The organism is Nocardia sp. NBC_00403 (assembly GCF_036046055.1).
Taxonomy (GTDB): Bacteria; Actinomycetota; Actinomycetes; order Mycobacteriales; family Mycobacteriaceae; genus Nocardia.
Genome location: NZ_CP107939.1, coordinates 3444799 through 3560141 on the forward strand (window position 1 = coordinate 3444799; position 115343 = coordinate 3560141).

A 115343-nucleotide genomic window follows, 5' to 3' on the forward strand; every position below is an offset into this window, starting at 1 on the left:
AAAATGTTCAAGCCCTTGGCCGGCGACTGGGATCGCCTCATGTATCTGCACGACGCATATGACACGCTGGGAGACGCGTGCTACACCGTCGCGGCGACATTGCGCAAGGGATCCTGGAAGCTAGGTGGTGAATGGCAAGGCGAGACAGGCAAGGCATTCGACTCGTACATGTTCCGCTGGACTAGTGGCATCGGTGGCATAGGGGATGGAGCAAAGGTGGTTGCAAATGCTTATAAAGCAGGTTATGAGGCAATTGTAAATCTGGTGAGGGTCGTCGTATCCGCGATCGATCGCGCCATCAGTACTGCCATCAAGGCGCTGGCTGAAGAAGCTCTGAAAATGATTGCCGGCGACGCGGCAATCATCGCCGTCGGCGGAGGCCCTGAAGACCCGCTCGCCGATATTGTGGCCGCAGCATGGACTGCCTGGCGAATGGTCAAGATATACGAGAAAGTCAAGTTGGTGGTCGGTATCGTGGCGACGATATACCAGACTTATCAATTGATCGAGGCGGAAGCCGCAAAGATTTGGGATGAAGCGAAGCATTCCATCGAGGGCTTAACCACTAGCGTAAGTATCGGCAGCGTGGTCCAGGATGTCGAACAGCGCGGGTTTGCGTTCGAAAAGAACGATGCGTGGACGCCGCTGCTTGGCGTCGGCCGGATGACGATGCTGCCTTCGGCGACGGGGTAGAAGGTGCTGGAAAATATTTCCGAGTTCAAAGTGGTCGCCAGACTTGGAGTCCGCGACACCACTTTTGACGTCTTGGTGCCCGGATCTGGTAGGCCCGTGGCTCGAATTCACCGACGCGACAAGTTGTCATCATTGGTCTGGGGTGATGATCTGGATTGCGACCTGGGTGTGTACACCGGGCCGAATCTCGATTATCGGGCCGGTTCAATCAACTCTCGCTCCGCATACGACGCGGACGGTAGAAGTGTCGGATATGTCGATTCCCGGAAGACCCGTTTGGGTAGCCTAGGTCGTATCCGAGAATTGCGCCAGGATGGGTTGGGTACACTTGTCGGGAAAGAAGTCGGCGCCAGCGCGAAGTTTATGAGTCGGCGCGGATTGGATTTTCTCCCACTTGCTGGTCTCGCAACCATGATCGCCAAGGTGGATGTTCATTTTCGCAGCGATTCAAGCCCTGGCTTCGATATGGTCAAGCCCTTCGGCCGGGCGGGGACCAACTACTTTTCTGTGCACGATGCCCGTATCAATCGGCTCCTGATGCTCTGCTGTATTTTCGAGGAATAGGCGAGCGTCAGCGGGGTCGGGTTGATCCAGCGGGCGATGCTGAAGTCGGTGATCGCGGTGAGCGGTGAGGTTCATCGACACCGTGATACCCCTTGTTGGCCAACACAATCCACCCACCCGCGACTACCCTGCTGTTCTCGTCGAGACGTCGGTGATCTTGGATTGCTGATACCGTGACGCGGCATTCGATCAGCCGAAGGAGATTCGTTCCGTGAATCGTCGGGTGGCGCTGGTCGGTGCGCTGTTGATCGCCACGGCAGCGTGCCAGAGCCAACCGTCGTCGCAGGAAGCGGCGCCACCGAAAACCGTCAGCGTGCCGCAGTCGCGTCAGGAAGTAATCGCCTGGAGCCGGACCATCGATCCCTGTGCGTTGATCGACCGGCAGTCGCTGCAGTCGCTAGGACGCGATCTCCTGGTCGGAGTCTGGGCGATCCCTTCGGTCTGTGAGGCAGTCATCGACGGTGGACCTGAGCGGGGTGGTGTCGACGTGATGTGGAACATCGGTCCCGCATGGCTCGATCCCGAGTCCTTCACCTCTGGGAACTTCGTGGAGATCGACGGTAGGCGCATATACCGTACCGACCGGTATAACGGCCTGTCACCGAAAGAACGCGCCGAACTGGGGGAAAGCGGCTGCGACTTTTTCATCTCCTACGAGAAGTCTGTTCTGGCAACCTTGTCCGTCTCGACACCGCTCAGCGCGCAAACTTGTTCTCCGCCGGAGGCGTTGGTGCGCAGCATGATGGCCAACGTTGCGCGGCAACCGAAACAGGGCACCTCACCTGACACCGTGGTCACCGCCCTCACCCGTATGGGCTCGCCCTGCGTGGCGGTTCCCGACCTCCAGAGCAACCATCGCGTCGAATTCGTGTGGGAGCGCCAGACGGGCGGCGACAAGTGCATCCTGGCGATGGACGGTGCCCGCGTCACGATCGACCTCCAATACCGTGAGCGTGCAACGATTCCCGCAGAGGCACGGCAAAAGAGCTTCGACCGGTACACCGGTTTCGAGTACGAGCGTGGCGACGGCACGTTCATCGAAGGTGGCCTTCCAGCTGGAGGAATCCGGGGGCCTGGTGAAACTCACCGTCGTCCACGACGGCTTCATGCCGGGCAGCAAGGTACTGGAGAGCATCAGCTGCGGCTGGCCGCGCGTGCTCGCCGACCTCAAGACCCTGCTGGAAACCGGCGAGCTAGCTGTACTGACCTGAGAGGTTAGTAACGCGGCTAGCGGGCGGGTGGCCTGCGAGTGCGGTGTGGCCGCGGTGGTGATTGTAGGTGTGGAGCCAGGTGGTGAAGGCTGCGCATCGTTCAACATCGCTGCGGTAGAGCCGCGCATAGGCCCACTCGTCGGCCAGGGTGCGGTGGAAGCGTTCGACCTTGCCGTTGGTTTGGGGCCGGTAGGGACGGGTGCGTTTGTGGACCACCGGCCCTAGGGCCTCGGCGAAGGTGCGGGATCGGTAGCAGGACCCGTTGTCGGTCAACACCTTTCGGGTGATGATGCCGTTGGCGGTGAACCAGGCGTTGGCGCGTGCCCAGAACGCGGCGGCGGTTTCCTTGCGCTCGTCACCGAGGAGTTCGGTATAGGCCAGCCGGGAATGATCATCGAGGGCAGTGTGCAGGTAGTGGTAGCCGTGCATCGGGTTGCCGTGAACATTGTTGACCCTGGTTAGCTTGTGCGCCTGGGAATTTCGGTTGCCAGCGGAACGGCCGAGCTTGCGCCAGCCACCGCCGTCGGGGATCTTGCCGAGTTTCTTGACGTCGATGTGGATCAGATCGCCCGGGGCATCGTGTTCATAGCGGCGTACCGGTTGGCTGGTGGCGCGGTCGAGCCAGCGCAGCCGTGCCAGCCGGTAGCGGGTCAGGACCCGGTGCACCGTCGAGGGATGCAAGCCCAGTAGGTAGGCGATGCGGGCCGGTCCCCATCGGCGCAGCACACGAACTTTGATGATGCGGCGTTCGGTGCGAGTCGGTGTCCGGCGCGGGCTGTGATGTGGTCGCGAGGACCGATCGACCATGCCCGCCGGGCCCTGCAGGCGATAGCGACCCGCCCACCTCGACGCGGTGGTGGCCGAGACCTGGAACCGTTCGGCCGCCCGGCGGAGCGGCCAACCTTCATCGACGACACAACGAGCAAGACGCAACCGGCCCAACTCCGTGAGCGGGGCATTACGGTGAGACACGAAGACCTCCGACAGGTGAATGCGTTCCTAGACAGCTCGCACTTCACTCGGAGGTCTTCGCCATGTCAGCTCGCCACGCCGTCACCAACGTCCATGGTCAGTACAGCTAGCCGACCCAGTGCGGTGACGCGCGTACGCGCGAGCGGACAGAAATAGTGATCGCGGAGGCTACCTGGCCAAACAGAGCTTCATGCACTGGGTGACACGATCGTTAACGGTACGTCCGCCGTGGGTTCGGCCGGACTGCAGGAATTTCACGGGTAGCCCACGTGGGTTCGCGCCGTCGGGCCCCGGATTGGCGGTGAGTTCTTCAGGGATCCACGGGCTTTCGCTGTTCGAGTTCATCGCTGAGGAGGTGCTCGGCGGCGGCGGCCGCGTAGCGGGTTGCGGCATTGTGGGAGATGCCGAAGACCAGCGACAGGTGCAGCGGGTCCGGGCGGGCGGTGAGTGCTTCATACAGGATGCGGTCTTGCCGGATCCGCTCGATTGGATTCACCGCTGCTGTCGAATTGGTCCAACAGGGCAATACGGATTTGTTTGACGAGAGATTCGGCGAATACTTCGTTCGCGGCGTCAGGACGGGTGGTCGTTTCTTCGGACGAGGGACGGCCACCGTGCAGGGAGCTCCGCAGGCATATGCGGCGACGCTTGCGCCGAAGTCGAAGCCGGCGCGGGGCGCGTCGACAGTTGAAGCGCATGGCTCGGTAATGCATGACGTCAAAGTGGTAGACGGATCTGCTCGGGATCCTTGTCGGTTCGGAGGCCGCGCCAGCTGGGGTGGTGTAGCCCGTCACCGGTGAACTCTCGGTATTCGACATCACCGACCAGTCGGGGCCGGACCCAGTGTGCAGCACCAATGCTGGCCGGGGGTGGCTGGATGTCGAACGGGCTGTTCGGTTGTGTCAACGAGTCGAGCTCAGTGCGCAGTTGGCGGCGGGTGGCCATGGTGAATCCCGTCCCGACGTTGCCGATGTAGACGAGCCGGCCGGCGTTGTCGTAGGCGCCGAGGACAAGTGATCCGAATGTTGCCGCGGTCATCCTGGTGCCTGGCATCCATCCGGCGATGACGGCTTCGGTGGTCTTCCAGAATGGGGATTTGATCCAGGCCGGTGATCGGCGCCCAGACTGGTAGATGGAGGTGGTCTGCTTGGACATGATGCCTTCGCGGTGATGCTCACGAGCCATCGCCATCACCCGGTCGGCCTCCAGGTCCACCCAGAACGGTGGCACCATGACCAGAGGTCCGGAGAGCTCGAGGTCGTCCAGTCGGCGGCGGCGCGCGAGGTACGGCATCGCCATTGTCGACTCGCCGTTGGCAGACAATAGGTCGAAGAGATAAAGCTGGACTGGCACCGTGCGAATCAGTTCGTTGGTGGGACGAGTGACGTGCATACGCGCTTGTAGCAAACCGGATGACGGTGTGCCGGAGGCGGTTTGCGCGACGATCTCGCCGTCTACGACAAGCTGCCGACTGCCGGACAGAGTGGCGAGCGCATAGGCTAGCTCTGGGTAGGAGTCGGTGACGTCATGACGATTCCTGTTGTACAAGCGGCACTGGCCGCTCTCACAGAGCGCGATTGCGCGGGCGCCGTCCCATTTCATCTCGATGGCCCAGCCAGCCGTGTCCGGTGGTTGCCCTTCGACGGCCAGCATCGGCGCTGGCACTGACACCATGCAATCAGCGTATCTCCAGCAATCTGCCTTTCGGGCCGGCGTTCGAGAAATGCACCCATGTCACTCGGTGGTCGGTGACCTTCTTCGGCGTATATGCCGCTGACCGGACGCTTGGGCCTTCGCTCGACGTACTTCAGGTCGACGAGACCGTTGCCCGGTGTGGTCGACACGCAGCCGACTTGTCCCGATGGTGCGGGCTTTCGGGCGCTGGGGTGGGTAGAGCCGCAGCGTGCCGGATCTGCAAAGCAATACATGCCCGAATCCGGTGCTCAGGGACTTATTCTGCCCATGTGACAGGGGAACCGGCGGTCTCGGCGCGACCATTCCGGCGGCGGATGCCGCTGCTGGCTGTCGGTGCTGTGCTGGCGGCGGGTGGGGCCGCCACCCGACCGTTCAGTTGGTCGGCAACCGTGCTGGTGGTGGTGCCGGTGGTCGTGGTTTCGGTGCTGGCCTTCCGCGTGCGGCCCGTGCAGATTCCACGCACCACCCGGCTGCGGCGCGGAGTGACCGTGTGGTCGACGCTGCTGGTCACGGCGTCGGTGTGGGAGGTGTATGCCTTTGCGCGGCAATCGGATTGGACGCGGCCGAGCGACGTGCACCCGACATTGTCGACGCTGCTGGATCCGGCACTCGAGCAGTGGCCTCTGCGGTTCGCCGGATGGCTGGTGTGGCTGGGTGCAGGCTGGTGGCTGGTGTCGAGATGAGCGATCGGGTGATCATCATCGTCGGGTTCGTGCTGGTGCTGGTGGTCACGCTCGGCGTGGTCGTGGTCACGCATGTGCGCCGGGATCTGGTCGCGCCCGTGGGTGAAACGATCGCGTACCTCACGCGCACTCGGGTGGTGAGAATTGCCGCTGTGCTCGTGTGGGCATGGGCCGGCTGGCATTTTCTTGCGCGGTAGGGGCAACCGTGACGATGCTGAAAGGTCACGATCGACGGCTACCTCCTGCGGATCGAGTATCTGATCGCGGTCAGCGGACAGGTCCGACTGCCACATCAGGTGAACGCGCGGTCTGTGCATTGCGCCCTGCCGTTGACACCGGGGTGGTGGGGCAAGGCAGGCTCTAGGAAGGGCATGGATGCGCAGTGCGGCGTATGTCGATGTGGCGGGCGATGGCGGTGGTTGTTGCGGGGTCGGTGGCGTGCGCAGCTGTGGGTGTCGGATCGGCGGGGGCGGTGCCGGAGGATTTCTACACCTCGCCTTTGCGGTCGCTGCGGGGAGGTGCTGCGCGCGGAGCCGATGGCGGTGCCCTTGCCTGCACATGCGACTCGAATCATGCACCGCAGCACAGACACTCACGGCTCGCCGAACGCAGTGACCGGGGTGTATTTGGATCCGTTGCTGCCATGGCAGGGTACCGGGCCTGGCCCGCTGGTAGTGATCGCGCCCGGCACTCAGGGGCAAGGTGATCAGTGCGCGCCGTCGAAGCTGTTCACCTCGGTTGTGCACTACACCCCGCCGTTGGATGTGATGGCGAGCTACGAGTCGGCCAATGCAGGGCTGCTGCTGTCCAAGGGGATTGCGGTGGCGGTCACCGACTATGCGAGTCTGGGGACCGGGGCTGTGCACGACTATATGAACCGGCTGGCGCAGGGCCATGCGGTCCTCGACGCACTGAGAGCCGCGACCCGACTGCCCGGGACCGCCGTGCCCGAAATCCTACCCGGATCGACAAGCAGCCACGTTGTCAGCGGATTGGTCGGCGGCTCCGAACAGCTTGATTGGCTGGTCGGTCGCTTCAATCTCCTGGCAGCTCCCACCCACTGTCCATGACGAGGCCCACGATCAGCCGAGGGTTCAGTCGAATGACACAGGTGCTGGTGCGGCATCCGGATCTATTGAGAATCTTTTCGGGTCCACGGGTTCGACCGGTGCTTGTCGGTTTCCGTTGAAGGCGTTGCGGGCCCAGCTTCTGCTGGTGTGCCGAGCGGGTGTTCGATGAACTGCGGAAGCGGCTTTCCTACGGCCGAATCGGCAGCGAATGGTGGGGTCGAACCGGAGATGCTCAAGCTGCCGTCGACACTTTGCCGGACGGAAAGCCCGAAGCGATCAGAAGTACGCGTGTAAGCCGCTCGTGGCCGGGAACTACGATCCGTTCTGGTCGGCCATCCGAATTCGTTCCAGGACCGCACGATCAGATCGAAGTACTCGTCGACGGTGTCGGGCGTGGTTCCGGTAACCCAATATGCGATATCGAAGAACTCCGAATCAAATTCTTGGTCGGTGTCCTCGCAGGGCAGTGCAACACCGTTATGGAGCTGCGCCTGCGGGATTTCGGGATGAAAGAGTGAGAGTGCCAGCTCCGCCGGGAGTGCGCGTAGCGTTCGCACGAAATACCGATACAACTGTTTTCGCGCTGTCGACTGGGTTATTTCCGATCGCATAGAACCGTCCTCGTCTTCTTCGTTCACACGATCAACCTCGACCCGGGCTGGGTGTTCATGTCACCATGTCCCCGTGTCCAGTTATGATCAGCCCGATATTCCTCGCAGCTGGGTTGCTGGAGTCGAGGTAGTTGGTCGCAAAATGGTCCATCGGATTCCATCGGTATTCACCGGGGGCGGAACCGGAACTGAAAACGGAGGCGCCGAAGCCGGGGTCGGTGGGGGGTGGGCCGTGTGTTTTCGGCATCAACTGAACAGAATCGCGTGGAGCCATGGTAGCGAACACATGGTCGCCGGTGTTCTCGGGCGTGACGCTGGTGAGACTCAGCTCGCCAGCGTTGTGCACTCCCGTCCCCCAACTACCGATGAAGACCAGTTCGTCGGTGTTCAGGGCGCCCCCGTGACCGGCGGCGTGACCAGCGAGAACGCTCCCATATGAATGGCCGATGGTGGTGTTGTGCGACGGCGGCCCCACATGCGTGAACCGCAGCCCCTCATGGTAGCGCCGCGCCATGGCGGCACCGTCTTCGGCGAACTGGGGAAATACCGACTGCACCATCGAACGGGGATTGTCATACCCGCCCCATAGCGTTACCGAAGTCTTCGCCCTTGGGTCGACCAACAGTGCCGCTTGCCGTATCTGTCGCATGGTCTCATCGGCGTAACCGACAGGATATTTGATCCCGGCAGGATTTAGTAAGATCACGGCGTTGTCGGCGAAATCCGGGTTATCGAGCGTGAACGCGAAACGCCAGTCGTCGTCGATGTACGACAGGTAGAACGGCGGTTGCCCTCTCTCTGAAGTGTATAGCATCTTCATTATTTCATCGTAGTTTCCCGCGCGTTGGTAGTCGCCCGCCTCCTGAGCGCGCTCCCATAGCGTCTGCAGGGCGCTGCGATTATATTTGTCACGCTTCTCTTGTGGAATGCCATCCCGATTCCCGATGAACGGATCGGCGTGATACAGGTCAGCTTTCTCCGATTGGGACAGACCGGACCATAATTCGTGGAGTGCTTTCGGGTCCTCTGGTACGCCGATATCTGGAAGCCGCGCCGGCAAACTTTCGGCAGATCGCCCAGTATGCCACGATTCACCGATCATGCGCGCAATGTCATCGTCGGCGGTGAGAAAATTATAGTCGCCGCGCAGCACCGCATCGCGGGTGTTGCGGTAGAGTTTGTTGGAGATACCTTCTCCGGCCTCACGGATGATCGATTCCAGCCTGCGCGCAATCACATTTGCTCGGAGAATACCCGGATGCAAGTCAAGTGAAAGAAAATTGAGCACATTTTCTTCCGGATCAGAATTGCTCATGTGTTTTCCTCGATAATCGAGAATTGATCTTCGTCGGCCAACGAGCTAGACCGGACCATTGATCGACCTTGCTGCAGCAGATTGGTTCCACGCCGTACCGAACGAAATGATCCAACCGATGGTGGCCGGCGCGACTGTGATGCCGCCGAGTATCGCTCCGGTGGCGAGTCCGATTCAGATGCAGCCGACCGCGCGCCATCAAATCCCCAGTGGCCGCGTCACGGCAAATGGGCGGAGCGGTCACGGGTCAAGTCTGCCAGATCGGGTCGGGTGCAGGCGGCGAGCGACGCGTGCCTCGCGCAGAACCTCCCGCCTGTGAACGCCCGCTTCGCCGATAATGGGTTGCGGGGATGGCTTTGTGAGCGTTCATGTACGTCAGCGAAGGGCTGCAATCACCCGGGCTGGGGCTGGGGCGGGGGCACGTGTTAGCCAACGGGCACCTCAGCGTCGTCACCTACCCACGAGGTCCATGTGAGGCGTGGTCTAAATCGGCCTGATTGCGGCGCAGATCCGGGCGATGAGGTCGTTCAGCCGTTGCTGATGCGAACCCTCCCAGTAGATCCGGCCGCAATCCGGGCAGCGCCGGAAGGTGTCGTAGTAGCGGCGGGTGAGTGGTTCGAGCCGATCGATGATGTCCTGCTTGGCCACCGCGGTGACAATTCCGCCACAACGCAGGCAGCGGCTGAACGGTGCCAGCCGATCGGCCAGGTCGAGCCGACGGATCACCTCGACGATCTGCTCGAACGGCCGGTCCGAACGCACGAACACACCGTGGGTCACGTTGCGTCGCTCGAGAAGTCCGCGGTCACGGGTGAGCAAGACCCGATGCTCGGTGGCGGCTGTCTCGGCCAGCGCAGCGTCGTCGGCGGTCCACTCGTAGCGGGTGTCGAGTCCCATCAATCGCATGAGCCGCGCGAGCCCGCCGAGGTTGACGTCGACGACGAAACGTGGATCGCGGAGCGGGCGGGGACGAACTCGCGTCAGCGGTCCGATGTCCAGGGTCTCGAACATCGGGTAGGCGGCGAGCCGATCGCCCGGCTGCGGGTGGTGGCCGAAGTCGACGGATTCACCGTTCACCAGCAGCAGGTCGACCTCGGGGTGTGGGATACCGGCTGCCTCGACGATGTCTTTCACGGTCTGGTGCGGACGGATCGGTCGCAGCTGCGTCGCATACCGCGCCTGCGGGTGCAGGAAGTCGTTCAGTTCGGCGTATACGCGCAGTTCGACACCGGCGGTCATACGACCATTGTCGTCCTGGGTTCGCAGTCCGGATCAGACCGGCGCGCAATCCCAGTTCGAATGGATAGCGGAGTCGACTGCCCCCGCATCGTGGTCGCCAGCAATGGGAGTAGTTCGTACCTTTGGTCGGATCTGCTCCTGGGTCACGCACCGATAGCCGCTCGACCTCGGCTGTTACCGTCAGTAACGTGTATCACAGCCCCTAATTTGCTGCAACGGTGCTGTGTATCGGATTCTGGCTCGCTATGTTCGATTTGCTGGTGTATCGGCGCATTTCGATGGGAATCGACGGAGGCGTCCGTAGCGGTCGATGCAGCAGTTATGAGCTGCCCTTCAGCTCGTACCGTCTCTGCGATCACCGAGAGGCGGATCTCGGATAGTCGGCGCCGGCGGGTAGCGGTTCAGCCGTGGTCCCGGCGGCGCCGACCCCAGAAGGGGCAATGGCATCGGATTCGGCCGGCGAGCGTTTCGTCGGCCGATGTGGCACTCGGGTGAGTACTGTTCGAGCAATGGCGATTATCGCGAACATCCTGGTCGGCTTGGTGGCCGTGTTGCACGCGTACATCCTGGTGCTGGAGATGTTTTTGTGGGAGAGGAAGCCTGGGCGGGAGTTGTCCGGGTTCGATGCCGAGATGGCGAAGGCGACTGCGCCTTTGGCTGCTAATCAGGGGCTTTACAACGGGTTTCTGGCGGCGGGGTTGGTGTGGGGGTTGATCGCGGCGGACCCGACGGGTTTCCGGGTGCAGGTGTTCTTCCTGGCGTGCGTGGTGATCGCCGGGGTGTACGGCGCGGTGACGGCGAATCCTCGGATCTTGTTCGCGCAGGCGGTGCCTGGGGCTGCTGCGCTGACCGCGGTGCTCATCGCGGGCTGACCGGGCCGGGCATGTGATGCCCGATTCGATCCGATGGTCGTCGAAACATGTTGTGCTGGTTCGGATGGTCACTCAGGACCGGAAAGGATCGGGATGATCACCTCACGGGTCATGGCCGCGGTTGCGGCATTGTCCGTCGCGTCAGGCCTGATCGGGGGAGCAGAGGCCGCGCAGGCGACGCCGACCGCCTGTGCGGCGGGAAATCCCCTGCGGCCCACCGCGGAATTATTCGCGACCGACAACACCGCAACCATCACCGATCCCGATGATCACCGGCTGCGCACGCGGCTGGATGGGTTCGAACTCGCGGTCGACGGGATCGCGGTGCAGAACATCGGCCTTCCCGTGGGTTCCACACTGGTCAGCGGCGTCTTCTGGTCCGAAGAGCGACAGCAGGCGACCTACGAGCGCTCGTGCGAGTTCCACCTGGCCTGTGTCGACGCCACCGATCTGCATCGCATCGCCGATCAGGTGCGCACCCGCTTCCATCAGGAATCGGTGCTGACCTTCCAGCACTCGGCGCCGAGCGCACCGGAAATCGACGCGTTCACCATCGAGGTTGCCGGTGTCGATGTACACCGATTCCGCGACGCCTTGGTCGCCGACCCGACCGCAAGGGACCACCTCGTCGGCGGCTCCATCACCGACCGAGGCACCCTCATCCTGGTAGCCGACCTCACCGACCTGACCCTCACTCAGCAATTCGTCACCGGCATCGGCGGCACCTGGACCTCCGACTCCCTCCGCTACGGCGACCGCGAATTCGTCGCCTGACATCCTTTCCGGCGAACGGGCGCTGGCCGAGGCGAACGGGCGAGTGTCCGCGCAGCCAGGTCCTGTTCCTACAGCGGGGGTTGCGGGAGTGGTGTTGACATCTGGGGTGGGAGCTGTTGGCATGTGGGCGAAGGGACTTGGTCGGGACTCGGAGTTCGGTTGGTTCGCGCCTGTTGTCGGGGCCGGTTCGGTTGGCGCCGGCGTTGGCGTCCGACATGTCGAAAGGCTTTGCAGGACATGATTTTCAGGCGTCAGAAGTGGATTGCTCCGGCGCGGGCGGGGATGGTGGGGGTCCTGCTCGCCGGGGCGCTCACGATGGCAGCGGCACCGGCGGTGGCCGCCCCCGGCAGCGGCTCGGCCGCGCCGGCCGTGTCCGCGGGGACGGTGATCGAACCGGCGATCGACTGCCTGCCCAGCAGTGCCCGGCCGAATCCGGTAATAGTGCTGCCAGGTGCGGACGGTGGCACGGCGGACACCGCGGCGCAATGGGGGCCGATGGTTTCGGCGCTGCGCCACGAAGGGGCCTGCGCGCTGGTTTTCCAGGGCGGAATCGTCGACGGAAAGCGATGGGCGGGCGATATGCCCAGCGCGGCTCGGCAGCTCGCGCAGTTCGTCGCGAAAGTCAAGGCGACCACGGGGGCGGCCAAGGTCGATATCGTCGCGCACTCGGCGGGCACCTTCGTCGCGAACTACTTCGTCAAGGTGCTCGGGGGCGCTGCGGAGGTGCCGAATATGGTGCTGCTGACTCCGGAAGCTCGTGGTTGCGACGGCGTCGGTTTCCTTGCGCAGTACGGGTTGAAGGACTTGCCGATTACGCCGGTGCAACTCGTGACGGCGCTGCCGTTCCTGGTGCCGGTGCTGTCGACGTTGATGCCGAGCATGGCCAATGCGCTGCAGCTGACTCCGGCCTCCGAGGTCTACAAGGCCGTCATGGACGGACCGCTGGTGCAGCCGGGCGTTCGGTACTCGGTGCTGGCGACGAAGAACGACGGGGTCGCGACACCGCCTGGAGTGTGCTCGTTCATCACCGAACCGGGTGTCACCAACGTCTTCTACGAAGACCTGTTCCCCGGTAGCCCCGCCGTCGACCACTCGACCGTTCGGTCGAGCCCGGACACCGCGAAATGGGTTGTCGAGCAGCTCTACTCGTAATCGCACGACACGGGCGGGTCGGTCACTACTGGTAGGAGAATCGGTGGGCACGGCGCTCGTCAAGGGGCAGAACGGGTCGCTCGCAGTGGCGACGGCCGTGGTGTCGGTTCGGCTCGCCGCGGCGGCCGACGTTTCGGGGCTGCTGGTGACCGAGTCCGGCCGGGTGCGCTCCGACGCCGACTTCGTGTTCTTCAATCAGCCGAGCGCGCCCGGTGTCGAGTTACGGCCGGGATTGCCTGCGGTGCTGGCGGTTTCCTTCACCGATGTGCCTGCGGACATCGCGCAGATCCGGGCGGTGATCACCCTGGATGATCCGACCGCTACTTTCGGGCAGGGTGCGCCGCCGGTTGCTGTCGTCGGTGACGACAGCGGAAACATGTTGTACGAGTACGTGATCGATGGTCTCAGCACCGAGTCGGTGGTCATTGCACTCGAGTTGTACCGACGCAATGCCGAATGGAAGGTTCGGGCCGTCGGGCAGGGCTATGCAGGCGGATTTGCGGCTTTGGTCGTCGACCACGGCGTTAGCGTGGACGACGAACCGCCCCCGGCGGCGATGGGACTGCCGGCGCTCGAGGTGCAGTCCGCGCCTGACGCGACACATGTGCCTGCGGTCTCCAGCAGAGCGGGCGATGGCGCCGCAGCGATCGTGTCCGCACCCCCGACGCAGCCAGGGACTGCGGCGCCCAACGCCCTCGATGTGCGCACCGTGCCCGGTGAGGAGAAGCTGTCGTTCGAGAAGCGCGGCCGGCTGGATATGCGCAAACGAGAAGTGGCGAAGGTGTTGATCACCAAGAACGCCTTCGGGGTTCGCGCGCGCGTGGTGCTGGTCATCGACAAGACCGGCAGCATGATTCGGCAGTATCGGCAACAAGTGGTGCACCGGGTGGTGCAGCGGATGATTCCGGTGGCCACACAGCTCGATCACGACGGGACGCTGGAGGCGTATCTCTATGCGTTGTCGTTCGCGAAGCTGCCCGACATCACGGTCGAGCACAGCGAGCAGTGGGCGCAGACGTTCCTGCATCTGTCCGGCACGCACGCCGGAATCAGCTATGACGCGATGGGCGGCCGCAACGACGAGTTGCCGATCATGCGCGACATCATCGCGTCGCTGCGACCCGGAGATCCACCGACGCTGGTGCTGTTCTTCACCGACGGCGGCTTCGCAAAGAAACGCGAGATCGCCGCACTCATGCGGGAAGCCTCACGCCTGCCTGCCTTTTGGCAGTTCGTCGGTCTCGGCAAGGCCAACTACGGTCTGCTGCGCTCGCTCGACGAGATGGCCGACCGGCTTGTCGACAATGCAGGCTTTTTCGCCCTCGACGACATCGACCAAGTCGACGACGCCCAGTTGTACGGGCGGCTGCTCGGCGAATTCCCGGACTGGATCCGCGCGGCGAAAACCGCAGGAATCCTGCATTGATTCGCCTGCGCAGCCACTACTCGATGGCGGCGCGGCCGTGCGTCAGCCGATGACCGCGTTCATGATGGTGCCCGCGCTGGTGGCGACAACACCGCCGATCATGGCTCCGGCCACCATCTTCGGTGATTCCAGGCCGCCGCCGGACCACTTCTCCCAGGCGAAACGACCGCCCGCGTAGATGATGGCGCAGACACCGGCCAAGAGTACGAACCAGGTCAGGTAGCGGACCAGTTGGAGGAACTTGTCCGAGATGGGCGGGGCTTCTGGGGTCGGATTGCCGATCTGTGCCCAGGTGTCGTAAACGGCGGCCAGGATCATCGTGGTGCTGCTCATTCTGGATGTGGGACAGGATGGATTTCGCTCACAGGGATGGTATCGGTTAATCCGAAGTGGCGCAGGCACGTCGAGGCAACAGTGCATCGCGCGACACCTTGCGGTAGTCGATGCCGATGATGGGGAGCGCGTGTGGTCGAACGGTGGCCGCCGCGAGCCGGTGATCTCGCCGATGGGGGTGCTGCTGCCACTGTGGGGGCTGGTCCTGGAGCGAGACGAATTCGCCGGTGTCCGAACCACTGTCGACCGGAAGAGCAGACCGTGAGCACTATCCTGATGTCGGTTGCAGACGCTTTCACCACACTGGCGCAGGTCGGTAACCCGACCCCCGAAGCGCCGCCCCTCTCGGACAAGATCATGCAGCTGGTGCGGTACATCACCTGGTTCGCCACCCTGTCCGGGGTCCTCAGCATCATTTACGCCGGTGGCCACTTCGCCTGGGAGAAATGGTCCGGCGGCGGCCTGGAATCACCGAAGATGGTGGCCGGAGCCATGATCGGCGGTGTTGTCGCCACCAGCGCGGGCACCATCATGAACGCCGTCATCGGCGCCTGAGCCAGGCATCCGGTCAGCAACTGCAGGCGGCTCGGGGGTGGCATGCTCCGGTCAGGCGGCTTCCTCGCCTTCGCGCAGCCCGGCGCGGTTGTCGGCGGACGGCGTCCGACAGCGCCATTACGGTTGTTGGTGATGAGCGTGGTGGAGTCGAATCGCAGCTACGGCGGCCTGCCGGTGGCGCAGCGTCGAGCGCAGCGCCGCGCGCGGTTCGCGGAGGCGGCGTTGTCGGTCTTCGCCGAAAGGACCTACGCGAAGAGCTCTGTCACCGATATCTGTGCTGTTGCGGGACTGTCGCGCAGGCAGTTCTACGAGGAGTATGCGAGCCGCGAGGAACTGCTGGTCGCCGTGTACGACGACATCCAGCAGGACGCGCGCGCGGCGGTGCGCACCGCGGTCGCATCGGTGGGATCGGCGGATCTGTCCGCGATCATCGTCGCGGCGGTGACCGCGTATGTGTCCGCCATGGCGACCGATACTCGGCGGGCGAAGCTGGCTTTCGTGGAGATCGTGGGGGTCGGCGCCGAGGTCGAAGCGCATCGGCTGCTGGTGCGCCGGGAATGGGGCCAGGTGCTGGCCGAGCTGGCGGGTGCCGCCATGGTGGCGGAGCTGCCCGCCGGCTACCTGCGGATGGCGACCACCGCCTTCATCGGCGCGGTCAATGCCACCGTGCATCAATGGAGCCTGGACGATCCACGTCCGCCGATTGCCGATCTGGTCGACGTTCTGACGACCATGCTGCTCGCGCTGATGGCCCGTATCGCGGACGTCGCGCGCTAAAACCGCAGGTCTGGCAAATATGGGGCTATACTTCCGCCTGGATCTCTCGAAAGTGTCCGGCTCGATCGGGGAGTAGGGAGAAAGACCATGGGCGACGAGCGTTCACTCGCGCAGCTCTCGCGCCGGACCATGTTCGGCGTGGCCGCTGCGACCATGGCGAGTGCCACCCTCGCGGCCTGCAGTACGTCGGAGAAGAGCTCCTCGACCAGCGTGACTCTGATGCCGGAAGAGCCGAAGACGATCGCCACGGACGCCTATATCTTCGGCTACCCCCTGGTGCTGATGGACGTGACCAGGGTCGCGGCCGAAAAGATCACCCCGGTGAACACCTTCCAGCACGCCGCCGGGCTGCCGACGTCCGAGCAGCACGATGTTGTTCGATCGAATCTGGACACGCTGTACTCCGCCGCATGGCTCGATGTATCCACCGAGCCCATGGTGCTGCAGGTGCCTGCTGTCGAGCTCGGCCGATTCTGGCTGATGCAGCTGATGGATGCCTGGACCAATACCGTGCACAACCCGAGTAGCGTTCGACCGCAGGTGAAGCCGGATGCGCCCGCGCCGCCCTACACCTATGCCATTACTGGACCGCAGTGGGCGGGGAGCCTGCCCGAGGGTGTGACGCAGTTGTCCGTGCCGACACCGACGGTGTGGTTGGTCAGCCGGATTCAGGTCAACGGCAGCGACGACATCCCCGCCGTGCAGGCTATTCAGCAGCAACTGAAACTCGTTCGGCTCGCCGACTGGATCGAGGGCAAAGCCGCGCCCCCGTCTGCCACGATGCCGACGCGGGAATCCGCGAATCCACCGAAACAGGTTGTCGAGATGGACGCGAGCACTTTCTTCAAACGGTTGTGCGCGGTGATGGCGGTGAATCCGCCGCGGTCCGAAGATCAGCTCGCGATGAACCGCTTCGCGGCCATCGGGATCCGGCCGGGCGGCAGCGTCACCGGTATTTCCGCCGAGGATCTGACCGCCGCCGCGGAGCGAGCGAAGCAAGTGATCCCCGCAAGCGCCGACCCGAGCGCGGTGAACCAGAACGGGTGGGTATTCGACCGCGATATCGGCACTTATGGCACCGACTACATGTTGCGCGCCAACGTCGCATGGCACGGCTTGGGCGCCAACCTGCCCGAGGACGCGATCTATCCGACCATCTTCGGCAGCGCCGACCTCAACGGCGTGCCCGCGAACTTCCGGCTGCATTTCCCGTCGGGCCAGCTGCCGCCGGTCGGGGCGTTCTGGTCGCTGACCGCCTATGGTGCGGACGGCTTCCTGGTACCCAACCCGGCGAATATCTACGCGATCGGCCACCAGGTGCCAGTTGCCTACAATGCCGACGGCTCAGTGGATCTCGCGATCCAGCACAGCGACCCCGGCGCTCGGATGCCCACCGGGAATTGGCTGCCGATACCGGAGGCGGGCCAGTTCTCGCTGACGATGCGTCTGTACGTGCCGAAACCTATTGCGCTCGATGGACAGTGGAAGCCGCCCGTGCTCAACGTGGCGCCGTAGGAGCGGCGATGGGCTGCCGGGCTGTAGTCCTCTCGGTCCTCACAACGGGGGCGCTTCTTGCGCTCGCGGCACCCGGCGCTGCCGCCGATTTCCCCGATGCGCCGTCGCGCACCCCCGCCGGCGATGCGTCCGGCGCTGCCGCGAGTTCGACCGTGGCCGACTGGGTCGATGTCGCGGCCGCGGTGCTCGGCCGCGCGCTGGACACTACCGACCCCGGTGCGGTTCCCTCGCGCACCGCGATTTCATTCCGGTCGATTATTCCCGGTATCGAGTGGGGCACGGCCAACGAGCACGAGATCCGCACCGGGTTGTCGATGGTCAAGCTCTACATCGTCGACTACGCGCTGCGACACGGTGACGGCTCGCCGTCGGATCGGACGCTCGCCGAGCGCATGATCCGTGATTCGGACGACGGCGCGGCCGAGCTGCTGGCAGCCAAGTATCCGCAGGCGATCGACGCCGTCGCCGCGGAATACCGGCTCGCCGCGACCAAGGCGGGCGCCAATTGGGGCATGTCGTACACCAGCACTGCGGACGTGGCCACCTTCCTGCACATCAAGCAACGCACCGATCCCGAGTCGCCGATCTTCGGCTGGATGGCGGCGGCCGACTCCACAGCCTCCGACGGCACCGCCCAGGATTGGGGCACCGGCAGGTTGCCCGGTGTCATCGGAACCAAGTGGGGCTGGTCTGATTCCGGGCCGCAGGAGGTGGCCTCGGCCTCGTTCGGGCAGGGTTTCGCCGTGGCCGCCCACACCCACGGCACCCCGGACGAACAGACCGCCGATGTCACCGGTGCGCTGGCACAGATGATGATCGATCTGATAGCCCGGCGGATCCCGCGGGGCTGACGGTTCAGTCGTCACCCTCCCAGGTCCATCGGGGCACCGCCCGGATCGGGTGCAGTTGCTCGTCGGTCTCGGCGTGTGAGTTCTGTTGTGCCACTTGCACACCGAACTCGGCGTGCGAGCGCACGGCGGCCCGGAAGGCCTCGTTGTCGAGCAGGCCTGCCTCCTCGAACGCCTCGATATACAGTTCGGCGAACCGCTGGCGCTGCTCGTCGGTGATGGCCAGGCCGCGGTGCACGGCGATGATGTAGTCGAATCCCAGTTGCTCGGTGAAACGGGCTGGGCCACCGAAGGATTCGGCGGTGAACCAGCTGAGGTGGTCGACATGGCCGGGGAGCCGTTCGGTGAACTGGGTTTTCAACACCGGATCGGCGAGAACTTTCTCGTAGAACGCCTCTTCGACGCGGTGCAGTGCCTCGTCGCCGCCGGCGTGCTCGTACAGGCTGGTCATGGTGAGAGCCTCCGAAAGGAGCATCGAGCGAATCTGTCACCCCCATTACAGCCTTGGTCGCGGTCACCCGTGCACTGTTTCGCGGGAACTGTCAGGGCTTCCTGAGCGCACTCAAAGAAAAGTAAACAGGTTTTAGTAAACGCTGTTCACAAGAGGGTGTGCTGTGGTTCTATCTCCTATGGAACGTGTTCCACACAACGTTGTGAGGTCTGCAGCCCAGACCGGTAGGAGATAGCCGTGACCACGCCCTCGATTCCCGCAGGATTCGACTTCACCGACCCCGACCTGCTCGCCAACCGTCTGCCCATCCAGGAATTCGCCGAGCTGCGCCGCACCGCCCCGGTGTGGTGGTGCGCCCAGTCCGACCGGGCCAGCGGCTTCGACGACGGCGGCTATTGGGTGGTGTCCAAGCTCGACCACATCAAGGAGATCTCGAAGAATCCGGAGGTGTTCTCCTCACATGAGAACACGGCGATCATCCGGTTCAACGAGGAAACCACGCGCGAGCAGATCGACATGCTCGGCAACATGCTGATGCTGAACCTCGATCCGCCGCAGCACACCAAGATCCGCCGCATCATCTCCAAAGGCTTCACCCCGCGCGCGGTCGAGAGCCTGCGCGCCGCACTCACCGAGCGGGCGGCCAAGATCGTGCACGACGCCAAGAAGTCGGGCCGCGGTGACTTCGTCGAGCAGATTGCGTGCGAGCTGCCGCTACAGGCCATCGCCGAGCTCATCGGCGTCCCGCAAGACGACCGCAAGAAGCTCTTCGACTGGACCAACCAGATGATCTCCTACGACGATCCGGAGTTCGACGGCAACCATCACACCGCCACCGCCGAAGTGATGGGCTACGCCTGGAACATGGCCGAAGAGCGGCGTAAGTGCCCGGCCGACGACATTGTCACCCAGCTGATCAGTGCCGATATCAACGGCGAGAACCTGGGCTCCGACGAGTTCGCGTTCTTCGTCATCCTGCTTTCGGTGGCGGGGAACGAGACCACCCGCAACTCGATCACCCACGGCATGAAGGCATTCGTCGACAATCCGGACCAGTGGGAGCTCTACAAGCAGCAGCGGCCGCGGACCGCGCCCGACGAGATCGTGCGCTGGGCCACCCCCGTGACCGCGTTCCAACGTACCGCGACGCAGGACACCGAGATCGGCGGCCAGGAGATCAAGAAGGGCCAGCGGGTCGGATTGTTCTACGGCTCGGCCAATTTCGACGAGGAGGGTTTCGCGGACCCGTTCACCTTCGACGTGCTGCGCAACCCGAACCCGCACGTCGGCTTCGGCGGCACCGGCACCCACTACTGCGTCGGTGCGAATCTGGCCCGGTTGGAGATCGACCTGATGTTCAACGCCATCGCCGACGTCATGCCGAACCTGCGCCAGGTGTCCGACCCGGTGCGGCTGCGTTCGGGCTGGCTCAACGGCATCAAGCGCTGGGAAGTCGAATACGCTTGAATCTCAGTATGAGTAAACCGCGTGGCCGCGCGCCGGTGGTCTCCGACGGAGACATCCGGCGGGTGGCCCGTGCGCTGCTGGTCGAGCAGGGGCCGGAGGCGGTCACGTTGCGGGCCATCGCACGAGAACTCGGGATCACCGCCCCTGCGCTGTACCGCTACTACCGGTCGCTCGACGATCTGCTGGAGAGCCTGCGCCTGGAGTTCTGCGCGGATCTCGCGGCCGAGCTGTCGGCCGAGATCGACACCCTGCCCGATGACGGCGCGGTGCAGTTCTTCGCCATCTGCAAGGGTTTCCGGCGCTGGGCGCTTGCGCACACCAGGGAGTTCACCCTGGTGTTCGCCTCGCCCGGCGCGGGCCGCTCGGGCGTGATGCGGCGCTTCGACGAACCGTTCGGCCGTATATTTCTGGCCGCCGCGGGCCGCCTGCTCGCGACCTACGACGTCGTGACGCCGCCGACCGATGTGATTCCCGCGGACCTGCGCGAGGATCTCCTCGGGTTTCAGACCGAGCTGCTCGCCGCGATGTCGGAAGCAGGCCAGAAGTTCCCTGCCGAAAAGCTGGACCTCGGGGTGACCTATCTGATGATTCAGATCTGGGCCCGCCTCTACGGCCACGTCACCCTCGAAGTCTTCGGCAATTACCCGATCCCGCTGTCCAACCCCGAGATCCTGTTCGACACGATGCTGGCGGAACTGGGGCGGACCGCCGGATTGATCGCCGACTAGGCAATCGCCGGACGGTTTCGGTCCAGTGTGTGTCTGCGGCGGTCAGATGCGGGCGCCCTTGGTGCGATTGCAGGCGCGGCACAGGATTTGGAGGTTCGACGCGCTCGTCGCGCCGCCGCGGCTGAGCGGGATGATGTGGTCGAACTCGAGGTAGTGGCCGTCGCCGCATTCCACGCATTTGCCGCCGTCACGTTGCCACACTTCGGCTTTGACCTCCTGCGGAATGCTGCGGGTGTCACGTTGGCCCGGGGTCAGGATCAGTCTTTTGGCCACCCGCAGCGCGCCTTCCAAAGCCGCGGCGACATAGTCGGGGTCGGCGACTTCGAAGGTCGCGCCGCCGCGTGCCGAGGTGGCGGCGAGCACAACCGTGTTCTGTTCCCGGCGCACGGAGACGACTCGCGCCCACGGCAGTTCGATGCCGGTGTCGGCCCCGACGAAGCGGAGCTTCTTATTGCTGCCGATCAGTCGGCCGTCGGTGAGTTTCGGGCCACGTGCCAACTGCCGGACATGGACCGCGGGCAGATCGAGGTGCACTTTCTCCTCCGGATCGAGGTGCAGTCCCGGAGTTCGGATCATCGGCAGATCGCCCGCCCGCAGCCGAGACAGCGTGCGGCCGCGATGCATTCGCCTGTGCAGGTCTTCGATCAGTGGCCCGCTCAGCGCCAGCTCCGCGATGGCATGCTCGAACGCCTCGAACTCGGCGAGCTCCACCTCGCCGTCGGTGAAGGCAAAGGTGACCAGCCGCTCCACGTAGCTGAGTGCGGCATCGCGCAGGGCCTCGCGACCCGCGCTCTCGTCGATGCGCTGATATCGCAGCGACGCCCACAATGCGGCCCAGTCGTCGCCACGTGGCCCCGACGTCGTGAGCACCCGCCAGGCCTGGGTGTGCCAGTGGGTGAGGAATTCCTCGATCTCGACCGCACAGACCTGGCACGGCGCGAGACCGCCGAATAGCTTGCGGCGCAGCGGATTGGCGCACCGAGCGCAGTCGCGCGGACCCAGTTGCCGGCGGGGGTAGGTGGCCCCGGTCCATTCGTTCCCGTCCCACCAGCGCATCCGGGCGGAGTCTTCCGGGTCCGAATGCCAGTCGGCACGTTGTGGATTCGGGGGCGGCGGTGGCGCTTGTTCGACCGATCCGTGGTGGCGCTCGAGGTCGACCGGCCGGGATGGCGCCGCTGCTCGACTTCCGTCCGACGGGTCGCTCGACCGGTCGGTGCTTGTGGGTAGTCCGGTGTCATCGAACGAGTCGGCGCGCGCGGGCATCCGGGCACCCTGCGCGTGTTCGATGGATCGGGACTCACGCTCCGCCGCGCGAGCCCGGTCGAGCGGGGCCACCGATCGGGGACCGGTTGCCGCCGACCGGTTCCCGCCGGCGGCGCCCACCAGTCGGGGTGTCGTCGGAGGGTGTGTCCTGCCGAACGGGTTCGCGGACCGGGCGGCTTGCGGGCGTGCCGGGGTCCGCTCGGCCGCATCGTCGACGCTGACACCGAATTCGGTGACGAGCCCCGCCAACCCACTCGCCCACCCCTGTCCGATGGCGCGGAACCGCCACTGACCATCCCTGCGGTAGAACTCACCGAACATCATTGCGGCCACCGAGTCGGTGTCGGTGACCTCGAACTGCGTCACCGGGCCGTCGGCGGCGTGGACGGTGAGCGTCAAACCGATGATGTCGCCGAAGGTGCCTTCGTCGACCGAGCCCGCGATGACGATTCGCTGCACGTCGGATTCGGTGCGCGGCAGCGAGACGCTCAGCCGGGCCGTGCCCGGCGCGGGTTCCTGGTCGAGTGTCACCGCCTGCGAGACATGCCGTGGCGCGTTGAAGAACACGAGATCGCGATCGGTCCGTACCGAGCCCGAGTCGCTCAGCAACAGCGCATGCGCATCGACGACATGGTCCGACCGCCATGAAATAACCACGGCAAGAAGGGATGTCGGTACCGGTGCGTTGGCGCCTTTGCTGAGTTCCATCGTGCTGGAACTATGCCACGCGGGTCCGACACGCCGAATTCCGCGAGGTCGATGCTCGGCGGTGCGAGGCGTGGCGGAGTGGGCGAAAGCAGGTCGGGCATGCGCCGTCCGATCCACATGGATTCATTCGGTGGAGCGCGGGCAGTACCCGAGCACGCCGCGACGGCCTTGTCCGGTACCGGTCACAGACTGACCGGTACGGCTTCCGGTCGATCGGCTGTCCGGTACGGCACAGTGGTGTCATGAGCACCCCCAAAGGGCGAGGCCGTAGAACGACGCCTCCGAAAGCGTCGGGTCCGCGTGTGCCGAGTGCGGGCGACATCCTGGCTGCCGCTCAGTCCGCGGCGGCGGCGGCCCAGTCGGCGGCAGGCGCGGCGCTGGACGCGGCTCAGCTGACGGCAGGGCAGGCATTCGACGCCGCAGTGCGGCTGCCACCGGCGTCGGCACAGTTGGCGGCTCAATTGCCCGACCTGATCGAGAATCTCTCGACCGCGGTCGACCGCCTCAACTCCACCATCGACCGTCTGGACCGCACCCTGGCACTCGCGGATCCGGCATTCGCGGCCTACGACCGACTGCTGCCGAGGCTCGAGGCGATGATCGGGCTCGGCGAAGACCTCTTCACCGCCCTGTCCCGGTTACCGGGCGTCTCGATCCTCGGCCGATTCGCCGGACGGGTTGCGGAGCCGCCGGTCGAGCCCGAACCACCACGGTCGCGCGGCCGAAAGAAGTAACCCGGCCGGGCCGTTCGAGTGATCCCGTGGCCGGCCGGTGGGTGAGGAGTTGGGTCGTGAACATGCGTCAACTGTCGACGTTCACGCCCGCAGCAGTTGCCTGCAACCGGTGCGGAACCCGAAAAGCGGCCGCTATGACATCGGGTGCGGATTCGAAGCCGATGCTGCCTATCGCGCGGCCCGGTAGGTGGCGGCCGCCTTCAGGAGCGTTTCGTGGTACTCGTCCCCGGGGTCGGAGTCGAGGACGATGGCGCCGCCCGCGCCGATGCGCCACAGACCGTTGTGGCGGACGGCGGTGCGAATGACGATATTGAGGTCGGCGGTGCCTGCCAGACCGAGGAAGCCGATGGTGCCCGAGTAGACGCCGCGCGCTTCGGTTTCCAGTTCGTCGATGATTTCCATGGTGCGCTTCTTGGGAGCGCCGGTCATCGAGCCGCCGGGGAAACACGCGCGCAAGCTGTCGACGGCATCGATGTTCGGGCGCAGCGTGCCGCGGACGGTCGAGACCAGTTGGTGCATGGTCGAATACGTCTCGGTGGCCATCAGCTTCGGGACGTGCACGCTGCCGATCTGGCACACCCGTCCGAGGTCGTTGCGCAGCAGGTCGACGATCATCAGGTTCTCGGCGCGGGTCTTCGGGCTGTCGGCCAGCTCGCGGCGTAGCCGCTCGTCCTCGGCGGGAGTGCTGCCCCGGGGCGCGGTGCCTTTGATCGGCTTGCTCTCCACGGTGCGTGCCCGATCGACCTTGAGGAAGCGTTCCGGTGAGGAGCATGCGATTTCGAGGTCGTCGAAGCGCAGGTATGCGGCATAGGGCGCGGGATTGCAGCGGCGCAGGCGGCGGTAGAAGTCGAGGCCGTCGGATTCGGCGGCGGCGAAGGTCGCGTTGTCGGTGAGGCAGATTTCGTAGGACTCGCCTGCGTGCAATCGGTCCTGGCAGACGGCGATGTCCGCCAGGTAGCGATCGCGGCCCCTGGTGAACAGCGGCGCCACGGCGGTGGTGTCGGAGAACACCTCGAGCATCGGTGGATTTGCCCATGTGGGAAGGGATTCCAGGATCTCACGAGTATCACGCAGCCAGTCCGCGCTCGCGCGCAGCGCCTCCGGCCCGGGATCGGTGAGCGCGAGCAAATGGGTGCGCCCACCCACATGGTCGACGACGACGATCCGATCGGCGAAGATCCACTGCGCGTCCGGCGTCGGCGCACGGTGTGCCGCCTCGGCTCCGCATTCGGCCTTCACTTCGTAACCGAGGTAACCGACATAGCCGCCTGCGAAATCGAAAGGCAGATCGGGCAGTTCGACAAATCTCCGGCGGGTCTCGGCGGCGAGATAATCGAGGATCGTGCCGGGGGCGCGGTATCGGCCTCCATCGGAGGACTCGACGGTGACCGCGCCCTCTCCGACCCGATAGCGAACTACCTCGGCGAGCGGGCCGCCCGCATCGCCGAGGAAGGAGAACCGGTCCAGGCCGGGTTCGACGTGCTCGCTGTCGAGCCAGAATGCGGTCGGCGAGTCGGCATACAGCCGAAGGAAAGCGGCCTCGGAATCGATGGCTCGTTCGATGACGCTGTGTTCGATCTGCCGGGGAGGTACGGGTTCGCCGTAGCCGAGCCGGGTTCCTCGCTCGATCGCGGGCGTGAACCGCTCGGCTGCTCGGACGAATCCCATTGCGCCGGAGGCGTGTTGCTCGCGCACCCTGGTGATGGATCCGGACTGTCCGATGGTCGAGGGCCGCCCGGTCCCCGATCTGCCTGCCACGAACCGATGCACATGCGGTGCCACCGGCTGGGCCGTGGTGAGTTCGGCGAAGTTGCGCAGTAGCGCCGCACCGTGCTCGCTGGCTATCGATTCGGGATGGAACTGCACGCCCCATTGCGGTCTACTGCGGTGACGGACGCCCATGATCACCCCGTCGGCGGCGACCGCCGTGATTTCCAGGCTGTCGGGAAGCGGACGTTGGGCGCACAGCGAGTGGTAGCGCACGGCGGTGAAGCCGAGGGGGAGTCCGGCGAACAGATCGCTGCCGTCGTGTTCGATGTGGTCGAGATAGCCGTGCCGGGCCACGGGTGCGCCCGCGACCACACCGCCGGCCGCGACCACGATCCCTTGGTGCCCGAGGCACACCCCGAGCAAGGGCAGCTCCGTCTCGCGGATCACTGCTGCCGAGATACCGACATCGCGGGCGACGTCGGGTCGGCCGGGGCCTGGGGAGATGACAATGTTGTCGAAACGGGCGAGATCCAGCCGTGTGAGATCGTCGACCTCGTCGTTGCGCACCACCGTCGGTTCTACGCCGTTCACTTCGCTGATCAGCTGATACAGGTTATAGGTGAACGAGTCGTAATTGTCGATCAACAACGTGTGCATGGTGTCTGGAACCCTACGCGCAGCCGGGATCGGCGAACTGTTGTCAACTGCCTTCAGTTGGAGCGAACCGATGAGGCACAATGTCGGACATGTCTGTTGCGCAGCCGGTCGACGTCGATCGTGACGTTGTCGACTTCACCGTGGTCGGGAAGTGGATGGATGAGCAGGGTCTTCCTGGTGGTGAGTTCGAGGGGGTGACTCCCCTCGGCGGCGGGACGCAGAACATCATGCTGCGCTTCGCCAGGGGTGGCCGGGACTACGTATTGCGCCGCGGCCCCAAGCATCTGCGTGCCAAGAGCAATGAGGTGATCCGGCGCGAGGCGAGGCTGCTGGGGGCGCTCGACGGCGCCGATGTGCGCGCGCCGCGAGTGATCGCCGCCTGCCCCGACGAAACGGTCCTCGGCGCGGTCTTCTATCTGATGGAGCCGATCACCGGATTCAACCCGCAGAACGAGCTGCCCGAGTTGCACGCGGGAGATCCGGAGATTCGGCGGCAGATGGGTCTGTCGGCGGTCGAAGCCATCGCGCGGCTCGGGGCGCTCGACTATCAGGCGCTCGGACTCGCCGACTACGGCAAACCCGACGGCTTCCTGGAACGGCAGGTGCCGCGCTGGCTCGGTGAACTCGAGTCCTATTCGTCCAACGAGGGTTACCCCGGACCGGAGATCCCGGGTGTGCGGCAGGTCGGCGAGTGGCTCGATCGCAATCGGCCCGAGCAGTGGACTCCCGGCATCCTGCACGGCGACTGCCACCTGGCGAACATGATGTTCTCCTTCGACGGCCCCGAGGTGGCGGCGATGGTGGACTGGGAGATGTCCACCATCGGCGATCCGCTGCTGGACCTCGGCTGGCAGATCGCGACCCGTCCGGTGCCGGGCACCGCGGGTGCGGCGCTCGTCGGCAAGCTCGGCGCGGTCGGCGGGCTGCCGACCCCGGAGGAGATGATCGCGCACTACGGCAAGTTCTCCGACCGCGATCTCAGCGTGGTTCCGTGGTACACGGTGCTGGCCTGTTTCAAGCTCGGCATCGTGCTGGAAGGCACCCATGCCCGCGCTTTCGCGGGCAAGGCGCCCAAGCAGGTCGGCGACTTCCTACACGCCATCACCCTCGAGCTCTTCGGGCGTGCGCACGGCTTGATGGAGTAGTCCGGCGGAGCCGAATGGCGGCTGTCGGTGTATCCGGGGCTGCCATTCGCTCGGAGGATCTCCGGGTCGTTGGTTGTCGGAATCTCGCGGGCATGTGGCTGTATTTGTGTGGCTGATGATATTCAGCCGGCAATAGGGTGGGCCGCATGCCAATCGTGCCTGACGTGAAGAACTGGACCTGGGTCCTCGGGCGGTCCTGTCCGGAATGTGGATTCGACGCGGCCGCGACGCCGTACGAGGCGGTCCCCGGGCTGGCGCGGGAGTATGCCTGTCGGTTGACGGCGAGGTTGGCGCTGCCGGACGCGGTCACCCGCCCGGACGGGGGAACGTGGTCGGCGCTGGAGTACGCCGCCCATGTGCGCGACGTGTGCCGAATCTTCGCTTATCGGACCGCAGTCGCGGCCCGTGTCGATGCGGTCGACCCTGGGGTGCCCGCCTTCGATGCGCAGGGGCTCGATGCCGCGGAGACTGCCGACGGGGTGCCGGTGTTCTCGAACTGGGACCAGGACGAAACGGCGATCGCCGACCGGTATGGCGAGCAGGACCCGGCCATCGTGGCCGCCGAGCTGGCGGAAGCCGCCGACAGGGTGGCGCGCGCGCTCGAATCGGTGCCTGCCTCCGACCGCGGATTCCAGGTGCGGCGCAGCGATGGCTCGACCTTCACCGTGGAGACTCTCGCGGGCTATTTCTTGCATGACGTGATTCACCATGTTCACGACGTGCGCGGCTGAAATCGGGCAGGATCTGAAGCGAGCAGGTCTGGGGGCAGCGGGAATTGGAACCGGTTCGGGAGTTCGGCTGACCCGTACCGACGAATTTTCGACCCGGTACTAGAACGCGTTCCAGTTTTCTCGTAGTGTGGGTGCAGTCACATAGAAGCCCGTGCATGCGAGAGGTCTACACGAATGAAGACGAAAGGCGCGATCCTGTGGGGGATCGACCAGCCGTGGTCGGTGGAGGAGATCGAGGTCGGTGACCCGGTCGCCGGCGAGGTCCAGATCCGGATGGAAACCGCCGGAATGTGCCACTCGGACCACCACATCGTGACCGGTGCGACCCCGATGCCCGCCTACCCCGTGATGGGCGGCCACGAAGGCGCGGGCGTGATCACCAAGCTCGGGCCCAACTGTCCCGCCGACCTGCAGGTCGGCGACCACGTGATCCTGTCGTTCATCCCGGCCTGTGGCCGCTGTCCGGCGTGCGTGAGCGGCAATATGGCGCTGTGCGACCTGGGCGCCGGGCTGCTGATGGGTCAGGCGATCAGCGACGGCACCTATCGAATCCAGGCGCGCGGTGAGAATGTCATCCCGATGTGCCTGCTCGGCACCTTCGCGCCGTACATGACGGTGCACCACACCTCGGTGGTGAAGATCGACCCGACGATCCCGTTCGAGGTCGCCTGCCTCGTCGGCTGTGGCGTGCCGACCGGCTTCGGGTCCTCCACCCATGTCGCCGAGGTCAAGCCGGGCGAGACCGTGGTGATCGCCGGCATCGGCGGTGTCGGCATGAGCGCCCTGCAGGGCGCGGTGCTCTCCGGCGCCTCCAAAGTCGTTGCGATCGACCCGAACCCGTGGAAGCGCGAGCAGGCGCAGAAGTTCGGCGCCACGCACACCTACGAGAGCATGGCCGCCGCGATCATGCCGCTGATCGAGGCCACCGAGGGCCGGATGGCGCAGAAGGTCATCCTCACCATGGGGGAAATGCACGGCGACTACGTCGAAGAGGGCCTGATCCTGACGGCCAAGGCCGGCACTCTGGTGATCACCTCGATGGGCCGGATGGACGCCGGCGATGTCAAGATGAACACCTTCCTGCTGTCCATGCTGCAGAAGACGGTGAAGGGCTGCATCTTCGGTGGCGGCAACGCCCGCCAGGACGCACCGCACCTGCTGTCGCTGTACAAGGCGGGCCAACTCAACCTGGACGACATGGTGACCCGCAGCTACTCCCTGGAGGAGATCAACCAGGGCTACCAGGACATGCTGGACGGCAAGAACATTCGCGGAATCATCAAGTACACCGAGGCCGACTGGTAACAGTCGCGGCGGTCACCGCTCGGCAAGCATGGTGGCGATTCGTGCGACGAGGTCGTACGGAATCGGCTTGCCGAGCGGGAATTTCACCGTACCCTTGCCGGCCCGGTACGGCTCGACCTCGCGTTCGAACGCGGCATCGCCATCCGGGATCGGGTACAGGCTGACGTGCTGTTTCCAGCCCGCGAAATGAACGACGTTGTGACCGTTCAGCTCGAAGGTCGGGATGTCGTAGGCGATCGCCTCGGTCGCGTCCGGTAGCACGCCGGCGATGGTGCGCCGGATTTCCTCGAGGACCGTTGCCACATCCGCTGGGAACGAGGCGATGTAGGCGTCGATATTCGCTGGTTTCGTTGCCACGAGCTCCTCGATTCGGTGCACGGTTGGCGATGGATTGATCCGGCGAGCTGATCGAGCGGGACCAGTCTATCGATGCTGCACGCCCAATACGCCCGGTGCAGCCGACACCGCAACGTGCCACCGATTGCGATGAATGAAGTCGGCGGTGCGACGATTGCGCGCGGTGCGTCCCGCGGCTGCGAGGTGGTCAGGGATAACAGCGCAGCAGCGCCGCGCGCAGATTGCGGCTGCGGACATCGTCGAGTACCGCGAGACCGAGGCGGTTCATCGAGTAGCCGAAGCCGAGACTGGTTGCCGGATCAGCGAATCCGAACGAGCCGCCGAGGCCCGTTGTGCCGTAGGCCCGCTTGTCGGAGCCGAAGCTGAACGAGCCGCGCGACTTACGGAAACCGAGGTGGTAGCGACTCTTGGTGTGCAGCACCAGATCCTCGGCGGGCACATCATCGGCCGTGTCCGCGGCGGCGAGGCGGTCGAGCACGTCGTTGTCGATCGGCAGTGCTCCGGTGCGGCCCGCGGCAGCGCCGTACGCCATGGCCAGTGACCTGGCGTTACCGACACCGTTGGAGCCGGGCATCTCGACCTCGAGGAACTCGCGCCGAGCCGCCCTTGCCGGCGCGCCCACCCGCGGATTGTTCAGCGCCGCATAGGAAAACCCGCGCTTGGCGAATAATTCGGCGCCGATCCGCATGGGGATGTCGCGCTCGTAGCGCAGGATGTCCCTGCCCTCGGTGGCGGCGAGGGTCGCGATGCGATCCATGCTCTGTTCGGCGGGCAGGCCGATGAAGAAGTCGAGTCCGAGCGGTTTTGCGATCTCCTCGGCGAAGAACCGACCCAGCGAGCGACGTGCGGGATCAACGCGGCGCACCAGTTCGCCTTGATAGAGGCCGAGGGTGATGGCGTGATAGCCGTGCCGGGTGCCGGGACGCCATGCAGGTTTCTGCGCGGCGAGGATGGTGGCCAGCCCATCGAGGTCGGCGAGCTGGGGGAGGCGGACCACGGTGTCCAAACCGGACAGGCCCGCCTGATGGTCGATCAGTTGCCGGACGGTGACAGCGTCCTTGCCGTTGACGGCGAACTCCGGCCAGTACGTCGCGACCCGCTCCTCGTAGTCGAGCAGGCCGCGCGACACCAACGCGGCGATCACGAATCCGGCCATGCCCTTCGTCGAGGAGAACACCGGGACGATAGTGTCCCGCTCCCACGGCAGCCTCCGGCGCCGGTCGCGATGGCCCGCCCACAGATCGACGACCGGGCGATCACCCGCGTAGACGGCGACCGCGGCGCCGATTTCGCCGTGCTGGGAGAAGTTGCGGCGAAAGGCGTCGGCGACGGGTCCGAAACCGGACTCCACCTCGCCGTGGATAGTGGGCTGTGCGCTCATGGTTCGTAGATGGTACCGGCGGTACCGGAGTCTGTGGGTGTCGGTCGACACGGACCCGGTCGAGTATCCGGAGACGTCGCGGAATCGGTGGAAGTGTCCGCTTACCCCAGCCTGTCGGGTGTCTCGTACGCTCGCCTGGTGCGTTCACTCGAGCAGATCAGGGACTGGCCGGTTCGGCATGCGGGGGCAGGCGTCGTCACCAGCGTGGGCGCGACGACCGCGGGCGACGTCGAGCGAGTATTTCCGCTCGCATCGGTGACCAAACCGTTGGTCGCCTATGCGGTGCTCGTCGCGGTGGAGGAAGGCGCGCTCGAGCTCGACCAGCCCGCGGGCCCACCGGGATCGACGGTGCGACATCTGCTGGCGCACACCTCCGGTTTCGCCTTCGATACAACCGATGTGCTGGCCGCGCCGGGGACTAGGCGGATCTACTCGAGTGTCGGCTTCGAGGTGCTTGCCGCGTTCGTCGCCGAGCAGACCGGGATCGGGTTCCCCGAATATCTGCACGACGCGGTCTTCGAACCGCTCGGCATGACCGCCTCGGTGCTGACCGGCCCCGCCGGACACGCGGGCCGCTCCACTGTCGCCGACCTGACGCGCTTCGCCGCGGAGTTGCTGAATCCGCAGTTGATCTCCGCGCAGACCCACGCCGAAGCGACGTCGGTCCAATTTCCGGGACTCAACGGTGTGCTGCCCGGTTACGGCTCGCAGCGGCCGAACGACTGGGGGCTCGGTTTCGAGATCCGTGACGGCAAATCGCCGCATTGGACCGGTGGCGGTAATTCGCCTGGTACCTATGGCCATTTCGGGCAGTCCGGCACATTTCTGTGGGTCGATCCGAAAATAGGGGTGGCGAGTATCGCGTTGACCGACGAGAATTTCGGCGACTGGGCGCGGGAGGTTTGGCCGGTCTTCTCCGATGCGGTGATCGCGGAGTCGACGTTTGCGCGAAATGAGGCACCTGAGTAACGCCACGGAACATGGTTCCGAAGTAACACGTGTAACTCCGGGCACTCCAGTACACTCAGGCAACGCCGGATTCGACGGGTCGTTGGGGAAGACGTCCCTCGTCGAAGCTGGAGGTGTTAGTGGTGCGCGCATCGAGTCAGTTCGCGGACGCGACGGCGGGTGTGGTCTACATCCACTCGTCGCCTGCCGCGCTGTGCCCACACATCGAGTGGGCACTCACCTCGGCCCTGGCCGCTCCCGCGAAACTGCGCTGGACCGCGCAGCCCGCCGACGGCCAATTGCGCGCAACCAGTGACTGGGTCGGGCCGGTAGGCACCGCGGCCCGGATAGCCCAATCCTTGCGGTCCTGGCCGGTGCTGCGCTTCGAGGTCACCGAAGACCCCAGCGACGGCGTCGACGGCGAGCGCTACAGCTTCGTGCCCAACCTCGGCCTCTGGCACGGTTCCACGAGCGCCAACGGCGATGTCACCCTCGGTGAGATGCGCCTGCGCGCCCTCCTGCAAGCCTCCCGCGAACTCGGCAAGTACGCAGGCTACGACCTCGCCGCCGAAATCGACCGAGCCCTGGGCACCGCATGGGATGAGGACCTGGAGATTTACCGTTATGGCATCGAATCCGGCGCCGAAGTCACCTGGCTCCGCCGGGACGTGGGGTAGATCGGGTTTTCTCTGTAGGTGTTTGCGAAGACAACTGATCTTCTGGTGGGGTTTTCCAACCGTCGCTCAGGTTTCGGATGCCGGCAGGTTCTCCGGGAAGACGGTGACGTGGCGGATGGTTCCGGAGAGGCCGGGGAGTTCGCGGGGCGCGGTCCAGGTGCGGAAACCATCGTGGCTGTCGCTGTAGAAGTATTTGTCTTCGGTGTAGGCGTCGAAATAGATACGCCAGCCGCCGGTGGGCAGCTGGATGAGCGACTGGCCTTCGCGTGGGGTGCCCCAGCCTGCCCAATTGCCCGTCGCGACAAAGACATACGGGCCGGCCGCATTAAGGGCGACGGCGAGCTCGATGTACTTGGTGGTCTCGTTCTTGGTGAACGCGAAGTACTTGCCGCCGTGTGCGACCACGGTGGTGTCGATGTAGCCGATCGCGGCGGTATCGAACGGGTTGGGTGGTGCCAGCCCTGCCATCGGTGTCAGCACACTCCACGACCGCATCGACACATCGGTGGCCGTCATCAGGTACGGCGTGAAACGGCGCCCGTTGGTCAGCGACACGATGATGCTGATGCGGCCGTCGACATCGACGAACCACTCGGGTGCCCAGCATGCCTCCACACCGAGCATCGGGACCGTGAAGTCGAAGAGGTGTGTCCAGGTGACTCGATCGCTGCTCCGCGCGAATCCGATTTTCTGACCGTCCCCGGACGCGGTGTAGGCGAGATAGTAGTCGCCGTCGACATTCCGGAAGATGCTCGGGTCACGCATTACTCCGTTCGGCGGCCGATAGGCCGAGCCGCGCAGCAATTGGAATGCGGTCGCATCGGTGGATTCGTAGACATACAAATCGGTTTCGCTGCTGTTGGTGAATGCGGACATCGTGTACCGCACCGAAGTCGCGCCTCCCGCGGCGCGTCCCACCGACAGCGCAGCCAACGGCAGAACGGCCGCCAGCGCCAGCACCGACCTCCGACAGACCCTTCCCGACGTCATCGTCCGAATTATTCAGGCCGGGTCGTCCTGGACCCGCAGACACGCCGCCTGCGATATTCCTGTCCCAGATGGCTATTCCGCCACCGGTATTCATCGCAGGGTGAGCGGGGTCTCGGATTCGATGCGGGTCAGCTTCTCCGGGTTGCGTACGTAGTAGAGGCCGGTGATGCGGGCGTCCTCGACGCGGATCGCCATGATGCCGTCGAGCTCGCCGTCCAGGTGTATGAGCAGTGCTGGGTTGCCGTTGACAACGGTGGGGTCGATGGCGAGCGTGGCTCCGAACTTGCCGGTGCCGCTGATGATGTAGCGTGCCACCTTCTCGGCGCCGATGACCGGCCGCAGCGCAGCTCGCTTGATGCCGCCGCCGTCGCTCATCAGGACGACCTCGGGGGCTAGCACGTCGAGGAGGCTTTGTGGGTTCCCGGTTTCGAGCGCGCGCTGGAACGACTCCAGCGCCGCCCGGGTCTGGCTCGGGGAGACCACGGAGCGCGGGCGGCGGGCATCGACGTGCTGGCGGGCGCGGTGCGCGATCTGGCGGACGGCCGCGGGGGTTTTGTCTACGGCGGCCGCGATCTCGTCGTAGCCGATGTCGAAGACCTTGCGCAGTACGAAGACGGCGCGCTCGGTCGGCGACAGTGTTTCGAGGACGAGCATCAACGCCATCGACATGCTCTCGGCGAGCTCGACGTCCTCGGCCACGTCCGGTGTGGTGAGCATCGGTTCGGGTAGCCAGGGGCCGACGTAGGTCTCCTTGCGGCGGTTCATGGTGCGCAGCCGGTTCAGCGACTGCCGTGTGGTGATCCGGACCAAGTAGGCGCGCTGGTCGCTCACCGTCGCCATGTCGACCTTCACCCAGCGCAGCCAGGTTTCCTGCAGGACGTCTTCGGCGTCGGCCGCCGATCCGAGCATCTCGTAGGCGACGGTGAACAGCAGGTTGCGGTGGGCGACGAAAGCCTCGGTCGCCGGGTTGGTGGCGTGGTCGCCCATATCTCGACCTCTCTCCTTCACTGCCGACCCTGATTGCCGACAGCCCTCGAGCATGCATCCACAGCAAGGTCCTTATGTTGCTAGCCGTTCGATCCGACACACAGTGCGATCGAGGGTGGGACACCATCTGGCGCACGGCTGTGACACATCGAGCTGCCGACGGTCCGTTGCTTAGCGGACCGCCGATGAACGCATGCCTGTGGCGGCGCCCGGGATCGGGGCGTCGCCGCACGACATGCAGTCCGGATCCGTTGATAGTCAACCGGACCGACCACGAGTATGTGGCCTAGGCCGCCCGTTCAGTGGTGGCCGGTGCCGCGCCGCGTTCGGCCTGCAACAGTTCCCGGCGTTTGTCATCCTTGACCCACGTCAGCGAGCCGGGCTTGCGCGCCTCGTCCGCCAGATGTTTGACGGTGTGCTTGCACACGAACTCCTTGAGCTTCGCGCCTGGTCCGCCACCGAGGTAGAACTTGATCGCGGTGTCATCTTTGGAGGCGAACTGGAAGATGCCGGCGCGCCGACCCAGGCTGATGCACTGGCCGAAGAAACCCAGGTTGATGGGCGCCGGTTGCTCATCCGCGATCCGGCTGAGCACCGTGTCGGCGGCATGTGCGCCGATCCTCGTTGCGGCCTGGCAGCTCATCCGGAACGGCAAGTCCGACGGAGCCGCCGAATCCCCGGCCGCGACGATGCGCACATCATCCACACTGGTCAATGTCTCGTCGGTGAGCAGGCGACCCAAGGCGTCGGTGCTCAGCCCGCTGCGGCCGGCCAGGTCAGGCACGCCGAATCCAGCGGTCCAAATGGTCACGTTGCTTCGCAGTGTGTGGCCACCGCTGAGCCGCACGACATCGCGGGTCACACCGGTCACCTTCGCGTCGGGGCCTTCGAGCATCGTCACCCCGAGTTCGGCCAGCCGCTTGACAACCGAGCGTCGACCCCGCGGATGCAGGTACGGTCCGACTACGTTGCCGCAGACCAGGGTCACGGTGCGGCCCTGCTCCGCCAGCTCGGCGGCGGTCTCGATGCCGGTCGGGCCGGATCCGACAACTGTCACTACGGCCGTGGCGGGCGCGGCGTCGAGGACCGGCCGCAGCCGCTGCGCCTCCTCCAGACTGGCGATCGGGTAGGCGAACTCCGCCGCTCCGGGCACGCTGGGGTCGGCGCTGCCGCTGCCCACCGCGTAAATCAGGTAGTCGTAGTCGACCGTGCCGCCGGTTGCCAATGTCACGCTGCGCTCGGCCGCGTCGATCCGTGTCACGGTGTCGACGACCAGCCGGATGCCCTCGGCCAGGACTTCGCTGTAGTCGACGACCGCGTCGTCGGACCCGCCCACCAGTTGGTGCAGGCGGATCCGCTCGACGAAACTCGGGCGCGGGTTGATCAGGGTCACCGTCACGTCGTCGCGCTGCGTGAGGCGGTTGGCCGCCATGACGCCGGCGTATCCTCCGCCGATCACGACCACATCGATGTTCTCGGTCATGGTGTCTCCTTCGTTTCCAAGGGGTTCGGGCACAAGACACCGCGTGCTGGATCGTTGTGACAGTGCGTGAGGCAGGTCACTTCACGGGTTTGGGTTCGGCACGCCTGTCAACCGCTGCGGAACACCCTGAACGAACAGTCGTACCAGCGCTTGATCTCGGCCCTGACCATCGTCGTCGGCTGGAAGGCCCAGATCGCTTTGCGCGACGTGCGCGGCCTGGACCCGCAGGCCGAACAGGAGGCCGTCACCTGGGCCGCAAGGGTTTTGGTCGAGGCCGCGATCAAGGAAACGACGCACACACCGAGCGCGGCAGCCAAGATTGATGCACCCGTTGGATGCGCCGGAGAAGTAAGGGTGAGTACCCCGCGTGAATGTCGAACCTGAAATCCGCACGGCCGCCGGAGTTGTGCGTGGCAGGTGGGAGAACGCCGTCGCGGTCTTCCGGGGCATCCCCTACGCCCGATCACCGATCGGCTCGAGACGGTTCGCGGCGCCCGTTCCGCCACAGCGGTGGGACGGCGCCCGCGACGCGCTGAAGTTCGGTCCGTCGGTTCCCCAAGCAGGCGGCGCGATGTCGTCGGTGTCCGGCGGGACCGCTGATGGTGACTGCTTGACCCTCAACGTCTGGTCACCTGACCTCGGTGCCGCCGGGCTGCCGGTGATGGTGTGGATCCATGGGGGCAAGTACCTGGAAGGCACCTCCAGTAACCCGCATCATGACGGTGCGACTCTCGCCAAGTCCGGCGTGGTGATGGTCAGCATGAACTACCGCACCGGAGTGGAAGGCTTCGCCCACATCGCCGGGGCCCCGAACAACCGCGGCATCCTCGACCAAGCCGCCGCGTTGCGGTGGGTACAGGACAATGTCGCCGCGTTCGGCGGCGATCCGGGCAACGTCACCGTGTTCGGCCAGTCCGCCGGCGCGGGTTGCATTGCGGCGCTGCTGACTATGCCGATGGCCGCTGGGCTGTTTCGTCGTGCGATAGCCCAGAGCGTCCCAGGCACCTACTTCTCCACCCGGCTCGCCGCTGCTATCTCGGCAACGATCGCCGCCGAACTCGGTGTGCAAGCCACCGTTGGTGAGCTGGCCCGCATCTCCCCACGCGCACTGATCAACGCAACGGACGCGATCATCCAGAGGATGCCGGAACTCGTCGAATCGTGGGGCCCCATGGCGCTGACCCCCACGCCGTTCTCACCCATCGTCGACGGTGACGTCCTCCCGCACGCGCCATGGCGTGCGCTCGGCGGCGGCGCCGCGCGGGGAATCGATCTTCTCGTGGGGCACACCCGAGACGAATTCCGGCTGTTCAATACCCGGCTGGGCAGCGAGGTGACCGATGAGCAGGTGTCCGCCACACTCGTGGGTCTCGCGCCGGCCTCGAACAGCAGCGGGGGTTACCGCGCCGTCTACCCCGAGGCCACCCCCGAGCAGCTGTATGAACTCGTCAACTCCGACTGGCTGTTTCGGATGCCGAGTCTGCATCTCGCGGCCGCCCAGTACGCCGGGGGTGGGCAGGCCTGGACCTACGAACTCTGCTGGAGCTACGACCAGGAGCAGGGTGCCTCGCACAGCCTCGACTTGCTGCTCGTCCTCGGCACGCTCAGCGTTGAGGATGTGAGCAGCCATCCGTCCGCCGGCGCGAACGCCGCAGACGAGGTCATCGGCGTCGCACACCACATGCGCACCGACTGGCTGAACTTCGCGACCACCGGCAACCCCGGCTGGGCGCCCTACGATCCGGACACACGATCCACCCGTGTCTACACCGCCGAGCCGATCACCCAGCCCTACCCCGAGGAACGCTCGCGCCACATCTGGCATACACACCGGTTCGACACCCTGGACCTACTTCATACCGAGTAACAGCGACACGATGATGCCGACGCGGCCGTAGAGGTCGACGAACCACTCGGGCGTCCGACAAGCCTCGATTCCGGGCATCGGGACAGTGAAGTTGCAGAGGTGTCCAGGCTCGGCGACCTCGGCCACCAGTAATAGGACGTCATCGAGGTGGCTTGGGGTGGTCAGGTGTCCCCGTTGCCGTTGAGGTCTACCGGCGTTGGCGCAGTTGGCCTTTTGGGTGCCGGGCCGCGGCGGCGATGCAGGCGCTGGCCATTTGCGCCGATTGTGGTCCGCGGCAGTCGCTTCTGCTCGTCGTCACTGCCGCCTCGTTGAACGCTCGGATCCGGGCATTCTCCCGGGATTCGCGCCAGATGAGGCGGCCTTCCAGCGGCGGTGCGTCATCGATGGGCAGGTAGGTGATGCGCGGGTGGGCGCGGTAGCAGGAACCCTCGTCGCCCACCATGAACGCGCCCTCGCCTCCCCCGACCAGACTGATCGCCTCCTGAAAGGTGTTGGCAGTCTTGCCGTACCGGATCAATCTGCCATCGGGTGTCCGCTTCGGCACTCGATCGTCGGCCACGACCGACGGCGTCGAGTCGGGCGCTCCGATCAGCGTAATGTCGGCCAAATCGTTCAGAGACACAGAGTCGCGCGCGGCCAACGGGTGTCCGCTCGGGAGGGCAAGCAGCCGAGGCAAGCTCCGCAGTACCGGGCCGATGCCGAGGTCGGGCCCATCTACGGGATGAAACATGAGCACCATCTCGACCAGATCAGCGCGCAGGGCTGCCGAACCCTCGAAGAGGGGCAGTTCCCGGATTCGGACGTCGGTGCCTGGGTGGGTGGCGGTGAACCTGTCGGCGGCCTCCAGCACGAAGGTGCTTGCCCCCGCGCCGACAAAGCCGACCTCGAGCACGCCGGTTACACCCCGGCCCGCGGCGGTCGCGCGCTCGACTGCCAGTTGGATCAGGTCGTGGCCGGGGCGCAGGTCGTCGAGGAACTGCTTGCCGACCGGGGTCAGCGCCACGCGGCGGCTGGTGCGTTCGAACAGCGGAGCGCCGACGCGGCGCTCTATCCCCTGGATCGTCTGGCTGACCCGTCCGGTCGACACCTGTAGCCGCTGCGCGGTCTTACCGAAGTGCAGCTCGTCGGCCAGCGCCAGGAAGGCCTCGATCTCATACCGTTCCACCGCTACTCCGTCTCGCTCGTGCTGAGGCCCGCCAACTCGAGGGCCCTACTAACTACCGCCGAGACGCGGGATTTGTTCCTGATCGTCCGGGCGACCTTTGCCGAGGTCACCCGAACGAGACCGCTGAACGGATCGTTGAGTCGTTCTAAACGGTTGTTAGGCAACGGGCTGTTGTTCCTGGGACTCTCTTCCCGAATTCTTGGAGACGCAGTTTTCCAGTGAGACGAGAGATGAGAAGCGATGTCCGAGAAAACCAAAAGCGTCCTTGTGCTCGGTGACACAGGCAAGACCGGAAGCCGGGATGTGGATCGACGGCCACCGCGCGACTTCACCGACTACGCCGATACAGCGGCCGCCACCGGGATCTGGCAGGACAGCGCTCAATGACGTCGGGGCGCACCCCAACCCCGGCATCGCCAGCTCGACGATCGACATTCTGGAGCACCAAAGTTGAATCTCTCCCGCATCGCCACCACCCTTTCGCTGGTCGGCGCCGCGTTCATCATCTACGTCGGCATCAGCTATCTGGTCACGCCGGCGTCCATGGCCCCGCAATTCGGGCTCCCCGAGTGGCCACACGGTGACGCGGTCGCCTTCTTGAATATCAAGGGCATTCGCGATATCACGGAGGGACTGATCATCCTCGCCCTACTTGCCGCTCGACAGCGGTTCGCGCTGGGCCTGGCGACCCTGGTCATCGCGCTGACCCCGTTCGCCGACATGCTGACGGTGCTGCGCTACCACGGGTCGACCTCGACCGCTCTGAGCGTGCACGGCCTCACCGCGGTGCTGGTCGCGCTTACCGGTGGCCTATTGCTCCGTGAGCAGCGCGTGCTGCGGACCGGCCACGAAAAGGCAGCCGCCGCACGGCTTATCGGTGCCGGGGCCGCACAGTGAGGACGGCCCGAGCGGCCACGCTGGTCCTGGCAACGGTGTTGGCCGGTCTGACGGCAGGGCTGTTCGCCGGGTTCGCCTACTCCGTGATGCCCGGCTTGCGCCGCAGCAGCGATACCGCCTTCGTCGAGGTCATGCAGAACATCAACGTGGTCATTGTGAACCCGTTGTTCATGACCTTGTTCATGGGTGGGCTGGTTGCGGGGTTGGCCGCTGTGGTGACGAACTGGCGGTCGGATGATCCGGCGGTTCGGTACTGGGCCATCGCCGGGTTCGTCTGCTACGTGGTGATGTTCGGGATCACCAGCGGCGCCAACGTTCCGCTCAACGACAAGTTGGCTGCTGCGGGTGACCCGGCTCAGATCGCCGATCTGGCCGCGGTGCGTGCGCAGTTCGAGGGACCGTGGGTGGCCTGGAACATCGCCCGCGCGATTGTGAACGTCGGTGCGCTCGGCGGCTTCGCATTGGCACTGTTGCGTTTCCGGCGTACCGCCGACCGAGCAGCCTGAACCGAGAACCATTTGTCGAAGGAGTCACCCACATGTCACTGAACGTGCCGGAATTCGCCGAGTCCACCATCGTGCGTTCCGACGACGCCGAAGTAATCGGCCAGGCCCCCATTACCATCCGCCTGCTTGCCGACAGCAGCTCGACCGGCGGCGCACTGTCCACGCATCGGGTCACGCTGCGGGATGGTGCGAATGGTGCGGGCCCGCACCATCATTCGCGCTCGGCGGAGCTGTTCTACATGCTCGACGGCACAGCTCAGGTGCTGTCCGGCGACCAGGTGGTGACCGCCGAACGCGGCGATGTGGTCGTCGTGCCGCCCGGCCTCGCGCACGCATTCGCCGCGGCGCCGGGACACGACGCCGACATTCTCATCATCATCACCCCCGGGGTCGAACGGTTCGAGTATTTCCGGCACCTCGAGCGCATCGCCTACGGGAAGGTTCCGCCCGAAACCCTGCTGGATGTCCAAGAGATCTATGACACCTACTTCGGCAACAGCACGACCTGGAACGACGCCAGATCCTGAACGACAAAGGGCGGGCCGATCGCACGCGGGCGGCCCGCCCACCCGGAAACCCTGACTCAACGAAGGCCATCTTGAAGAAGATCTACTATGCGGCGCACACCTACATGATCATCGGTGTGATCAGCGGCTTGTTCTACCGCGAGTTCACCAAGTTGCACGATTTCACCGGCAACTCCCAACTCGGTCTGGCGCACACCCACCTGCTCGCCCTCGGGATGCTGTTCCATCTCATCGTGCTGGCATTGGAGAAAGCGTTCACCCTGAGCACCAGCAAATTGTTCGACTGGTTCTTCTGGGTCTACAACGCGGGTCTCGCACTGACCGTCGCGATAATGACCACCCACGGTATCCAAACCGTCGTCGGCGCCGAGACCAGCGCCGCGATCTCCGGCCTTGCCGGGCTCGGACACATTGTGCTCACCATCGGTCTGATTCTGTTCTTCATCAACCTCGGCAAGCAGATCCCCACCAGTACAGCGCAACCCGATCTCGCACCGCAGCAGCACAATCTGCCCGTCTGATCGACCAACCGCCGCCCTCGGCGACCCGGTATGGGGAAATGGAGAAAATGAACATGCGCGCTATCGCGCAGGACACCTTCGGTGGACCTGAGGTCTTGAAGGTCATCGAGGTGCGGCGGCCCGAGCCCGGGCCCGCCGAGGTGCTCGTTCGAGTGAGCGCGATCGGGGTCAACCCGACCGACTCGTGGCATCGAGCCAGCGGCGGACTGGCGGGCGGGCAGACACCGGTCAGGCTGGGCTGGGACGTATCCGGCGTCGTCGAAGCCGTCGGACCTGGCGTCACCATCTTCGCGCCAGGTGATGAGGTGTTCGGTCTGCCACGGCACCCACAACCGGCGGGCACCTACGCGCAGTACGTGACATCCCCCGCACGGCACCTGGTCCGCAAGCCGTCGCGAATGTCGCATACCGAGGCCGCCGCTTTGCCCCTGGCCGCGCTCACCGCGTGGCAGGCGCTGGTGGACACCGCCGACGTCCGGCCCGGCCAGCGGGTGCTGATCCACGCCGCGGCGGGCGGTGTCGGACACCTGGCCGTTCAGATCGCGAAGGCGCGTGGCGCCTACGTGATCGGCACCGCCCGCTCCGTCAAACACGACTTCGTGCGCGGACTCGGCGCCGACGAGGTCATCGACTACGTCCAGGTCGACTTCAGCACCGTCGCCCACGACATCGACGTTGTCCTCGACACGATCGGTGGCGAGTACGGTCCGCGTTCCCTGACGACCCTGTGCGCCGGCGGTCTGCTCGTCTCCCTGGCCGCGCCGTCCGAGTCCTATCTGGCCGACGAGGCGCGCCCGCTCGGCCTGCGCGCCGCATTCATGATCGTCGAAGCCGACCGGGCCGGAATGCTGGAGATCGCCGCGCTGGTCGAAACCGGCCGTCTGCGTCCACAGATCGATACGGTCTTGCCCCTCGAACTGGCCGCCGAGGCACACGAACTCAGCCACAGTGGACGCATTGCGGGAAAGATCGTCCTCACCGTCGATTGACCGCACACCAACACGAACCTCGAAACCCGACTCGCACGATACGAAGGACGCAATGCCCTACTTCCAGCCCGGCGACGTTCGCACCTGGTACGACGTTCATGGAGACGGCGAGCCGGTGCTGCTGTTGCACGGTGGTTTTGTCGACTCGCGCTCCTTCGGACCCGCGGTTGCCATGCTCACCGACCGATTGCGGGTATTCACAGCGGATCGCCGAGGGCACGGCCGGACGCCCGACCTTCCCGGCCCGATCTCCTACGACCTGATGGCGTCGGACACCATCGCGTTCCTGGATCAGGTGGTCGGTGCCTCGGCCCACCTGGTCGGCTACAGCGACGGCGCGATCGTGGCGATGCTGGTCGCGATCCGCAGACCCGACCTCGTGCGCAAACTGGTGTTGATCAGCGGCAATTTCCACTATGACGGCATGACACCCGGCTTGCTGGACGGGTTCATGACCGGTGGATTGGTGCAGCGGCTCGGACCGAGATACGGCGAGGTGTCCCCTGACGGCGAGGAGCACTTCCCGGTCGTAGTGGACAAACTGCTGCGGATGATGGCCGAGGAGCCGACCTTGACCGAGCAGCAACTGACGCACATCGCCAGCCCCACCCTGGTGATCACCGCAGACGACGACGCGGTGACACTCGAACACACCATCGCGCTCTACCGCGCGATTCCGGACTCCGAATTGGCCGTCGTGCCCCGCGCCTCGCACCTGCTTGTGGTGGAGAAACCGGCCCAGGTCTACCCGCTGATCGCCGACTTCCTGACCATCGAACCCGCGCCGACCCTGCAACCGATCCGCCGGTCCGCCGAGCCCAGTCCGGCGCGTTGACCGAAAGGAACATGCCATGGCGGCCCCGGCAATCGACCGAAAAGCGTCTCGCTGCATCACAATTCGCGCCTCGCTGACTCGACGCGAATGGATCCGCGTCGCCGCGATGGTGGCACTGATCGCGGCCTTACACGTGATCGGCTGGGGCACCTTGGTGACGTTCGTTGCCCCGCAACACTTCGATCTCGGCGACCAGACACTCGGCATCGGCATCGGTGTCGGCGTGACCGCCTACACCCTCGGTCTGCGACACGCCTTCGACGCCGACCACATCTCGGCAATCGACAATACGACCCGCAAACTGATGAACGACGGGCAGCGGCCATTGTCGGTCGGGTTGTTCTTCTCTCTCGGCCACTCCACCGTCGTGTTCGCGTTGGCGCTGCTGCTCGCTGTCGGAGTGAAGGCAATCGTCGGCCCGGTACAGGACGACTCGTCGGTGCTGCACCACTACACCGGCTTGATCGGCACCACCGTGTCGGGCACCTTCCTCTACCTCATCGCGATCATCAACCTCACGGTCCTGGTCGGGATTCTGCGGGTGTTTCGCGCGATGCGCGCAGGCGGCTATGACGAAGCGGCACTCGAAGAGCAGCTCGAAAAACGCGGATTCATGAACCGGTTCTTCGGCGGGTTGATGAAATCGATTACCAAGCCGTGGCAGATGTACCCGGTCGGAGTGCTGTTCGGCCTAGGCTTCGACACCGCCACCGAGGTCGCGCTCCTGGTCCTGGCAGGCACCAGCGCAGCCGCTGGACTGCCCTGGTATGCAATCCTGTGTCTGCCAATCCTTTTCGCCGCAGGAATGAGCCTGTTCGACACCATCGACGGCTCGTTCATGAACTTCGCTTACGGGTGGGCGTTGTCCGAACCTGTTCGCAAGGTCTACTACAACATCACCATCACCGTCCTGTCGGTGGTGGTTGCCTTGATCATCGGGACTATCGAATTGCTCGGCCTGCTCGTGGACCAACTCGGATGGATCGGCGGACTCTGGGACTGGATCGGCGGGCTGAACCTCAACAGCGTCGGGTTCGTCATCGTTGGCCTGTTCGTCCTGACCTGGGGGGTGGCGCTGCTCGTCTGGCGCTATGGCCGTATCGAAGAAAAATGGTCCGGGCACAAACAAGAGCAAGCCGACTGAGGGCGGGAGTATCAGGCGACCGGTTCGGTCGAATGTCCGACGTTACGGAGGCAGTGCGCGCCGCACGTATCGTCGACTCGATTGCTCGCGCTACGCGTAGAGACCAGCGCGTCGATACGTTGTGCCGCAGCTATCTCGAGTAGCGTCTGAATGAACGCGCACACCAGGGCCGAGTCCCCGATCGTCGGCCAGATCAGGCCGTATTCGATGGGCGGAGCGTCACGGAACGGAACGAATGTGATGCCGGGGCGAGCGTGGTACCGAAGGCCTCGCACAGCCACGGGGGAGACGCCGCGGCCCGCCGCGACGTGGGAAGGTACTTCCGTCCAGTAGGTGGCGGTCGGTCCCTGCGGGATCGGCCGGCCTGACGGGGTGTGTGTGGGGAGGTGGAAGTCCAGCCAATACGCGGGGATATCGCCGTGGATGGACACCAGCGGGGCGTCCGCGAGATCCTCCAGCGACACGGTGTCCCGACGTGCGAACGGATGCTGCGCCGGAACCATGAGCGCACGTGGTTCGGAGAAGATTACGGGGCCGACCGTGAGGTCCGGCTCGTCGATGGGGAATTCGCTGATCTGTAGGTCGAGGTCGCCCGATCGGAGCGGGCCGAGTGGATTTCCGAGCTGTATTTCGTGGACTTTGATCTCGCAGTCGGGATTGCGACGCTGGAAGGCTTCGGCGGCGAGACCGAGCAGGTCGGCTACCCATGGTGTGGAGTACCCGACGCGGAGTGTGCCCGTGATTCCACGACCGAATTCGATTGCCCGCGCGATCGCCAGTTGGACGCTCTGGTAGGCAGGGCGCAGGTCATCACGGAGTCGTCGTCCGGTAGCGGTGAGAACGACTTGGCGGCTGGTGCGGTCGAACAGTGGCACGCCGACGCGGCGCTCCAACTTCTTGATCGTCTGGCTGACCCGCCCCGTCGACAGCCCGAGCCGTTCGGAGGTCCGTCGGAAGTGCAACTCCTCGGCCAATGTCAGGAACGTTTCGATCTCGTAGCGCTCGATCGTGGGACTCCTCGAGTGCGATCGGAAACTTGGGTATCCGATCATCGCATGTCAGATGCTTATTCGATAGCCCGCTCTCGGCAATGATCCAGTTGCACGATGCCGGGTTCCCGGCGCTGAACCGGACGCCGTTGAGACGGTCGGCATTCGAGCACGGCTATCGTCGCGCTACCAGCAGCCGTCGTCTCAGGGAGACACCGCAGTAAGCGCTAGGACAACTCGACGAGGAGTGCGACGGGTCGCCGAAGGATCAGCTGTTGTGCATCGGGCTCATGGGCGGTCTTCGGCGAGGCTTGCGCCGGTGGCGAAGTGCTGGCGGTAGCGCTCGGGGGTGGTGAAGAGGCGGCGGGTGAAGACTCGGTGGAGGGTTTCACCGTGGCGGTAGCCGACCGCGCGGGCGATGGCGGTGATGGTGAGTTCGGTGGATTCCAGGAGGCGGCGGGCCGCTTCGATGCGGAGGTCTTCGACGAATGCGGCTGGAGTGCTGCCGGTTTCGGCTCGGAAGGCGCGGGCGAAATTGCGTTCGCTCATGTCGGCGCGCTCAGCCAGAGTAGCGACTGCCAGGTCGTCGTCGAGATGGTCGGGGAGCCAATGCTGGACGGCGCGGATGGCAGGGGTGCGGGCTGGCTGGGCGCGCAGTTGGGCGCTGAATTGGGCTTGGCCGCCGGAGCGGCGGGTGAAGACGACGAAGGCGCGGGCGATCTGCTGGGCCATTTCGCGGCCGTGATCGTCCTCGACGAGGGCCAGGGCGAGGTCGATGCCGGCGGCGACGCCCGCGGAGGTCCAGCGGTTGCGATCGTGGACGTAGATGCGGTCGGGCTCGACGGTGACGCGAGGGTAGGTGCGGGCCAGTCGATCGGTCGTACCCCAGTGGGTGGTGGCTCGGTAGCCGTCCAGCAGGCCCGCGGCGGCGAGCAGCAGCGAGCCGGAGCACACCGAGGTCACTCGGCGGGATTTGCGGGCCAGGGCGGGTAATTCGCGGACCACTTCCGCGGATACCGGCCCGGAGATCCAGCCGCCGACGACCATCAGGGTGTCGATCTCGTCAGGGGAGGCGGCCAGGTCATGCAGCGAGTGTTCGACCGCGATGGTCAGACCGCCGTCGGTCTTGATCGACCGGCCCTGCGGCGTGGCCGTCACGAGCCGGTACACCGTCTTCTCGGCGACCGCGTTGACGAACCCGAAAACATCCATCGGCCCGGCCAATTCGACCAGCTGCATGCCCTCGTAGGCGACGAAAACGATGGTGCGCGGTGCGGGCATGCCGTCATCATCGCAGTCGGGACAGGTGGCCGCCACGATCAGTGCGTGACCGTGGCGGCAGTCGGGCTCCCACATCGCCGCATGCAGCGGGAATATCGCCGCGCACAGTGGGGGTCGGGAGGCCCGCCCGGGCGGCCACATCAGCCGACGCGCCCGGCCCCGGCGCTCTTGCCGCGCACCGCGTGCTGATCGAGGAACGGGATGAGCACTGCGGCAACACGATCCGAGAACTGGGCGTGCGGATAGTGCCCACCGTTGTCGACCATCACGACCCGGCCCACACCGTCCGGCATAGCGGCCACGATCGCGTTCGCCTCGGCCTCGGGATCGGCGAAATCCGGGTCCGCCGAACCCATGATCACCAGCGCGGGGCAGCGGACGTCCGTCAACCGTGCGTGCGCGTCCGCGGGGGTGGTCTGTCCGGTTTTCATGAATTCCGCCCAGCGCTCGGGCTGCCGCAGGATGTTCTCGAGGTCGGCGAGGTAGCGGTCGTAGTCGGCAGGCTTGGTCGGATAGGCGATGTCCAGATATCGCCGCCACCAGGGCAGCGAATTGATCATCGAGGTGAGGGCGAGGCGGACCATGCCGCGGCGGTATCGGCGGCTGGTGAGCAGGGCTCCGGCGTGCATGCTCTGGGTGAGGGTGAAGGGGTCGATCTCGACGATCGCGGTCACCAGCTCCGGGGCCTGCGCCGCGGCGATCGTTGCCGAGCCGCCCGACAGCGAGTGCCCGACGATCACCGCCGGGCCGCCGAAGTGTCGGATGACGCCCAGCAGGTCCTGCGCTACATCGGTGCGGCTGATGGCCGCTTTTCCGGTCACCGACGGCCAGTCGAGGCTCGATTCGCCGTGCCCGCGCATGTCCACGTTGACCACCCGGTAGCCCGCGTCGGCCAGGGGGCCGACGAGGTGGCGGAAGTCGTGCCGCACGGTGCCCATGCCGTGTGACAGCACCACGAGCGGTCCGTCACCGACCACATCGCAGGCGAGCTGCCCGTGTTCGAGCGTCACATACTCGGTCATTGTCGTTTCCTTCCAGCGGAATCATCCGGTGGCCGCGAGTGCGACCTGCTGGAATTGAACGCCGTGAAATCGGCGCGACCGATACCGAAGGCTGGACGGGTCAGCCGGATGGCCGATTTCGTCAGATTCTGACCAGTGTCACCGCGGAAACGACAGTCGCTGACCGCGGTTTCGACCGGGCCTCTGTGCTTTCGTGAACTCGGTCCGCGCCGCGAGGTATTCCTCGAGACCGAGGAATACGCCGCCTTGCACGAACCCCTCGAAGCGGCCGACCGGCTGATCATCGACGTGTTGATCGGTACCGGAATGAAAATGGGCGAGGCCCAGGACTTACACAAGGAGCACATCGACCTAGAGCGGAAGACGATCTCGATCGAATGGGCATGGGACAAGGCTGCGCGCCGCGTGAAGCCTCCGAAAGACCACGAGAAGCGAGTGATTCCGATTGGTGACACGCTGACGAAGCTCCGTACCACCGTGATCAAGCGGGACGGCCTTGGCGTCGGCGAGGGGTCGGTCCGTCCGGTCCATGACGGATGATCACGCGGGTGAGCAGTCGTAAAACCCGCCCGGCCGCGAAGATTCTTTCGGGCCGTGTCGATCTGTCGCGTTCGCTGTTCGACCTTGGAGTGAGAGGGTCGGTAGGCGACCCGGAAAGGGAGGATGACAGTGAAGTACATGCTGATCTGGCGGGCCACCGATGAGGGCAATGCGGCCATGGAGGGCGTCGACTTCGAGAAGCTGCTCGAGACCGTCGGGCGGTACAACGACGAGATGATCCGGGCCGGGGTGCTGGTCGCGGCCGAAGGGCTGGTCGGGCCGGAAGAGGGCGTGGTGGTGGACTATTCGTCGGAGCCGCCGGTCGTCACGGACGGACCGTACGGGGAGACCAAGGAGCTCTTCGGCGGGTTCTACATTCTGAACGTGGCCTCCAAGGAGGAGGCCATCGAATGGGCCAGGCGGGCCCCGTCGTTCGGGCCGGGATTCAAGACCGAAATTCGCCGGGTCACCACGATCGACGAATTCCCGCAGGACAACGAATGGATTCAGAAGGAACGAGCATGGCGCGAAGCCACCGGACAGTTGTGAGTCGCTGAGCGAATGGCCGATTCCACGGGTCGTGAGGCCGTTGCCGCCGTGTGGCGGATCGAGTCCGCGCGGATTGTCGGGGCGCTCGCGCGCTACACCGGAGATTTCGCGCTGGCCGAGGACCTTGCGCAGGAGGCATTGGCCGAGGCGCTGGTGAACTGGCCACGGGATGGCGTGCCGCGTAATCGGGCCGGGTGGCTGCTCACTGTCGGGCGGCGACGGGCTATCGACGCGTTTCGCCGACGTGCCGCGCTCGATGACCGGTACTCCGCCCTCGCCCGCGATCTGGGCGAGGGCGGGGTCGCCGCCGGTGGCCCGCCCGCGGAATCCGCGCGTGCGCAGACACCGTGGGATCCCGATCAGGTCGACGATGACGTGCTCGCGCTCATCTTCATCGCGTGCCATCCCGTGCTTTCGCGCGAGGCCCGGATCGCGCTCACGCTGCGGGTGGTCGGCGGCCTGTCCAGCGACGAGATCGCCAAGGCGTTTCTGGCGCCTACGGCCACCGTGCAGGCCCGGATCACGCGGGCGAAGAAAACTCTTGCAGCGGCTCGCGTTCCGTTCGCCGTGCCGTCCGCGCAGGAGCGCAATGAACGCCTCGGGTCGGTGCTCAGCGTCATCTACGTGATCTTCACCGAAGGATCGTCCGCCACCTCGGGTGAGGATCTGATCCGATTCGATCTGGCCGGTGAGGCGCAGCGGCTGGCCCGGGTGCTGGCCCGGTTGATGCCGGCCGAACCCGAGGTGCACGGGCTGCTGGCGCTGCTCGAGCTCACCGCTGCACGCTTCCCGGCCCGCGCCGACTTCGACGGGCAGCCGATTCTGCTGGAGCACCAGAACCGCCGCCGCTGGGACCGCCCGGCGATTCGCCGTGGGCGCGCCGCCCTGGACCGGGCTACCCGGGTCGGCCGCGGCCTCGGCACTTACGGCCTGCAGGCCGCGATCGCCGAATGCCATGCCGTCGCCGCATCCGTCGACACCACCGACTGGGACCGCATCGTGCTCCTATACGAGGCCCTGGGCCGCCTTGCCCCCTCCCCGGTGGTCGACCTCAATCGCGCGGTCGCGGTGTCTATGGCACAGGGCCCCTCGGCCGCCCTCCGCATTGTCGACGAGCTCAAAACCTCCGCAGCCCTGGCGAATTCGCACCTGTTGCCGAGCGTTCGCGGCGAGCTGCTCACGCGATTGGGCCGCAGCGGCGAGGCACGTGCCGAACTCGAACTCGCCATCCGACTCTGCGGAAACGAACGGGAACGCGCCTTGCTTGCGAAAAAGCTCACGAAGTTTGTCGTATAGCTCAGAGGTACGCTGAACTTGCGACAGGTTTGCTGACGGATTTCTGGGCACGATCCGCACACTCACACCGGTGGCGGGGCAGTGTCCGGCGGCGTACCTGCCGGCACAAGCATGGCTGGGAAATTCGCGGGCCGACGATAGCGCCGACTTTCGACTGTCTGGCCTGGCCGAATCAACTAGTGTGGGGCTACCCGCTCGGGCGGGGGTTGGAATGCAAGCAAGTACACCGTTTGCCAGTCAGGTGGTCACAGGACGGCACAATGGATGACACGGCAGTGAGTGGCGGGGACGGCACTTGGGGGCCAGCGGAGGCGTTCGGACGCTATCGGCTTCTGTCGCTGCTGGGGCAGGGCGGCATGGGCCAGGTGTGGCGGGCGCAGGATTCGCTGACCAACCGGGTGGTGGCGCTCAAGGTGTTGCCCGAGCGCTTCGCCGATGACGAGCAGCTGCGCGAACGGTTCCGCCGGGAGTGCCGGGCGGTGGCGCAGTTGACCGAGCCGCATGTGATCCCCATCCACGACTTCGGCGACATCGACGGTCGGCTCTACCTGAATATGCGCTTGATCGAGGGCACCGACCTGCGCAAGGTGATCACGGAAGAAGGGGCCTTGTCGCCGCGGCGGGCAGTGGCGATCGTCGCACAGGTGGCCGGTGCGCTGCAGGCGGCCCACGACGTAGGGCTGGTCCACCGCGATGTCAAACCCACCAACATCCTGCTAGGGGCCAATGAGTTCGCCTCCCTGATCGACTTCGGGATCGCCCACGCCGCCGACGACCGTACGATGACCACGATCGGCGAGACCATCGGCACCATCGCCTACATGGCGCCGGAGGAGATCAGCTCGGAGGTCAAGGCCGATGCCCGAGTGGACGTGTACGCGTTGGCGTGCGTGCTGTATGAGTGCCTGACCGGCCGGCCGCCGTTTGCGAGCGCAATGGGGATACAGGGTGTGATGGCCCATCACCTGCACACCCCGCCGCCGCGTCCCAGCACCACTACACCCGATGTACCGACCGCGTTCGATGCGGTCATCGCCAAGGGAATGGCCAAAAACCCCGACGATCGTTACCAGACCGTGCGCGAGCTGGCCGCGGCGGCCTCCGCCGCGGTGGGCGATTCCGCGGTCAGCACCACCGAGGGCGTGGCCGCGCGTCATGGGCGGCGAATCAGATTGTCGCCCAAGGCCGCCTGGCTGCTCGCTGCCGCGGTCGCGGTTACGGTGGTGGCCGCCGTAGCTGTCGTCATCGGTGTCCAACGGGAATCAGGCGGCGGTGGCAACTCGCCCGCACCTATCGGCTCGGGCTACTCGTCACAGACTCCGCTGCCGTTTACCGGCGTGAGCCTGCCCACCGATGTGTCTGTCGACACGGCGGGCAACGTATACGTCAGCGACATGGGTAACGATCGGGTGGTGAAATTGGCGGCGGGCGCGTCGACGCCGATCCCGCTGCCGTTCACCGGCCTGAATAATCCCCAGGGTGTGGCGATCGACACTGCGGGCAACGTTTACGTCACCGACACGAGTAACGATCGGGTGGTGAAATTGGCGGCGGGCGCATCGACGCCGACCCTGCTGCCGTTCACCGGGCTCAAAGATCCCCAGGGTGTGGCGGTCGACGATGCAGGCAACGTGTACGTCGGCGACCGGGGTAATGATCGGGTGCTGAGGTTGGCGGTGGGCGCGTCGGCGCCGACGACGCTGCCGTTCACGGGACTCCAAGATCCCCAGGGGGTGGCGGTCGACGCTGCGGGCAACGTATACGTCACCGAATTGAGTACCGAGCGGGTGCTGATGTTGGCGGCGGGCGCGTCGGCGCCGACCACGTTGCCGGTCACTGGGCTCAAAGATCCCCAGGGTGTGGCGGTCGACGCGGCGGGAGACTTGTACGTCGTCGACTGGGGTAGCAAATGGGTGGTGAGGTTGGCGGCGGGCGCGTCGACGCCGACCCCGCTGCCGTTCACCGGCCTGAAGAATCCCCAGGGTGTGGCGGTCGACACGGCGGGCAACGTATACGTCACCGACCTGGGCCCCAATCCGGTGGTGAAACTCTTGGTCGGCTGAACCCCTGTTCCGCTGTCCGGTGCCAAGATTTCGTCGCCAATTCGCGGCGAAGAGCACGCCACTCAAATGCTGCCAACCTGCTGGTAGAGGCATGAATTGATCCGTACGCCGACTACATGATCATGCAGTCACCACCCCACCGTCAGCCAGCCGACCAACACCAGCGATCACGAAGTCGGGCTGAAGTACTAGGAGACCACTGGGCGGTGTAGGAATTCACCTACAAACGGCGCTGGGATTCGCTGGCCCACCACATGGCGGTGCTGCTCGACGATTCGACGCAGCGCCTGCCATCGGCAAACTGGATGAGCCGATGCGCGCCGTCGGTGGGGAGCTCCACCGATGATCTCGGGCCCCACCGATGATTTTTCGTGCCAGACGGTGTCTGTATCTCTGGGAGGTATGACATGCCTGGAATATTGGATGCGGCCGAACTGCGGCAGGTGTGCCTGGACGCCGGAGCTGACGACGTCGGCTTCGTGGCACTGGACACGCCTGGCCTGGAGGGGGAGGTCGACTATGTGCGCGAAGCGCTTCCGAGCACCCGCTCGCTGATCGCGGTGTGTGTGCGGCTGGCGCGGGACAACTTTCGCAGCCGGGCGGCCAGCATGGTCAATACCGAGATCGACACCGCGATACCGGTGCTCGATCGGATCGGCCACAAGATCAGTATCGGGTTGCAGGACCGTGGATTTCGTGCGATGTACCCGTCGGTGACGTTTCCCGTCGAAGCGCACCGACTGCCGAGCCGCGGCTGGACGGTGTCGCACAAGCCGGTGGCGGTGGCTGCGGGGTTGGGCCACATGGGAATTCATCGCTGCGTGATCCATCCGAAGTTCGGCAGCTTCATCGGGCTCGGCACCGTGCTGACCGACGCGCGGATCGCGCCGTATTCCCGGCCGCTGGACTGGAATCCGTGCCTGGGCTGCAATCTGTGCGTGGCCGCGTGCCCGGTGGGCGCGATACACACCGACGGCAGTTTCGACTTCAACAGTTGCTACACCCACACCTACAACCAGTTCGTGAACAACTTCGCCGACTGGGTCGAAACCATGGCCGACAGCGCCGACGCCGATGATTACGGCCAGCGCATGAGCCCGGGCGAAACCACCATGCAGTCACGCCGCCAGTATCGTTCCGGCTACTGCGTCGCGGTGTGCCCGGCCGGTGAGGACGTGATCGGGCCGTATCTGGCCGACCGCAAGGGCCACCTGCAGCTGGTGCTGCGCCCGGTACAGCGCAAACCCGAGAACGTCTACGTCAGCGCCGGATCGAACGCGGAAGCCCACGCGCGCAAGATGTACAAGCAGAAGACGGTGCGCCACGTGGATACCGGGATCATGCCGCCCGATGGCATCGATGCAGCGCCGGAGCCGAAATGAACGACGCCGAGCGGTTGTGGAATCCGCTGCACGTCCCGGTCGAGCGGGGCTCGCGCGAGCGGCCGCATCCGACCGTCGCGGCCGCGCGGGCCCGAGCCGAGCAGGTGCCCGCCGGTGAGCCCGCGGACCTCGACGCCGACTGGCTGCGCGAGATATGCCTTGCCGCCGGCGTCGACGACGTCGGATTCACGGCACTGGCGACGCCCGGCCTCGAGGGCGAACGTGACTACGTCCTCGAGGCACTGCCGGGCACCTGTACCCTGATCGGATTCTGCCTGCGAACCAGTCGCGACAACCTGCAGAGCAGATCGGCAAGCGCCGCCAACCGCGATGTCGCCACCACCCAGGAGTTGGCGCACGAAGCCGCCCGGCACATCTGCCTGGAACTGCAGCGCCGCGGCGTGCGCGCGCTGTATCCGGCATCCGGATTCCCGGCCGAGATCCACCGATTCCCCAACCGGAGCTGGGTGGTCTCGCACAAGCTGGTGGCGGTGGCCGCTGGGCTGGGACAGATGGGGTTGCACCGCAACGTCATTCACCCGAAATTCGGGACCTTCATCGTGCTGGGCACGATTCTGATCGACCGGCCGGTCTCCCGGTACTCGCAACCGGTCCTGTCGAATCCGTGCATCGACTGCGGGTTGTGCGTGACCACCTGCCCGGTCGGCGCGATCCATGCCGACGGGGGATTCGACTTCGACGCCTGCTACACGCACAACAATCATCACGAGCTGTCCAACTTCGCGGGCTGGGTCGAGGAGGTGGTGGACAGCGCGGACGCGGCCGACTACCGGCGGCGGGTAACACCCAGCGAGACCTTGTCCGTGTGGCAGAGTCTGTCGTTCCAACCACAGTTCCGCGCCGGATACTGTGTCGCGGTGTGCCCGGCTGGTACCGACGTGCTCGGCAACTTCCTCACCGACCCGGACGGTCACGCTCGCGACGTGGTGGCGCCCCTGATGCGGAAACCGGAGTACGTCTACGTCGACACCGGCTCGGCCGCCGAGTCACATGTCCAGTCCAGGTTTCCGCACAAGACGGTTCGTCATCCCCGCCGGATGACGGTGCCGGAACCCGAGATCGATCCGGTGCCGGAGCGTCATGACCAGTGACGGTGACCTGCGGCGGGATCTGCCGATCTTCGAGATCTATGCGGGCGGGGGCGGCGCGCGGCTCGAGATTCATCCCTGGTTCTTCGTCGCCGGACGGCAGTATCTGGGCATGACCCGGGTACTGCCGCCGGGAACCGGACGCGCGCCGGCGCACGTCCACACCGGCGTCGTCCAGCGTTCGTTCCTGCTCGCCGGCGCGCAGGCCCGCTATCGGAATGGCGGACGTACCCGCACGCTGTCGCCCGGCGACGACATGATCATCGAACCCGGTGTGCCCCACACCGATCCGTACAACGATACCGACGCGCCCATCGTCGTCCGCAGCCTCTACACGCCGGGACCGGTGTGGTTACTGTCGTTCGCCAGAACCCTCGGGCAGGCGCTGCGGGACGGAAAGGTGAACTCGCAGCAGGAACTTCACCTGCCGCATCTGCTGATGATGCTGGGCACACCGGGTTCGGTGACATTCGCGGCGGGAATTCCGCTCGGTGTGCAGCGGCGGATCCTGCTGCCCGCTGCCACCCGTTTCGCAAAGCATCGAGGTCATGCCCCGGCAGCGGGCTTACGCGCCCACATCTTCGGTTGACCGGCGGTTGTCGTGGCGCGGTTCGGCCGCAAGCCGATCGGTTCACAACTATGCGTGTGCGTACACAAACCGCACTGATCATCGTTGCGGGTGTGGACGCACGCGGAAGTTCTTCCTGGCGTATTCCGTGCACAGTGTGGTCGGATGGCGATCAACAAGGCATCGACCCGAGGCCCGGAGGCCCAGCGAACGAGTCGCCGGACTTCTGCCACCGTCGCCGTGGGTCGGTTCAGTTCCATAGCTGCACTCCGGGTACCTGGAGTTGCACCTCGCCGCAGCTGAGCAACACGCGATCCCAGGGTCTCGCTCTGCCATCGCACGGTAGCCGCATGTGCGCTTATATCCGGAGCTGGACTGCCTGCCCCACGTATGCCCGATGCCACTAATCAGATGAGCGTACGTTGCCCCACGAAAGTGGGGTCTATCTTGCTGTTCGTCTGTGGGCGCAGAGGGGATCGAACCCCCGACCGCTGGTGTGTAAAACCAGTGCTCTACCGCTGAGCTATACGCCCGGTGCTCGCCGGAGATCCGGCGGCAACGGATTATGAATCTAGCGCGGCGAGCGCTTTCTCCCAAGCCGCCTGGTCACGGGGCTCTCCGGGGCCGTTCATTTCGGCGAATCGGATGATTCCGTCCTTGTCGACGACGAAGGTGCCGCGGTTGGAGTAGCCGGACTTCTCGTTGAAGACGCCGTAGTTCTGGGCTACGGCGCCATGTGGCCAGAAGTCGGACAGCAGAGGGAAGACATAACCCTGCTCGGCCGCCCAGATCTTGTGGGTGGGTGGGGGGCCGACGGAGATCGCGAGGATCTCGGCGTCGTCGTTCTGGAACTTCGGTAGCTCGTCGCGGACCTTGCACAGCTCGCCCTGGCAGATCCCGGTGAAGGCCAGCGGGTAGAAGACGATGAGCACATTCTTCTTGCCGCGGAAGTCCGACAGTTTGACTTGCTGGTTGTTCTGGTCCTTCAGCGTGAAATCCGGCGCGACAGAGCCGACCTCGAGTGGGCCAACCTCAAGTGGCATCGCGAATCCTCCATCGAGTCGGGCTTGCGCCGGGCGGCACGAAGGCCGCCCGGCGAAACCATAGCGAAAGACCGGTCAGCGCTGCTTCGAGGGCGCTTTCGGCTGCACCAGGCGGCTGCCTGCCCAATCCCCGAGACTGATTGCCGAGGTTTGCGTGAAGCCCGCGGGCGGTGCGGATTCGGCGATCTCACTGGGATCGACGTGCCCCGAATTTCCGGTCTTCGGGGTGAGTACCCAGACGAATCCGTCATCCGACAACTGCCCGGTGACTTCCATCAAGGCATCCACTAGATCCCCGTCACCGTCGCGCCACCACAGCAACACGACGTCCATGACCTCATCGGAGTCATCGTCGAGCAGCTCGCTGCCGATGGTTTCTTCGATCTCGGCTCGCAGGTCGTCGTTGGTGTCCTCGTCCCAGCCCAGTTCCTGGACAACCATGCCGTGAATAATGCCAAGCTTCTGAGCGTAGTTCTGCGCGTCCGCCGCGGCGACCACGGTGGTGTCCTCCTCAACTCCAGACAATAGGTAGTTGCAAGCGAACATGGTTATCGGCTCGAGCGCAAGCTGATCGGACGAAATACTCGTCGAATGTCGTGTGACAAGATCGTTGCGAGCCGGTTTTCCTGTCCGATTCAGCGTTTCGGGCAAGCCTCGCGGACGGCGTTGCGTGCGTCGTTGACCCGTCTGCTCGCGTCGTTGAGCGGTCCGACCGGTGCGGTGTAGGTCATCTTGCGGCTCTCGGAGGCAAGTAGCCGTGCGGCGGCGACGTATTCGGTGAACTTTGCGGCAAGGTCCGACGGCAGCGAGTCGCCCGCGGTGCTCACTCCGGACTCGACCCGTTCGGCGGCCTCGTCGAGGGTCGATGCGGCGGTATCGCGCCTGCTCGCGTAGTCGGGCGCGTTGGAGTCGTGTGCGTTGATGAAGTCGTTGTACTTCGAGACGCCGACACCGGTGGTGCTGGGGAATTGCCCGCAGTTGTCGTTGATCGCCTGCGTTTGCGCCGCAGCCTTGCGCGAGGAGGTGGCCGCGGCCGAAGAGGAGGCCGCTGCGGTCTTGTATTCCGCTAGGTCTGCAGCGTTCGGATTCGCAACTCCATCTACCCGATTCGCGCATCCCGCGATCGTCAATCCGGCCACGACCGCCAAGGTCGCGCACACCAATCCGAACCCGCGTGGGTCCAGCACCTTCATCGTCCTCCCCGCTTCGGTTGTACTACGGCGGTCTCGACTCACGTTCCCTGCAGAACGGTACTGGATTTGCTGCTGACATGATGACCTGGGACACATCATCCGCAAGGATGGAGGTGCGCCCGAAACTTTCGTGAAGCGGGCGGTCCGCCAACCATGCGTGCCTGCCCGGGGAAACCGACGCCAAACATGTCCACCCCCTGTACGAGGAGCAGATTTGACCGACCTGATCCACTCTTCCGCTGCAGCGAAATCCGCTGTGCCGAACTCCGAGACCGCCCCTGTCCTAGGCCGCGATCCGCACGGATCGCCTGCCGCGCCGGCAGGCGGCCGTGTCCGGGTGATCCGCGAAGGGGTGGCGTCCTACCTACCGGACATCGACCCGGAGGAGACCTCCGAATGGCTCGAATCGTTCGATGAGATGCTCGACCGGGAAGGTCCGGGCCGCGCGCGTTATCTGATGCTCCGGCTGTTGGAACGCGCCGGTGAGCGTCGGGTCGCCATCCCCGCCTTGACCTCGACCGACTACGTCAACACGATTCCCACCGAGAACGAGCCGTGGTTCCCCGGCGACGAAGAGGTGGAGCGACGCTACCGTGCCTGGATCCGCTGGAATGCAGCGATCATGGTGCATCGCGCGCAACGCCCGGGAATCGGTGTCGGCGGCCATATTTCGACCTACGCGTCCTCGGCGGCGCTCTACGAGGTCGGCTTCAACCACTTCTTCCGCGGCAAGGACCATCCCGGCGGCGGCGACTCGATCTTTATCCAGGGTCACGCCTCCCCGGGCATCTACGCCCGCGCCTTCCTCGAGGGCAGGCTCAGCACCGATCGGATGGACGGCTTCCGGCAGGAATACAGCCACGGCGGACCGGGCCACGGCCTGCCGTCGTACCCGCATCCCCGGTTGCTGAACGACTTCTGGGAGTTCCCGACGGTGTCCATGGGTCTCGGCCCGATGAACGCCATCTACCAGGCTCGGTTCAATCACTACCTGAACGATCGCGGCATCAAGGACACCTCCGATCAGCATGTGTGGGCGTTCCTCGGCGACGGCGAGATGGACGAGCCGGAGTCGCGCGGCCTCGCGCAGGTCGCGGCCATGGAGGGCCTGGACAATCTGACCTTCGTCGTCAACTGCAACCTGCAGCGCCTCGACGGGCCGGTGCGCGGCAACGGCAAGATCATTCAGGAACTCGAGTCGTTCTTCCGCGGCGCGGGCTGGAACGTCATCAAGGTGGTCTGGGGCCGTGAGTGGGACGCGCTGCTCGGCGCCGACCGCGACGGTGCGCTGGTGAACCTGATGAACACCACGCCCGACGGCGACTTCCAGACCTACAAGGCCAACGACGGCGCCTACGTCCGCGATCACTTCTTCGGCCGCGACCCGCGGACGAAGGCGCTGGTCCAGGACATGTCCGACGAAAGCATCTGGAACCTCAAGCGCGGCGGTCACGACTACCGCAAGGTCTATGCCGCCTATGCCGCCGCGATGGCGCACAAGGGCCAGCCGACGGTGATCCTGGCCAAGACCATCAAGGGCTACACCCTCGGCAAGCACTTCGAGGGCCGCAACGCTACCCACCAGATGAAGAAGCTGACCCTGCAGGACCTCAAGGATTTCCGTGACCTGCAGCGGATTCCGATCAGCGACGCCGAGCTGGAGAAGGATCCGTACCTGCCCCCGTACTACCACCCGGGCATGGAGGCGCGCGAGATCCAGTACATGCTGGACCGGCGCAAGGCGCTCGGCGGCTTCCTGCCCGAGCGGCGCACTGCGGCAAAGCCCCTGCAACTTCCTGGCGACGAGGCGTACAAGTCGGTCCGCAAGGGTTCCGGCAAGCAGAACGTGGCTACCACCATGGCGCTGGTTCGGCTCATGAAGGAGCTGTTGCGGGACAAGGAGATCGGCAAGCGAATCGTGCCGATCATCCCCGACGAGGCCCGCACCTTCGGTATGGACTCGTGGTTCCCTTCGTTGAAGATCTACAACCGCAACGGCCAGTTGTACACATCGGTCGACGCGGAATTGATGCTTGCCTACAAAGAGAGCTCCGTCGGGCAGATCTTGCACGAGGGCATCAACGAGGCCGGATCGACCGCGTCGTTCACTGCGGCGGGCACCTCGTACGCGACCCACGGCGAGCCGATGATCCCGCTGTACATCTTCTACTCGATGTTCGGCTTCCAGCGCACCGGCGACAGTCTGTGGGCGGCGGCGGACCAATTGGCGCGTGGATTCGTGCTCGGAGCAACCGCCGGGCGAACCACGTTGACCGGTGAGGGTCTGCAGCACAACGACGGCCACTCGCTGCTGTTGGCCTCGACCAATCCGGCCGTTGTCACCTACGATCCCGCGTTCTCGTTCGAGCTCGCGCATATCGTGCGCGACGGCCTGCGCCGGATGTACGGCGGCGGGACGCCGCAGGCCGGGCCGGGCGCGGTGCCGGGCGCCGTTTCGCACGGCGGGCAGCCGAACGGCGGCTTCGGCGGCGAAGACATCTTCTACTACATCACCCTGTACAACGAGCCCTACCAGCAGCCCGCGGAGCCCGACGACCTCGATATCCCGGGCCTGCTCAAGGGTATTTACCTGTACAAGCGTGGTGCGGCGGGCGATGTGCGCGCCCAGATCCTCGTCTCCGGCGTCACCGTGCCGGACGGTTTGCGTGCGCAGGCGCTGCTCGCCGAGGAGTGGGGTGTGCAGGCCGATGTCTGGTCGGTGACGTCGTGGGGCGAACTCCGCAAGGAGGCGCTCGGCAAGGAAATCGCGAAGCTGCGCAACCCGGGCACCGATGTCGGCGTCCCGTACGTCACGCAGGCGCTCTCGGCGGCCGAGGGTCCGATCATTGCCGCGACGGACTGGATGCGTGCGGTGCCGGATCAGGTTCGGCAGTGGGTGCCCGGTGACTTCACCACCCTCGGCACCGATGGTTTCGGTTTCTCCGACACCAGGCCCGCCGCGCGCCGTGTGTTCAATGTGGACGCGCAGTCCATCGTGGTCGCGGCGCTGGCCGGACTCGTCCGAGCGGGGAAGATCGATGCCGCCAAGCTGACCGAAGCGGCCGCGAAATACCGCATCGATGATGTGGACGCCGCGCCGAAGTCGGTGGCAAGCGGCGACGGAGACGGCGAGTAGCGGACGATTGGATGGTGGACCGTAAACCGCCGCGGCCGCGACGGATCTCCGAAGGCTCCTCCGAGCACGAGGTGTATCTGCCGACCGGCGCGCTATCCCCGAACCGGCAAACCCGAGATCCGCTACCCGACACGTTGCTCAAACGTGTGAAGCAGTTCTCCGGTCGACTCTCCACCGAGGCGGTGGGGTCGATGCAGGATCGGTTGCCGTTCTTCGCCGATCTGGATGCCGCGCAGCGCGCCGGCGTCCAGATGCTGGTGCAGACCGCGGTGGTGAACTTCCTGGAGTGGCTGCAGGATCCCGACAGCGACATCAGGTTCAGTCTGGATGCCTTCCAAGTGATTCCACAGGATCTGGCGCGGCGGCTGACGCTGCGCCAGACCGTGGACATGGTCCGCGTGGCCATGGAGTTCTTCGAACAGTGGCTGCCCGCGCTCGCGCGCAACGACCGGCAGCTCGTCGCGCTCACCGAGGCGGTGTTGCGGTACGGGCGTGAGCTCGGGTTCGCCGCCGCCTCGGTGTACGCGAGCGCCGCGGAATCCCGCGGCGCGTGGGACACCCGCCTCGAGGCGCTGGTCGTCGACGCCGTCGTGCGCGGCGATACCGGCCCGGACATGCTGTCGCGGGCCGCGACATTGAACTGGGACGCGACCGCGCCCGCGACCGTGCTGGTCGGGACTCCGCCGGGAGATCAGGGTGTCGGCATGGTCGGGTCGGTGCACACCATCGCCGCACGGCATAGTCGTGCGGCGCTCGCCGTTGTCCAGGGCTCGCGGTTGGTGATGGTGGTCAGTGGCAATCTCGGCGAAAGCTCTTATATATCGCCGTTCCTTGCGGACCTGCTCGCCGAGGTGTTCTCCGACGGGCCGGTGGTGATCGGCCCGACCACCCGAACCCTTGGTGCCGCGCATGCGAGTGCGGTGGAAGCCCTGGCAGGCATGGAGGCCGTGGTGGGCTGGCGGGGTGCGCCTCGACCGGTGCACGCAACGGAACTGTTGCCCGAACGCGCATTGCTCGGCGATCGAGGTGCGATAGACGCGTTGAACGAGTATGTTGTCCTACCGTTGGCCGCGGCGGGTTCGTCGCTGGCGGACACTCTCGATGCCTATCTGGATTGCGGTGGCGCTGTCGAGACGTGTGCCCGTCAGCTGTACGTTCATCCAAATACCGTTCGCTATCGCCTCAAACGGATTGCCGAGGTCACCGGACGAGATCCGATGAATCCGCGGGACGCCTATGTGCTCCGGATCGCATCCACAGTGGGTCGTTTGACACGAACCCGTAACGAATCGTCAACATCCACCCCAGAGGCAACTCACCTCGTCATGGGTCACGAGGGCTTGTAACGGATCGTGGGAGCCGGTCGATCGGCACAACCCACGTGGCCTTTTGTGGGAGTCCCACAAAAGGCCACCGCAAGCTTCATTCGCGTCGACATCTCCTGCGGCCTGCCTCACAGTGTTTTCTTAGAGATGTGATCGCGTTGTTCGCCCCTGGACAGGGGTCCCAGACACCTGGCATGCTCGCGCCTTGGCTCGACCTTCCCGGCGCGACAGATCGACTCGCCCTCTGGTCCAAGGCCGCCGGCCTGGATCTGATTCGTCTCGGTACCACCGCGACGGCCGAGGAGATCACCGACACTGCCATTACCCAACCGCTCGTTGTCGCCGCTGCGCTGCTTGCCTTCGCGGAAATTGACCCGAGTTCCCTTCCGGCAGCTACCATCGTCGCCGGACACTCGGTCGGCGAACTTGCCGCAGCCGCGGTCGCCGGGGTCATCACCCCCGACGAGGCGGTCACCCTGGCAGCTATCCGCGGTGCGGAGATGGCCAAGGCGTGCGCGCTGGAGCCGACCGGTATGTCCGCGGTGCTCGGTGGCGATGAGGCTGCCGTGCTCGCACGGCTCGCGGAGCTCGACCTCGTTCCGGCCAACCGGAACGCGGTGGGCCAGATCGTCGCCGCGGGTCGACTGGACGCCTTGGCAGAACTCGCCGCAAACCCACCCGAGAAGGCGCGGGTGCGTGCGCTGCCCGTCGCGGGGGCTTTCCACACCGCTTTCATGGGCCCGGCCCAGGATGCTGTGACGGAAGCCATAAGTCAGATCACCCCGAACGAGCCGACCCGGACCCTGCTGTCGAACTTCGACGGCAAGCCGGTCGCCTCGGGAGCGGACGCCATCACTAAGCTCGCGGCGCAGGTCACCCGACCTGTCCGTTGGGATCTGTGCACCGAAACGACCAGGCAAGCCGGTGTTTCGGCAGTGGCGGAGTTGCCGCCGGCGGGCACACTCGTCGGTATTGCAAAACGGGAACTGAAGGGCACGCCCACGCTGGCCCTGAAGACCCCCGAAGACCTCCCCGCGTTGGCCGGGCTCACCACCTCCGGCTAGCTTTCCCCCGCGGACGTGCAATAAAAACGCACGATCGTGACCGAGCAGACGGTAACCATCGGCTGACTCGAACCGAAAAAAACAGTAGAAGCCCTACCAAGAGATCAAGAAGGGAGCCACGAAGTGGCCGCTCTGACCCAGGAACAAATCGTCGAGGAACTCGGCAAGATCATCGAAGAGGTAACGGGTATCGAACCCTCTGAGGTGACGATCGAGAAGTCCTTCGTCGATGACCTGGACATCGACTCGCTGTCCATGGTCGAGATCGCAGTGCAGACCGAGGACAAGTACGGCGTCAAGATCCCCGACGAGGATCTGGCCAGCCTGAAGACGGTCGGCGACGCAGTCGCCTACATCCAGAAGCTCGAGGCGGAGAACTCGGATGCCGCCGCGGAGCTCAAGGCCAAGTTCGACAACGCCGAGTAGGGCCGACACTGTGACCACTCCTTCCACCTTGAACGGGAACTTCCCCAACGTCGTCGTCACGAGTATGGCGGCGACCACGTCGATCGCTGGTGACGTCGATGCGACGTGGAAGGGACTCCTCAACGGCGAGAGCGGTATCGACGTTCTCGAGGATTCCTTCGTCGAGGAATACGACCTTCCGGTCCGCATCGGCGGTCACCTGAAGGTCCGGCCCGAGACCCTGCTGACCCGAGTCGAATGCCGCCGGATGGCCTACGTCGAGCAGCTCGCGACCGTTCTCGGTCGCGAAGTCTGGCGCAACGCGGGCAGCCCGGAAGTCGACCCGGAACGCCTGGGTGTGGCCATCGGTACCGGCATGGGTGGCGGTGACGCCCTCATCGATTCGGTCGACAAGCTGAAGAACGGTGGCTATCGCAAGATTTCGCCGCTAGCGGTTCAGATGGTCATGCCGAATGGTCCGTCGGCTGTTGTTGGTCTCGAATTGAAGGCCAGGGCAGGAGTGGTCACTCCGGTCTCGGCATGCTCCTCCGGCTCCGAGGCTATTGCCAACGCGTGGCGCATGATCGTGATGGGTGACGCCGATATCGTCGTCACCGGCGGCGTCGAGGGATACATCGATGCGGTGCCGATCGCGGCGTTCACGATGATGCGCGCGATGAGTACGCGTAACGATGATCCGAAGGGCGCGTCGCGTCCGTTCGACAAGGATCGGGACGGGTTCGTCTTCGGTGAGGCTGGTGCGCTGATGGTCGTGGAGACCGAGGAGCACGCCAAGGCGCGTGGCGCGACGATCCATGCTCGTCTGCTGGGTGCTGGTATCACCTCTGATGGCTATCACCTTGTTGCGCCTGCTCCCGATGGCAGCGGCGCGGCGCGGGCGATGAGTCGGGCGATGCAGACCGCCGGGTTGTCGAAGAAGGACATCACCCACGTCAACGCGCATGCCACCGCTACTCCGATCGGCGATACCGCCGAGGCGCGGGCGATCAATCTGGCGGTGGGTAACCATGCGTCGGTGTATGCGCCGAAATCAGCACTCGGTCACTCGATCGGCGCCGTGGGTGCTCTCGAGTCGGTGCTCACCATTCTCAGCATCCGGGATGGGATTGTTCCGCCGACGCTGAACCTGGAGAACCAGGATCCGGAGATTGATCTGGATGTGGTTCATGGCGAGGCTCGCCGCCAGGAGATCGAATACGCGATCAACAACTCATTCGGTTTTGGTGGGCACAATGTCGCGCTCGCCTTCGGTCGGGCATAGCCGCCCGCATCGACTGCACAACGATCCCGGTGGGGTCGGCCAACTGAATTTGGTCGACCCCACCGTGGTTCGACATACGCAGCCGCGGCAGCGGCGTACTTCACAGAGGTGAGGAGTAAACGCGATGACGATAGTGGCCCCCGCGTTTCAGCCCGAAACAGCGATCGATCCGCGTGACCCGCTGGGTCGGTTGCAGCGCTTCTTCGACCCGGGTACGGTCCTTCCGCTGCATCCGCGGGACAAGTCCGGTGTGCTCGCCGCAATCGGTGAGGTCGACGGTGTCCGCACCGTCGCCTACTGCTCCGACGCCACCGTCATGGGCGGCGCGATGGGCGTGGAAGGTTGCAAGCACATCGTCGATGCGATCGACACCGCCATCGATTCCGCCATTCCGATTGTCGGCATCTGGCACTCCGGCGGCGCTCGGCTCGCCGAGGGTGTCGAGGCGCTGCACGCCGTGGGCCTGGTCTTCGAGGCAATGGTCCGGGCCTCCGGCCTGGTTCCGCAGATCTCGGTGGTCCTCGGCTTCGCGGCCGGTGGCGCCGCCTACGGCCCCGCGCTGACCGACATCGTGATCATGGCACCCGAGGGACGAGTCTTCGTGACCGGTCCCGACGTGGTCCGCAGCGTCACCGGTGAGCAGGTTGACATGGCCACCCTCGGTGGCCCGGAGACCCACGGCAAGAAGTCCGGTGTCACCCACATCGTCGCCAACGACGAGGCCGATGCGCTGCATCGGGGTCGCAGGCTGGTGTCGATGTTCGCCGAGCAGGGCGAATTCGACCTGGTCGCCGCCGAACACGGTGACGTCGACCTGAAGGCGATGATGCCGGAATCGGCCAAGCGCGCCTACGACGTCAAGCCGATCATCCACGAGCTGCTCGACAACGTCGACGGTGAGTCGTCGTTCGAGGAGTTGCAGGGTGGCTACGCCCGCAGCATCGTCACCGGTCTCGGCCGGCTCGCCGGTCGTACGGTCGGTGTGCTCGCCAACAACCCGATTCGGCTCGGTGGCTGCCTGAACTCCGAAAGCGCCGAGAAGGCCGCGCGTTTCGTGCGGCTGTGCGATGCCTTCGGTATCCCGCTGGTCGTGGTCACCGACGTCCCCGGCTACCTGCCCGGCGTCAGTATGGAGTGGGAAGGCGTGGTGCGCCGCGGCGCGAAGCTGCTGCACGCGTTCGCCGAGGCTCGGGTGCCACGCGTCACGCTGGTCACCAGGAAAATCTACGGTGGCGCCTACATCGCGATGAACGCCCGCTCGCTGGGCGCGACCGCGGTGTATGCATGGCCGGGCTCAGAGGTCGCCGTGATGGGCGCCAAGGCCGCGGTCGGCATCCTGCACAAGAAGGCGCTGGCAGCGGCGCCGGAGGACGAGCGTGAGGCACTGCACGAGCGTCTCACCGTCGAGCACGAGCAGATTGCCGGTGGTGTCGAGCGTGCCATCGCGATCGGTGTCGTCGACCAGGTCATCGACCCGGCGAAGACGCGCAGCATCATCGCCGCCGCGCTGGCCGCAGCGCCGGCTCGCAAGAGTCATCACAAGAACATTCCGCTGTGAGGTGATGTTCTGATCGAGAATGGGCTCCGGGATTTCCCGGAGCCCATTCTTTGTTGCTCGGCCCTGCTGCCGGACCGTCGACGGAAGCGGCGGATGCCGATCCGAAGGCCGGTTTCGCTGAGTAGCATCGGGGGGTGCGTTACGAGGAACTTGCCGAGGTGCCGTGTTCGATCACGCGCCCGCTGGTGATCTTCGGCGACCGCTGGACCCTGCTGATCCTGAAGTATTCGTTCTCGGGCGTCCGGCGGTTCAATGCCTTTCAGAGCACGCTCGGTATCTCCCGCAGTCGGTTGCAGGATCGGCTCGATCGGCTGATCGAGCACGGGATCCTGGTGAAACAGAAGGCGGCCGCGGGGGCTCATGAGGAGTACCGCCTCACACCGAAGGGGCACGACATCTATCCGATCCTCATGGCGATCCGGGATTGGGGCGACACCTATATGGCGCCCGACGGTCCGCCGGTGGAGTATCGGCATCGCGAGTGCACCGGCGAGGCGCATGTGAAGCTCGAATGCGATGCGTGCGGGAACGAACTCACCGCTCGCGACGTGACGCCATTGCCGGGGCCGGGCCTCGGGGTTACCGCAGCGTCGGCGGGGGCCCACAGCTCGGCTCGATAACTCGGGCTGCGTCCGTGTGCGCGAGCTTCTCATTGCTGGATTCGGATGCACACATTCCTGGTGCAGGAAATCAGTCGGCGTATCGCGACGCCGGTCTCAGGCTGCGCTCGGCGTTTCGCGACGCAGCTCAGGCCGCGCTCGGCGTATCGCATATTCGTCCCGTGACTCCACCGCCGACGAACCGGTGAACCCTGCGCGGCACCAGTGGCCGTTACCTTCTCAGTCCGCCCAGATCACAACGTGTTGGGGGTCTTCGCGCATCGTGCGGAAGGAGTTGATCGGGTGGTACTTGTCGGGATAGCCGAACGAGATGCCTGCGACTACTCGCCGACTATCCGGGATGCCGAAGTACTCGCGCAGGAACGGTGCGTAGGACGCGAGCGCGGCCTGCGGAGCGGCGCCGAGTCCGAGGCTGTGTGCACCGAGGAGGAAGTTGCCGATGTAGAGGCCGCAGTCGACGGCGCCGTAGACGCCGAGATCGGCCTCGGAGGTGATGATCGCGACGTGCGGTGCGTCGAAGAGTTCGAAGTTGCGCAGCGCCTGCCGCATCGTCGCCTCGTGGTCGCCCTTGGTGATCCCGGCACTGTCGTAGAGCTGCAGGCCACATTCGCGTCTGCGATCCCGATAGACCCCGGTGTACTGCGCGGGAAATGCGAAATCCGGCTCGGGCGTCGACTTTTCGATATGTGCGAGCAGTTCTTTGCGGAACCGATCGGTGCCGGCTCCCGCGGTCACCGCGACCTGCCATGGCTGGGTGTTGCACCACGAGGGGGTGCGCTGTGCCAGCCGCAGCAGCGACTCGATCGTCTCCCGTGCCACCGGTTGCGACTGGAACTGCCTACAGGTCCACCGGTCGTCGAGTATTCGGGACAGCACGGCGAACTGGTCGGGGTCATCGGTCGGCGCCATGGGCTTCGAACCTCACTTCATTCAGTCTCATTTTGAGACTGAACGCTAGCACTCGGAGTCTCGTTTCGGAACCGCTCTGTCGCATCGTTTCGGCGTGATGCGTCGCATTGCCCGCATTGCCGCGGGCTGGACCGGGCACAATCCCTGACATGGGTTCCGAGACCGCCGCCGCGCGGGATCGCAAACGGCACGGCAGGCACTACACCCCGCCTGCGCTGGCGCGATTTCTGGCGCAGCGGCTACTCGAACATATGCCGCCACCACGGAATTCTGCTGCACTCCGGGTGCTCGATCCGGCCTGCGGGGACGGCGAGCTGCTGCTGGCGCTACAACGGGAGGCCGCTATCCGGCTGCCGGAGGTGCGGGTGGAGTTGGTCGGCTACGACCTCGACAGCGAGGCGCTGACGGTGGCGCGCGAGCGGGCCTGCACCGCGGGGGTCGTTGTCGACTGGCATGTCGGCGACTTTCTCGCAGTGTCCGAGGACATTACGGATGCCTGCTTCGACGCCATCATCACCAACCCGCCGTATGTGCGCACCCAGCAGCTGGGCGGTGCGACAGCGCAGTTGCTGAGCAAGCAGTTCGGGTTGCGGGGCCGAATCGATCTCACCCATCCGTTCGTCGCGATCGCACCGCGCTTGCTGTGCTCGGGTGGGGTACTGGGATTGTTGTGCGCCAACCGCTTTCTCACCACCAAGGCCGGCGCGAACATTCGAGGATTGCTGCTGTCGGAGTTGGCTCCGATCGAGCTGTACGACCTCGGCGACACCAAGCTTTTCGAGGCCGCCGTGCTGCCCGCCGTCACGATCGCTACGCGCACTTCGCGCCGCGAAACCTGCCGCTATGTATCGGCCTATGAGGTCCCCGCATGCGAAACTGTTAGCGGCACAGAGCTATTCGAAGCATTGACCGAGGATCGGGGCCGTTTCGTCGCACATAACGGTCGGATCTTCGCGGTAGCAGTGGGCACGCTGGCGACCGGTGAGCTCGGCTCCGATGATCGGGGAGTTGTCGCCTCGTTATCGGTCGACACCGACGTGGAGGTGGGCGGTGCTCTCCGGACCGCTGCTGTTACTGGCGCTCGGACCGGTGCCGAGGACGGCGCCGGCAGTATCGGTGACGGCGGAGCCGTAGTCGGCGGCGGTGCGAATGGTGCCGGGAATTCGGTGCCGGGAGACTCGGATGTTGCTCGGGTGGTGGGGGTGTGCGGGGTCGACGGGCAATTCGTCAGTCGTGAGTCGCGTGGTTCTGGGCGGACCGCTGCGGCGGGGCGGGCATGGCGGATGTCGCGGCCGGGAGTGGACGACTGGTTGGGCCAGGTGGGGGTCGGGACCTGGCGGACATTCGGGGAGATAGCGCGGATTCGGGTGGGGATCAAGACGACGGCGGATCGGGTGTTCATTTCGGATCGGTGGGGGGAGGTGGAGCCGTGTCCGGAGTCGGAGTTGTTGTTCGACTTGATCACTCATCATGACCTCCGGCCGTGGCGGGTCTCCGGCGGTCGTGGCACTCGTGTGTTGTATCCCTATGACACGACGCGGTCGCGGCGCATCCCGGTCGACCTGAGCGAATTTCCCGGTGCCGCAGCGTATTTGCGGACCCATGAGGAAATATTGGCCGGTCGGAAATATGTGACGGACGGTGGGCGTGAGTGGTTCGAGATCTGGGTGCCGCAGCGCCCGCATTTGTGGCGGGTGCCGAAGGTGGTGTTTCCCGATATCAGCGAGCGGCCGCGGTTTGCTCTTGATCGGTCGGGGGCGGTGGTGAATGGGGATTGTTATTGGATGTCACTGGCGGACATCGGAATGCACGGTGATGCGGAGCAGCTGGCGTATCTGCTGATGGGTGTGGCGAATTCGGCGCTCGGCCTGCACTTCTACGATGCGGTATGCGGGAATCGACTGTACTCGGGTCGGCGGCGGTGGATTACCCAGTATGTGTCGCGGCTGCCGTTGCCGGACCCGGCGCGCTCGGGCGGGGTCGTCGAGTTGGTCACCGAATTCGTCGACGACGGGCGGGTACCCGATGCCGAGTCGGTGCGTGAGTTGAACGAGCGGGTGGCCGCGGCGTTCGGGCTGCGGTCAGGCTGTGGTGCGGACTCCGACCATCGGCAGCAGGATCCGGCGGGCGAAGTCACGTCCGGCCTCGACATCGTCGAGCGGAATGAGCCCGTCGGGGGTCAGGGCCAGCGAGAGGGCGAGCCGGGCCATGATCTCGGCGACCAGGTCGGCGTCGAAATCGTCGGAGCCGTCGTCGGTCCGTAGTTCCCGCAGCTTCACGGCGAGGTAGGTGCGGCCGACGGCAATGATCGGTGCGGCCTCCGTGGTGAGCCGCGGCAGGATGAGGTCGGGTTCGGTGCGCAGCAACCTGCGCAGCAGTTCGTTGCTGGCGATCGCGCTGATGAACGCGGCGAAGATCTCCACCAGTTGGTTGTCGCTGCCGGCGACGGTGCGCACCCGCTCATCGATCTCGGTGACGAAGCGCTGTGCCTCTCGCACGCTCACCGCTTCCACCAGTTCGTTCTTCGATTCGAAGCGGCGATAGAGGGTAGCTGGGCTGATGCCGGCGCGGCGGGCGATCTCGCCCATGCTGGTGCGCTTGATCCCGAAGTCCAGGAATGCCGACAGCGCGCTCTCCAGTAGCTTCTCGCCGTCCTTGACCGGGTTGTCAAGGATGCGCTGGAGCATGGGCGGGACGGTGGGCATCGGGTCTCCAGTCGATTCGGCGCGGGCGCCGAAGAATGCGCGGCGCCGCGACGGTGCGGATGATCGATGTTCATTATTTCACCGGGTTGCGGCGGATTGGCCGAGGATTCGCGAAAGCGTGAGTGAAACGCGTATGAATCATCTCACTGAGTCGTGATCGATGTTGCCGAAGGGCCGTCGGAGCTGTCCATCGAGCGGAGTGCACGCCACCGGGCACGCGGACGGCGCGGCCGGTGTCCGGCATCGCCGGCGGCGGGGGGGGGCGTGCGCACGACGCTGACTGCGCAGTCGGCGAAGATTCGCAATTGGCAGCCGGAAAGTCTTTGTCGGACTGTATGTCTCGCGGTGGCGGCGCTGCTTCAAATATTTGCTCGTGTCGCGAACCGTTGCCGGACCAGGTATTTCGGCCTCGAGCGCGAGACCGCAATGGAGATGATCACCGCCGCATCGGAACGACAAGGCGGGGATCGGACATCACTGGTGCGGTAGGTCCAGCGCCGCCATCTCTTGTTCGATCGCATTGGCCGCGAAATCGACGCCACTGGAACGTAATTCGTGAACTCGGCGTCGTAGCGCCTCGATTCCGCCCGGTTGGGCCGCGATGTCGGCCACGCTGAGCCGCCCCTTCGGCCGGTGCATACTCGTCTGTCCGTACGCCACCGCGATACCTCCTGCCTGCACGCTTCGCGCCCGCCGTCCCGATGGGATCGACTCTGCGCTACAAGCCGCACGTCGGCTGTGTCGGCAGCGGATCCCGGAACGCCGGGCACGCTGGCAAAATGTTATCAGCCATTCCTAGTGGACATTTGATGAGTGTGCGCTGTCTCACAGGATCTTCGCGTCGCGGTGATCGACCGTGTTGTGAAGGTACACAGCGGCACCGAGCCGCAGGCCATCCTGCTCGGCTGCGCTGAGTTCGCGGCGGACCTTGCCCGGCACGCCTGCCACCAGCGAGCCCGGCGGAATGTGGGCGCCCTCGGGAATGAGCGCGTTGGCGGCGATCAGGCAGCCCGCGCCGATCACCGCGCCATTGAGCACCGTCGCACCCATGCCGACCAGCACATCGTCGCCGATCGTGCAGCCGTGCAGAATCGCGTTGTGCCCCACCGAAACTCCCGTGCCCACTGTCAGTGGAAAACCGGGATCGGCATGCAGCACGCAGCCGTCCTGAATGTTGGTGCGGGCGCCGATGCTGATCGCCTCCAGGTCGGCACGCACCACCGCGCTGTACCAAACGCTCACCTCGGCCGCGAGCTGCACGCGCCCGATCACGGTCGCATTGGGTGCGATCCACGCACTGTCGTCGACCTCCGGCGCAAACTCGCCCACCTGAATCCTCATGCGGAAAACGTAGCTACGCCGCCGCGGCAGCTGCGCAGCGCCCCGAGTTCGCTGGGCCGGAGCGTGTGCGTCGACGATCCGCGTCGGGCTGTCGGTGCCGAATGTTCGCTCGGCTGGATTGCGGTCGCTCGCACGGTGGCTGCTCGAATGCCGTATTCGACGCGAGGGCGCGTGCGGGAAGCAATGAGAACCGAGGTAACCCACCTGTCGCGGGCAGGGCAAGCTGGGGCCGATGTGCCCGTCAGCCCGCACTGCGATCGAGACTCGCGCCGGTGCGCGGAATGTCCGCCGCGGCGGAGTGGAACATGGCGCGGTGGGCGGCGGGACTGGTGCCCAGGATGCGATGGAAGTGATGGCGCAGGCTGACGGCAGTGCCGAACCCGGCTTCGGCGGCGATGCGATCCATGGTGTCGGCGGTGGATTCCAGTAGCAGCCGAGCGCGGTCGGCGCGCTGGTGCAGCAGCCACTGCTGCGGGCTGCTTCCGGTACGGTCGCGGAAATGTCGGGTGAAGGTGCGCCGGGACATCAGCGCGACGGCAGCCCAGCCGTCCAGATCGATCGGATCGCCGAGATGTGTTCGGGCCCAGACCATTGCGTGTTCTATGGGATCGTCGTCGGCGGCATCGGGTACTGCAATCGGGATGTATTGGGCCTGTGAGCCACTGCGGTGCGGTGCGGTGACCAATGCTCTGGCCAGTTGGGCCGCTTCGCGGCTGCCGAAATCGGTGCGCACCAGGTGCAGGCAGCAGTCGAGCGCGGCGGCGACCCCAGCGGAGGTGACGAGGTCGCCGAGATCCGACCACAGTCGGTCGGCGCGCACCAGGACCGCGGGGTAGGCGCGGGCCAGATCGGCGGCAGCCGACCAGTGCGTGGTCACCTCGCGTCCATCGGCGAGGCCGCTTGCGGCCACCGCCCAGGAGCCGAGGCACAGGCCGACGATCCGCGCACCGCGTGCGTGCGCGCCGTGCAGTGCCGCGCGCAGGTCATCGGATATCGCGGCGCCGCGCGGCCAGCTGGGAATCACCACGGTGTCGGCCCGCTCCAAGACCTCGAGGCCGTGCTTGACGTCGATGTCGAATCCGGCCGGCGTGCTCAGAGCGCCTGGGCGCTCGGCACATACGTCGACTCGGTACGGTGCGCGGCCGTCCGCGCCGACGCGTCCGAATACCAGGGACGGTACCGAGAGATGGAACGGGCTGACGTTCTCGAAGGCCAGAACCGCGACAGAGTGCATGGCCCGATTTTAGCGGTAGATGGCGCTCGGGCCACTGGTTGCGAGGCAACGGATCGGCAAATATCGACGTCATGAGCGAAACGATCGAACGCACCACCCTCGAGGCCCTGCACATCGGCGGGCCGACCCTGCGCTTCCGGTACGCGGGTCTGACCTGGCTGACCGACCCCACCTTCGATGCGCCGGGTGACTACCAGGGCCCGATCACCCTGCACAAGCTCACCGGTCCCGCGGTGCCGCTCGAGCAGGTCGGATCCGTGGACGTGGTGCTGCTCTCGCATGACCAGCACGCCGACAACCTCGACAATTCCGGTCGCGAGTTCCTTGCCACCGTCGAGACCGTGCTGTCCACGCCGGATGCGGCCGGCCGCGTGAACGGCGTTCGAGGACTGGCGAACTGGGAGACCGTGACGGTCGGCGAAGTCCGGGTGACCGCGGTTCCCGCGCTGCACGGACCCGAGGGGTGCGAACCGTTCAGCGGTGTCGTCACCGGTTTCGTGCTGCAGGCCGAGGGCTTGCCGACGGTGTATGTCTCCGGTGACAACGCGTCGGTCGCTTTCGTCGAGCAGATCGTCCAGCGCATCGGTCGCATCGACATCGCCATCCTGAATGTGGGCGCCGCCAACGTCGGCCGTTTCGGCGACACCGACGTCACCCTCAATGCCCGCACCGCCCTCCAAGCCGCCGAACACCTCGGCGACGCGGCCATCATCCCGGTGCACGCCGAAGGGTGGGGCCACTTCACCGAATCCCTCGACCACCTCGCCCGTGTCTTCGCCTACGGCGGCCGCGCCGACCAACTCCACATCCCGCAGCCCGGCCGGATATTCACGGTTTGAACGCGGCCCTGTCCGAACACACGGCCTCGAGGCCACCACAGCTTTGATCGCAGGGTCGACTCTTCGTCGGAGCGTGGAGCGCGGCTCTGCTCACGTGGTGCCTCGAGGTTGCCGCAGTTCTGATTGCTGGGTCGGCTGTTCGTCCGAGCCCGGTCGGATGATCGCGATGTGAGCATCGCTGTGCCTTACGCGGCATCGGGGTAGCGGCCACCTCACCCAACTTGCACGTCCCGAACCGCAATAGCCTTCGGTAGCGGCACCTGGTTGCGGCAGAACGCGAGTGCGCACGAGGGTGCCGCTCGTGGAGGTCGGAGGTTCGCCGGGGTCGACCGCGCGGCGTTCGTGGCATCGGGAGGATGTGTGGTCCACGATGGCGGTATGAGGATCGGAGTACCGCGGGAGGTCAAGGAGCAGGAGTTTCGGGTGGCGCTGACGCCGGCGGGAGCCGGGGAGTTGGTGCGGCACGGACACGAGGTGTTGATCGAGGCAGGCGCGGGGGTGGGGTCGGGGTTCGCCGATTCCGACTATGCCGCGGCCGGGGTGCGGATGGTGCCCGACGCCGACCAGCTGTGGTGGGAGGCCGAGCTGGTGCTGAAGGTGAAGGAGCCGATCGCGCCGGAGTATGCACGGATGCGGCCGGAACAGGTGCTGTTCACCTACCTGCATCTGGCCGCGTCCCGCGAATGCACCGATGCGATTCTGCGCTCGGGCAGCACCGCCATCGCCTATGAGATGGTGCGTGCGGCCGACGGCTCGTTGCCACTGCTCGCGCCGATGAGCGAGGTCGCGGGGAAGCTCGGCCCTCAGGTCGGCGCGTATCACCTGATGGCGCCGCTCGGAGGCGCCGGGCTACTGCTCGGCGGCGTGCCGGGGGTGCGACCGGCGGACGTGGTGGTGCTCGGTGGGGGCGTCGCGGGAAGCAATTCGGCCGCGGTCGCCGCCGGTATGGGCGCGAAAGTGACTGTGCTCGATACCAATTTGGTCCGGCTACGCGAGCTGGACGCCCAATTCGACGGGCGCATAACCACTCTCGCATCGAACACGGTCGCGATTGCGCAGGCGGTGCTTGCGGCGGATCTGGTCATCGGCTCGGTGCTGGTGCCGGGCACGCGGACACCGAAATTGGTCTCCGACGAGCTGGTCGCGGGCATGCGCCCCGGCTCGGTGCTGGTGGACATCGCCATCGACCAGGGCGGCTGCTTCACCAGCTCCCGTCCGACCACACACGCGAATCCCACTTTCCGCGTGGCCGATTCGCTGTTCTACTGCGTGGCCAATATGCCGGGCGCGGTCCCGCACACCGCGACCGTCGCGCTCACCAACGCGACACTGCCCTACGTGCGCGCCATCGCCGACCACGGCTGGCCTCGAGCCTGCGCCGAACACCCCGACCTGGCGCGCGGCCTGACCGCCGACGCGGGACATCTGCTCTCGGCGGAAGTCGCTGCGGCACACGGATACCCGGTATTGAAGCCTGTGGGCTCGGCCGGCTGATCCGACCATGTGGACATCGCTGCCGCGCACAGAGACCCCGGCTCGTCGAGGCAGCAGGCGCGGCCTGGATGTCGACGAAACCGGTTGTGGGAAGCCGGTCTTCGGACAGGCGAACGGGCGGCTTCCCTGGCGGGAAACCGCCCGTTGGCGGCGGCTATTCGGTGCCGGCAGAACCGGCCTCGTCGGGGTTTTGACCGAGGTACCAGTCGGGGGCGCCGGTGGTCGGCAGGTCGTGCAGCTTATCCGGGTTGCGGACCACGTCGATGGCGACGATGCGGCCCGCGTCGACGGTGAACGCGAAGACGCCGGTGTGGGTGCCGTCGAAGACGACAAGGCCGGGCTGACCGTTGACCAGGACCGCACGGCCCCACGCGCCTGCCGCCGATGGTGCGTGGTACCAGCCGAGCAGCAGTTTCGCGACCAGCTCGGCGCCGTGCACCGGCTGCCGGATCGCGGGCACCTTGCCGCCGCCATCGGCGGTGAGGCTGACCTCGGAATCCAGCACGCCGAGCAAGGCGCTCAGGTCACCGGACCGCCACGCCACCGCGAACGCCGAGACCACCTTCTCCTGCTCGTCCGGCGACGCGGGAAAACGCGGCGTCCCGTCCTCGATGCGCTTGCGTGCGCGCGAGGCGAGCTGACGAACCGCCGCCGGCGTGCGCCCGACCACATCGGCGACCTCGGGGCCGGTCATACCGAACACATCCTGTAGGACGAACGCGGTGCGTTCGGCGGGGGACAGGGATTCGAGGACCACCAGCAGGGCCGTGGTGACCCGCTCGTCCTGGGTGATGCGGTCGGCGGGATCATCCCAGCTCGTCACCTCGGGCTCGGGAAGCCATTCGCCGACGTATTGCTCGCGGCGCACCCTGGCCGAGCCGAGGTAGTCCAACGCCAGCCGGCCGGTCACCGTGGTCAGCCAGGCCCGCAGGTTGTCGATCTCGCCCGCCTTGCCCGACTCGTGCTGGCGCTGCAGCCGCAGCCACGCCTCCTGCACCACGTCGTCGGCGTCGGTGAGGCTGCCGAGATTGCTGTAGGCGAGCCGGCGCAAATACGGCCGATGCTCCTCGAACTGCCTGGCCAACTCGGCCTGGTCGATGGGCTCGGATGCGGAGGGCTGATCGGAAGTCACTGGTCTCGCCGTTCGGTCGTGCGGCCCCTGTCGGGGCGAGTCTATGGGGGAGTCATCAGGATGACGACGCAGGGCAGCAGAGTGTGACACACGACGACACGCCGTGCGGACACGCGGGTTGCGCGGAGTGCGCTGCGGTGCGGTGGGCTCACCCCGCGGCCCCTGTTCGGTGGTCGCAACCGAGGATTGTGCGGTGTCCGAGGTGTGAGGGTGATCTGGCTGGGCGGGTCGTCCAGCGGCGGCGGCCCTGCGCAGAATCCTCTTTGTATCGCACTGTTCGGCAAGTAACCCACCCACGCAGCTGCGGTTGCCGGAGTCGAACGGGCCGTTGAATCGAGTGGGAATCCGGAGCGTTCGAACGGTTGGTACCGGCGGTGCCGGGTGTGGGTCGGGTGGGCTGTGCCATGCGGCGTGGTGCGGTTCGACGGTGTGGCCGTTGACGCGTGGCCGGTACCGGCTAACCTCGCCGGGTGCACACGGGGACCTCGACCGCTGCCGGGCTGCTGCTCGGGTTCGCGCTCGACCGCGCGTTCGGTGATCCGCGACGGTGGCATCCGGTGGCCGGGTTCGGTTCGGCGGCAAACGCGCTCGAAGCGGTGACCTATGCCGATCGGCGGTCGGCCGGAGTGCTGCACGAGGTGCTGGCGGTGGGTGCGATTGTCGCGGTCGGTGTCGGTGCTCGGCGGGGTGGGCTTGTTGCCACTGCGCTGGCCACGTGGACGGTGCTCGGCGGCCGCAGTCTGGCGCGGGCCGGAAGACAGATGGCCGACTGCCTCGAATCCGGCGATCTGCCCGCCGCACGGGCGTTGCTGCCCTCGCTGTGCGGGCGGGATCCCGAGGTGCTCGACGCGGACGGATTGGCCCGCGCCGCAGTGGAATCCATTGCCGAGAACACCTCCGATGCGACGGTGGCACCGCTGGTGTGGGGCGCGGTCGCCGGTGTGCCCGGCCTGCTCGGCTACCGCGCGATCAACACCCTCGACGCCATGATCGGCTACCGCAACGATCGCTACGAACGTTTCGGCTGGGCCGCCGCCCGGACCGACGACCTGGCAAACCTGCTGCCCGCCCGCCTCACCGGCCTGCTCACCGCGGCACTGTCCCCCGTGGTCGGTGGCCGCCCCGCCGCCGCACTGCGCGCCTGGCACCACGACGCCGCCAAACACCCCAGCCCCAACGCGGGCGTCGTCGAAGCATCGATGGCAGGCGCACTGGGCGTCCGCCTCGGCGGCCGCACCCAATACCGCTACGGCACCGAACTGCGTCCCATCCTCGGCGAAGGCCCACCCCCCGCGGTAGCGGACCTCCGCCGCGCCGTCCGGATGTCGGAAGCCGTCCAACTCGGCGCTGTCCTCACCACCGCCCTCTGGTCATTCCTGCGCCCTCCCCGCTGACCGATCTCCGCACCGGGCGGCACACGGTTTCCGCAACACACGGATGTTCCCCAGCACCATTTGGGTGCGCACCGCGACCGACTCCGAAGATTTTCCTGTGCTACCTGCTGGGCAATGTGCACAGCCAGTCACCACCGGCCCGGAATTGGGTGACGAACGGGATATGACGGAGGTGGCGCTCGGTGTTGGCCGCAGCGATGTCTCGTTCGTCGGGAGTCTGATGGTTAGCGGTTGCCGCCGTACCGGTCGGCCAGGCGTTGTTCCTTGGTGGGAGCTGTTGTGGGGGTGGGTGTTTCGGTGGGCGGTGCGGTGGTGGTGGCCTTTTCTTTGCGGCGTTCGCGGATTTCGGCGTAGACGAAGTAACCGAGGCCGAGGGGGGCCATGATGCCGAAGGCCAGCCATTGGAGGCCGTAGGAGAGGTATGGGCCCGCGTCGAGTTGGGGGAGAGGGGTGGGGGTGAAGGCGCCGGGCTGGTTCTCGTCGAGTTGGAGGTAGCCGCCCCGTTCGCCGGTGGGGATGGCGGTCAGGGGCTGCTGCAGGACGGTTGTTTCCTGGGTGGTGTCGATCGAGTAGACCTGGCGGTAGCCGTCTTGGACGGACGGGTCTTTGCCGGGGGTGACGCCCTCGGACATGCGCACCCTGGCCTCGATGTGTTGCGATCCGGCGGGTGGGTCGGGGATCTGGGGTGGGCGGGTGCCATCGACGGCGGCGACGAGGCCGCGGTCGACGAGCAGGATCCTGCCGCCGTCGAGCCGGAAGGTCGACAGCACAGCGTAGGCGGGGGCGCCGTCGAGGTGGCGCAGCCGGACCAACACCGTCGAATCGGGGAGATAGGTGCCTGTTGCGGTCACCCGTCGCCACTCGGCGGGTGAGTCGGTGTCCTTGCTGTCGAGGACAGCGGTGATGTCGATCGGTGCGGCATCCACCGAGTCGGCGATGAGCTGATTGCGATGCGACGTGGCGGTGTTCTTGCCCAGTTGCCACGGCGCGAGCACCGTGAAGCAGAGGTAGGCGAAAGCGGCCACCAGCACGGCGAGAATTAGCCAGCTGGGGCGTAGAAGGAACGTCAGTCTGCGGATCATGAGCGTCTGTCGGTGACCGGTTGCGCGGCGTATCGGACAGCGGTCGGCTCGACGGCGGCGCGGGCGTCGGCGTGCCGAAGGGTCGGCACAGGTGTGGCGTCGGGAGCCGGTTCGCGTGTGGGTTCTGGTTCGTCCACCGCGTTGCCGGTGTCTGGTGCCGGCTCGCGTGTGGTGTCCGGTTCGCCCGCAGCATTGCCGATGTCGGGTCCGGCATCGAGCGCCGGTTCATCGCTGGCGTCGAGCCCTGCTGTCGCCACTTCCGGTCCGTTGGCCGCGGTGCGGGTGTCGAGCGCCGTGCGGACCCAATCCAGCAGGCCGGGGATGGCCGCCTCGATCTGGTCGCGAACGAGTTCGAAGTCGGCCGTGCTGCCGTAGTACGGGTCGGGGACATTCGGACCGTCGGCGGCGGGGTCGAAGCTGCGCAGGAGTCTGCGTCGGTCGGAGGGCACGCCCAGGCGGGCGAGCTCGCGTTCGTGGCCGGTGTCGAGGGCGATCAGCAGGTCGGCGTCGCGGTGCTCGTCGCCGAAAACGGCCGCGACGTGACCGGTCGGGTAGCCGTGCCTGCGCAATGTCGCGGTGGTGCGCGGATCGGCGTCGTCGCCGACATGCCATGCGGTGGTGCCCGCGCTGCTGACCCGCACCTGGTCGGCAAGACCAGCGCGGTACAGATGCCCCGCGAACATCTTCTCCGCCATCGGCGATCGGCAGATGTTTCCGGTACAGACGAACGACACGTGCAGCTCAGCCACGACAGCCATTCTGGCCGGTGCTGCCTGCGGGCCGCCACGTAGGGTGTTTTCTTGTGCCCGAGGACAGCGTCGATCACGCGAAACTGCGCCACCACGGCGACGTGGACGCGCGCCCGGGCATGCTCGATTTCGCGGTGAACGTGCAGGGCAGCGCGCCGCCGGACTGGCTGCGCCGCCGGCTGGCCGCACGGCTGGACTCGCTGGGCCGCTATCCGAGCGCTGCCGAGGATCTCGCGGCAAGGTCGGCGGTGGCCCTGCGCCACGGTCGCCCGCCGGAGCAGGTGTTGTTGCTGGCGGGTGCGGCCGAGGGCTTCGCCATGCTGCCCCGGCTCGCGCCCGGACTTGCCGCGGTGATCCATCCCTCGTTCACCGAGCCCGAGCTGGCGTTGCGTGACGCGGGCGTTCCGGTCACCCGGGTCCTGCTCGAGCCGCCGTATCTGCTGAACCCGGCCTCGGTGCCCGAAGTGGCGGACCTGGTGGTCCTCGGCAATCCGACCAATCCGACCTCGGTGCTGCATCCCGCCGAAGTGATCCGCGCCTTGCACAGGCCCGGCCGGACCATTGTGGTCGACGAAGCCTTCGCCGACGCGGTGCCGGGAGAGACCGAATCGCTGGCGAGCTCCGCCGCATCCGATGTCCTCGTGCTGCGCAGCCTCACCAAGACCTGGGCGTTGGCGGGCCTGCGTTGTGGCTACTTCCTCGGCGCACCAGAACTGCTCGCCCGGCTGAATCACGGCCGCCCGCACTGGCCGCTCGGCACCCTGCAGCTCGAGGCCATCACCGCCACCGCCGCGCCGTTCGCGGTCGCCCAGGCACAAGACCGGGCCCGGGCACTCGTGGTCGAACGAGAATTGATGATCGAACGGCTGACAGCAGCGGGCATCGAGGTCCACACACCCGCCGCCGGGCCGTTTCTGCTGCTGCACGTCGCGGACGGCGAGTTGCTGCGAAAGCATCTGGCGGACCAGGGGATCGCAGTCCGCCGCGCCGACACTTTCCCCGGCCTCGGTCCCGACTATCTTCGTGTCGCAGTGCGTGGCACCGAAGAGGTGGGTCGGCTGATCGCCGGAATCCGCGCGGCGGGCTGGTGATGGCGGCCGAACCTGGTCACGAATTCTCGCCCGCCGCAGTGGATTGCGGCGCCAGAGGACGAGGGCGCACGAGCATGGTGGCGGGTTCGAGTGGCTGGGTTGCGGGCAGTGACCGGTCGGCGAGGTGCGGGGCTCGGGTAGCGAGATTCGATGGGGCAGGTGGCCGTCAGGTCGGTCCAACCGTCACATCGCGATCACCAGCTCGGAGCCCGGAGTCGCAGGTCTGGGTCGCGACCAGGCAGGGAGCATGCCGAGGCCGGAATCTCGGCGCCGGCGCGGCCACCTCTACTGCCGCCGAAGGATTGTGGCGGTCGGCGCAAACCATACGTGACAGTTGATCGAATAGGTGTGTGAGCCGCGGTCGGAAATCTTGCGGCCCGCTGTGCCTGGGCCGGGAGTGGTTGTGACACGAGCGAACTGGAGGAAGGCGGATGGTGACGACGCTGGCGGACGTGATCGGAGTACTCGATTCGGCGTATCCGCCGAAGCTGGCCGAGTCGTGGGACTCGGTCGGGTTGGTGTGTGGAGACCCTGCCGAGGAGGTGACCCGGGTGCTGTTCGCTGTCGACGCGACGGCCGCGGTTGTCGATGAGGCGATCGATTGGCGGGCACAGGCTTTGGTGGTGCACCATCCGTTGCTACTGCGTGGTGTGGACACCGTTGCCGCCGACACTCCGAAAGGTGCGTTACTGCATCGCCTGATCCGGTCCGGCTGTGCGTTGTTCAGTGCGCACACCAACGCCGACTCCGCCGATCCCGGTGTCTCCGATGCGCTGGCTTCGGCGATCGGCTTGACCGTCACCGGCCCACTGGACGCGAAACCGGACACCGCCGTGGACAACTGGGTGGTGCAGGTGCCGCGCTCGCATACCGATGCGGTGCTCGCAGCATTGTTCGCCGCAGGTGCGGGTGGCAACGACTCCTACCGGGACTGTGCGCTGCGGGTGCCGGGGATCGGCCAGTTCCGGCCGGTGGCGGGGGCGAATCCGGCGGTCGGTTCGCTCGGTGAGCTGCAGCAGGTCGAGGAGGACCGCGTCGAGGTGATCGCACCGCCCGCCGCCCGCGCCGCGATTCTTGCGGCACTGCGCGCCGCGCATCCTTATGAGGACCCCGCCTATCACGTCAGCGAGCGTGCGCCGCTGCCTTCCGGGCTCGGTATCGGCCGGGTCGGTATGCTGCCGGAGCCGGAATCGTTGCGCGCCTTCACCGCTCGGGTCGCCGCCGCTCTACCTGCCACTGTCTGGGGTGTCCGCGCCGCAGGCGACCCCGACCGCATGATCCACACGGTCGCCGTCTGCGGCGGCGCGGGCGACTCCTACCTGAACACCGCAGCACGCCTGGGCGTAGACGCCTACGTCACCTCCGACCTGCGCCACCACCCGGTCGACGAACACCTGCGCAGGGGCGGCCCCGCCCTCGTGGATGCGGCCCACTGGGCCACCGAATTCCCCTGGTGTGCGCAAGCTGAGGCGGTGGTGCGCGCCGCGTTGCCGGATCTCGAAACCCGGGTATCGACGATGCGTACCGACCCGTGGACGGTGTGCGCCACCGCCTGATGTCGTAGCGCCCTTATTCAGTCGGGGTCGTCGGGTACTCGAGGTGGATGGCATTGACGAAGTCGGGATGAGCGGTGATCACGACGTGTGATCTATCGGGCGTCATCCGCGCACGGGCAAAGATCTCCGCACGTTCGAATGTGCCCTTGATCAACAGCAGACCCACCGGAAACCATCCGGGGAAGACTGCGAATACCAGTGGTACGACCAGCCCTCGTACACCCTGCAGAAGTGCGAGAACGAGGGCGACAACGGTGATTGCCGCTGCGACCGATAGGAATTGACCGATCCGCACGAATCGGCGGGCATGGCGCAGGCATGCCGGACAGGCCGGCCAGTCGCCGTGCAGCACGATGTGCGGGTCGACGTTGAACGGGTCTCGCGATCCGATGCGCGAGAAGATGCGGAGCAGGAACCGAGCCGACGTGAGGCGCTCGGCCCCGCCCCTACGGTCCACGAAGGGGATCTGAGCGGTCCGCAGTTGCGCCGCAGGACGGCCGTGCTCGCTGCACACTCTCGGCAGCTGCTCCCGCAGGATGAGATGGAGCGGCGCACCGTTCGGCGGCATGCTCTCGTCCGGATCGGGCATGACCGGGAGCGAAATGTCTTGCCGGTGCGTCCGCGACCGTATCGGGAAACGTGGTGCGGCAGTGCCTGAGTCGTGCACTGTCACTCGTGTCCTCCGCGTTGATTCGCACTGTCCTCGACCTGCTTCCGCACGGACAGCGCGCCGAGGGCGTCCGGCTCTCCTGCGAGTGTCTCGGACATCAGGCTCCCTCGTGGTGCGGTAAGGCGGTCTCTCGCTCTGGACGCTCTGAAGACCCCCTCGGCGATCCTAATGCGGGCGTATTCGGCGTGTCTCTGGAGTGTCGGCTGTTCGGGCGAATCGGTTGGGCGCAAACGGGTATAACGACCGCATGGATTTCCCGGTAGACCTGGGGATCGTGCAGATCGGGCTGATGCTGCTGATCCTTGTTGCGCTAGCACTATTGATATCGGCGTTGGTGATGGTGCGCAGGGTCGGATTACGGGTTCTGCTCGGCCGGGGCGCGGCGGGCCTGTGCCTCTTGCTCGTCGCGGTGGTGCTGCTGTGGGTGGCGACGCTGATCCAGACGTATCTGGGCCTGAGCGGCGAGGTCAAGGCCGCCCATGTGGTGGTGAGTCCCGTTGCGGGACAGGAACATCGACTCGAGGTGGAGCTCACGCTGTACGGCGACGACGAACACGGCGAGAAGCACGACAAGTACCAGGTCGAGGGTGACCTGTGGGTCTTGCAGGCCAATATCGTCGAGCTGGAGCCGTGGGTGAATGCGCTCGGCTTCCACTCCGGATACAAGGTGACCCGGTTGTACGGCCAGCGTCTCGACGGCATCGCAACCAGCCAGAACCAGATCTTCGTCAACGGCGACGACCAGGACTTCTTCGCCGATATGCGGAAAGGCCGCTGGTGGACCGAACCTTTCGTCCGCTCCGCCTACGGCAACGCCGTCATCGGGACACCCGGTGAATTCGACGTCTTCATCTCCAGAGACGCCATCAAAGCCCGCTCACCAGGCCATTAGCCCCCAAACCCCGTTCCCGCGGTACGAACGGGACATGATCGCGGGGCTGGTCGCGGTTTGCCGCCGCCATGTCCTGCTCGCGCGGGAGGTATCCGGGCAGGAGCGCCGGTGCGGCGGAACTGATGGTCGGTGTGGCACGCGGGGTGGCCGGGTGCCCGCTGGATCGGTGCTCTACGGGTTGTCCGGGCGGGCCACCGGGCTCCGGCGTCTCGGACTCGGTGTCGTCTGAAGGCTGGCTGCGGCCCTGGTGCCCGGCGGGGGTGGACAGCCATTGCGTGGTGGCGTCTTGTCGGCCTGGTTTCATGACCCCGTCCCCGGGATATGGCCCCTGCACCCCACCTCAACACCCGCTGACGTGGCCTCGGACCTGATCCACCAGCCGTCCGAGGTACGGTTGAGCACTGGTGTTCGCCGTCGTACCGGCGCGCGGTGCCTCCCATCCGTCCATAGCGTCCAGGAGTTTGTTCGCGTTGAATGTCGAACCCCCGATCCAGGCCAAGCTGCTGCAGCTCGCCGCTGTCGACGCCGAACTGACGCGGATTGCGCATCGGCGCACCGTGCTGCCCGAGCAGCAGGAGGTGGCGCGGCTGGAGGTGGAGCGCAATGCTCACAAGGATGCCGCGGTGGCTGTGGAGATCGTGTTGGACGATCTCGATCGCGATATCCGCAAGCTGGAGGGTGAGGTCGAGGCGGTTCGCAAGCGTGAGGAGCGCGACCAGGGGATGCTGACCGCTGGTTCGGTGGGTGCCAAGCAGCTTTCGGAGATCCAGCATGAGCTGGGCAGTTTGGAGCGGCGCCGGTCGGTGCTGGAGGACGAGCTGCTCGAGGTGATGGAGCGCCGCGAGGCGTCCGCCGCCGACCACGAGCATGCGGGTGCGCGCCTGGACAAGACCGAGCAGGATCTGGCCGACGCACAGCGGCTGCGGGACGAGGCACTCGCGGATCTCGATGTGGCGCAAGGCCGTTGCGAGGGCGATCGGTCGGGTCTTGTCGGGTTGTTCCCTGCTGATCTGCTGAGCATCTACGACCGTCAGCGCACCCAGCACGGTGTCGGCGCGGCGCTGCTGCAAGCTCGCCGGTGTGGGGCCTGCCGGATCGAGCTGGACCGCGGTGAGATCGCGCGCATCGCGAAGGCCGCGCCCGACGCGATCGTGCGTTGCCCGGAATGCGGCGCGGTGATGGTGCGCACCAAGGAATCGGGCCTGTGAGTTTTCGAGCCCGCGTTTCGGCGCGTGCTCGGACCGTGACCGTGGCAGGTCGAGTTCAACGAGGGGAATGATGGCCCAGCTCGAGGTGATCGTCGAAGCCGACGGTGGTTCCCGTGGCAATCCGGGGCCTGCCGGTTACGGCGCGGTCGTTTTCGACGCTGATCATGCGAGTGTTCTCGCCGAGCGCCGTGAGTACATCGGTGTCGCGACCAACAATGTCGCCGAATATCGTGGCCTCATTGCCGGTTTGGCGGCGGCCGCCGAGCTCGGCGCGCGTGTGGTGGCGGTGCGGATGGACTCCAAGCTGGTCGTCGAGCAGATGTCGGGGCGCTGGAAGGTCAAGCACGCGGCCATGATTCCACTGGCCGACCGGGCGCGCAGGCTGGTCGCGGGATTCGATCGGGTGAGTTTCACCTGGATTCCGCGCGCGGAGAATTCGCATGCGGATCGACTGGCCAACGGGGCGATGGATGACGCCTCGCTGGTCGGCGAGGTGCGTACCGCGCTCGATGCCGGGCACGCGCCCGCTGGCGGCGATCGGAGCAGCAGCACATCGGGCGGTGCGCCCGCTCAGGGATCTGCCCTCGGCGTCGAGCGCGATCTGCCCAGCTGGGTCGACGAGGTCAGGGACGCACGGGCTACGCCGGAAACCGGCGCGAATGCGCAGGGCGCGGTGGCGGATTCCGAGGATGCGGCACCGATCGGTGCGCAAACGACGCCCGCCCCGGGCTGGACCGGCGCTACCGGCCGCCCGACCCGCCTGCTGCTGCTGCGCCACGGCCAAACCGAACTTTCCATCCAGCGCAGGTATTCGGGCCGCGGCAATCCGCCGCTCACCGAACTCGGTCGCGAGCAGGCCGCGCGCGCCGCCAAGATGCTCGCCGCCAAGGGCAATATTGCGGCCGTCGTGTGCTCCCCGCTCGGCCGGGCCCGCGAGACCGCCGAGGCCGCGGCGAGCGCGCTGAATGTCCCGGTGCATGTCCTCGACGGCCTGATCGAGACCGACTTCGGCGACTGGGAGGGCCTGACGTTCCTGGAGGCGGCGCAGCGTGATCCACAGCTGCACGCGCGCTGGCTGGGTGACCCTTCGGTGCCCGCCCCAGGCGGGGAGAGCTTCGATCAGGTGCGCGAGCGGGTGGAGGCGGCACGGCGTGATCTGGTCGCGCTGTATCCCGGCGCGAACCTGGTGGTGGTCAGTCATGTGACCCCGATCAAGACGCTGCTGCAGCTGGCGCTCGGCGTCGGTCCTTCGCTGCTGTATCGCCTGCATTTGGACCTGGCGTCGCTGTCGATCGCCGAGTTCTATCCTGACGGGGGATCGTCGGTGCGCCTGGTCAATGACACGTCATATCTGTGACTGTCTCGAGCATTCGACCAATGGCGGCGCCCTCGGAAAGCGTGAATTATTGCGCATCTCAACGGAATTAGCCTGTCGAACCGAGTCCTTGCGGTGAATCTCACTCGATCTCGTTTCAAACACGGCGATCGGGGTAGGCTTCGGGGCGGTCTGGCACAGGGCATCCCGCTCCGACTGCGTTTCCCGAGGACGATCCGTCATCGAACAGCGCCGCCCGAGGGGGGATGACGACCGACGAGCGATGTGGCTCGCCGGCCGCTTCGAAACAGGAGGCACCCCTGGGTCGTTGAGTGTTCGATGAGAGTGCAGGTTCGATGAGTAGTCCGATCAACGTTGTCGTTCTGGGAGCTGGCATCGGGGGACTCACCACTGCGGTCGCATTGCGACATGCGGGGTTCGGGGTCGAGCTGTACGAGGCCGCGCCCGAGCTGCGCGCCCAGGGCTTCGGACTTTCGGTGTCGGCCAATGGATTCAGCGCGCTGCGCACGCTCGGCCTCGGCATCGAGGACCAGCTGCTCGAACGCGGCGGCAAGGTCGAGACGTTCCGGTTCTGCTATCCGGACGGCACTCCCTTGCGTGTACTTCCCGTCCACCGCCAGGACGCCAGACTCGGCTCTCCGAGCATTGCTCTGCATCGCAGCGACCTGCACGACGTGCTGTTGCGCGCGGTCGGCGACACACCGACTCACGTCGGCGCACAGGCAACCCGCTTCATCGACGACGGCGAGCACGTGCGCGTCGAATTCGCCGACGGCCGCATCGCCGAGGGCGACCTGCTGATCGGCGCCGACGGCATCCACTCCGCCGTGCGCGCACAGTTGCACGGCCGCGCTGAGCCCCGCCCCGGCAACTTCGTGTGCTGGCTGGCCTGCATCCCTTTCGAGCACCCCGCGGTGCCGCGCGGCTTCTCGGCCCATTACTGGGGCGCGGGCATGCGTTTCGGCATCCACCATATCGGTCACGGCCGCGTCTACTGGTGGGGCACCAAGACCATGCCCGCCGCCGAGGCCGCCGACTGGCAAGGCGGTAAACAGGAGCTGCTGCGGCTCTACGCCGATTGGGCTCCTGAGGTGCGGGCCTGCCTCGAACAGACCGACGAATCCGGCATCCTCGCGGTGCCTGCCCAGGACCGCCCGGTGCTCGAGCAGTGGGGGCGGGGCCGAGTCACCCTGCTCGGCGACGCCGCCCACCCCATGCTGCCCAGCCTCGGCCAGGGGGCCAACGCGTCCATCGAGGATGCGGTGGTGCTCGCGCACACCTTGAAGACTTCGCTGGATCCCGTTGCGGGACTACGTCGTTATGAACAGCTGCGTGCGGCAAGGACCGCCATGCTCGTCAATGGGTCGTCGAATCTCGGGAAGATCGAGCAGACAACGGACCCGAGGCTGATCAAGGTGCGCGACGCCTACTTCCGGCACGCGCCCACCGAATTCTTCCTGCGTGAGACGGCGAAGCCGCTGTCGTTCCCGCCACTGGACGGGCCGACCGCGCGGCTGCCGCGCCGGCTGTCCCCGATGGAGCGGTGGCATTGGATCGCCGATCAGCTTGCCCCGCTGCACATCCTGGCCCGGGTGCGGGTGCACGGGTCCATCACCGCAGAGCAGGTCAGGACCGGCCTCGACGAAGTACAGCGCCGACATCCGCTGCTGCGCGTCGCGGCTGCGGCCGAACCCGACGGCACCGCACCGCGATTCGCGCCCGTGGCCAATCGGCCGATCCCGCTGCGGGTCGTCGAGTCCGACGAGCCGCAACGCTGGCTGGCCGAGGTCGATGACATCGAGTTGCGCGAGCCGTTCGATTGGCACCAGGGACCGCTCGCGCGCGCCGTGCTGATCAGCACGCCGGACGGCCAGATCAGCGACTTGATCGTCACCCTGCACTACGCGATCGCCGACGGCGAGAGCGCGATGTCGGTGGCCAAGCAGGTGCTCCAGGTTGCCTCGGGTGAGGGCGCTGAGCTGGCTCCCGCCCCGATCCGGCCCGGCCCGGAAGACCTGTTCCCGGCCCGATTCCAGGGTGGCAGCGGCATCGGGCGGACCATCGGATCGCTACTGCGCGACCAGAAATCGCAGCTGCGCCGCCCGCGGCGGCTGGAGCCGACCGAACTGGCACCGCCTGCGCGACGACGCAGCCGCGTCGTGCATCGCGGCCTCAACGGCGACCAGCTCGACGCGCTGAGCGCAGGCTGCGCGCGCAACGGCGTCGGCCTGCAGGCCGCATTGTCGGCGGCGCTGCTGGTCGCCGCGGCCCGCGAAGCAGGCACCACGAAGGAAGCCTGGTACACCGTAGGCAGTTCGGTGAACTTCCGCGCGCACCTCGACGGCGTCGTCGCCGACACCGAGGTCGGCACCTATCAGGGCATGATCGCGACGCCGGCCGAGTACGCGCCGTGGTCTTCGCTCTGGCAGATCGCCACCGAGATCGAGCGTGCGTACGGCACGCGGATGCGGCGCCGCGATCACCTTGCGGCGCTGAATCTCCTGAAGGTCGCGGCACCGAAATCGGTGGCCGCCAGCGCCGCCACGGTGAAGTTGATGGACACCCGCGGTCCCGGCCATCTGTGCATGACCTACCTCGGCAACTATCCCTTTCCGGACAAGATCGGATCCTGGCAGCTGTCGGGCGCCCAATTCGTCTCGGGCATGTCGGTGAGCGGGTTCATCATGGCCACCGCCAACGCCACGCACGGCGAATTGTCCTTCAACGTGGGCTATGTCGAGCCCGCGGTATCCCGCGAGCGGGCCGAGCGTCTCGCCGACGAAAGCGTACGCGCGCTGCTGGCCGTTCTCTGACCGGCGGCGTTCGCCCCGAAAACAATCGAGACGCCCGGCATCGAAGTCGATGCCGGTGCTTATCGGTATCCGAAAACTGGATAACTGTGGCAACAGCCTAGGCAGATCTGCGCACGGCCGGTGCCGCGACTGTCGCGATAGGAGAGACTGTGACGTCGGAAACCAGCGCAACCCCCGAGAGACCCGACGAGGCCTGGCCGGTCAGCGCGTATCAGCGCGATGTACTCGGCTTGGCCTTCCGGCTGGCACCGGATCCGGTCGCGCAGCAGACCTACAGCTTCCGCATGGATGAACCGCTGGAGATCGCCAGGCTGCAGGCGTGCTGGGAGCGCGCGCTGATGAGTGACGACGCGCTGCGGCTGCGGTTCTCCTTCGAGGATGGCGAGTTCCGCCAGTGGGTGTGCGACGACATTCCCGAGGTCGAGGTGTTCGATCTTACCGGTGCGCCGAATCCGGTTGCCGCGGCACAGGAGTGGCTGTGGCGCGCGGTCGCCGACCCGGAGCTGCCCGGTCGGCCCGCGCGGCTCGCCGCGGTGGTGGACCGGCCGGACCGGTTCTGGATGTTCATCTCGGTGCATCACGCGCTGGCCGATGGCTACGGGCTGAATCCGCTGATCGCGCTGCTCAACGACAGCTACACCAAGTCCGATGGCGTGCCGCTGGCGGAGCTGGCGAAGCCGGAGTCGCCCACCGAGCACACCGATCGCTCGGTGACCACGTATCGGGCGATCGCCGAGGACGACCGGGCCTACCGCGAGTCCGAGCAGTACATAAAGGATCGCGACGCGCTGCTCACCGCGCTGGACGGGATCGAACCCGCCCTCTTCACCGGCCGGTCGGAGCGGCCGAAAGTCGTGCGCGGGCACTACAGCACGATGATTCCCGGCGACTTCCTCGACCGCATCCGGGCGACCGGCTTCACCGTCTTCGCCTATACGACCGCTGCGGTGGCGGCCTATCTGACGGCGATCCACCGCACCGACCAGGTGGTCATCGGCTGCCCGATGCTCAACCGGCACTCGGCCGAGACCTTCCGTACCCAGGGCCATCGCGCGAATGTCGTCCCGCTGCCGGTACGCGTAGACCGGAACGTGCCGTTGGCGCAGGTTGCGGCGGAGGTCACCCAGCAGATCCGTGGTCTGAAGAAGCATCAGCGGTTTCCCTACGGCGATCTGGCGCGTGCGTTGAACAGTGATCCGTCGGCGCCACCGCTATATGACGTCCAGTACTCCTTCACCAAGCTGCCCGACGCGGATTACGTCCACGACCTCATCTCGAAGTGGACGGTTCTCAATCCCGGCACGGTGTCGGACGCGCTCACCATCGTCGTCGCCGAGGACGGCAGAGACGGATCGATCAATCTCCAGTTGTTCTACGACACGGACGTTTTCACCGAGACCTTCCCGGTCGAATCCGCGCTGCGCAGTGTGGGGGAAATGATCACCGCGGCACTGGACCATCCGGAGATGCCGGTGGGCGCGCTGCCGATGCTGTCGGTGCAGGAGGCCGCGGCAATAGCCGCCTTCGAAACGGGTCCGCGCACCGATTTCCCGTACACCACCCTCGACCGGTTGTTCACCGAACAGGCCGTCGGCAACCCGAACCGCGTTGCGCTGGTGCCTGCCGCGGATTCCGGCGACAAGCCGCTCACCTACGCCGAATTATCCCGTCGCGTGGATGGTTTCGCCACCAGGCTGCGCGAGCTGGGCGCCGCGGGCAACGAGTGCATCCCGGTGGTGTTGCCACGATCGACGGACCTGCTGATCGCGGTGCTCGGCATTCTGCGTGCGGGCTGCGCCTATGTTCCGCTCGATCCGGACTATCCGGCGGCGCGCATCGAAACGGTGCTCGCCGACTGCGGCGCCAGGTTCGTGGTCGCCGGCCCCGAGCACGCCCCGGTGTACGCCGGGCTCGGTGTCGCCCGGGTATCGGTGGCGAACACGTTGCCCGCACGTCAGGCCGTCGAAAACATCTCGCATCCGGCCGATCTGAGCTACCTCATCTACACCTCGGGCTCCACCGGCGAGCCGAAGGGCGTGATGATCGAACATCGCTCGGTGGTCAATCGGCTGACCTGGATGCAGCGTCATTACCCGTTGGCCGCAGGCGACGTCATCCTGCAGAAGACTCCGGTGACCTTCGATGTGTCGGTGTGGGAGTTGTTCTGGTGGGCCATCGCAGGCGCGCGCGTCGCGCTGCTGGCGGCGGGCGGCGAACGGGACCCGCGCCGCATCGTCGATGCCATCGAGACGAACTCGGTGACGGTCATCCACTTCGTGCCGTCCATGCTGGCCGCCTTCGTCGACGAACTGGAGGCCGATCGCACGATCCTGCCGCGCCTCGCGACGCTGCGCCGGGTCTTCTGCAGCGGTGAGGCGCTGGCGCCCGCCCTGCTGCGCCGCTTTCACGCGCTATACGCGGCGGCGCGGACGACCCCGCCGCAACTGGTGAATTTGTACGGCCCGACCGAGGCCACCGTCGACGTCTCGTATTTCGACTGCCCGGACGATGATTCGCTCGCCGTGGTGCCCATCGGCCGCCCGATCGACAATATCGATCTGCTGGTGCTCGACGAGGCGGGCCGACGACTGCCCGTCGGGGTGCCCGGCGAACTGAATATCGCGGGCGTCGGTGTGGCCCGCGGCTATCGGGGCCGCCCCGAACTCACCGCGGCGGCCTTCGTCGACGACCGCACGGTGCCGGGCCGCCGCCGTTATCGCACCGGCGACCTGGCCCGCTGGCTGCCCGACGGCACCCTCGAATACCTGGGCCGCTACGACGATCAGGTGAAGGTCCGCGGCAACCGGGTGACCCTCGGCGAGGTCGAGAACGCGATCCTCGGCTGCACCGGGGTGCGGGCGGTCGCCGTCGTCGACGAGCGGTCCGACACCAACGGTGTGCAGCTCGTCGGATACTTCGTCGGCGACGAGATCACCAGCGACGAGATCGCCGATCTGCTCGCCGCTCGACTGCCGCGTTACATGATTCCGGCGCGCCTGGTGCGGGTGGATCGGATTCCCCTGACCCGCAACGGAAAACTGGATCGACGCGCGCTGCTCGAGGAGTCCGCCGCCGAGCTCACGGGCATCGGACACCGCGCCGAGCCGCGCACCGCCGTCGAGGCCGAGCTGGTGCAGGTCTGGCGCTCTGTGCTCGGCGTCGACTCGATCGGCGTGCACGACAACTTCTTCACTCACGGCGGTGACTCCATCCTCGCGCTGTCGGTGCGCACCGCCGCCGAGCGGGCCGGCCTGTACTTCGATGTCGACGGGTTCTACGAGAATCCGACCATCGCCGAGCTGGCCGGGATCGTCGCCGACGGCCAGGAAGGCACGCGGATTCGGATCGCCGCGGCCTTCGAGACGGTGCCGCTGATCGACCGGGCCGCGCTGTATCAGGCCGAGGACGCATTCCCCGCCACCGCATTACAACTCGGTATGCTCTTCCACAGTATCGAGCGCGCCGATTCGGTCAGCTACAAGGACGTGTTCCGCTACCGGTTCGAGCTGCCCTGGGACGCGGCGGAATTCCGGGTCGCCTTCGATCGGCTGGTGTCGCGGCAGCCCGCGCTGCGGTCCTCGTTCGACCTGAGCAGGTATTCGATCCCGCTGCAGGTGGTGCACACCGCCATCGACTACGAGCTGGAGATTGTCGATCTCACCGGCATCGACTCCACGCTCGCCTACGAGCGGGTCGAGTCCTACTTGCAGGAGCGCGGGCACGCGCAGTACGACATCGCCCGTGCCCCACTGCATGCCGTGCGCGTTTTCCTCCGGCCGGGCGCGGACACCAGGCAGACTGTCGACCTGGTACTCAGCTTCCACCACGCGATCCTCGACGGCTGGAGCGTTGCGACCTCGGTGCTCGAACTACTGCTGGACTATCTGCATCGCCTCGGGCTCGTCGAGTCCGCCCTCGACGACCGCCCGCACTCTTCGACCGTTCTCGCCGAGTACGCACAGGCCGAACAGGCTGCCATTCACGATGATTCGGCGCGCGAGTACTGGCGCACCGCTTTGTCAGACGCGGAGCCGACCGCATTGACGGCGCTGGGCGTCCACCAGGCCGCCGTCACGGCACCACCGCAGGCGCAGGCGTTGGTGCCGCGCCGGCTCGCCGAACGGGTGACCGCGTTCGCCATCCGGAACCAGGTGCCGGAAAAAGCGGTCTATTTGGCCGCGCACTGCCTTGCGCTGCGCACGGTCACCGGCCGTTCCGATGTCACCACGGGCGTCGTCAGTCACGGCCGTCCGGATCGGGCCGGGGCCGAACGCATTGCGGGACTGTTCCTCAACACGCTGCCGATACGGCTGGACGCGTGCGCGGGCACCTGGTGGGAGGCGGTCGAGCAGGTCGCGCGCCGGGAGCGGGAGGCCTATCCGCACCGGCGCTACCCGCTGCGGTCCATCCTGGCCGACGGCGGGCCCGCCTTCGAGACGGCGTTCAACTTCGTCAACTACCACGTGTTCGCGCCGATCGCAGGCATCGACGGCGTCCGGTTGCGCGACTTCGATGTTCGCGAGGAGACCAACTTCCAGCTACTGGTTACGGTGGCGACCGATCCGCGCGACGGCCGCATGTGGGTGCGGGTCAACGGCGATCACACCCTGACCAAGGACCAGTGCGAGACCGTCGCGCTGACCCAGCTGCGGATGCTGGCAGGCATTGTCGGTGAACCGGATTCGGCGATCGATCGGGGCTCCGGTCCGGCCACCGCCCGCGATGTCGGCACCCTCGTCGCCGATGCCGCCGCCCTCAACCCCGACGCGATCGCGCTGATCGGCGACGACCACACGGTGACCTATGCCGAGCTGATCGAGCACTGCGATCGACTCGTGCAGCGGCTCAGCGGTTTCGGGATAGCGCCCGGCAACCGGATCGGCATCATGATGGCCCGACGCCCGGAGCTCGTGGTGCTCGTGCTCGCCCTCACCAGGATCGGGGCGACTTGCGTGCCGCTCGATGTCAGCTATCCGGGGGCCCGGCTGAACCTGATGATCGACCGGGCCCGCCCGCATCGCGTCATCGCCGACGCGGAATACGCCTGCATCGTCGACGACACCGCCCTGGTGCTCGATACTGCCGCGCTGTTCGACACCGGCGACGTCACCGGTGTGGCACGGGTGGTACCGGATTACGTGTCGCCGGACGCGGTGGCCTATGTGCTGTTCACCTCCGGCTCCACCGGGGAGCCCAAGGGCGTCGCCATGCCGCACCGCGGCCTGACCACGTTGGTGGAATGGCAGAACCGCACACCGTCGGGGATGGGTCTGGCCAGCACCCTGCAATTGGCGCCGTTGAGCTTCGATGTCTCGTTCCAGGAAATCTTCACCACCCTCGCCGCGGGCTCGGCGCTGCGGGTGAGCTCGGTGGATCTGCGGTCGAATGTCGAGGAACTGCTGAATCTTGTTGTCGAGGAGGGCATCGAGCGGCTGTTTCTGCCCTATGTCGCGCTGCAGGCGTTCGCGGAGGCCGTCGTCGCTAAGCGCGCGTTCCCGACCAGCCTGAAGGCCCTCGTGTCCTCCGGTGAGCAACTGCGCATCACCGACGAGATCCGCGCCCTGTGCAAGGTGGTGCCCGGCCTGCTGCTGGAAAACCAATACGGCCCCACCGAATCCCACGTGGCCACCAAGTACGCGCTGCTCGGGCCTGCCGATGATTTCCCCGCGCTGCCCGCGATCGGCCGAGCGGTCGACGGCGATACCGCGGAACTGCTCGACGGTGCGCTGCGATCGGTGCCCGACGGGGTGATCGGCGAAATCTATCTGGGCGGTCGTTCGATCGCCAGCGGCTACCACGGTAGGCCGGGCCTGACCGCGCAGCGGTTCGTGGCTACTCACGGCGGCGCGATCCTGTACCGGACCGGCGATCTCGGCGTGCGGCTGTCCTCCGGAGACATCGTGTATCTGGGCCGCAGCGACAGTCAGGTGAAGATCCGCGGCTTCCGGGTCGAACCCGCCGAGGTCGAGCTGTGCATTCTCGGATTCGAGGAATTTCCCGCCATTACCGAGGCGGCCGTGGTCGCCCGCGGTTTCGGCGGTATCGACGGTGCGCTGATCGCCTTCCTGGTCGGTGCGGCCGACCAGACCGATATGGCCGCACTGCGCCACGATCTGCGCGCGGTGCTGCCCGCCCACATGGTGCCGTCGCGGTTCATCTGGCTCGACGAACTGCCCCGTACGCCGAGCGGCAAGCGCGACGACAACGCCCTGCGCGCGATCGTCGAGAATGCCCCCGATTCGGCTGCCGCCCAGCGAGAACCGGCCGACCAATACGAGCGGTCGGCCGTGGAGCTGCTCGCCGAGTACGCCGGGCTGCGCTCGATCGGGCTCGATGACGACTTCTTCGCCTCCGGCGGCACCTCTATCGGGGCCATGCGTGTGGTGATGGGATTGTCGCGGCGCTGGGGCGTGGAGGTGCCCCTCGATACGTTCATCGGCGCACCGACCGCGGGCGAGCTGGCCGCACTCATCCGGGCCGGGAACACCCACCGCACCTTCGACCCGGTGGTGCCGATCAGTGGCGGTGCCAAGACGCCGCTGTTCCTTGTGCACCCTATCGGCGGAAATGTGCTGTGCTACTTGGCACTTGCCCGCTACCTCGGCCCGGACCGTCCGGTGTACGGATTGCAGGCGGCAGGTGCCGACTCGGGCAGCACACCCGAGACGTCCATCCCGGCGATGGCGCAGTCCTATCTGGAGGCCATCCGCCGGGTCCATCCGGAAGGTCCTTATCACCTTGCGGGTTGGTCCTTCGGCGGCAATGTCGCGCTGGAGATGGCGCGGCGGCTGCCCGAACACGAGGTCGCCAGTGTGACGCTGCTCGACACGCTCGCATTGCGGCAGCAAGACAGGCGTGCGCCGGTCGCGCAGGAGCAGCTGATCCGCTGGTTCTTCCTCGAACTGCTCTGGTACGCGCGCGGAAACCAGGTCGCACTGGTCGATTTCGAGCCCGACGTGCACGGCACCGACGAACTGTTCGACGCGGTGCTCGCTGAGACGATCAGATCGGGGATTCTGCCCGCCGACAGCTCCCCGCAGGCCATTCGCAGGCTTTACGACGTGTTCCACGCCAATTACACCGCGCTGCTGGGATACAAGCTCGAGCCCTACGACCGCGACTTCACACTGTTGCGGGCCAGCGAGGGACTGCCGCCCGGCGTCGATGTGGCACATCGGACAGTCGGCAGCATGTTCGACAGCGCGGACAACGGCTGGAAGCGGTACGCAGGACGCCGCTTCACCCAGGTGGCGGTGCCGGGTGACCACCTGCAGATGATGGCCGAGCCGCACATCGGTGTGGTTGCCATGCACTTGGACGCGGCGTTGTCGACAGCTGATTCCCGCCTTGATCAGGAGCTCGGCGCGCAGATGCTCGACGCGTGAGCACCGGTCCGACCGCCCGGCCAGGGGGCATGCGCGCAACGCATGACCTCGGGTGTCGGTGGCCGGGTCCTGGTCGCGCATCGGGTGTCTTCTCTCTCATGAAAAGTTCGGTAGGGGACGACATTTCGATCCGACTAGGGTTCACTGTGGCAGGGCCGCCGCGGCCCGACGATGTGGTGCGGCGTACACCCTGCTGCGGATCGGGTCCGGCCCCGTGATGTTGAGGTAGCTAGAGGACAAACTGGTCATCGGTGCTCGCCCTGCCAGCGATGGCCGCAGAACTGTCGGGGCGGTACTCCAGCACGTGCAGGGTGGGCTGTCGTGTGGCCGATTCCGATGTCGGCCTGTGGGTTTCGAGAAGGAGAGTACTGAGCGTGAAGTTCAAGTGGATGGCGGCCGTTGCGGTTGTCGTCGCGGGCGTCGGTCTCGTCGGTGCGGGCACCGCGCAGGCAGCCGGAAACGCGGTGCTCGGCGGCGGCTCCGGCCTGGTGTTCGACAACAATTCGGCGTGCTCGCTGACCTCCATCGGTTATGACAGCGCGAATCGGTTGGTCGGCCTGACCGCCGGTCACTGCGCTTCGGCAGGCGCGCGCCTGGCCGCCGAGAAGACGCTGGATGCCGGTGTGATCGGCGTAGTGGCCTACTCGGACAATGGTGAGGGGCTGGACTTCGCGGTCTTGCAATTCGATCCGGCCTTGGTCACCCCGGTGCGCACTGTTGGGCCGACCACTATTGCCGGGCTCGGTGCGGCGCCCGGACCAGGCGCCACCGTCTGCACCAGCGGGCGCACCAGCGGATCCGACTGTGGTGTGGTGTGGGGCGGGCTGGAAGGCTCCACCATCAATCAATCCTGCTCGAAGCCTGGCGATTCCGGTGGTCCGGTGACCGTCGGCGATCGACTGGTCGGCATGAACCAGGGCCGACTGACCGGCCTCGGCGGCATCGGCTTCAACGTGCCGTGCGTCGGCGCGGGCAACCCCTTGCACTCACCGGCTTTCTTCGCGCCGATCGATCAGATTCTGGAGGCCGTGAACGCCACCGGTGGCGTGGGGGCCGGATTCCGGCCGTTCTGAACCGGATTCGGAGGGCGACGTCGCCGCTGCGAGCCCACGCAGGGCCGCGGCGGTGAATTCGTCGAGGGGATAGAACAATTCGATAGCGAGCTCCGAGAGCGTGACATCGGCGGGTGCGCCGAAGGTGGCCATGGTGCTGAACATGCGCATCTCGCCGAACGGCGTCCGGATGCGCAGTGGCACCTCGAACGGACTCGGTTGCACCACATCATCGTTCGGTTCACTCGGTGGGTCCGGCAGCCACGGGTAGGCGGCGACCTCGTCGTAGAGCGCGCGCAACTGTGGGTCGCCGCTCGCACTCGCCTGCCGGGCCAGCCGATCCAGGAACAGCTCGCGGACCTGGGTCAGGTTGGCCAGCCGCGCCGACAGCCCGTCCGGATGCAGGACCAGGCGATAGACATTGGGCTGCGGTAGTAGCAACTCTTCCGGAATGCCGTGCATCATGACGCCCATGGCCGCGTTGCCGGTGACCACATTCCACAGCCGATCCACCACCACCGCCGGGTACGGCTCGTGCGCGGCGAGCATCGTGTCCAGCGCCGAGCGCACCGAGGCGAGCCCGGCGTCGTCGAGGCTGCTCTCCCGGTAGGCGGGTGCGTAGTCGGCGGCGAGCAACAGGATGTTGCGTTCCCGCAGCGGCACATCCAGGGCTTCGCACAACCGCAGCACCATCGCCCGGCTCGGCTTGGACCTGCCGGTCTCCACATAGGACAGATGCCGGGACGAGGTGTCGGCTGCCAGCGCCAGATCGAGCTGGCTGAGTCTGCGCCGCTGTCGCCAGTCCCGCAACAGGCCACCGACCCGCGAAGGGGTCTCCATCAGATTTTCTGCCGTCCGCGTGCCAACCACGTGACCAGCCTAATCACCGGCGTATCGGCGTAGCCATGACCTCCGAGGTTATTGAGACCTTCACCTCGGGGCCGCATGGTGGTTCCAGGAGCCGACCGGCTCGCAGGGAAACGATCACAGGAGATAGACATGAGCACGCCAAGCCTCGCCGTCCCGCCCGCCCTTTCCGGAACACGGGCAGGCGCCGACTATCTGCGCTCCGCACTGCGGGTGGACGGCTGGAGTACAGGTGGGTTCGGGGTGGTCATGCTCGCCGGAGCAGTCGCGTTGCGTGATCCGCTCGGGCTGCCGACGACGTGGTCGATCCCATTCGGCATCGCGATGCTCGGTGGCGCGCTCGCGCTGCTGTTGATCGCGGGCTATCCGGATATTTCGCCGCGACAGGCCACCGCTGTCGTGACCGTCAACGCGCTGTCCGCGGTGGGCATGGTGGCGCTGACGTTCTCGGGTCTGATCGACCTGACCAGGCTCGGTGTCGCGTTCATGCTGATCGGAGCAACCGTTGTGGCGGTGTTCGCCTGCCTCGAGTACACCGGCCTGCGCCGGGTGGGCCGATGAGGGGAGCCGGATACGCCACGTCCGAAATCCGGGCGGTGGGATCGAGCCCGATCGGCTCAGGGCCGCGACTGCGGTGCGCCGATGTCGTCGACGCCCAGGTTGGCGAGCAATCGAAGATTGTCCTCATCGATGCTGTCCGATTCGGGAGCCAATGTGATCAGCTCCTGGCCGGAACCGTCCGGCAGCATGAAGCGCTCCTGATGCAACGTGATCACACCGATCATCGGATGCCGAAAGCGTTGCGATCCGTGACCGCGGACGCTGACATCGGCGGCGGCCCACAGTTCGCTGAACCGGCGGCTGCCGATGGACAGCTCACCGATGAGCGCGGCCAGCTCCGGGTCATCGGGAAACTCACCGGCAGCGTGGCGCAGGTGGGCCACTGTGGCGGCGGTGCACGACGATCGATCGGCGTACAGGTCGAAGCGGTCGGCGTCGAGAAAGATCATCCTGGCCAGATTGCGGTCGTCGACCGGCACCTGGTCCAGATCCCAGTACAGCAGACCGGCCAGCCGGTTGTACGCCAGCACGTCGATGCGGTGGTTGAGGATCATCGCTGGATATTCCGACATCGTGTCGAGGATTTGCCGCAGTCGCGGCCGAATCGTGGCCGGATAGCTGGTCGGCCGCGGCCGACGGTTGCGCTGTTTGGCGAGGTTGTGCAGGTGCGCGCGGGCCACGTCGTCGAGTTGCAGCGCCCGCGACAGTGCATCCAACACCTGCTCCGACGGTTGTGTCGCTCGGCCCTGCTCGAGCCGGGTGTAGTAGTCGACGCTCACGCCGGCCAGCTGCGCCAGCTCCTCGCGTCGCAAACCGGCCACCCGCCGGCGGCCACCGATGGTGACGCCGACCGATTCCGGCGGCACGTTCGCTCGACGCAACTGTAGGAACGTGCCGAGGTCGCCGAGATCATCCATGCATCCCAGTATGCGCATGGGCCGCTCGGGCCGGTCGTGACGATGGTGGTCCTGCCAGTCCCAGGAACCCCCGTCCGGTGGACAAGCAGTCTCTGGTCGATGCCTGATATCGGGCGCAGGATCGCTGGCATGAACGTACTGATCGTCTACGCACACCCTGACCCGAACTCGTTGACCGGCTCCCTGAAGGACCTCGCCGTCAACGTCCTGCGCGCGGACGGCCACGAAGTCGTGGTCACCGACCTGTACACCATGAAATGGCAGGCAGCGGCCGACTACACCGACTTCGACGACATCACCGGTCCGGATTTCATGCATGCCTCCGGCGAGGCCTACCGATCCGGTCGGCTTAGTGAGGACATCCGCGTCGAACAACAAAAGTTGCTCGACGCCGACCTGGTCATCCTGCAGTTCCCGCTGTGGTGGTTCACCATGCCCGCGATCCTCAAGGGGTGGATCGACCGAGTGTTCACCTACGACTTCGCGTACGGCGCGAGGGTGGCGCGTTATGGTGCGGGTCCGTTCGCCGGTAAACGTGCCATGGTCGCCACCACCGCGGGCGGCAGGATTGGGCACTACACCGAGCGGGGAGTCAATGGTCCCATCGACGACCTGCTGTTCCCGATCAACCACGGCGTGCTGTCCTTCACCGGGTTCGATGTGCTGCCGCCGTTCGTCGAGCACAGTGCCGTCCACCTGGACGACGAGCGCTACACCGAGATCGCCGAACATTACCGGCAACGACTCGCGACCGCCTTCACCGCCGAACCGATCCCGTACCGCCCGGAGTCCGGCGGCGACTACACCGGCCTGACATACCAGGACGGTTCGGAGCTGGTACCGGGTCGAGAATCTCCCGGCACCGGCGGATTCGCTCTGCACATCGCTGGCCAGGACCGGCGATGACGATCGTGGTCCACTCCTCGAAATAAGCAAGTGCCCGGCGCCGAAGCCCGTCTCTTGATCGCCGCGCCGCCGGTCCGTGGTTATCACGACCACTGTGGACTGCTCGGAGTGACCCTCGGCAGTACGCCACAGCGATCACGGCACGTCACCCGCACGTCGCTGAGTTGGCGAAGCGTGCAGTGCTGATTCGAGTTTCGCGAGGAATCGCGGGAAGTGCGGGTCGGGGTCGGGGATGGCGAAGGTGTCGATGTCCCACCAGCGGCCCTCGCTGAATTCTCTGGGATCCAGGGCATACTCGCGGGAGCGGTCGCCTCGGATGAGATACCAGAGGCTGACGTCCTGGTGTCCGCTGTGGGTTCCGACGGTGGTGGTCATGGTGAGGAACAGCGGTTCGGTTCCGGTGACCGTGAATTCGGCGGGGATGCCCAGTTCTTCGGCGGCCTCGCGGCCCGCGGCGTCGAGCGGGTGTTCGCCCGGGGCGATGTGGCCGCCGGTCGGCAACCACAGGTCCGCGAGGAGGTGGCGTCCGAGGAAGACGGCGTGGCCCTCCGGGTCTACCAGGACGACATAGGAGACCAGATGACGCGGGGGCGTATCGGGTTTGACCCGACGGAATACGTCATCGGTCGATTCGAGCCAGGCCAGCGTCTCGGCGATATGCTGCCGCTCGAGCGCGTCGAATGGTGTGATCGCACGTACGATCTCGGCGATGACGGCGGTCGCGGGGTTCATGGCAGGAAACTGTAGTGCGGGGCACCGACACTGTCGGCCGGTCCATCGGTCACGAATACAGCTGGGCCTTCTCGCTGGAATCTTGCTGGTCCGTTGATTGCACTGCGCCGCTCGAACGCGGAACTCGGCCGAGTTCAGGATCGTGCCTTCTCGGCAATCCCCGACAAGGCCGGGGCCGGTGGGGATTCGGCCGCTGATGTCCGGTCCGCGCTCACCGAACCGCTGTCGCCGCGACCGTCCCAAGAGTCGATGTCCCCTAGTTTGGGAACGGGCCGGGTGAACCTCCAGTTACGCTCCGTGCAGCGGCCGTCGGACCAGATCACTGGGCGCCGTACGCCGCCACGATCGAACGACGTCGGAGTCGAGCATGAGGATCTACAGCAGCCGTTGCCACACTTTCGAGTACACCGTGACAACGCCGAGCCCGGCCGCCATCGATCTCGAACCCGCCGCGCTCGGCGTAACGAACACGTTCTCCGACTGCTTGCTTCTCATGGTCGGCGTCGAGCGCGGCGATCTGTCGTTCTCGAAGGTGGCGACGAAAAACGTTTGGCGCATTGCGGCCAAGACCCATGCGACGTGCATCGTCATCAACGGGTTCGCACATCTGGCAAGTCCGGGGGAGCGATCCGATGTACCGACAGCGCTCAGTGTGCTGTCGAACCTTGCCGAACGTCTGCAACAACGCGGCGTGCAAGTGCACCTCATGCCGTTCGGCTGGAACAAGCGATGGCAGGCCGACGTGCTGGACGGGGAATGGGAGCAGCGGGTGGTCCATTTGCCGACCGCCAGCGCGAACCATGACGGCCAGCATTCCGCCGCGCCGGAAACAACCCTTCGGATCGACGCGAGGATTTGAGGACCGGCGACCACGCGACGCGCTGCCCGACCTCCCCTGCACCGCTCTGCCGACCACTTCTGCGCCTTTCTCACCATGGCCGCGACACTGACCTGCTACCGGAAACATCCACTGAGACAGGCTGTTAGATCGGACAAGGCGGTGAGCACCTACCGGCATCCGTGGGCACAGACGCCACCCAGGGTTGTCCGAACCACGGACACCGTCCGATCAACGTCTGGATTCATTGGGGGAATCATGCGAAACCGTTCACATCTCTACTCATTTGCCTGCTCGCCTTCGGCGCTCTGGTGAGCGGCCACACCGCGTACGCCAGTACAAGCCGACCATTGGTCGCCGAGGCCCGAAAGCCCCTTTGCGACAATGACTTCCTCTTCTCCAAGCCGACGATCGTGCGACCAGAGATCCACGGCGACGGATGGGCACATAAGCAGATCAGTCCGTGTCAAATCACGTTGTTCCAGTGGATAATTCGAATGGGCGGAGCCCTTACCCGATGAGCCCTGTTCGCGGTTCCTCGGTATCTACAACGCTGGTCGGCTCGACCCTGATCGAATTCTCTCGAAGGTCGAACTCGTCCCACTCAGCGTCTGTGTTCGAGACCCACCAGTCGTCTAGCCTGCACGTCTCGCCGTCCGACGGACGCCGATATATGGGGGCTGTGTTGTCGGGAGCTAGTTCGAGCTTCGCGGCGGTCTCCTGATGGAAGACTGCGAGCTGGTTCTGTATCCACGGCTCGAGTTTGCCGCGCCGACGCTTCTCACCCTCGGACATCACGACCACGACCCCAACGGGTTTGGCAGGTCAGTCATGCACAGCAAGGCAGCCCAGAAGTCCGAACGCAGCGCGTTCCAGAGATCGCCGTGCCCGGGGAATGCGTCTCGGGCCTCCCACAGGTTCGGCGGGCCGTCGAGTATCACCAGTCCTGGCGTAGCGGCGGGCAGTTCCACCCCACTGGGCCATCGGTAGGCGGGTGACGCGTCCTCGCGGTTCTGGATGTTGATCACCTGGCAGTCGCGACGCATGAGTCGCCACGTTGCGACCTTCCTGCCGTCCGGTGATTCGGTGGTACGCATCCGGTCACGGTTCATCACGCCATCTCGCTGTTCGTGCGCCCGATGCTGGAGGTTGGTTCTTCACCCCAGCACCGGGACGATTCTGAGGGCGCGGTCTGATCGGCCCACTCCTGGACAGCAACGGCAAAGCGCTCGGTCACTTCCATTGGCAGTGGTCGCCATCCTCGTACTTCATGCTGTTCAGGGCCGACGAACGGGCTTCGGTGCGGCAGTTCTCTCGCAGTCATGGTCTGTCCCCTAATTGCTGCGGATGTTGGGGCACCGACGTCAGGGACTACGACGGCAGTCGGTTCAATCTGGCGCCGGGTACCGACTACAACCGTGTCGCAGAGTGACACTTGCGTTGAAGTGGCAACGACAGTGGCATAACGTCCTGCTCCGATTTCGCCAGCAGAGGCGACGGCCGGGTAGTGGCATCAGGGGTGGCATCCGTGCCACGCGAGGGTGTATCGCTTTCGTCCTGGCTACGGGCGGGGAATGATCGAAGTATGAGCAGCGGGACCGGCGACCTGATCCGCCAACTTCGCTTGGCCAAGGGATGGTCGCAGGGAAGACTGGCCGATGAACTGTGCAAGGCATCTGGTGCCAACATCAGCCGTGAGTACATTTCCCGGCGTTGGGAGTCCAACGCCACCGAGCCCTCTGCGTTTTGGCTGCGTCATCTTGCGGCGGTACTGGATTTCCCCCCTGAGCTGTTGGAGGCGAATGTGAACCGTCGCGAATTCCTCAGTCACCTAGCCGCCACGTCCGTAGCGCCCGTGGTGGCGTCCGACCTCTTGGCGCAAGGGTTCTCGGCTCGGTTGAACCCGGCGCGGCCGGGTGTCGAGGAGTGGGAAGACCGACTTGTCACGTACGGCCGGGACTACATGAGTGCGGGAGGTGCTGAGATACAACGACGTTTGGCGGCGGACATGATCGTGCTTCAACAGCAATTGGACTCGCCCCGGATGTGGTCCATCGCTGCACGTCTGATGACGTTGTACGCCAAGACCTTTCCCGGCAGCGACGGGCGCAAGGCGATCAACTGGTATTCGATGGCCGCGGCAGCGGCCGACAGATCGGAAGACACGGATATCCGGGTATGGGTCCGTGGACGTGCGGCGATCGCATTGGGCTACGAGGGTGCAGCACTGCCGGTGGCGCACGGGTTCGCCGATCAGGCGTTGGCTATCAGTGATCGCCCTGGCTTGGGCCGATTGAACGCGCTCTGGGGCAAGGCTCATGCCGCTGCACTCCAGGGTGACACGCCGACGGCACATGGGCTGATCGACACGGGCCGTAGGGAATTCGACCGCTCAGGGTCCGACGATCAGGCGAGCGACTACGCGGTCCCTTGGTGGCGGGTGAACGTCTTTCTTTCCCTGCTGGCTGCCCGCCTCGGCGAGGAACGGGTCGCGGTGGCGGCCCAGGAAGCGGCGAGGGTGGATCTGCCGGAGTCGCTGCCTCGGTTCCGCACGCACCTGGACATGCATCAAGGGCTGATGCTGGTTCGCGACGGCGACCGCACTGAGGGTGTGAAGCTGGCACGGGCCGCACTGGATGCGCTACCGCCAGAGAAGCATTCGCTCACGCTCCGAATGCTCATGGACGAGATCGCTGACTCCGCAACGGCCTCCGCACGCGGGTAGGGAGTGCGTCTCGGTCACACCTCGGTGGCAATACTCACTGTTGGAGCGGGATGTAAAACTCGACAATCGAGTAGGCGGACGGCACCGCCGCGGCGGTGTTCGGGTGCCGCGCCCGTACTGTCTGATTGTCATCAGCACAGTCCGGCCAACTTGTAGAGCACCAGTGACCCCGCGACCGCCACGTTGAGGCTGTGGCCGGTGCCGACCATCGGAATTTCGACGGCGACATCGAGGAGTTCGAGTCCCTCAGGCGGTATGCCGCTGCTTTCGTGACCGAGCACGATAATGGTGCGCTTGCGGGCGGCGGGGAGGTCGGCCAGGCGGATGGACTCGTCGGTGAGCTCGACCCCGACGATCGCGGAACCTTCGGTGCGTTGGCGATCCAGCCACCGTTCCACGCGACCGTCGATCCAGTGCACACACTGTCTGTGGCGCAAAGTGTTTCCCTGGGCGAGCGCGTCCGGTATCCACGGTCGCCGCGGCACCGCCAGGCACGCGCCGACCGCATCGCAAGTGCGCAGCAGAGTGCCGAGGTTGACGCCGTGCATCGGCCACAGCGGCGCGATGAGTAGGTGGTTCCAGCAGCCGTGCGCCCGCCGCCTGCGTTGGCGACGGAGTTCGGGGCGGGTACGGACCCGCGCGGCGGTCAACGAAGGACGGGAAGGTCCTTCCCCGGGAGCGCGGGGGAGACAACGAGATTCATCGTGAGGATGCTTCGCGGCGCATCCGGGCCATCGTTGGTGGTGGCCGACGAACCGGCCGAACCGTACCGCTCGAGCATACCGACGTCGAGACCACCGGCAAAGCCCCGACGCCGGGCTCGGTCACGGACGCAGCACCGAGACCAGGAATTCCGTCTGGTCGTAGACCGCCAGCTCGAAGTGGTCGTCGAAGTAGACGTCGAAATGCCCTATCGGATAGCGCTTCACGACGGCGTGCTTGGTGCGTTCCGCGGCCCGCAGCGTCGGTTTGATCGGGGCGATCGAGTCGTTGTCGGCGACGATGTACATGACCGGCATCTTCAGCGACTTGGCTCGGCGGCCGGGGGAGTCGAACAGCGTCGACAGTGCGACCCGGGCCGCGACTTTCGGTTCGTAGCTTTCACTTTCGTCGGCGAGCCTGCCGAAACCCTCCGGCACATCCGGCGCACTCATCAGTGCGGCGGCGCGCTTGCGGCCCGCGAGTCGGATGCGCACCGGCTTGCGGCGCAGCGATCCGACGAGCAGGTCGGTGGCGGCGATGGTGGCTACCTTGGTCAGGCTGGTCGGGCCCTTCGCCAAGGCCGAGGCCAGGCCGCTGGTGAAGGGGACCTGCGCCACGACGGCCGCGATGTAGTCGTCGTCGGGTGCCACCGACAGCACATGGCCGCCGCCGAAAGAGGTGCCCCACAGGGCAATTCGGGTCGCATCGATACCACGCAGCGTGCGCGCGTAGGCAACGGCCGCCCGCCAGTCTTCGCGCTGGCGGGCGATGTGTAGTAGCTGGCGTGGTGAACCCTGGCTGGCGCCGAAATGCCGGTAGTCGAACACCAGCACGGCCATTCCCGCGGCGGCGAACCGGCGCGCGTACCTGTCCAATCCCATTTCTCGATTGGCCCCCAGACCGTGCCCCATGACCACCAGCGGGCGGGGCTTGGGGACGCCGTCGGGTGGATACAGCCAGGCGGCGCAATGCTCGCTACCCGAAGGAAAACTGACCTCGACACGTTCCATGGCACCCCACCGTACTGTTCTGCTCCGACCAGCTGCGAGGTCAGGCCCGGGAACAACGTACCCTGGACGCTGCGGACGAGTTGGCCGGGCGACCGCGGCGATGGGAACGGGCACAGCTGTGCCGCCGCCCGTCGCCGAGGAAAGTCCGGACTCCACAGAGCAGGGCGGTTGCTAACGGCAACCCGGGGTGACCCGCGGGACAGTGCCACAGAAAACAGACCGCCGATGCGCGAGCGTCGGTGAGGGTGAAACGGTGCGGTAAGAGCGCACCAGCGCCCCGGGTGACCGGGGCGGCTCGGTAAACCCCGCCCGGAGCAAGGTCGAAGGTCGCATCGCGTGCGGTGCGGCTGCGCAGGTGTTCGAGGGCTGCTCGCCCGAGCCTGCGGGTGGACCGCTCGAGGCACCCGGCAACGGTGTGTCCAGATGGATGGTCGTCACCCGGTGTGAACCGGGGACAGGATCCGGCTTACAGGCCAACTCGTCCGCCCGCACGGTGCCATGATGGAAGTGAACCGCGAGACCGGGTTCCGGCGCGGCAGACGATTCGCCTTGGCGGTGCAGTTATGGACATTCTTACCCTTATCGGCAGCATTTTCGGTATAGGAGCGGTCGTCGGCGGTGTCCTGACCGCCATGAGTGCGCGGATCGTCACCCAGTACGAGAAGGGGCTGGTTTTCCGGTTCGGTCGGGTTGCGGGGACGCGGGATCCCGGGCTGCGCATGTTGATTCCGTTCATCGATCGGATGCGCAAGGTCTCCATCCAGATCATCACCATGCCGGTGCCCGCGCAGGACGGCATCACGCGCGACAACGTGACGGTGCGGGTGGACGCGGTGGTGTATTTCCGGGTGATCGACCCCGTCGCCGCCGTCATCGAGGTGCAGAACTATCTGTTCGCGGTCGGCCAGGTAGCCCAGACCTCGCTGCGCTCGATTATCGGCAAGAGCGAACTCGACGATCTGCTGTCGAATCGGGAGCAGCTGAACAAGGGGCTCGAGCTCATGATCGACAGCCCGGCACTGGCGTGGGGCGTGCACATCGACCGGGTGGAAATCAAGGATGTGGCGCTGCCGGATGCACTGAAGCGCTCGATGTCGCGGCAGGCGGAGGCGGAGCGGGAACGCCGGGCCAGGGTCATCTCGGCGGAGGGAGAGTTGCAGGCCGCGCAGATGCTGGCCCAGGCGGGCGCCCAGATGTCGGAACATCCCGCGGCATTGCAACTGCGGCTGCTGGAAACTGTTGTCCAGGTCGCGGCCGAGAAGAACTCGACGCTGGTGCTGCCGTTCCCGGTGGAGCTGCTGCGCTTTCTCGAGCGCAGTAGCCCACCGGCGCAACGTCAGGACGACACACCCGCGGCGGGCCAGGACGGAACTCACACGTAACACCGGAGGCGTATACCGATACAGGTACCGCGCGCCTCGGTGGTGTGCGGCACGATCCCTCTATCGGTAGCACAACGTAAAGGACCGGACCGATGTCCGTGCTTATCCCTTTGATCGCCATCATCGTCATGATCACGGTGGGCTACGTATTGAAGTACCTGCCGAATTATCTGCCCTGGAACAAATAGTTCAGCAGAGCAGTTTGGCCATCTGATAGATGGCCTGCGCCTCTTCCTTGCTCGCCTCGACCGATCCGGTCTTGGTGTGCTTGATGATGTTCTGCACAACGGCGTCCTCCGACTTGCCGTCCTTGACGTCTTTGCAGGTTTCGACGAGGACGTCGCGAATCTTGTTGTTGTCTTTGCCGTCGGCGAGTTTGGGGAAGGCGGTGCGGAAGCTCACCACAAAGGTGCCCGCTTTGATGTTGTCGGGGGCGTCGCCGGCCGCGGCGGACGATCCGGCGCTCGCCGTGGTCGAAGAGGTGGCGCTGCCTGCTGTGTCGTCGTTGCAGCCTGCGAGAAGCAGGGTGAAGAGGGTGGCGCTGGCCGCGATAGCGGCGGAGGTTCTATGCACGGAGCGGGATGCTAGCGGCACTTGACGAACGTCGCCTCCCATGTGGTTAACGGGAGGCGACGAAGCCGTGCGGGAGGCGGTGAGGTCAGGCCGGCGAGATTGTGAAGACCTGAGCCCAGTACGCGGCCTGTTCCGGGCCGAGCAGTGGCATCAGGTAGTCGAAAAGCAGCGATGACATGAGTGCGTAACTCCCAATTGTCGACGTACGGATACTTCGAAATGTGCGGGAATATCGAACCCCCGCTACGCCCGGCAACCCTAGCAGTCGGCCGCGGTGGGCGGCGGCTCGGCGTGTCCGGCATGGCGATTCGTCCGGAACTGGCTAATAACGTGAGCGACGTCATAGAGTGGTCGCCGTTGGCAAGGCCCGTTGCCGGGCAGCAGCGGGCCGTTCATTCTTCGATCGCGGAAGCAGGTCTCAACTCTATGCGGGTAGTTCGTTCACTGGTCGCCGGCGCTTTGATCGCCGGGGCTGCATCGGTTTTCGCAGTGTTTGGCGCCGGGACCGCTAGTGCGGTCGCGGTGACCCCGTTGGCGGGCGGGGTCCAGGTGGACCTCAGCCCCGCCGACACGGCCTGGGTGCACCAGAGCCACATCGGGAAGGCGATCGCCGGCCTGCCGCATCCGTCGGCGGCGTCGTTCGGCCAGGCGCTCGACGCGGCGGCCGGAGTGTCGTCGAGTGTTCCCAACGGTCGGGTGACTTTCACCATGTACGGCCCGTTGAATGAATTGAACGGCACCATGCTGGCGCTGCAGTAGCGCCCACCGACAGCGTGGAACTTCACCAACGGATCGTGTCGGCGCCGGTTGATTTCGGCGCCATCCGTTCCGAATTCGGATTGGCCTCGGCGTATCCCGCCGAGGCCGCCACGGAAGCCCGCGACGCGATCGACGCGTTCGCGGGCAACCGCATCGATCGCACCGATATCCCCTTCGTGACGATCGACCCGCCGGGTGCGATGGATCTCGACCAGGCACTGCACCTGGACCGCACCGATTCCGGCTTCACACTGCACTACGCCATCGCCGATGTCGGCGCTGTGATCGTGCCGGGTGGTGCGCTCGACACCGAGGCCGTCGCTCGGGGCCAGACCTTCTATCTGCCGGACAGCACCGTGCCGCTGCATCCGCCGGTGCTCTCCGAGAATGCCGCGAGCCTGCTGCCCGAGCAGACCAGGCCCGCCGCGCTGTGGACCATCGAACTGGACGAGAACGCTGAACCGCAGCGGTGCTCGGTGGTGCGCGCGCTCATTCGGTCCCGAGCCAGGCTCGACTACGCGAGTGTGCAAGCCGACGCCGACGCAGGTCGCCTGCACCCCTCGATCGCGGCCCTGCCGGAATTCGGCACGCGGCGCATCGAGGCGGGGCTCGCCCGCGGCGCGATCGGGCTGCGCTTGCCCGCACAGAGCGTGATCAGCGACGACAAGGCCGACGGGCATTGGCGACTGGTGCTGGAGCCGCGCACCGCCGCTGACGACTGGAACGAGCAGGTGTCGCTGCTGACCGGGATGTGCGCGGCCATGATCATGCTCGACAGGACGACTCCGTCGGGTGAACGCATCGCACTGCTGCGCACTATGCCGCCGCCGCCCGACTCGGCGATCACCTCGATACGCAGGACCGCCGCGGCCTTGGGGATCGCCTGGCCTGCCCAGGAGCCGGTCGGGCGCATGCTGGCCGGACTCGACCCGAACACGCCCGCTGCCCTTGTGCTCATGTCGGAGGCCACCGGGCTGCTCCGCGGGGCCGCGTACACCGTGCTGGACGGGGTCGTCGCAGACGGATCCGCCAGGTCTGCCGCAGCACCTTCGAACGGCGTGCCGCCGAGCCCAGCACAAGGGGAGGTCGAGCCCGCTGCGGGGCCGAGTGCCGAGCAGTCGAACAGCAGGCGGTCCAACTCCGGGGCGAACACCAGGCAGTCGGCCGACCAGCCGAATAACCTGCAGCACAGCGCGATCGGCGCACCGTACGCGCATGTGACCGCGCCGCTGCGTCGACTCGCCGACCGGTTCGCCACCGAGATCTGCCTTGCCCTGTGTGCGGGAACCGAAGTACCGCAATGGGTTCGAGACGGCCTGTCACCCACCGCCGAGTCGATGCGGCGCAGCGACGCCCTCGCGAACAAGGTGGAACGTGCGTGCATCGACCTGACCGAGGCGACCCTGCTCGCCGAGCGCAGCGGTGCGGAGTTCGACGCGGTGGTGATCCGTGAAGCCAACGGCAGCCGTCCCGCCGAGGTGTTCATCGCCGACCCGCCGGTCGCGGGACCCTGTGTCGGCTCACCACGGGAAGGTGCGGCCGTGCGCGTTCGGTTGGTTTCCGCGGACCCGGCCACTCGCAAGATCAGCTTCGCATTCCCGGTCTGAACCGGAACCGCGAAGTACGCCGAACGACTCCGAGCATCGAGCGGGCGCGGTCGATCCGGGCCAGGTGTGCGGGGAACCCGACAGGTCCGGTGTCAGCCGCCCGAGACGAACGCGGCGGCGATCGGGTAGCGGGCGAGGGCCATGCCTGCCTCGATTTCCTCTGCGTCGGCCAGGATTTCGTAGAGCGCGGCGACCCGACCTCGAACGGGGGATTCGGCGGCGCGGGCGAGGATGGCTTCGCGGGACTCGACGGCATCGCGGTGGTCACCGAGGACGGTTTGCAGACGTTTCGCACTGCTGCCCAGATCGGCTGCGGCAGCGCCGAGCGTCTCCGCGGCGCCTTCGCACGAATACCGTAAGCGCTTGGCGCTCTTGCGGATATCATGCAGCAGCTCAACTCGTTCGGCGGGCGGTACGGCAGGTTCGGCGAATACCAGCCGGCGCAGTCGTTTGCGGTCCCGCCGCAGGACCCGCTCGAAGGCGTTGGCCGCGGGCCGGGCGGCCTCGGTGGGGTCGAGCGGGGGATCGGTACGCCAGGCGGACAATTCATCGCGCAGTTTGCGATACCGGTGGCCGTCGAGCTCCGCGAGGATCTCGGCATGTGCGCGCGCATATTTCGCTTGCTCTGCGCCGACCAACTCGGTGGTGACGGCAACGATGTCGGCGTCGGTGGGTTCGGCACTGTCGGGCTGCCCTGCTGTCGTCGCCGACGATTCGGCAGCGGCACCTGAATCGCTTGCGGCCGTGCCGGATTCGGGCCCGGCGTGCTCGGCCAACAGAGCGGTGAACCGCTCGGCACGCACCTCGGCATCCCGTGCGACACCCAGCAACCCGGCCAGCCACTTGAGTTCGTCACCCATCGCAGCGGCGGGCGCCTGCTCGAACAGGCTGCGATAGGAACGCAGCACGCTGCGCAGTCGTCGCGTCGCGACCCGCATCTGGTGCACCGAATCGTGAGTGTCCGCACGGACTTCCGGTTCAGCGGCCAGCAGCCGGTCCACGTCGTCGCTGAGTGCCGCGACGAGGGCGTTTCCGGCGCTGACCATCTTCAGCTCACTTTCGCGAATCCGTCGGTTGCCTCGACGAGATGATGGGTGATGCCCGGCTCATTGGCGGCGTGTCCGGCATCGTCCACGATGTGCAGCTGCGAGCCGGGCCAGGCGCGGTGCAGATCCCAGGCGCTGACGGCAGGGCAGACGATGTCGTGGCGGCCCTGCACGATGACGGCCGGGATGTGCGCGATCTTGTCGAGATCGCGCAACAGCTGGCCCTCCTCGAGGAACCCACCGTGCATGAAGTAGTGGTTCTCGATCCGGGCGAAGGCCAGCGCGAAGCGCGCTTCGGCCGTTTCGGCAACCCGATCTGGTTGGGGCAGTAGCGAACTCGTCGCGCCCTCCCAGGTCGACCAGGCGACTGCCGCGGCAAGGGCGACCTGCTCGTCGGGGGAGTGCAGCAGTCGGTGATAGACCTCGACGAGGTCGTTGCCGCGTTCGGCCTCCGGCACCGGAGCGAGGAACTTCTCCCACTCGTCCGGGTAGACGTAGCCCGCGGAGCCGTTGTAGTACCAGTCGATTTCCTTGCGGCGCAGCAGGAAGATCCCGCGCAGCACCAGCTCGGTCACCCTTTCCGGGTGCTGTTGGGCATAGGCCAGCGCCAATGTCGAACCCCACGAGCCGCCGAACACCTGCCAGCGCTCGATGCCGAGATGGGTTCGCAGCGCTTCGATGTCGGCGATCAGATGCGGCGTGGTGTTGGTCTCCAGGCTCGCGCCATCGGCGATATGCGGCGTGGAGCGGCCGCAGCCGCGCTGGTCCAACAGCACGATGCGATAGGCGGCCGGATCGAAGAACTGACGGTGGTGCGGGGCAGTGCCGCCACCGGGGCCGCCGTGCAGGAACACCGCCGGTTTGCCGTTCGGGTTACCGCTGACCTCCCAATACACCGACTGCCCTGCTCCGACGTCGAGCATGCCGGTCTCGTACGGCTCGATCGGCGGGTACAGGGTTCGCATCAGAAGGCGAGTCCGGAAGCGAGGTCGGACAGCCCCAGCGCTTCGATCGTCTGCTGGCGCACGTCGGGGCAGGCCTTGATGGTGGTCCGGTCGATGATGGCTTTGTCGGCGAGCACCTGGCTGTTGATGCCGCCGTTGCGCAGCGCCCATTCGTGCACCAGCGCGTTGAGGCCGATGCGGCCGAGCGTCCCACCCTGGATTCGGAAGTTCGACAGCTCCGGACGGAGCATGTCGCACAGCTGGGTCGCCGACGCGTCGGAGACCGGCGGAGTGGTCGGCTTCGGAGCGGCCGTGCCATTGGGCGCGCTGGTCGCGGATCCGGTGGTCGATGCCGAGCTGCCGGTCGGAGCCGGGTCGGTACTCGTTCCGCAGGCGGTCAGCGCGGCAGCGGCGAAAACTCCGGCCACCAGGAGTGTGCTGCGTGAAATCCAATGGGGCTGCGGCATCGGTACCTCTGCTCGTGTCGACATTGTCCGCATCGAGTCTGCCATTGTTTGCGCTGTCGGGCCCGTGCGAATCGATCGGACTGCGGCGGCACGCCGGATCGGACCGGATTCGGGCTAACGAAAACCGGCCTGCAGTCCGTCCAGCAGTTGCTGCACCACCCTGGCGAATCGCGGTCGAGAGATGTCGATGGTGCGCCACGGGTTGAGCGACACCAGGGGGGCGAGTCGTTCGGCCAGGATGATTTCCGCATCGGAGATCGGGCTGTCGCGGTGCCAACACTCGAAGTATTGCTTGCGGTGCGGGCCGTTCAGCATCCGCTCGGACAGGAAGGGGTGGGTGATCACCGCATCGCCCCAATCGAAGAGCATCCCGCTTCCCGGGGTAGCCCCGGCGAACACATTGCCGGGGTGCAGGTCGTTGTGCTCGATGCTGAGCCTGCCGAATTCTTCGAGCGCTGCGGCCGATTCCTCGACCGCGGCGCCGAGCCCTGGCACCCGTGGCTCGTAGTGCCGGTAGATCGTGATCAGTTGCGTAGGCGGCAGATACGGCGTTCCTGTGTCCCGGAGGTCCTCGATGTGCGTCGTGAGCGACTGCTGCAGATCCACGTAGCGTTCGATGAGGCCGGTCCATTCGGCCTCGCTGTCGGTGGCGATGTCGCCGCCGTGGCTACTGAGCAGCCATCCGTGATCGGGTTGCACGGCAAGGGGTTCGAGCACACCGCCGGGACGAAGCGCCGCCAGTCGTTGCAGCAGCGGACCCTCGTGTGCGAAGGCGCGCGCGTTGGCCTTCAGCCACATCGGACCCGCGTCGGTCGGGATACTGGCGATCAACGACCACGCGCGTCGCCGTGTCTGCGTGGGTGGACCGGTGATTTCCACGTTGCGTGCGTCGAGTATTTCGGCGGCCCACTCCAGCACCGGTTCCAGCGGTTGGCCGAGCAGCGCCACCGGGGCGTGTACTGCTCGGCCGTTCATCGTTGGTCCCCTATCAGAAGCTGTGCTCGGGGCCGGGGAAGGTACCGCGACGCACCTCGTCGGCGTAAGCGGCTGCGGCAGTGCGCAGTTCGTCACCGATATTGCCGAAGCGCTTGACGAACTTTGCGGTCTTGCCACTGGTGTAGCCGGCCATGTCCTGCCACACCAGCACTTGTGCGTCGCACTCGGCGCCCGCGCCGATGCCGACGGTCGGAATGGTCAGCTTCCGGGTGACCTGACCGGCGAGTTCGGCCGGAACCATCTCCATCACCACGGCGAACGCGCCGGCCTCCTGGACCGCGATGGCGTCGGCGACCAGCTGCTCGGCGGCGTCGCCACGCCCTTGCACCCGGAAGCCGCCGAGGGTGTTGACGCTCTGCGGCGTGAAGCCGATGTGCGCCATCACCGGAATGCCCGCCGAGGTGATCAGTGCGATCTGTTCGGCCACTCGCTCGCCGCCCTCCAGCTTCACTGCGTGCGCCTGACCCTCCTTCATGAACCGGGTCGCGGTGGCCAGCGCCTGCTGCGGCGAGGACTCGTAGGTGCC

At 66.0% G+C, this 115343-nt stretch carries 108 protein-coding genes, 1 tRNA gene, 1 other RNA gene and 2 pseudogenes (2 of these 112 only partly in view); 67 read left to right on the forward strand and 45 right to left on the reverse strand.

Annotated elements, in window-relative coordinates:
- The 3 genes from OHQ90_RS15080 to OHQ90_RS15090 all read left to right on the forward strand — a co-directional run.
- On the forward strand, nt 1–693 hold the 3' portion of the coding sequence (locus tag OHQ90_RS15080) for a hypothetical protein (protein WP_328411023.1). Its footprint begins 570 nt before the window's first position; only the last 693 of its 1263 coding nucleotides appear in the window; its start codon lies off the left edge, out of view; the stop codon is at nt 691–693.
- A 3-nt stretch (nt 694–696) separates the two neighbouring features.
- Nucleotides 697–1257, forward strand: a complete 561-nt coding sequence (locus OHQ90_RS15085) for a hypothetical protein (protein WP_328411024.1) — start codon at nt 697–699, stop codon at nt 1255–1257.
- A gap of 1076 nt (nt 1258–2333) precedes the next feature.
- Nucleotides 2334–2468, forward strand: coding sequence for a hypothetical protein (locus tag OHQ90_RS15090; protein ID WP_328412845.1), 135 nt, complete (start codon nt 2334–2336; stop codon nt 2466–2468).
- On the opposite strand, the gene OHQ90_RS15095 is transcribed toward OHQ90_RS15090, so the two are convergent.
- The 3 genes from OHQ90_RS15095 to ligD form a co-directional block, all read right to left on the reverse strand.
- Nucleotides 2451–3440 carry an IS481 family transposase gene (locus tag OHQ90_RS15095; protein ID WP_328399578.1) on the reverse strand — a complete coding sequence of 330 codons (990 nt, stop codon included), beginning with the start codon at nt 3438–3440 and terminating at the stop codon, nt 2451–2453. The genes OHQ90_RS15090 and OHQ90_RS15095 overlap by 18 nt on opposite strands.
- Before the next feature lie 310 nt (nt 3441–3750).
- Nucleotides 3751–3936 carry a hypothetical protein gene (locus tag OHQ90_RS15100; protein WP_328411026.1) on the reverse strand — a complete coding sequence of 62 codons (186 nt, stop codon included), beginning with the start codon at nt 3934–3936 and terminating at the stop codon, nt 3751–3753.
- A 221-nt stretch (nt 3937–4157) separates the two neighbouring features.
- Nucleotides 4158–5114 (reverse strand): non-homologous end-joining DNA ligase, encoded by a 957-nt coding sequence (gene ligD / locus OHQ90_RS15105; RefSeq protein WP_328411028.1) that lies wholly within the window; start codon nt 5112–5114, stop codon nt 4158–4160.
- Nucleotides 5115–5404: 290 nt separating this feature from the next.
- On the opposite strand from ligD, the gene OHQ90_RS15110 reads away from it, so the two are divergent.
- The 3 genes from OHQ90_RS15110 (at nt 5405) to OHQ90_RS15120 (ending at nt 6888) form a co-directional block, all read left to right on the forward strand.
- The gene (locus tag OHQ90_RS15110) at nt 5405–5818 is read left to right on the forward strand and encodes a hypothetical protein (protein ID WP_328411030.1); all 414 of its coding nucleotides are present in this window, start codon (nt 5405–5407) and stop codon (nt 5816–5818) included.
- Nucleotides 5819–5826: 8 nt separating this feature from the next.
- The gene (locus tag OHQ90_RS15115; protein WP_328411031.1) at nt 5827–6015 is read left to right on the forward strand and encodes a DUF6186 family protein; all 189 of its coding nucleotides are present in this window, start codon (nt 5827–5829) and stop codon (nt 6013–6015) included.
- Between the two features lie 375 nt (nt 6016–6390).
- Nucleotides 6391–6888 (forward strand): hypothetical protein, encoded by a 498-nt coding sequence (locus OHQ90_RS15120; RefSeq protein ID WP_328411033.1) that lies wholly within the window; start codon nt 6391–6393, stop codon nt 6886–6888.
- Nucleotides 6889–6950: 62 nt separating this feature from the next.
- Here the strand turns inward: OHQ90_RS15120 and OHQ90_RS15125 are convergent, their stop codons facing one another.
- The 3 genes from OHQ90_RS15125 to OHQ90_RS15135 form a co-directional block, all read right to left on the reverse strand.
- Entirely contained in the window at nt 6951–7526 is a 576-nt protein-coding gene (locus OHQ90_RS15125) for a hypothetical protein (protein WP_328411035.1), read from the reverse strand.
- 28 nt (nt 7527–7554) lie between these two features.
- Nucleotides 7555–8814 carry an alpha/beta hydrolase gene (locus tag OHQ90_RS15130; RefSeq protein WP_328411037.1) on the reverse strand — a complete coding sequence of 420 codons (1260 nt, stop codon included), beginning with the start codon at nt 8812–8814 and terminating at the stop codon, nt 7555–7557.
- A gap of 483 nt (nt 8815–9297) precedes the next feature.
- Nucleotides 9298–10053, reverse strand: coding sequence for a Mut7-C RNAse domain-containing protein (locus tag OHQ90_RS15135; protein WP_328411038.1), 756 nt, complete (start codon nt 10051–10053; stop codon nt 9298–9300).
- A 509-nt stretch (nt 10054–10562) separates the two neighbouring features.
- On the opposite strand from OHQ90_RS15135, the gene OHQ90_RS15140 reads away from it, so the two are divergent.
- From OHQ90_RS15140 to OHQ90_RS15155, 4 genes are all read left to right on the forward strand, one after another.
- On the forward strand, nt 10563–10925 hold the full coding sequence (locus OHQ90_RS15140; protein WP_328411040.1) for a DUF1304 domain-containing protein: 363 nt from the start codon (nt 10563–10565) through the stop codon (nt 10923–10925).
- A gap of 93 nt (nt 10926–11018) precedes the next feature.
- Nucleotides 11019–11699 (forward strand): hypothetical protein, encoded by a 681-nt coding sequence (locus OHQ90_RS15145; protein WP_328411042.1) that lies wholly within the window; start codon nt 11019–11021, stop codon nt 11697–11699.
- A 237-nt stretch (nt 11700–11936) separates the two neighbouring features.
- Nucleotides 11937–12851, forward strand: a complete 915-nt coding sequence (locus tag OHQ90_RS15150) for an esterase/lipase family protein (protein WP_328411045.1) — start codon at nt 11937–11939, stop codon at nt 12849–12851.
- 43 nt (nt 12852–12894) lie between these two features.
- Nucleotides 12895–14277: a vWA domain-containing protein gene (locus tag OHQ90_RS15155; protein WP_328411046.1), complete on the forward strand. Its 1383-nt coding sequence runs from the start codon at nt 12895–12897 to the stop codon at nt 14275–14277.
- A 42-nt stretch (nt 14278–14319) separates the two neighbouring features.
- Here the strand turns inward: OHQ90_RS15155 and OHQ90_RS15160 are convergent, their stop codons facing one another.
- Entirely contained in the window at nt 14320–14595 is a 276-nt protein-coding gene (locus OHQ90_RS15160; protein ID WP_328412847.1) for a hypothetical protein, read from the reverse strand.
- 276 nt (nt 14596–14871) lie between these two features.
- Between OHQ90_RS15160 and OHQ90_RS15165 the strand changes: the two genes are divergently transcribed.
- The 4 genes from OHQ90_RS15165 to OHQ90_RS15180 all read left to right on the forward strand — a co-directional run bounded on the left by OHQ90_RS15165 (nt 14872) and on the right by OHQ90_RS15180 (nt 18308).
- Nucleotides 14872–15165 (forward strand): hypothetical protein, encoded by a 294-nt coding sequence (locus tag OHQ90_RS15165; RefSeq protein ID WP_328411048.1) that lies wholly within the window; start codon nt 14872–14874, stop codon nt 15163–15165.
- A 132-nt stretch (nt 15166–15297) separates the two neighbouring features.
- A complete protein-coding gene (locus OHQ90_RS15170) occupies nt 15298–15942 on the forward strand; it encodes a TetR/AcrR family transcriptional regulator (protein WP_442941468.1) in 645 nt (214 codons plus the stop codon).
- 87 nt (nt 15943–16029) lie between these two features.
- Nucleotides 16030–17457, forward strand: coding sequence for a DUF1254 domain-containing protein (locus OHQ90_RS15175; RefSeq protein WP_328411051.1), 1428 nt, complete (start codon nt 16030–16032; stop codon nt 17455–17457).
- 8 nt (nt 17458–17465) lie between these two features.
- Nucleotides 17466–18308, forward strand: coding sequence for a hypothetical protein (locus tag OHQ90_RS15180; protein ID WP_328411052.1), 843 nt, complete (start codon nt 17466–17468; stop codon nt 18306–18308).
- Between the two features lie 4 nt (nt 18309–18312).
- Here OHQ90_RS15180 and OHQ90_RS15185 read toward each other — a convergent pair whose 3' ends face one another.
- Nucleotides 18313–18756 (reverse strand): group II truncated hemoglobin, encoded by a 444-nt coding sequence (locus OHQ90_RS15185; RefSeq protein WP_328411054.1) that lies wholly within the window; start codon nt 18754–18756, stop codon nt 18313–18315.
- Nucleotides 18757–18993: 237 nt separating this feature from the next.
- Here OHQ90_RS15185 and OHQ90_RS15190 point away from each other — a divergent pair, with 237 nt between their 5' ends.
- Both OHQ90_RS15190 and OHQ90_RS15195 read left to right on the forward strand, forming a co-directional pair.
- Nucleotides 18994–20223, forward strand: coding sequence for a cytochrome P450 (locus tag OHQ90_RS15190; RefSeq protein WP_328411056.1), 1230 nt, complete (start codon nt 18994–18996; stop codon nt 20221–20223).
- 8 nt (nt 20224–20231) lie between these two features.
- Nucleotides 20232–20951: a TetR/AcrR family transcriptional regulator gene (locus OHQ90_RS15195; protein ID WP_328411058.1), complete on the forward strand. Its 720-nt coding sequence runs from the start codon at nt 20232–20234 to the stop codon at nt 20949–20951.
- A 42-nt stretch (nt 20952–20993) separates the two neighbouring features.
- On the opposite strand, the gene OHQ90_RS15200 is transcribed toward OHQ90_RS15195, so the two are convergent.
- Nucleotides 20994–22922 carry a TerD family protein gene (locus OHQ90_RS15200; RefSeq protein ID WP_328411060.1) on the reverse strand — a complete coding sequence of 643 codons (1929 nt, stop codon included), beginning with the start codon at nt 22920–22922 and terminating at the stop codon, nt 20994–20996.
- 242 nt (nt 22923–23164) lie between these two features.
- On the opposite strand from OHQ90_RS15200, the gene OHQ90_RS15205 reads away from it, so the two are divergent.
- Nucleotides 23165–23656: a hypothetical protein gene (locus OHQ90_RS15205; RefSeq protein WP_328411062.1), complete on the forward strand. Its 492-nt coding sequence runs from the start codon at nt 23165–23167 to the stop codon at nt 23654–23656.
- A 168-nt stretch (nt 23657–23824) separates the two neighbouring features.
- Here OHQ90_RS15205 and pabB read toward each other — a convergent pair whose 3' ends face one another.
- Nucleotides 23825–26023 carry an aminodeoxychorismate synthase component I gene (gene pabB, locus OHQ90_RS15210; RefSeq protein WP_328411064.1) on the reverse strand — a complete coding sequence of 733 codons (2199 nt, stop codon included), beginning with the start codon at nt 26021–26023 and terminating at the stop codon, nt 23825–23827.
- Nucleotides 26024–26103: 80 nt separating this feature from the next.
- Here pabB and OHQ90_RS15215 point away from each other — a divergent pair, with 80 nt between their 5' ends.
- The 3 genes from OHQ90_RS15215 (at nt 26104) to OHQ90_RS15225 (ending at nt 29204) form a co-directional block, all read left to right on the forward strand.
- A complete protein-coding gene (locus OHQ90_RS15215; RefSeq protein ID WP_328411066.1) occupies nt 26104–27168 on the forward strand; it encodes a phosphotransferase family protein in 1065 nt (354 codons plus the stop codon).
- Between the two features lie 146 nt (nt 27169–27314).
- Nucleotides 27315–27899: a DinB family protein gene (locus OHQ90_RS15220; RefSeq protein ID WP_328411068.1), complete on the forward strand. Its 585-nt coding sequence runs from the start codon at nt 27315–27317 to the stop codon at nt 27897–27899.
- A gap of 174 nt (nt 27900–28073) precedes the next feature.
- Nucleotides 28074–29204, forward strand: coding sequence for an NDMA-dependent alcohol dehydrogenase (locus tag OHQ90_RS15225; RefSeq protein WP_328411070.1), 1131 nt, complete (start codon nt 28074–28076; stop codon nt 29202–29204).
- Between the two features lie 12 nt (nt 29205–29216).
- Here OHQ90_RS15225 and OHQ90_RS15230 read toward each other — a convergent pair whose 3' ends face one another.
- Nucleotides 29217–29561 (reverse strand): iron chaperone, encoded by a 345-nt coding sequence (locus OHQ90_RS15230; protein WP_328411072.1) that lies wholly within the window; start codon nt 29559–29561, stop codon nt 29217–29219.
- 187 nt (nt 29562–29748) lie between these two features.
- Nucleotides 29749–30942 carry a serine hydrolase domain-containing protein gene (locus tag OHQ90_RS15235; protein ID WP_328411074.1) on the reverse strand — a complete coding sequence of 398 codons (1194 nt, stop codon included), beginning with the start codon at nt 30940–30942 and terminating at the stop codon, nt 29749–29751.
- A gap of 138 nt (nt 30943–31080) precedes the next feature.
- On the opposite strand from OHQ90_RS15235, the gene OHQ90_RS15240 reads away from it, so the two are divergent.
- Nucleotides 31081–31911: a serine hydrolase domain-containing protein gene (locus OHQ90_RS15240; RefSeq protein ID WP_328411075.1), complete on the forward strand. Its 831-nt coding sequence runs from the start codon at nt 31081–31083 to the stop codon at nt 31909–31911.
- Nucleotides 31912–32033: 122 nt separating this feature from the next.
- Nucleotides 32034–32567 (forward strand): DUF3145 domain-containing protein, encoded by a 534-nt coding sequence (locus OHQ90_RS15245; protein WP_328411077.1) that lies wholly within the window; start codon nt 32034–32036, stop codon nt 32565–32567.
- A 66-nt stretch (nt 32568–32633) separates the two neighbouring features.
- Here the strand turns inward: OHQ90_RS15245 and OHQ90_RS15250 are convergent, their stop codons facing one another.
- From OHQ90_RS15250 to OHQ90_RS15260, 3 genes are all read right to left on the reverse strand, one after another.
- On the reverse strand, nt 32634–33557 hold the full coding sequence (locus OHQ90_RS15250) for a glycoside hydrolase (protein WP_328411079.1): 924 nt from the start codon (nt 33555–33557) through the stop codon (nt 32634–32636).
- Nucleotides 33558–33647: 90 nt separating this feature from the next.
- The gene (locus OHQ90_RS15255; protein WP_328411081.1) at nt 33648–34544 is read right to left on the reverse strand and encodes an RNA polymerase sigma-70 factor; all 897 of its coding nucleotides are present in this window, start codon (nt 34542–34544) and stop codon (nt 33648–33650) included.
- 286 nt (nt 34545–34830) lie between these two features.
- Complete coding sequence (locus tag OHQ90_RS15260; protein WP_328411083.1) at nt 34831–36027, reverse strand: NAD(P)/FAD-dependent oxidoreductase; 1197 nt, start codon at nt 36025–36027, stop codon at nt 34831–34833.
- A 150-nt stretch (nt 36028–36177) separates the two neighbouring features.
- Here OHQ90_RS15260 and OHQ90_RS15265 point away from each other — a divergent pair, with 150 nt between their 5' ends.
- Both OHQ90_RS15265 and OHQ90_RS15270 read left to right on the forward strand, forming a co-directional pair.
- Complete coding sequence (locus OHQ90_RS15265) at nt 36178–36411, forward strand: hypothetical protein (RefSeq protein ID WP_328411085.1); 234 nt, start codon at nt 36178–36180, stop codon at nt 36409–36411.
- Complete coding sequence (locus tag OHQ90_RS15270; RefSeq protein WP_328411087.1) at nt 36395–37894, forward strand: carboxylesterase/lipase family protein; 1500 nt, start codon at nt 36395–36397, stop codon at nt 37892–37894. The genes OHQ90_RS15265 and OHQ90_RS15270 overlap by 17 nt, the downstream gene beginning before the upstream one ends.
- 187 nt (nt 37895–38081) lie before the next feature.
- Here the strand turns inward: OHQ90_RS15270 and OHQ90_RS15275 are convergent, their stop codons facing one another.
- On the reverse strand, nt 38082–39059 hold the full coding sequence (locus tag OHQ90_RS15275) for a LysR family transcriptional regulator (RefSeq protein ID WP_328411088.1): 978 nt from the start codon (nt 39057–39059) through the stop codon (nt 38082–38084).
- A gap of 240 nt (nt 39060–39299) precedes the next feature.
- Between OHQ90_RS15275 and OHQ90_RS15280 the strand changes: the two genes are divergently transcribed.
- From OHQ90_RS15280 to OHQ90_RS15315, 8 genes are all read left to right on the forward strand, one after another.
- A complete protein-coding gene (locus OHQ90_RS15280; RefSeq protein ID WP_328411090.1) occupies nt 39300–39446 on the forward strand; it encodes a hypothetical protein in 147 nt (48 codons plus the stop codon).
- 63 nt (nt 39447–39509) lie between these two features.
- Nucleotides 39510–39956 carry a DUF4267 domain-containing protein gene (locus tag OHQ90_RS15285; RefSeq protein ID WP_328411092.1) on the forward strand — a complete coding sequence of 149 codons (447 nt, stop codon included), beginning with the start codon at nt 39510–39512 and terminating at the stop codon, nt 39954–39956.
- On the forward strand, nt 39953–40462 hold the full coding sequence (locus OHQ90_RS15290) for an anthrone oxygenase family protein (protein ID WP_328411094.1): 510 nt from the start codon (nt 39953–39955) through the stop codon (nt 40460–40462). Before OHQ90_RS15285 ends, OHQ90_RS15290 begins: the two co-directional genes overlap by 4 nt.
- Nucleotides 40463–40494: 32 nt before the next feature.
- Complete coding sequence (locus OHQ90_RS15295; protein WP_328411096.1) at nt 40495–40989, forward strand: cupin domain-containing protein; 495 nt, start codon at nt 40495–40497, stop codon at nt 40987–40989.
- A 71-nt stretch (nt 40990–41060) separates the two neighbouring features.
- Nucleotides 41061–41510 (forward strand): DUF2871 domain-containing protein, encoded by a 450-nt coding sequence (locus tag OHQ90_RS15300; protein ID WP_328411097.1) that lies wholly within the window; start codon nt 41061–41063, stop codon nt 41508–41510.
- A 47-nt stretch (nt 41511–41557) separates the two neighbouring features.
- On the forward strand, nt 41558–42499 hold the full coding sequence (locus OHQ90_RS15305; RefSeq protein ID WP_328411098.1) for an NADP-dependent oxidoreductase: 942 nt from the start codon (nt 41558–41560) through the stop codon (nt 42497–42499).
- 52 nt (nt 42500–42551) lie between these two features.
- Nucleotides 42552–43334, forward strand: coding sequence for an alpha/beta fold hydrolase (locus OHQ90_RS15310; RefSeq protein WP_328411100.1), 783 nt, complete (start codon nt 42552–42554; stop codon nt 43332–43334).
- A gap of 16 nt (nt 43335–43350) precedes the next feature.
- Complete coding sequence (locus OHQ90_RS15315) at nt 43351–44478, forward strand: HoxN/HupN/NixA family nickel/cobalt transporter (protein WP_328411102.1); 1128 nt, start codon at nt 43351–43353, stop codon at nt 44476–44478.
- Between the two features lie 11 nt (nt 44479–44489).
- Here OHQ90_RS15315 and OHQ90_RS15320 read toward each other — a convergent pair whose 3' ends face one another.
- The 3 genes from OHQ90_RS15320 to OHQ90_RS15330 all read right to left on the reverse strand — a co-directional run bounded on the left by OHQ90_RS15320 (nt 44490) and on the right by OHQ90_RS15330 (nt 47770).
- Nucleotides 44490–45452 carry a LysR family transcriptional regulator gene (locus tag OHQ90_RS15320; RefSeq protein ID WP_328411104.1) on the reverse strand — a complete coding sequence of 321 codons (963 nt, stop codon included), beginning with the start codon at nt 45450–45452 and terminating at the stop codon, nt 44490–44492.
- Between the two features lie 303 nt (nt 45453–45755).
- On the reverse strand, nt 45756–46748 hold the full coding sequence (locus tag OHQ90_RS15325) for a GlxA family transcriptional regulator (RefSeq protein ID WP_328411106.1): 993 nt from the start codon (nt 46746–46748) through the stop codon (nt 45756–45758).
- A 140-nt stretch (nt 46749–46888) separates the two neighbouring features.
- A complete protein-coding gene (locus OHQ90_RS15330) occupies nt 46889–47770 on the reverse strand; it encodes an alpha/beta fold hydrolase (RefSeq protein WP_328411108.1) in 882 nt (293 codons plus the stop codon).
- A 246-nt stretch (nt 47771–48016) separates the two neighbouring features.
- Between OHQ90_RS15330 and OHQ90_RS15335 the strand changes: the two genes are divergently transcribed.
- From OHQ90_RS15335 to OHQ90_RS15365, 7 genes are all read left to right on the forward strand, one after another.
- Nucleotides 48017–48310, forward strand: coding sequence for a tyrosine-type recombinase/integrase (locus OHQ90_RS15335; RefSeq protein WP_328411110.1), 294 nt, complete (start codon nt 48017–48019; stop codon nt 48308–48310).
- Nucleotides 48311–48439: 129 nt separating this feature from the next.
- Nucleotides 48440–48859: a YciI family protein gene (locus tag OHQ90_RS15340; protein ID WP_328412849.1), complete on the forward strand. Its 420-nt coding sequence runs from the start codon at nt 48440–48442 to the stop codon at nt 48857–48859.
- 12 nt (nt 48860–48871) lie between these two features.
- Nucleotides 48872–50155 (forward strand): RNA polymerase sigma factor, encoded by a 1284-nt coding sequence (locus tag OHQ90_RS15345; protein WP_328411111.1) that lies wholly within the window; start codon nt 48872–48874, stop codon nt 50153–50155.
- 260 nt (nt 50156–50415) lie between these two features.
- Nucleotides 50416–52218, forward strand: coding sequence for a serine/threonine-protein kinase PknD (locus OHQ90_RS15350; protein ID WP_328411113.1), 1803 nt, complete (start codon nt 50416–50418; stop codon nt 52216–52218).
- Nucleotides 52219–52625: 407 nt separating this feature from the next.
- Nucleotides 52626–53600, forward strand: a complete 975-nt coding sequence (locus tag OHQ90_RS15355) for a 4Fe-4S binding protein (RefSeq protein ID WP_328411115.1) — start codon at nt 52626–52628, stop codon at nt 53598–53600.
- Nucleotides 53597–54712, forward strand: coding sequence for a 4Fe-4S binding protein (locus OHQ90_RS15360; protein WP_328411117.1), 1116 nt, complete (start codon nt 53597–53599; stop codon nt 54710–54712). Before OHQ90_RS15355 ends, OHQ90_RS15360 begins: the two co-directional genes overlap by 4 nt.
- Nucleotides 54702–55298: a cupin domain-containing protein gene (locus tag OHQ90_RS15365; protein WP_328411118.1), complete on the forward strand. Its 597-nt coding sequence runs from the start codon at nt 54702–54704 to the stop codon at nt 55296–55298. The genes OHQ90_RS15360 and OHQ90_RS15365 overlap by 11 nt, the downstream gene beginning before the upstream one ends.
- Nucleotides 55299–55738: 440 nt before the next feature.
- On the opposite strand, the gene OHQ90_RS15370 is transcribed toward OHQ90_RS15365, so the two are convergent.
- From OHQ90_RS15370 to OHQ90_RS15385, 4 genes are all read right to left on the reverse strand, one after another.
- Nucleotides 55739–55810: transfer RNA gene (locus OHQ90_RS15370), tRNA-Val, on the reverse strand.
- Between the two features lie 30 nt (nt 55811–55840).
- Nucleotides 55841–56320, reverse strand: coding sequence for a peroxiredoxin (locus OHQ90_RS15375; protein ID WP_328411119.1), 480 nt, complete (start codon nt 56318–56320; stop codon nt 55841–55843).
- 75 nt (nt 56321–56395) lie between these two features.
- Nucleotides 56396–56818 carry a DUF3052 domain-containing protein gene (locus tag OHQ90_RS15380; protein ID WP_328412851.1) on the reverse strand — a complete coding sequence of 141 codons (423 nt, stop codon included), beginning with the start codon at nt 56816–56818 and terminating at the stop codon, nt 56396–56398.
- Between the two features lie 137 nt (nt 56819–56955).
- On the reverse strand, nt 56956–57513 hold the full coding sequence (locus OHQ90_RS15385; RefSeq protein WP_328411121.1) for a hypothetical protein: 558 nt from the start codon (nt 57511–57513) through the stop codon (nt 56956–56958).
- Between the two features lie 214 nt (nt 57514–57727).
- On the opposite strand from OHQ90_RS15385, the gene aceE reads away from it, so the two are divergent.
- From aceE to OHQ90_RS15420, 7 genes are all read left to right on the forward strand, one after another.
- The gene (aceE, locus tag OHQ90_RS15390) at nt 57728–60649 is read left to right on the forward strand and encodes a pyruvate dehydrogenase (acetyl-transferring), homodimeric type (protein WP_442941404.1); all 2922 of its coding nucleotides are present in this window, start codon (nt 57728–57730) and stop codon (nt 60647–60649) included.
- An 11-nt stretch (nt 60650–60660) separates the two neighbouring features.
- Nucleotides 60661–61995 carry a PucR family transcriptional regulator gene (locus tag OHQ90_RS15395; RefSeq protein WP_328411123.1) on the forward strand — a complete coding sequence of 445 codons (1335 nt, stop codon included), beginning with the start codon at nt 60661–60663 and terminating at the stop codon, nt 61993–61995.
- A gap of 128 nt (nt 61996–62123) precedes the next feature.
- Complete coding sequence (locus tag OHQ90_RS15400; RefSeq protein WP_328411124.1) at nt 62124–63038, forward strand: ACP S-malonyltransferase; 915 nt, start codon at nt 62124–62126, stop codon at nt 63036–63038.
- Between the two features lie 123 nt (nt 63039–63161).
- The gene (acpM, locus tag OHQ90_RS15405; protein WP_327114205.1) at nt 63162–63464 is read left to right on the forward strand and encodes a meromycolate extension acyl carrier protein AcpM; all 303 of its coding nucleotides are present in this window, start codon (nt 63162–63164) and stop codon (nt 63462–63464) included.
- Between the two features lie 10 nt (nt 63465–63474).
- The gene (locus OHQ90_RS15410; protein WP_328411126.1) at nt 63475–64725 is read left to right on the forward strand and encodes a KasA/KasB family beta-ketoacyl-ACP synthase; all 1251 of its coding nucleotides are present in this window, start codon (nt 63475–63477) and stop codon (nt 64723–64725) included.
- Nucleotides 64726–64849: 124 nt separating this feature from the next.
- Nucleotides 64850–66283, forward strand: a complete 1434-nt coding sequence (locus tag OHQ90_RS15415; RefSeq protein ID WP_328411128.1) for an acyl-CoA carboxylase subunit beta — start codon at nt 64850–64852, stop codon at nt 66281–66283.
- Nucleotides 66284–66417: 134 nt separating this feature from the next.
- A complete protein-coding gene (locus OHQ90_RS15420; protein ID WP_328411130.1) occupies nt 66418–66903 on the forward strand; it encodes a winged helix-turn-helix transcriptional regulator in 486 nt (161 codons plus the stop codon).
- A 219-nt stretch (nt 66904–67122) separates the two neighbouring features.
- Here OHQ90_RS15420 and OHQ90_RS15425 read toward each other — a convergent pair whose 3' ends face one another.
- Entirely contained in the window at nt 67123–67812 is a 690-nt protein-coding gene (locus tag OHQ90_RS15425; RefSeq protein ID WP_328411132.1) for a nitroreductase, read from the reverse strand.
- Between the two features lie 149 nt (nt 67813–67961).
- Between OHQ90_RS15425 and OHQ90_RS15430 the strand changes: the two genes are divergently transcribed.
- Nucleotides 67962–70076: an Eco57I restriction-modification methylase domain-containing protein gene (locus tag OHQ90_RS15430; protein ID WP_328411134.1), complete on the forward strand. Its 2115-nt coding sequence runs from the start codon at nt 67962–67964 to the stop codon at nt 70074–70076.
- Here the strand turns inward: OHQ90_RS15430 and OHQ90_RS15435 are convergent.
- From OHQ90_RS15435 to OHQ90_RS15450, 4 genes and pseudogenes are all read right to left on the reverse strand, one after another.
- Nucleotides 70044–70517 (reverse strand): annotated as a pseudogene (locus tag OHQ90_RS15435) (TetR/AcrR family transcriptional regulator); the annotation flags it as partial. The gene OHQ90_RS15430 and the pseudogene OHQ90_RS15435 overlap by 33 nt on opposite strands.
- A gap of 474 nt (nt 70518–70991) precedes the next feature.
- The gene (locus tag OHQ90_RS15440; protein ID WP_328411136.1) at nt 70992–71177 is read right to left on the reverse strand and encodes a hypothetical protein; all 186 of its coding nucleotides are present in this window, start codon (nt 71175–71177) and stop codon (nt 70992–70994) included.
- A gap of 165 nt (nt 71178–71342) precedes the next feature.
- A complete protein-coding gene (locus OHQ90_RS15445) occupies nt 71343–71858 on the reverse strand; it encodes a gamma carbonic anhydrase family protein (RefSeq protein WP_328411138.1) in 516 nt (171 codons plus the stop codon).
- 241 nt (nt 71859–72099) lie between these two features.
- Complete coding sequence (locus tag OHQ90_RS15450; protein WP_328411140.1) at nt 72100–73092, reverse strand: GlxA family transcriptional regulator; 993 nt, start codon at nt 73090–73092, stop codon at nt 72100–72102.
- A 71-nt stretch (nt 73093–73163) separates the two neighbouring features.
- Between OHQ90_RS15450 and OHQ90_RS15455 the strand changes: the two genes are divergently transcribed.
- Both OHQ90_RS15455 and ald read left to right on the forward strand, forming a co-directional pair.
- On the forward strand, nt 73164–73931 hold the full coding sequence (locus OHQ90_RS15455; RefSeq protein WP_328411142.1) for an MBL fold metallo-hydrolase: 768 nt from the start codon (nt 73164–73166) through the stop codon (nt 73929–73931).
- Nucleotides 73932–74309: 378 nt separating this feature from the next.
- Nucleotides 74310–75425, forward strand: coding sequence for an alanine dehydrogenase (gene ald, locus OHQ90_RS15460; RefSeq protein ID WP_328411144.1), 1116 nt, complete (start codon nt 74310–74312; stop codon nt 75423–75425).
- Nucleotides 75426–75579: 154 nt separating this feature from the next.
- On the opposite strand, the gene sigJ is transcribed toward ald, so the two are convergent.
- Complete coding sequence (sigJ, locus tag OHQ90_RS15465) at nt 75580–76557, reverse strand: RNA polymerase sigma factor SigJ (RefSeq protein ID WP_328411146.1); 978 nt, start codon at nt 76555–76557, stop codon at nt 75580–75582.
- A 470-nt stretch (nt 76558–77027) separates the two neighbouring features.
- Here sigJ and OHQ90_RS15470 point away from each other — a divergent pair, with 470 nt between their 5' ends.
- Nucleotides 77028–77951, forward strand: a complete 924-nt coding sequence (locus tag OHQ90_RS15470) for a cobalamin biosynthesis protein (protein WP_328411148.1) — start codon at nt 77028–77030, stop codon at nt 77949–77951.
- A gap of 224 nt (nt 77952–78175) precedes the next feature.
- Here OHQ90_RS15470 and OHQ90_RS15475 read toward each other — a convergent pair whose 3' ends face one another.
- The gene (locus OHQ90_RS15475; RefSeq protein ID WP_442941469.1) at nt 78176–79030 is read right to left on the reverse strand and encodes an SURF1 family cytochrome oxidase biogenesis protein; all 855 of its coding nucleotides are present in this window, start codon (nt 79028–79030) and stop codon (nt 78176–78178) included.
- 299 nt (nt 79031–79329) lie between these two features.
- Nucleotides 79330–79791 (reverse strand): annotated as a pseudogene (locus OHQ90_RS15480) (low molecular weight protein-tyrosine-phosphatase); the annotation flags it as partial.
- A gap of 44 nt (nt 79792–79835) precedes the next feature.
- Here OHQ90_RS15480 and cobC point away from each other — a divergent pair.
- On the forward strand, nt 79836–80873 hold the full coding sequence (cobC, locus tag OHQ90_RS15485) for an Rv2231c family pyridoxal phosphate-dependent protein CobC (RefSeq protein ID WP_328411152.1): 1038 nt from the start codon (nt 79836–79838) through the stop codon (nt 80871–80873).
- 431 nt (nt 80874–81304) lie between these two features.
- Nucleotides 81305–82429 carry a Nif3-like dinuclear metal center hexameric protein gene (locus OHQ90_RS15490; RefSeq protein WP_328411154.1) on the forward strand — a complete coding sequence of 375 codons (1125 nt, stop codon included), beginning with the start codon at nt 81305–81307 and terminating at the stop codon, nt 82427–82429.
- Nucleotides 82430–82442: 13 nt separating this feature from the next.
- Here OHQ90_RS15490 and OHQ90_RS15495 read toward each other — a convergent pair whose 3' ends face one another.
- Entirely contained in the window at nt 82443–83018 is a 576-nt protein-coding gene (locus OHQ90_RS15495) for a hypothetical protein (protein WP_328411155.1), read from the reverse strand.
- Between the two features lie 328 nt (nt 83019–83346).
- Here OHQ90_RS15495 and OHQ90_RS15500 point away from each other — a divergent pair, with 328 nt between their 5' ends.
- The 6 genes from OHQ90_RS15500 (at nt 83347) to OHQ90_RS15525 (ending at nt 97806) form a co-directional block, all read left to right on the forward strand.
- The gene (locus tag OHQ90_RS15500; protein ID WP_328411156.1) at nt 83347–83991 is read left to right on the forward strand and encodes a hypothetical protein; all 645 of its coding nucleotides are present in this window, start codon (nt 83347–83349) and stop codon (nt 83989–83991) included.
- Nucleotides 83992–84461: 470 nt separating this feature from the next.
- On the forward strand, nt 84462–85199 hold the full coding sequence (locus OHQ90_RS15505; RefSeq protein ID WP_328411159.1) for a zinc ribbon domain-containing protein: 738 nt from the start codon (nt 84462–84464) through the stop codon (nt 85197–85199).
- Between the two features lie 70 nt (nt 85200–85269).
- Nucleotides 85270–86556, forward strand: coding sequence for a bifunctional RNase H/acid phosphatase (locus OHQ90_RS15510; protein WP_328412855.1), 1287 nt, complete (start codon nt 85270–85272; stop codon nt 86554–86556).
- Between the two features lie 314 nt (nt 86557–86870).
- Nucleotides 86871–89348 (forward strand): FAD-dependent monooxygenase, encoded by a 2478-nt coding sequence (locus tag OHQ90_RS15515; RefSeq protein ID WP_328411161.1) that lies wholly within the window; start codon nt 86871–86873, stop codon nt 89346–89348.
- A gap of 149 nt (nt 89349–89497) precedes the next feature.
- Complete coding sequence (locus tag OHQ90_RS15520; protein ID WP_328411163.1) at nt 89498–96733, forward strand: non-ribosomal peptide synthetase; 7236 nt, start codon at nt 89498–89500, stop codon at nt 96731–96733.
- Nucleotides 96734–97107: 374 nt separating this feature from the next.
- Nucleotides 97108–97806: a trypsin-like serine protease gene (locus tag OHQ90_RS15525; protein WP_328411165.1), complete on the forward strand. Its 699-nt coding sequence runs from the start codon at nt 97108–97110 to the stop codon at nt 97804–97806.
- Here OHQ90_RS15525 and OHQ90_RS15530 read toward each other — a convergent pair.
- Nucleotides 97720–98625, reverse strand: coding sequence for a helix-turn-helix domain-containing protein (locus OHQ90_RS15530; RefSeq protein WP_328412856.1), 906 nt, complete (start codon nt 98623–98625; stop codon nt 97720–97722). The two genes, OHQ90_RS15525 and OHQ90_RS15530, sit on opposite strands and share 87 nt — an antisense overlap.
- 159 nt (nt 98626–98784) lie before the next feature.
- On the opposite strand from OHQ90_RS15530, the gene OHQ90_RS15535 reads away from it, so the two are divergent.
- The gene (locus OHQ90_RS15535; RefSeq protein ID WP_328411167.1) at nt 98785–99213 is read left to right on the forward strand and encodes a hypothetical protein; all 429 of its coding nucleotides are present in this window, start codon (nt 98785–98787) and stop codon (nt 99211–99213) included.
- Nucleotides 99214–99269: 56 nt separating this feature from the next.
- Here the strand turns inward: OHQ90_RS15535 and OHQ90_RS15540 are convergent, their stop codons facing one another.
- Nucleotides 99270–100130, reverse strand: a complete 861-nt coding sequence (locus tag OHQ90_RS15540; RefSeq protein ID WP_328411169.1) for a helix-turn-helix transcriptional regulator — start codon at nt 100128–100130, stop codon at nt 99270–99272.
- Nucleotides 100131–100259: 129 nt separating this feature from the next.
- Between OHQ90_RS15540 and OHQ90_RS15545 the strand changes: the two genes are divergently transcribed.
- A complete protein-coding gene (locus tag OHQ90_RS15545; protein ID WP_328411171.1) occupies nt 100260–101036 on the forward strand; it encodes an NAD(P)H-dependent oxidoreductase in 777 nt (258 codons plus the stop codon).
- 135 nt (nt 101037–101171) lie between these two features.
- Here OHQ90_RS15545 and OHQ90_RS15550 read toward each other — a convergent pair whose 3' ends face one another.
- On the reverse strand, nt 101172–101768 hold the full coding sequence (locus OHQ90_RS15550; protein ID WP_328411173.1) for an NUDIX hydrolase: 597 nt from the start codon (nt 101766–101768) through the stop codon (nt 101172–101174).
- 367 nt (nt 101769–102135) lie between these two features.
- Between OHQ90_RS15550 and OHQ90_RS15555 the strand changes: the two genes are divergently transcribed.
- Nucleotides 102136–102627 (forward strand): threonyl-tRNA synthetase editing domain-containing protein, encoded by a 492-nt coding sequence (locus tag OHQ90_RS15555; RefSeq protein ID WP_328411175.1) that lies wholly within the window; start codon nt 102136–102138, stop codon nt 102625–102627.
- Nucleotides 102628–103116: 489 nt separating this feature from the next.
- On the opposite strand, the gene OHQ90_RS15560 is transcribed toward OHQ90_RS15555, so the two are convergent.
- Nucleotides 103117–103410, reverse strand: coding sequence for a hypothetical protein (locus OHQ90_RS15560; RefSeq protein WP_328411177.1), 294 nt, complete (start codon nt 103408–103410; stop codon nt 103117–103119).
- Complete coding sequence (locus tag OHQ90_RS15565; RefSeq protein WP_328411179.1) at nt 103401–103703, reverse strand: hypothetical protein; 303 nt, start codon at nt 103701–103703, stop codon at nt 103401–103403. Before OHQ90_RS15565 ends, OHQ90_RS15560 begins: the two co-directional genes overlap by 10 nt.
- Nucleotides 103704–104191: 488 nt before the next feature.
- Here OHQ90_RS15565 and OHQ90_RS15570 point away from each other — a divergent pair, with 488 nt between their 5' ends.
- Nucleotides 104192–105331 carry a helix-turn-helix domain-containing protein gene (locus tag OHQ90_RS15570; RefSeq protein WP_328411181.1) on the forward strand — a complete coding sequence of 380 codons (1140 nt, stop codon included), beginning with the start codon at nt 104192–104194 and terminating at the stop codon, nt 105329–105331.
- 131 nt (nt 105332–105462) lie between these two features.
- Here the strand turns inward: OHQ90_RS15570 and OHQ90_RS15575 are convergent, their stop codons facing one another.
- A complete protein-coding gene (locus OHQ90_RS15575) occupies nt 105463–105981 on the reverse strand; it encodes a TrmH family RNA methyltransferase (protein ID WP_328411183.1) in 519 nt (172 codons plus the stop codon).
- A gap of 174 nt (nt 105982–106155) precedes the next feature.
- A complete protein-coding gene (locus OHQ90_RS15580; RefSeq protein WP_328411185.1) occupies nt 106156–107043 on the reverse strand; it encodes an alpha/beta hydrolase in 888 nt (295 codons plus the stop codon).
- 76 nt (nt 107044–107119) lie between these two features.
- Here OHQ90_RS15580 and rnpB point away from each other — a divergent pair.
- Nucleotides 107120–107528: RNase P RNA component class A (gene rnpB, locus OHQ90_RS15585), an RNA gene on the forward strand.
- A 147-nt stretch (nt 107529–107675) separates the two neighbouring features.
- Nucleotides 107676–108425: a slipin family protein gene (locus tag OHQ90_RS15590; protein WP_442941470.1), complete on the forward strand. Its 750-nt coding sequence runs from the start codon at nt 107676–107678 to the stop codon at nt 108423–108425.
- Between the two features lie 189 nt (nt 108426–108614).
- Here the strand turns inward: OHQ90_RS15590 and OHQ90_RS15595 are convergent, their stop codons facing one another.
- Nucleotides 108615–108998 carry a hypothetical protein gene (locus OHQ90_RS15595; RefSeq protein ID WP_328411189.1) on the reverse strand — a complete coding sequence of 128 codons (384 nt, stop codon included), beginning with the start codon at nt 108996–108998 and terminating at the stop codon, nt 108615–108617.
- A gap of 291 nt (nt 108999–109289) precedes the next feature.
- Between OHQ90_RS15595 and OHQ90_RS15600 the strand changes: the two genes are divergently transcribed.
- Nucleotides 109290–109757: a hypothetical protein gene (locus OHQ90_RS15600; protein WP_328411192.1), complete on the forward strand. Its 468-nt coding sequence runs from the start codon at nt 109290–109292 to the stop codon at nt 109755–109757.
- A 14-nt stretch (nt 109758–109771) separates the two neighbouring features.
- On the forward strand, nt 109772–111364 hold the full coding sequence (locus tag OHQ90_RS15605; RefSeq protein WP_328411194.1) for an RNB domain-containing ribonuclease: 1593 nt from the start codon (nt 109772–109774) through the stop codon (nt 111362–111364).
- A 92-nt stretch (nt 111365–111456) separates the two neighbouring features.
- Here the strand turns inward: OHQ90_RS15605 and OHQ90_RS15610 are convergent, their stop codons facing one another.
- From OHQ90_RS15610 to OHQ90_RS15620, 3 genes are read right to left on the reverse strand one after another with little or no spacing between them, the layout of a single operon-like run.
- Complete coding sequence (locus tag OHQ90_RS15610; protein WP_328411196.1) at nt 111457–112410, reverse strand: CHAD domain-containing protein; 954 nt, start codon at nt 112408–112410, stop codon at nt 111457–111459.
- A gap of 2 nt (nt 112411–112412) precedes the next feature.
- Complete coding sequence (gene pip, locus OHQ90_RS15615) at nt 112413–113375, reverse strand: prolyl aminopeptidase (RefSeq protein ID WP_328411198.1); 963 nt, start codon at nt 113373–113375, stop codon at nt 112413–112415.
- Nucleotides 113375–113605, reverse strand: coding sequence for a hypothetical protein (locus tag OHQ90_RS15620; protein WP_328411200.1), 231 nt, complete (start codon nt 113603–113605; stop codon nt 113375–113377). Before OHQ90_RS15620 ends, pip begins: the two co-directional genes overlap by 1 nt.
- Here OHQ90_RS15620 and OHQ90_RS15625 point away from each other — a divergent pair.
- Entirely contained in the window at nt 113604–113939 is a 336-nt protein-coding gene (locus OHQ90_RS15625; RefSeq protein WP_328411202.1) for a hypothetical protein, read from the forward strand. The two genes, OHQ90_RS15620 and OHQ90_RS15625, sit on opposite strands and share 2 nt — an antisense overlap.
- Here OHQ90_RS15625 and OHQ90_RS15630 read toward each other — a convergent pair.
- Entirely contained in the window at nt 113936–114796 is an 861-nt protein-coding gene (locus OHQ90_RS15630; protein WP_328411203.1) for a phosphotransferase, read from the reverse strand. The genes OHQ90_RS15625 and OHQ90_RS15630 overlap by 4 nt on opposite strands.
- A 13-nt stretch (nt 114797–114809) precedes the next feature.
- A protein-coding gene (panB, locus tag OHQ90_RS15635) for a 3-methyl-2-oxobutanoate hydroxymethyltransferase (RefSeq protein WP_328412858.1) crosses the window boundary here: on the reverse strand, nt 114810–115343 show its 3' portion. 324 nt of this gene lie beyond the right edge of the window; 534 of the gene's 858 nt are visible here — the last part of the coding sequence; its start codon lies beyond the right edge, outside the window; its stop codon occupies nt 114810–114812.

Coding starts and splice junctions, on each gene's coding strand:
- OHQ90_RS15345 (WP_328411111.1), top strand. CDS start 48,872: ATGGCCGATTCCACGGGTCGTGAGGCCGTTGCCGCCGTGTGGCGGATC.
- OHQ90_RS15360 (WP_328411117.1), top strand. CDS start 53,597: ATGAACGACGCCGAGCGGTTGTGGAATCCGCTGCACGTCCCGGTCGAG.
- OHQ90_RS15295 (WP_328411096.1), top strand. CDS start 40,495: ATGTCACTGAACGTGCCGGAATTCGCCGAGTCCACCATCGTGCGTTCC.
- OHQ90_RS15250 (WP_328411079.1), bottom strand. CDS start 33,557: ATGACGTCGGGAAGGGTCTGTCGGAGGTCGGTGCTGGCGCTGGCGGCC.
- OHQ90_RS15515 (WP_328411161.1), top strand. CDS start 86,871: ATGAGTAGTCCGATCAACGTTGTCGTTCTGGGAGCTGGCATCGGGGGA.
- OHQ90_RS15610 (WP_328411196.1), bottom strand. CDS start 112,410: ATGGTCAGCGCCGGAAACGCCCTCGTCGCGGCACTCAGCGACGACGTG.
- OHQ90_RS15220 (WP_328411068.1), top strand. CDS start 27,315: ATGCCAATCGTGCCTGACGTGAAGAACTGGACCTGGGTCCTCGGGCGG.
- OHQ90_RS15145 (WP_328411042.1), top strand. CDS start 11,019: ATGATCACCTCACGGGTCATGGCCGCGGTTGCGGCATTGTCCGTCGCG.
- OHQ90_RS15385 (WP_328411121.1), bottom strand. CDS start 57,513: ATGAAGGTGCTGGACCCACGCGGGTTCGGATTGGTGTGCGCGACCTTG.
- OHQ90_RS15395 (WP_328411123.1), top strand. CDS start 60,661: ATGGTGGACCGTAAACCGCCGCGGCCGCGACGGATCTCCGAAGGCTCC.
- OHQ90_RS15325 (WP_328411106.1), bottom strand. CDS start 46,748: ATGCCCGCACCGCGCACCATCGTTTTCGTCGCCTACGAGGGCATGCAG.
- OHQ90_RS15120 (WP_328411033.1), top strand. CDS start 6,391: ATGCACCGCAGCACAGACACTCACGGCTCGCCGAACGCAGTGACCGGG.
- OHQ90_RS15415 (WP_328411128.1), top strand. CDS start 64,850: ATGACGATAGTGGCCCCCGCGTTTCAGCCCGAAACAGCGATCGATCCG.
- OHQ90_RS15330 (WP_328411108.1), bottom strand. CDS start 47,770: ATGACCGAGTATGTGACGCTCGAACACGGGCAGCTCGCCTGCGATGTG.
- OHQ90_RS15375 (WP_328411119.1), bottom strand. CDS start 56,320: ATGCCACTTGAGGTTGGCCCACTCGAGGTCGGCTCTGTCGCGCCGGAT.
- OHQ90_RS15205 (WP_328411062.1), top strand. CDS start 23,165: ATGAGCACCCCCAAAGGGCGAGGCCGTAGAACGACGCCTCCGAAAGCG.
- OHQ90_RS15255 (WP_328411081.1), bottom strand. CDS start 34,544: ATGGGCGACCACGCCACCAACCCGGCGACCGAGGCTTTCGTCGCCCAC.
- OHQ90_RS15545 (WP_328411171.1), top strand. CDS start 100,260: ATGAACGTACTGATCGTCTACGCACACCCTGACCCGAACTCGTTGACC.
- OHQ90_RS15495 (WP_328411155.1), bottom strand. CDS start 83,018: ATGCCCGATCCGGACGAGAGCATGCCGCCGAACGGTGCGCCGCTCCAT.
- OHQ90_RS15455 (WP_328411142.1), top strand. CDS start 73,164: ATGAGCGAAACGATCGAACGCACCACCCTCGAGGCCCTGCACATCGGC.
- ligD (WP_328411028.1), bottom strand. CDS start 5,114: ATGGTGTCAGTGCCAGCGCCGATGCTGGCCGTCGAAGGGCAACCACCG.
- OHQ90_RS15175 (WP_328411051.1), top strand. CDS start 16,030: ATGGGCGACGAGCGTTCACTCGCGCAGCTCTCGCGCCGGACCATGTTC.
- OHQ90_RS15500 (WP_328411156.1), top strand. CDS start 83,347: ATGGATTTCCCGGTAGACCTGGGGATCGTGCAGATCGGGCTGATGCTG.
- OHQ90_RS15565 (WP_328411179.1), bottom strand. CDS start 103,703: ATGCGTACCACCGAATCACCGGACGGCAGGAAGGTCGCAACGTGGCGA.
- OHQ90_RS15535 (WP_328411167.1), top strand. CDS start 98,785: ATGAGCACGCCAAGCCTCGCCGTCCCGCCCGCCCTTTCCGGAACACGG.
- pip (WP_328411198.1), bottom strand. CDS start 113,375: ATGCGAACCCTGTACCCGCCGATCGAGCCGTACGAGACCGGCATGCTC.
- OHQ90_RS15570 (WP_328411181.1), top strand. CDS start 104,192: ATGAGCAGCGGGACCGGCGACCTGATCCGCCAACTTCGCTTGGCCAAG.
- OHQ90_RS15490 (WP_328411154.1), top strand. CDS start 81,305: ATGGTGACGACGCTGGCGGACGTGATCGGAGTACTCGATTCGGCGTAT.
- OHQ90_RS15150 (WP_328411045.1), top strand. CDS start 11,937: ATGATTTTCAGGCGTCAGAAGTGGATTGCTCCGGCGCGGGCGGGGATG.
- OHQ90_RS15195 (WP_328411058.1), top strand. CDS start 20,232: ATGAGTAAACCGCGTGGCCGCGCGCCGGTGGTCTCCGACGGAGACATC.
- OHQ90_RS15315 (WP_328411102.1), top strand. CDS start 43,351: ATGGCGGCCCCGGCAATCGACCGAAAAGCGTCTCGCTGCATCACAATT.
- OHQ90_RS15620 (WP_328411200.1), bottom strand. CDS start 113,605: ATGCTCCGTCCGGAGCTGTCGAACTTCCGAATCCAGGGTGGGACGCTC.
- OHQ90_RS15430 (WP_328411134.1), top strand. CDS start 67,962: ATGGGTTCCGAGACCGCCGCCGCGCGGGATCGCAAACGGCACGGCAGG.
- OHQ90_RS15365 (WP_328411118.1), top strand. CDS start 54,702: ATGACCAGTGACGGTGACCTGCGGCGGGATCTGCCGATCTTCGAGATC.
- OHQ90_RS15135 (WP_328411038.1), bottom strand. CDS start 10,053: ATGACCGCCGGTGTCGAACTGCGCGTATACGCCGAACTGAACGACTTC.
- OHQ90_RS15260 (WP_328411083.1), bottom strand. CDS start 36,027: ATGACCGAGAACATCGATGTGGTCGTGATCGGCGGAGGATACGCCGGC.
- OHQ90_RS15130 (WP_328411037.1), bottom strand. CDS start 8,814: ATGAGCAATTCTGATCCGGAAGAAAATGTGCTCAATTTTCTTTCACTT.
- OHQ90_RS15280 (WP_328411090.1), top strand. CDS start 39,300: ATGTCCGAGAAAACCAAAAGCGTCCTTGTGCTCGGTGACACAGGCAAG.
- OHQ90_RS15180 (WP_328411052.1), top strand. CDS start 17,466: ATGGGCTGCCGGGCTGTAGTCCTCTCGGTCCTCACAACGGGGGCGCTT.
- OHQ90_RS15225 (WP_328411070.1), top strand. CDS start 28,074: ATGAAGACGAAAGGCGCGATCCTGTGGGGGATCGACCAGCCGTGGTCG.
- OHQ90_RS15450 (WP_328411140.1), bottom strand. CDS start 73,092: ATGCACTCTGTCGCGGTTCTGGCCTTCGAGAACGTCAGCCCGTTCCAT.
- OHQ90_RS15170 (WP_442941468.1), top strand. CDS start 15,298: ATGAGCGTGGTGGAGTCGAATCGCAGCTACGGCGGCCTGCCGGTGGCG.
- OHQ90_RS15540 (WP_328411169.1), bottom strand. CDS start 100,130: ATGGATGATCTCGGCGACCTCGGCACGTTCCTACAGTTGCGTCGAGCG.
- OHQ90_RS15530 (WP_328412856.1), bottom strand. CDS start 98,625: ATGGAGACCCCTTCGCGGGTCGGTGGCCTGTTGCGGGACTGGCGACAG.
- OHQ90_RS15235 (WP_328411074.1), bottom strand. CDS start 30,942: ATGAGCGCACAGCCCACTATCCACGGCGAGGTGGAGTCCGGTTTCGGA.
- OHQ90_RS15555 (WP_328411175.1), top strand. CDS start 102,136: ATGAGGATCTACAGCAGCCGTTGCCACACTTTCGAGTACACCGTGACA.
- OHQ90_RS15350 (WP_328411113.1), top strand. CDS start 50,416: ATGGATGACACGGCAGTGAGTGGCGGGGACGGCACTTGGGGGCCAGCG.
- OHQ90_RS15185 (WP_328411054.1), bottom strand. CDS start 18,756: ATGACCAGCCTGTACGAGCACGCCGGCGGCGACGAGGCACTGCACCGC.
- OHQ90_RS15425 (WP_328411132.1), bottom strand. CDS start 67,812: ATGGCGCCGACCGATGACCCCGACCAGTTCGCCGTGCTGTCCCGAATA.
- OHQ90_RS15305 (WP_328411098.1), top strand. CDS start 41,558: ATGAACATGCGCGCTATCGCGCAGGACACCTTCGGTGGACCTGAGGTC.
- OHQ90_RS15355 (WP_328411115.1), top strand. CDS start 52,626: ATGCCTGGAATATTGGATGCGGCCGAACTGCGGCAGGTGTGCCTGGAC.
- pabB (WP_328411064.1), bottom strand. CDS start 26,023: ATGCACACGTTGTTGATCGACAATTACGACTCGTTCACCTATAACCTG.
- OHQ90_RS15510 (WP_328412855.1), top strand. CDS start 85,270: ATGGCCCAGCTCGAGGTGATCGTCGAAGCCGACGGTGGTTCCCGTGGC.
- OHQ90_RS15160 (WP_328412847.1), bottom strand. CDS start 14,595: ATGATCCTGGCCGCCGTTTACGACACCTGGGCACAGATCGGCAATCCG.
- ald (WP_328411144.1), top strand. CDS start 74,310: ATGAGGATCGGAGTACCGCGGGAGGTCAAGGAGCAGGAGTTTCGGGTG.
- OHQ90_RS15310 (WP_328411100.1), top strand. CDS start 42,552: ATGCCCTACTTCCAGCCCGGCGACGTTCGCACCTGGTACGACGTTCAT.
- OHQ90_RS15200 (WP_328411060.1), bottom strand. CDS start 22,922: ATGGAACTCAGCAAAGGCGCCAACGCACCGGTACCGACATCCCTTCTT.
- OHQ90_RS15215 (WP_328411066.1), top strand. CDS start 26,104: ATGTCGGACATGTCTGTTGCGCAGCCGGTCGACGTCGATCGTGACGTT.
- OHQ90_RS15630 (WP_328411203.1), bottom strand. CDS start 114,796: ATGAACGGCCGAGCAGTACACGCCCCGGTGGCGCTGCTCGGCCAACCG.
- OHQ90_RS15140 (WP_328411040.1), top strand. CDS start 10,563: ATGGCGATTATCGCGAACATCCTGGTCGGCTTGGTGGCCGTGTTGCAC.
- OHQ90_RS15445 (WP_328411138.1), bottom strand. CDS start 71,858: ATGAGGATTCAGGTGGGCGAGTTTGCGCCGGAGGTCGACGACAGTGCG.
- OHQ90_RS15625 (WP_328411202.1), top strand. CDS start 113,604: ATGTCGCACAGCTGGGTCGCCGACGCGTCGGAGACCGGCGGAGTGGTC.
- OHQ90_RS15590 (WP_442941470.1), top strand. CDS start 107,676: ATGAGTGCGCGGATCGTCACCCAGTACGAGAAGGGGCTGGTTTTCCGG.
- OHQ90_RS15580 (WP_328411185.1), bottom strand. CDS start 107,043: ATGGAACGTGTCGAGGTCAGTTTTCCTTCGGGTAGCGAGCATTGCGCC.
- OHQ90_RS15550 (WP_328411173.1), bottom strand. CDS start 101,768: ATGAACCCCGCGACCGCCGTCATCGCCGAGATCGTACGTGCGATCACA.